The sequence below is a fragment of the Burkholderia sp. 9777_1386 genome (assembly GCF_015712265.1).
Classification (GTDB): domain Bacteria; phylum Pseudomonadota; class Gammaproteobacteria; order Burkholderiales; family Burkholderiaceae; genus Burkholderia; species Burkholderia cenocepacia.
Genome location: NZ_JACCQB010000001.1, coordinates 57,672 through 171,413, shown reverse-complemented (window position 1 = coordinate 171,413; position 113,742 = coordinate 57,672). Strand labels below are relative to the sequence as shown.

Annotated in this window: 106 protein-coding genes (1 of these 106 cut by a window edge); 32 read left to right on the top strand and 74 right to left on the bottom strand. The window is 68.4% G+C overall.

The annotated features are described in order from the left end of the window. Positions 1-87: 87 nt before the first annotated feature. Together H0X91_RS34900 and H0X91_RS00700 are read left to right on the top strand one after the other, a co-directional pair. Positions 88-309 carry a hypothetical protein gene (locus tag H0X91_RS34900; protein WP_077057161.1) on the top strand — a complete coding sequence of 74 codons (222 nt, stop codon included), beginning with the start codon at positions 88-90 and terminating at the stop codon, positions 307-309. 239 nt (positions 310-548) lie between these two features. Then, the gene (locus H0X91_RS00700; protein WP_124633449.1) at positions 549-1,655 is read left to right on the top strand and encodes a polyamine ABC transporter substrate-binding protein; all 1,107 of its coding nucleotides are present in this window, start codon (positions 549-551) and stop codon (positions 1,653-1,655) included. A 72-nt stretch (positions 1,656-1,727) separates the two neighbouring features. On the opposite strand, the gene H0X91_RS00695 is transcribed toward H0X91_RS00700, so the two are convergent. From H0X91_RS00695 to H0X91_RS00615, 17 genes are all read right to left on the bottom strand, one after another. Further along, complete coding sequence (locus H0X91_RS00695) at positions 1,728-2,333, bottom strand: DNA-binding protein (RefSeq protein ID WP_034203912.1); 606 nt, start codon at positions 2,331-2,333, stop codon at positions 1,728-1,730. Beyond that, positions 2,330-3,577: an MFS transporter gene (locus H0X91_RS00690; RefSeq protein ID WP_062911524.1), complete on the bottom strand. Its 1,248-nt coding sequence runs from the start codon at positions 3,575-3,577 to the stop codon at positions 2,330-2,332. The genes H0X91_RS00695 and H0X91_RS00690 overlap by 4 nt, the downstream gene beginning before the upstream one ends. Before the next feature lie 286 nt (positions 3,578-3,863). Then, positions 3,864-4,193, bottom strand: coding sequence for an H-NS histone family protein (locus H0X91_RS00685; protein ID WP_011549287.1), 330 nt, complete (start codon positions 4,191-4,193; stop codon positions 3,864-3,866). A 325-nt stretch (positions 4,194-4,518) separates the two neighbouring features. Then, on the bottom strand, positions 4,519-5,868 hold the full coding sequence (locus H0X91_RS00680) for a reverse transcriptase family protein (RefSeq protein WP_196432706.1): 1,350 nt from the start codon (positions 5,866-5,868) through the stop codon (positions 4,519-4,521). A 253-nt stretch (positions 5,869-6,121) separates the two neighbouring features. Continuing rightward, positions 6,122-6,694 (bottom strand): plasmid fertility inhibition factor family protein, encoded by a 573-nt coding sequence (locus H0X91_RS00675; RefSeq protein WP_034203909.1) that lies wholly within the window; start codon positions 6,692-6,694, stop codon positions 6,122-6,124. A gap of 234 nt (positions 6,695-6,928) precedes the next feature. After that, a complete protein-coding gene (hutC, locus tag H0X91_RS00670; RefSeq protein ID WP_006497918.1) occupies positions 6,929-7,684 on the bottom strand; it encodes a histidine utilization repressor in 756 nt (251 codons plus the stop codon). A 50-nt stretch (positions 7,685-7,734) separates the two neighbouring features. Next, positions 7,735-9,228 (bottom strand): HAL/PAL/TAL family ammonia-lyase, encoded by a 1,494-nt coding sequence (locus H0X91_RS00665; RefSeq protein ID WP_006484825.1) that lies wholly within the window; start codon positions 9,226-9,228, stop codon positions 7,735-7,737. 7 nt (positions 9,229-9,235) lie between these two features. Further along, positions 9,236-10,027, bottom strand: coding sequence for an ABC transporter ATP-binding protein (locus H0X91_RS00660; RefSeq protein WP_006484818.1), 792 nt, complete (start codon positions 10,025-10,027; stop codon positions 9,236-9,238). 27 nt (positions 10,028-10,054) lie between these two features. Next, positions 10,055-10,801 (bottom strand): ABC transporter permease, encoded by a 747-nt coding sequence (locus H0X91_RS00655; protein ID WP_006484844.1) that lies wholly within the window; start codon positions 10,799-10,801, stop codon positions 10,055-10,057. A 12-nt stretch (positions 10,802-10,813) separates the two neighbouring features. Then, the gene (locus H0X91_RS00650) at positions 10,814-11,536 is read right to left on the bottom strand and encodes an ABC transporter permease (protein WP_006481063.1); all 723 of its coding nucleotides are present in this window, start codon (positions 11,534-11,536) and stop codon (positions 10,814-10,816) included. Between the two features lie 92 nt (positions 11,537-11,628). Continuing rightward, positions 11,629-12,489, bottom strand: coding sequence for a transporter substrate-binding domain-containing protein (locus H0X91_RS00645; protein WP_034203907.1), 861 nt, complete (start codon positions 12,487-12,489; stop codon positions 11,629-11,631). Between the two features lie 363 nt (positions 12,490-12,852). After that, complete coding sequence (locus tag H0X91_RS00640; RefSeq protein WP_006484839.1) at positions 12,853-13,836, bottom strand: succinylglutamate desuccinylase/aspartoacylase domain-containing protein; 984 nt, start codon at positions 13,834-13,836, stop codon at positions 12,853-12,855. Positions 13,837-13,926: 90 nt separating this feature from the next. Continuing rightward, on the bottom strand, positions 13,927-15,255 hold the full coding sequence (locus H0X91_RS00635) for an MFS transporter (protein ID WP_006497916.1): 1,329 nt from the start codon (positions 15,253-15,255) through the stop codon (positions 13,927-13,929). A 183-nt stretch (positions 15,256-15,438) separates the two neighbouring features. Next, complete coding sequence (locus H0X91_RS00630) at positions 15,439-16,356, bottom strand: LysR family transcriptional regulator (RefSeq protein WP_006497915.1); 918 nt, start codon at positions 16,354-16,356, stop codon at positions 15,439-15,441. A 60-nt stretch (positions 16,357-16,416) separates the two neighbouring features. Next, positions 16,417-17,814 (bottom strand): DUF389 domain-containing protein, encoded by a 1,398-nt coding sequence (locus H0X91_RS00625; protein WP_006485862.1) that lies wholly within the window; start codon positions 17,812-17,814, stop codon positions 16,417-16,419. Between the two features lie 139 nt (positions 17,815-17,953). Beyond that, positions 17,954-18,919 (bottom strand): dTDP-4-dehydrorhamnose reductase family protein, encoded by a 966-nt coding sequence (locus tag H0X91_RS00620; protein ID WP_062911529.1) that lies wholly within the window; start codon positions 18,917-18,919, stop codon positions 17,954-17,956. A 216-nt stretch (positions 18,920-19,135) separates the two neighbouring features. Beyond that, on the bottom strand, positions 19,136-19,336 hold the full coding sequence (locus H0X91_RS00615; protein ID WP_077020527.1) for a hypothetical protein: 201 nt from the start codon (positions 19,334-19,336) through the stop codon (positions 19,136-19,138). A gap of 573 nt (positions 19,337-19,909) precedes the next feature. On the opposite strand from H0X91_RS00615, the gene fliD reads away from it, so the two are divergent. Continuing rightward, a complete protein-coding gene (fliD, locus tag H0X91_RS00610) occupies positions 19,910-21,424 on the top strand; it encodes a flagellar filament capping protein FliD (protein WP_048988512.1) in 1,515 nt (504 codons plus the stop codon). A gap of 126 nt (positions 21,425-21,550) precedes the next feature. On the opposite strand, the gene H0X91_RS00605 is transcribed toward fliD, so the two are convergent. Next, positions 21,551-22,198, bottom strand: coding sequence for a hypothetical protein (locus H0X91_RS00605; RefSeq protein WP_196432705.1), 648 nt, complete (start codon positions 22,196-22,198; stop codon positions 21,551-21,553). On the opposite strand from H0X91_RS00605, the gene H0X91_RS34895 reads away from it, so the two are divergent. Continuing rightward, a complete protein-coding gene (locus tag H0X91_RS34895; protein ID WP_226245005.1) occupies positions 22,140-22,430 on the top strand; it encodes a hypothetical protein in 291 nt (96 codons plus the stop codon). The two genes, H0X91_RS00605 and H0X91_RS34895, sit on opposite strands and share 59 nt — an antisense overlap. A gap of 185 nt (positions 22,431-22,615) precedes the next feature. Here H0X91_RS34895 and H0X91_RS00595 read toward each other — a convergent pair whose 3' ends face one another. From H0X91_RS00595 to rbsK, 3 genes are read right to left on the bottom strand one after another with little or no spacing between them, the layout of a single operon-like run. Next, positions 22,616-23,563 (bottom strand): dihydrodipicolinate synthase family protein, encoded by a 948-nt coding sequence (locus H0X91_RS00595; protein WP_196432704.1) that lies wholly within the window; start codon positions 23,561-23,563, stop codon positions 22,616-22,618. A gap of 43 nt (positions 23,564-23,606) precedes the next feature. Continuing rightward, positions 23,607-24,926 (bottom strand): MFS transporter, encoded by a 1,320-nt coding sequence (locus tag H0X91_RS00590; RefSeq protein ID WP_006485868.1) that lies wholly within the window; start codon positions 24,924-24,926, stop codon positions 23,607-23,609. Between the two features lie 60 nt (positions 24,927-24,986). Beyond that, a complete protein-coding gene (gene rbsK, locus H0X91_RS00585) occupies positions 24,987-25,913 on the bottom strand; it encodes a ribokinase (RefSeq protein ID WP_060213287.1) in 927 nt (308 codons plus the stop codon). A 241-nt stretch (positions 25,914-26,154) separates the two neighbouring features. Here rbsK and H0X91_RS00580 point away from each other — a divergent pair, with 241 nt between their 5' ends. Continuing rightward, on the top strand, positions 26,155-27,246 hold the full coding sequence (locus tag H0X91_RS00580) for a LacI family DNA-binding transcriptional regulator (protein ID WP_059721470.1): 1,092 nt from the start codon (positions 26,155-26,157) through the stop codon (positions 27,244-27,246). Positions 27,247-27,261: 15 nt separating this feature from the next. Here the strand turns inward: H0X91_RS00580 and H0X91_RS00575 are convergent, their stop codons facing one another. The 7 genes from H0X91_RS00575 to H0X91_RS00545 all read right to left on the bottom strand — a co-directional run bounded on the left by H0X91_RS00575 (position 27,262) and on the right by H0X91_RS00545 (position 35,217). Next, positions 27,262-28,332: a lysozyme inhibitor LprI family protein gene (locus H0X91_RS00575; protein ID WP_196432703.1), complete on the bottom strand. Its 1,071-nt coding sequence runs from the start codon at positions 28,330-28,332 to the stop codon at positions 27,262-27,264. 131 nt (positions 28,333-28,463) lie between these two features. Continuing rightward, positions 28,464-29,492 (bottom strand): CobW family GTP-binding protein, encoded by a 1,029-nt coding sequence (locus H0X91_RS00570; RefSeq protein ID WP_196432702.1) that lies wholly within the window; start codon positions 29,490-29,492, stop codon positions 28,464-28,466. Continuing rightward, positions 29,489-31,156, bottom strand: a complete 1,668-nt coding sequence (locus H0X91_RS00565) for an amidohydrolase (protein ID WP_196432701.1) — start codon at positions 31,154-31,156, stop codon at positions 29,489-29,491. The genes H0X91_RS00570 and H0X91_RS00565 overlap by 4 nt, the downstream gene beginning before the upstream one ends. Before the next feature lie 21 nt (positions 31,157-31,177). Then, positions 31,178-32,572 (bottom strand): sodium:solute symporter family protein, encoded by a 1,395-nt coding sequence (locus tag H0X91_RS00560; RefSeq protein WP_058903814.1) that lies wholly within the window; start codon positions 32,570-32,572, stop codon positions 31,178-31,180. A gap of 82 nt (positions 32,573-32,654) precedes the next feature. Further along, entirely contained in the window at positions 32,655-32,852 is a 198-nt protein-coding gene (locus H0X91_RS00555; protein ID WP_006490947.1) for a DUF3311 domain-containing protein, read from the bottom strand. A gap of 232 nt (positions 32,853-33,084) precedes the next feature. Further along, entirely contained in the window at positions 33,085-34,209 is a 1,125-nt protein-coding gene (locus H0X91_RS00550) for a Fic family protein (protein ID WP_012493668.1), read from the bottom strand. A gap of 90 nt (positions 34,210-34,299) precedes the next feature. After that, positions 34,300-35,217: a LysR family transcriptional regulator gene (locus H0X91_RS00545; RefSeq protein WP_034203896.1), complete on the bottom strand. Its 918-nt coding sequence runs from the start codon at positions 35,215-35,217 to the stop codon at positions 34,300-34,302. A gap of 126 nt (positions 35,218-35,343) precedes the next feature. Between H0X91_RS00545 and H0X91_RS00540 the strand changes: the two genes are divergently transcribed. Together H0X91_RS00540 and wrbA are read left to right on the top strand one after the other, a co-directional pair. Then, the gene (locus H0X91_RS00540) at positions 35,344-36,069 is read left to right on the top strand and encodes a pirin family protein (protein ID WP_006490939.1); all 726 of its coding nucleotides are present in this window, start codon (positions 35,344-35,346) and stop codon (positions 36,067-36,069) included. Positions 36,070-36,130: 61 nt separating this feature from the next. Continuing rightward, on the top strand, positions 36,131-36,733 hold the full coding sequence (gene wrbA / locus H0X91_RS00535; RefSeq protein ID WP_006490964.1) for an NAD(P)H:quinone oxidoreductase: 603 nt from the start codon (positions 36,131-36,133) through the stop codon (positions 36,731-36,733). Positions 36,734-36,837: 104 nt separating this feature from the next. On the opposite strand, the gene H0X91_RS00530 is transcribed toward wrbA, so the two are convergent. From H0X91_RS00530 to H0X91_RS00500, 7 genes are all read right to left on the bottom strand, one after another. Next, entirely contained in the window at positions 36,838-37,143 is a 306-nt protein-coding gene (locus tag H0X91_RS00530) for a hypothetical protein (RefSeq protein ID WP_034203895.1), read from the bottom strand. 229 nt (positions 37,144-37,372) lie between these two features. After that, on the bottom strand, positions 37,373-38,107 hold the full coding sequence (locus tag H0X91_RS00525; RefSeq protein WP_006490940.1) for an LrgB family protein: 735 nt from the start codon (positions 38,105-38,107) through the stop codon (positions 37,373-37,375). Continuing rightward, positions 38,104-38,475: a CidA/LrgA family protein gene (locus tag H0X91_RS00520; RefSeq protein WP_048988614.1), complete on the bottom strand. Its 372-nt coding sequence runs from the start codon at positions 38,473-38,475 to the stop codon at positions 38,104-38,106. The genes H0X91_RS00525 and H0X91_RS00520 overlap by 4 nt, the downstream gene beginning before the upstream one ends. A 255-nt stretch (positions 38,476-38,730) precedes the next feature. After that, entirely contained in the window at positions 38,731-39,765 is a 1,035-nt protein-coding gene (locus H0X91_RS00515) for an alpha/beta hydrolase (RefSeq protein WP_006490920.1), read from the bottom strand. 57 nt (positions 39,766-39,822) lie between these two features. Continuing rightward, entirely contained in the window at positions 39,823-40,248 is a 426-nt protein-coding gene (locus H0X91_RS00510) for an organic hydroperoxide resistance protein (RefSeq protein WP_006481042.1), read from the bottom strand. A gap of 223 nt (positions 40,249-40,471) precedes the next feature. Beyond that, positions 40,472-41,038, bottom strand: coding sequence for a TetR/AcrR family transcriptional regulator (locus H0X91_RS00505; protein ID WP_006490955.1), 567 nt, complete (start codon positions 41,036-41,038; stop codon positions 40,472-40,474). 126 nt (positions 41,039-41,164) lie between these two features. Beyond that, positions 41,165-41,761: a TetR/AcrR family transcriptional regulator gene (locus H0X91_RS00500; protein WP_006490952.1), complete on the bottom strand. Its 597-nt coding sequence runs from the start codon at positions 41,759-41,761 to the stop codon at positions 41,165-41,167. A gap of 147 nt (positions 41,762-41,908) precedes the next feature. Between H0X91_RS00500 and H0X91_RS00495 the strand changes: the two genes are divergently transcribed. The 5 genes from H0X91_RS00495 to H0X91_RS00475 all read left to right on the top strand — a co-directional run bounded on the left by H0X91_RS00495 (position 41,909) and on the right by H0X91_RS00475 (position 47,622). Then, the gene (locus H0X91_RS00495) at positions 41,909-42,928 is read left to right on the top strand and encodes an alpha/beta hydrolase family protein (protein ID WP_059721477.1); all 1,020 of its coding nucleotides are present in this window, start codon (positions 41,909-41,911) and stop codon (positions 42,926-42,928) included. Between the two features lie 93 nt (positions 42,929-43,021). Next, a complete protein-coding gene (locus tag H0X91_RS00490; RefSeq protein ID WP_034203892.1) occupies positions 43,022-44,875 on the top strand; it encodes an ABC transporter ATP-binding protein in 1,854 nt (617 codons plus the stop codon). Positions 44,876-44,997: 122 nt separating this feature from the next. Then, positions 44,998-45,510, top strand: coding sequence for a DUF4262 domain-containing protein (locus H0X91_RS00485; protein ID WP_143262247.1), 513 nt, complete (start codon positions 44,998-45,000; stop codon positions 45,508-45,510). A gap of 192 nt (positions 45,511-45,702) precedes the next feature. Further along, entirely contained in the window at positions 45,703-46,875 is a 1,173-nt protein-coding gene (locus H0X91_RS00480) for a porin (RefSeq protein WP_006497887.1), read from the top strand. Between the two features lie 102 nt (positions 46,876-46,977). Then, positions 46,978-47,622 (top strand): glutathione S-transferase family protein, encoded by a 645-nt coding sequence (locus H0X91_RS00475; protein ID WP_006490953.1) that lies wholly within the window; start codon positions 46,978-46,980, stop codon positions 47,620-47,622. Positions 47,623-47,739: 117 nt separating this feature from the next. Here H0X91_RS00475 and H0X91_RS00470 read toward each other — a convergent pair whose 3' ends face one another. The 3 genes from H0X91_RS00470 to H0X91_RS00460 all read right to left on the bottom strand — a co-directional run bounded on the left by H0X91_RS00470 (position 47,740) and on the right by H0X91_RS00460 (position 50,057). Beyond that, positions 47,740-48,207, bottom strand: a complete 468-nt coding sequence (locus H0X91_RS00470) for a hypothetical protein (RefSeq protein WP_058903809.1) — start codon at positions 48,205-48,207, stop codon at positions 47,740-47,742. A gap of 56 nt (positions 48,208-48,263) precedes the next feature. Beyond that, positions 48,264-48,932 (bottom strand): hypothetical protein, encoded by a 669-nt coding sequence (locus H0X91_RS00465; RefSeq protein ID WP_034203881.1) that lies wholly within the window; start codon positions 48,930-48,932, stop codon positions 48,264-48,266. A gap of 147 nt (positions 48,933-49,079) precedes the next feature. Then, positions 49,080-50,057, bottom strand: a complete 978-nt coding sequence (locus tag H0X91_RS00460) for a LysR substrate-binding domain-containing protein (RefSeq protein ID WP_034178557.1) — start codon at positions 50,055-50,057, stop codon at positions 49,080-49,082. A gap of 57 nt (positions 50,058-50,114) precedes the next feature. On the opposite strand from H0X91_RS00460, the gene H0X91_RS00455 reads away from it, so the two are divergent. The 3 genes from H0X91_RS00455 (at position 50,115) to H0X91_RS00445 (ending at position 53,211) form a co-directional block, all read left to right on the top strand. Further along, complete coding sequence (locus tag H0X91_RS00455) at positions 50,115-51,014, top strand: DMT family transporter (RefSeq protein ID WP_084752277.1); 900 nt, start codon at positions 50,115-50,117, stop codon at positions 51,012-51,014. A gap of 652 nt (positions 51,015-51,666) precedes the next feature. Next, positions 51,667-52,821, top strand: coding sequence for a branched-chain amino acid ABC transporter substrate-binding protein (locus tag H0X91_RS00450; protein ID WP_006490927.1), 1,155 nt, complete (start codon positions 51,667-51,669; stop codon positions 52,819-52,821). Between the two features lie 87 nt (positions 52,822-52,908). Next, on the top strand, positions 52,909-53,211 hold the full coding sequence (locus H0X91_RS00445) for a hypothetical protein (RefSeq protein WP_006490931.1): 303 nt from the start codon (positions 52,909-52,911) through the stop codon (positions 53,209-53,211). 86 nt (positions 53,212-53,297) lie between these two features. Here the strand turns inward: H0X91_RS00445 and ydiJ are convergent, their stop codons facing one another. Then, positions 53,298-56,345, bottom strand: a complete 3,048-nt coding sequence (gene ydiJ / locus H0X91_RS00440; protein ID WP_006490961.1) for a D-2-hydroxyglutarate dehydrogenase YdiJ — start codon at positions 56,343-56,345, stop codon at positions 53,298-53,300. A gap of 153 nt (positions 56,346-56,498) precedes the next feature. On the opposite strand from ydiJ, the gene H0X91_RS00435 reads away from it, so the two are divergent. Next, entirely contained in the window at positions 56,499-57,389 is an 891-nt protein-coding gene (locus H0X91_RS00435) for a LysR substrate-binding domain-containing protein (protein ID WP_006492443.1), read from the top strand. Between the two features lie 20 nt (positions 57,390-57,409). On the opposite strand, the gene H0X91_RS00430 is transcribed toward H0X91_RS00435, so the two are convergent. Further along, on the bottom strand, positions 57,410-58,258 hold the full coding sequence (locus tag H0X91_RS00430) for a LysR substrate-binding domain-containing protein (RefSeq protein WP_006490930.1): 849 nt from the start codon (positions 58,256-58,258) through the stop codon (positions 57,410-57,412). 111 nt (positions 58,259-58,369) lie between these two features. On the opposite strand from H0X91_RS00430, the gene H0X91_RS00425 reads away from it, so the two are divergent. Then, a complete protein-coding gene (locus H0X91_RS00425) occupies positions 58,370-59,017 on the top strand; it encodes a LysE family translocator (RefSeq protein ID WP_069352135.1) in 648 nt (215 codons plus the stop codon). Between the two features lie 69 nt (positions 59,018-59,086). Here H0X91_RS00425 and sfnG read toward each other — a convergent pair whose 3' ends face one another. The 3 genes from sfnG to H0X91_RS00410 form a co-directional block, all read right to left on the bottom strand. Next, on the bottom strand, positions 59,087-60,190 hold the full coding sequence (sfnG, locus tag H0X91_RS00420) for a dimethylsulfone monooxygenase SfnG (protein WP_006490941.1): 1,104 nt from the start codon (positions 60,188-60,190) through the stop codon (positions 59,087-59,089). A 38-nt stretch (positions 60,191-60,228) separates the two neighbouring features. Continuing rightward, positions 60,229-60,789 carry an FMN reductase gene (msuE, locus tag H0X91_RS00415; RefSeq protein ID WP_048988474.1) on the bottom strand — a complete coding sequence of 187 codons (561 nt, stop codon included), beginning with the start codon at positions 60,787-60,789 and terminating at the stop codon, positions 60,229-60,231. 185 nt (positions 60,790-60,974) lie between these two features. Beyond that, on the bottom strand, positions 60,975-61,268 hold the full coding sequence (locus H0X91_RS00410; protein ID WP_196432700.1) for a hypothetical protein: 294 nt from the start codon (positions 61,266-61,268) through the stop codon (positions 60,975-60,977). On the opposite strand from H0X91_RS00410, the gene H0X91_RS00405 reads away from it, so the two are divergent. Together H0X91_RS00405 and dhaL are read left to right on the top strand one after the other, a co-directional pair. Then, complete coding sequence (locus H0X91_RS00405) at positions 61,267-62,394, top strand: sigma-54 interaction domain-containing protein (RefSeq protein ID WP_084752274.1); 1,128 nt, start codon at positions 61,267-61,269, stop codon at positions 62,392-62,394. The genes H0X91_RS00410 and H0X91_RS00405 overlap by 2 nt on opposite strands. A gap of 252 nt (positions 62,395-62,646) precedes the next feature. Next, complete coding sequence (gene dhaL, locus H0X91_RS00400; RefSeq protein ID WP_196432699.1) at positions 62,647-64,347, top strand: dihydroxyacetone kinase subunit DhaL; 1,701 nt, start codon at positions 62,647-62,649, stop codon at positions 64,345-64,347. Positions 64,348-64,538: 191 nt separating this feature from the next. On the opposite strand, the gene H0X91_RS00395 is transcribed toward dhaL, so the two are convergent. The 14 genes from H0X91_RS00395 to H0X91_RS00330 form a co-directional block, all read right to left on the bottom strand. Continuing rightward, positions 64,539-65,450 carry an amidohydrolase family protein gene (locus tag H0X91_RS00395; RefSeq protein ID WP_048988472.1) on the bottom strand — a complete coding sequence of 304 codons (912 nt, stop codon included), beginning with the start codon at positions 65,448-65,450 and terminating at the stop codon, positions 64,539-64,541. Between the two features lie 69 nt (positions 65,451-65,519). Beyond that, the gene (locus tag H0X91_RS00390) at positions 65,520-66,443 is read right to left on the bottom strand and encodes an AEC family transporter (RefSeq protein WP_006491300.1); all 924 of its coding nucleotides are present in this window, start codon (positions 66,441-66,443) and stop codon (positions 65,520-65,522) included. Further along, positions 66,395-67,552 carry an NAD(P)/FAD-dependent oxidoreductase gene (locus H0X91_RS00385; protein ID WP_196432698.1) on the bottom strand — a complete coding sequence of 386 codons (1,158 nt, stop codon included), beginning with the start codon at positions 67,550-67,552 and terminating at the stop codon, positions 66,395-66,397. Before H0X91_RS00385 ends, H0X91_RS00390 begins: the two co-directional genes overlap by 49 nt. Then, positions 67,542-67,892, bottom strand: a complete 351-nt coding sequence (locus H0X91_RS00380; RefSeq protein WP_006489684.1) for a cupin domain-containing protein — start codon at positions 67,890-67,892, stop codon at positions 67,542-67,544. Before H0X91_RS00380 ends, H0X91_RS00385 begins: the two co-directional genes overlap by 11 nt. Further along, positions 67,879-69,060 (bottom strand): CaiB/BaiF CoA transferase family protein, encoded by a 1,182-nt coding sequence (locus H0X91_RS00375; protein ID WP_196432697.1) that lies wholly within the window; start codon positions 69,058-69,060, stop codon positions 67,879-67,881. The genes H0X91_RS00380 and H0X91_RS00375 overlap by 14 nt, the downstream gene beginning before the upstream one ends. Then, a complete protein-coding gene (locus tag H0X91_RS00370) occupies positions 69,057-70,652 on the bottom strand; it encodes a methionine--tRNA ligase (RefSeq protein WP_006497873.1) in 1,596 nt (531 codons plus the stop codon). The genes H0X91_RS00375 and H0X91_RS00370 overlap by 4 nt, the downstream gene beginning before the upstream one ends. A gap of 13 nt (positions 70,653-70,665) precedes the next feature. Beyond that, positions 70,666-71,931, bottom strand: coding sequence for an ATP-grasp domain-containing protein (locus H0X91_RS00365; RefSeq protein ID WP_006497872.1), 1,266 nt, complete (start codon positions 71,929-71,931; stop codon positions 70,666-70,668). Positions 71,932-71,946: 15 nt separating this feature from the next. Then, on the bottom strand, positions 71,947-73,302 hold the full coding sequence (locus tag H0X91_RS00360) for a lysine N(6)-hydroxylase/L-ornithine N(5)-oxygenase family protein (RefSeq protein WP_006493536.1): 1,356 nt from the start codon (positions 73,300-73,302) through the stop codon (positions 71,947-71,949). Continuing rightward, positions 73,299-74,444, bottom strand: coding sequence for an NAD(P)/FAD-dependent oxidoreductase (locus tag H0X91_RS00355; RefSeq protein WP_196432696.1), 1,146 nt, complete (start codon positions 74,442-74,444; stop codon positions 73,299-73,301). The genes H0X91_RS00360 and H0X91_RS00355 overlap by 4 nt, the downstream gene beginning before the upstream one ends. After that, entirely contained in the window at positions 74,441-75,841 is a 1,401-nt protein-coding gene (locus tag H0X91_RS00350; RefSeq protein ID WP_196432695.1) for a KamA family radical SAM protein, read from the bottom strand. Before H0X91_RS00350 ends, H0X91_RS00355 begins: the two co-directional genes overlap by 4 nt. A 174-nt stretch (positions 75,842-76,015) precedes the next feature. Beyond that, positions 76,016-77,401 (bottom strand): MFS transporter, encoded by a 1,386-nt coding sequence (locus H0X91_RS00345; RefSeq protein ID WP_006489636.1) that lies wholly within the window; start codon positions 77,399-77,401, stop codon positions 76,016-76,018. 7 nt (positions 77,402-77,408) lie between these two features. After that, positions 77,409-78,296, bottom strand: coding sequence for an isocitrate lyase/PEP mutase family protein (locus tag H0X91_RS00340; RefSeq protein WP_006489642.1), 888 nt, complete (start codon positions 78,294-78,296; stop codon positions 77,409-77,411). 8 nt (positions 78,297-78,304) lie between these two features. Continuing rightward, positions 78,305-79,195 carry an amidohydrolase family protein gene (locus H0X91_RS00335; protein ID WP_006497867.1) on the bottom strand — a complete coding sequence of 297 codons (891 nt, stop codon included), beginning with the start codon at positions 79,193-79,195 and terminating at the stop codon, positions 78,305-78,307. Positions 79,196-79,267: 72 nt separating this feature from the next. After that, a complete protein-coding gene (locus H0X91_RS00330) occupies positions 79,268-80,530 on the bottom strand; it encodes an MFS transporter (protein ID WP_369718508.1) in 1,263 nt (420 codons plus the stop codon). Between the two features lie 157 nt (positions 80,531-80,687). Between H0X91_RS00330 and H0X91_RS00325 the strand changes: the two genes are divergently transcribed. From H0X91_RS00325 to H0X91_RS00315, 3 genes are all read left to right on the top strand, one after another. Continuing rightward, positions 80,688-81,584 carry a LysR family transcriptional regulator gene (locus H0X91_RS00325; protein WP_196432694.1) on the top strand — a complete coding sequence of 299 codons (897 nt, stop codon included), beginning with the start codon at positions 80,688-80,690 and terminating at the stop codon, positions 81,582-81,584. A gap of 149 nt (positions 81,585-81,733) precedes the next feature. Continuing rightward, complete coding sequence (locus H0X91_RS00320; protein WP_006489635.1) at positions 81,734-83,119, top strand: MFS transporter; 1,386 nt, start codon at positions 81,734-81,736, stop codon at positions 83,117-83,119. Positions 83,120-83,420: 301 nt separating this feature from the next. Next, positions 83,421-84,353, top strand: coding sequence for an MBL fold metallo-hydrolase (locus H0X91_RS00315; protein WP_196432693.1), 933 nt, complete (start codon positions 83,421-83,423; stop codon positions 84,351-84,353). Positions 84,354-84,500: 147 nt separating this feature from the next. On the opposite strand, the gene H0X91_RS00310 is transcribed toward H0X91_RS00315, so the two are convergent. The 13 genes from H0X91_RS00310 to H0X91_RS00250 form a co-directional block, all read right to left on the bottom strand. Next, positions 84,501-85,895, bottom strand: coding sequence for an aspartate aminotransferase family protein (locus H0X91_RS00310; protein WP_006489628.1), 1,395 nt, complete (start codon positions 85,893-85,895; stop codon positions 84,501-84,503). Between the two features lie 20 nt (positions 85,896-85,915). Continuing rightward, the gene (locus H0X91_RS00305; protein WP_048988460.1) at positions 85,916-87,394 is read right to left on the bottom strand and encodes an NAD-dependent succinate-semialdehyde dehydrogenase; all 1,479 of its coding nucleotides are present in this window, start codon (positions 87,392-87,394) and stop codon (positions 85,916-85,918) included. A 121-nt stretch (positions 87,395-87,515) separates the two neighbouring features. Beyond that, a complete protein-coding gene (locus tag H0X91_RS00300; protein ID WP_006497860.1) occupies positions 87,516-87,986 on the bottom strand; it encodes an Lrp/AsnC family transcriptional regulator in 471 nt (156 codons plus the stop codon). Positions 87,987-87,999: 13 nt separating this feature from the next. After that, positions 88,000-89,025 carry a N(2)-acetyl-L-2,4-diaminobutanoate deacetylase DoeB gene (gene doeB / locus H0X91_RS00295; protein WP_006489637.1) on the bottom strand — a complete coding sequence of 342 codons (1,026 nt, stop codon included), beginning with the start codon at positions 89,023-89,025 and terminating at the stop codon, positions 88,000-88,002. 4 nt (positions 89,026-89,029) lie between these two features. Further along, entirely contained in the window at positions 89,030-90,238 is a 1,209-nt protein-coding gene (gene doeA, locus H0X91_RS00290; RefSeq protein WP_006489634.1) for an ectoine hydrolase DoeA, read from the bottom strand. A gap of 10 nt (positions 90,239-90,248) precedes the next feature. Beyond that, positions 90,249-91,253 (bottom strand): cyclodeaminase, encoded by a 1,005-nt coding sequence (locus H0X91_RS00285; RefSeq protein WP_059721488.1) that lies wholly within the window; start codon positions 91,251-91,253, stop codon positions 90,249-90,251. Position 91,254: 1 nt separating this feature from the next. After that, positions 91,255-92,226, bottom strand: a complete 972-nt coding sequence (gene eutB, locus H0X91_RS00280; protein ID WP_006482160.1) for a hydroxyectoine utilization dehydratase EutB — start codon at positions 92,224-92,226, stop codon at positions 91,255-91,257. A gap of 107 nt (positions 92,227-92,333) precedes the next feature. Continuing rightward, positions 92,334-93,746: a MocR-like ectoine utilization transcription factor EhuR gene (ehuR, locus tag H0X91_RS00275; protein WP_006482158.1), complete on the bottom strand. Its 1,413-nt coding sequence runs from the start codon at positions 93,744-93,746 to the stop codon at positions 92,334-92,336. 178 nt (positions 93,747-93,924) lie between these two features. Next, complete coding sequence (locus H0X91_RS00270) at positions 93,925-94,728, bottom strand: HpcH/HpaI aldolase/citrate lyase family protein (protein ID WP_006482164.1); 804 nt, start codon at positions 94,726-94,728, stop codon at positions 93,925-93,927. Further along, a complete protein-coding gene (locus H0X91_RS00265) occupies positions 94,725-96,122 on the bottom strand; it encodes an MmgE/PrpD family protein (RefSeq protein ID WP_196432692.1) in 1,398 nt (465 codons plus the stop codon). The genes H0X91_RS00270 and H0X91_RS00265 overlap by 4 nt, the downstream gene beginning before the upstream one ends. 19 nt (positions 96,123-96,141) lie before the next feature. After that, on the bottom strand, positions 96,142-97,320 hold the full coding sequence (locus H0X91_RS00260; RefSeq protein ID WP_006482159.1) for a CaiB/BaiF CoA transferase family protein: 1,179 nt from the start codon (positions 97,318-97,320) through the stop codon (positions 96,142-96,144). A gap of 12 nt (positions 97,321-97,332) precedes the next feature. Further along, complete coding sequence (locus H0X91_RS00255; RefSeq protein ID WP_006482162.1) at positions 97,333-98,496, bottom strand: acyl-CoA dehydrogenase family protein; 1,164 nt, start codon at positions 98,494-98,496, stop codon at positions 97,333-97,335. Positions 98,497-98,534: 38 nt separating this feature from the next. Continuing rightward, positions 98,535-99,395, bottom strand: a complete 861-nt coding sequence (locus H0X91_RS00250) for an FAS1-like dehydratase domain-containing protein (RefSeq protein ID WP_006497851.1) — start codon at positions 99,393-99,395, stop codon at positions 98,535-98,537. Positions 99,396-99,721: 326 nt separating this feature from the next. On the opposite strand from H0X91_RS00250, the gene H0X91_RS00245 reads away from it, so the two are divergent. The 7 genes from H0X91_RS00245 (at position 99,722) to H0X91_RS00215 (ending at position 106,291) form a co-directional block, all read left to right on the top strand. After that, positions 99,722-100,201 carry a MarR family winged helix-turn-helix transcriptional regulator gene (locus tag H0X91_RS00245; RefSeq protein ID WP_006482157.1) on the top strand — a complete coding sequence of 160 codons (480 nt, stop codon included), beginning with the start codon at positions 99,722-99,724 and terminating at the stop codon, positions 100,199-100,201. After that, a complete protein-coding gene (locus tag H0X91_RS00240) occupies positions 100,198-102,321 on the top strand; it encodes an FUSC family protein (protein ID WP_006497849.1) in 2,124 nt (707 codons plus the stop codon). Before H0X91_RS00245 ends, H0X91_RS00240 begins: the two co-directional genes overlap by 4 nt. A gap of 34 nt (positions 102,322-102,355) precedes the next feature. After that, positions 102,356-102,568, top strand: a complete 213-nt coding sequence (locus H0X91_RS00235; protein WP_006481008.1) for a DUF1656 domain-containing protein — start codon at positions 102,356-102,358, stop codon at positions 102,566-102,568. A gap of 1 nt (position 102,569) precedes the next feature. Further along, positions 102,570-103,547: an efflux RND transporter periplasmic adaptor subunit gene (locus tag H0X91_RS00230; RefSeq protein ID WP_006481647.1), complete on the top strand. Its 978-nt coding sequence runs from the start codon at positions 102,570-102,572 to the stop codon at positions 103,545-103,547. Continuing rightward, positions 103,544-105,031: an efflux transporter outer membrane subunit gene (locus H0X91_RS00225; protein WP_084752253.1), complete on the top strand. Its 1,488-nt coding sequence runs from the start codon at positions 103,544-103,546 to the stop codon at positions 105,029-105,031. Before H0X91_RS00230 ends, H0X91_RS00225 begins: the two co-directional genes overlap by 4 nt. Positions 105,032-105,199: 168 nt before the next feature. Further along, complete coding sequence (locus H0X91_RS00220; RefSeq protein WP_006489093.1) at positions 105,200-105,625, top strand: TOBE domain-containing protein; 426 nt, start codon at positions 105,200-105,202, stop codon at positions 105,623-105,625. 75 nt (positions 105,626-105,700) lie between these two features. Beyond that, the gene (locus H0X91_RS00215) at positions 105,701-106,291 is read left to right on the top strand and encodes a nitrogen fixation protein NifQ (protein ID WP_060265183.1); all 591 of its coding nucleotides are present in this window, start codon (positions 105,701-105,703) and stop codon (positions 106,289-106,291) included. A 306-nt stretch (positions 106,292-106,597) separates the two neighbouring features. Here the strand turns inward: H0X91_RS00215 and H0X91_RS00210 are convergent, their stop codons facing one another. Together H0X91_RS00210 and H0X91_RS00205 are read right to left on the bottom strand one after the other, a co-directional pair. Then, complete coding sequence (locus H0X91_RS00210) at positions 106,598-107,659, bottom strand: DMT family transporter (protein WP_080331725.1); 1,062 nt, start codon at positions 107,657-107,659, stop codon at positions 106,598-106,600. A 484-nt stretch (positions 107,660-108,143) separates the two neighbouring features. Continuing rightward, positions 108,144-108,815 carry a ProQ/FinO family protein gene (locus H0X91_RS00205; protein WP_006497845.1) on the bottom strand — a complete coding sequence of 224 codons (672 nt, stop codon included), beginning with the start codon at positions 108,813-108,815 and terminating at the stop codon, positions 108,144-108,146. A gap of 640 nt (positions 108,816-109,455) precedes the next feature. Here H0X91_RS00205 and H0X91_RS00200 point away from each other — a divergent pair. Beyond that, positions 109,456-110,040, top strand: coding sequence for a DUF2889 domain-containing protein (locus H0X91_RS00200; protein ID WP_062911550.1), 585 nt, complete (start codon positions 109,456-109,458; stop codon positions 110,038-110,040). Between the two features lie 105 nt (positions 110,041-110,145). On the opposite strand, the gene H0X91_RS00195 is transcribed toward H0X91_RS00200, so the two are convergent. Further along, the gene (locus H0X91_RS00195; RefSeq protein WP_006489078.1) at positions 110,146-110,637 is read right to left on the bottom strand and encodes a flavodoxin family protein; all 492 of its coding nucleotides are present in this window, start codon (positions 110,635-110,637) and stop codon (positions 110,146-110,148) included. A gap of 195 nt (positions 110,638-110,832) precedes the next feature. Continuing rightward, complete coding sequence (locus H0X91_RS00190) at positions 110,833-111,486, bottom strand: TetR/AcrR family transcriptional regulator (RefSeq protein WP_006489088.1); 654 nt, start codon at positions 111,484-111,486, stop codon at positions 110,833-110,835. 83 nt (positions 111,487-111,569) lie between these two features. Here H0X91_RS00190 and H0X91_RS00185 point away from each other — a divergent pair, with 83 nt between their 5' ends. Further along, positions 111,570-112,694, top strand: coding sequence for an MBL fold metallo-hydrolase (locus H0X91_RS00185; protein WP_062885901.1), 1,125 nt, complete (start codon positions 111,570-111,572; stop codon positions 112,692-112,694). Positions 112,695-112,825: 131 nt separating this feature from the next. Beyond that, positions 112,826-113,742, top strand: the 5' portion of a protein-coding gene (locus H0X91_RS00180; protein WP_006491931.1) for an AraC family transcriptional regulator. The gene runs 100 nt beyond the window's last position; the window shows 917 of its 1,017 coding nt (coding positions 1-917); its start codon is at positions 112,826-112,828; its stop codon lies off the right edge, out of view.

Here is a 113,742-nt window from a genome sequence, read left to right as displayed (position 1 = left end):
GCAATCGCGATGACCGCAGCCTGAAACGGTAGCCGTTGGCGAAGCGTCGGGTGTTCAATACTTTCAACAACCCGGTCGAGAGTAATCGTGAGAATCCGTGGCCCGCTGGTGCGATGGAGACGAGGCGATGCGCGAAACCTGCGCGCCGCGCCGCCGTCCCTCGACGACCGTGACGGCTGGCGAAGTCCTCGCCTGTCTCTGTCGATCTACACCATCCTGTCCCGCCGTTCCGTTCGCCGTCACAACGCCGTCGCCGCCCGTGCGTCCGTCGCGATCCATACCGACGACGTGGCGTCGCTGCTGCCTTAGCGCGCCTTTCCCCTTCTTCGTTCCGTTCGACCTGCGCATCGTGTCGCCTGAGCGGCGACGGGATCGGCTCGCGCCGCGTTTGGCCGCAAGCCCCGCGCGACATCGAACGCACTCCTGATTGCATTGCACTGCCCGTGCTCGTCGACAGCACGGATCACGCACGCCTGTTCCATCCGATGAACCGTCGCGCGATGGCCCGCACACCGGGCTCGACGCGCTCCGCCAGGAAAGACTTCGTCATGCGAATCCGCCCGCTCCACCGTACCCTTTCAGCCGCCGCCATCCTGTCGATCGCCGCCGCCGGCACTGCCGCCCACGCAGCCGGCGAACTGAACATCTACAACTGGTCCGACTACATCGCGCCGGACACGATCCCGAACTTCCAGAAACAGACCGGCCTTCACGTTCGCTACGACAACTACGACAGCGACGACACGCTGCAGGCGAAGCTGCTGTCCGGCAACTCCGGCTACGACATCGTCGTGCCGACGTCGAACTACATGGCCAAGCAGATTCAGGCGAGCGTCTACCAGCCGCTCGACAAATCGAAGCTGCCGAACCTGTCGAATCTCGACCCGCTGCTGATGAAGATGGTCGCCGACGCCGACCCGGGCAACCAGTACGGCGTGCCGTGGGCCTACGGCACCGACGGCATCGGCTACAACGTGCGGGCCGTGAAGAAGGCGCTCGGCGACAAGGCGCCGGTCGACAGTTGGGCGCTGGTGTTCGATCCGGCCAACATGGCGAAGCTGAAGGGGTGCGGCGTGTCGTTCCTCGACCAGGCCGTCGACGTGTTCGCCGCGACGCTGCAGTACATGGGCAAGGACCCGAACAGCACGAACCCGGCCGACTACCGCGCCGCCTACGACGTGCTGAAGAAGGTGCGCCCGTACATCACGCAGTTCAACTCGTCGGGCTACATCAACGATCTCGCGAACAACGACCTGTGCGTGTCGTTCGGCTACTCGGGCGACGTCGGCATCGCGCACCGCCGCGCGGCCGAAGCGAAACGCCCGTACGAGATCCGCTTCGCGAATCCGAAGGAAGGCGGCCTGCTGTGGTTCGACATGATGGTGATCCCGAAGGACGCGCCGAACCGCGATGCCGCGCTGAAGTGGATCAACTACCTGCAGGACCCGAAGGTCAATGCGGGCATCACCAACGCGGTGTTCTACCCGACCGCGAACAAGGCCGCGCGTCAGTACGTGAAGCCCGCGATCGCGCGCGATCCGTCGGTGTATCCGTCCGACGAGGTATTGAGCAGGATGACGTTGCTCAAGCCGATGCCGCCCGAGATTCGCCGGCTGCAGAACCGGTTGTGGGCGCAGTTGAAAACGGGGCGGTGAGCGCGGGGCGACGCGCTTGAACCCTGCCTGCGGCGGCGCGAGCCGCAGGCACGCCATCGAACGTCGAGCGACCTACCGCAACGCCTGCCCCCGCTCCGCCGCAAACGCATCGCCAACGAACCGGATCACGTCGTCGAGCGACGACGTGCACACCGCGTCCGCGGCAAGCGACCGAAACGCACCGTCCGGCCCGAAGCAGACGAGCGGCTTGCGCCAGCGCTGCGCGAGCGCGATCTCTTCCGCCGTCCCGTGCCCGCCCGGCAGGGCCACGATCAGGTCGCTGCTCAGCACGTTCACGTAGTTGCGGTTAATCGTGTCCGGAGCCGCGCCCGGCTCGCGGCGCGGCAGCGGCGTGAGGACCGGAATGTCGACGAACGGATGCGGATAGCCGTCGAGCGGCACGAAGCCCGCGACCGGATCGGCCTGCGTCGGCACGATGCCGATCGATCGTCCGGCTCGACCGGGCACGCCGGCGAACGCGCGCGCGACCGCCAGCATCACGCCCTGCCCGCCGCCCGTCAGCAGATTGAACCCGGCCTGCGCGAGCCACGCGCCGAGCGGTTCCGAAAATGCGGCCCACGGCTCCTTGCCCGAGCCCATCACGCCAATCGTCCTGGTTTTCCGTTGCATCGTGGTTTCCGGTGAAATCGTGGCGGCGCGTACGCGCGCCGCGCTCATTCGAGCTCGACGCCCTTGAGCTCGGGGATCAGGAACAGCGTCGCGATCATGTCGAGCACGTACAGGCCGGCGAGCAGCGCGATGGCCGTCTGGAACCCGTAGTGCGCGGCGAGCGCGCCGACCGCGACCGGGCCGAAGCCGCCGACCGCGCGGCCGATGTTCCACAGCACGTTCTGCGCGGTCGCGCGTGCGGCCGTCGGATAGCCTTCCGACATCAGCGTCCCGTAGCCGCCGACCATCCCGTTGACGAACATCCCCATCAGCGCGCCGGCCCACAGCATCGTCGTCGGGTCCGACAGCCGCGCATACGCGATGACCGTCACGACCGAGCCGAGCTGATACAGCAGGAACGTCGGCTTGCGGCCGATGCGATCGGCCAGTTGGCCGAACACCCAGACACCGATCATCATCCCGACGACGGTCGCCGCCGTCCACAGCCCCGATTTCGTCAACGAGAAGCCCATCTGCTTCGACAGGAAGGTCGGCAGCCAGATCATGATCCCGTAGTAGCCGAAATTCTGGACCGAACACAGGATCACGATGCCGAGGCTCGTGCGCGCGGTGCGGCCGTCGGCGACGAGCATGCGGAACGCGTTGGACGTGTGCTGCGTCGCGCGCTGCACGAACGCTTCCGGCTCGTGCAGCTTGTTGCGCATCACCCACGCGAGCAGCGCGGGCAGCACGCCGACCACGAACATGCCGCGCCAGCCGATATGGAGTAGCAGAAACGGCGTCAGCAGCGCGGCCAACAGCACGCCGGCCTGCCAGCCGAGCGCGACGTAGCACGACACGCGGGCGCGCTTGGCTGCAGGCCACGCTTCGGCCGCGAGGGCCATGCCGATCCCAAATTCGCCGCCGAGGCCGATGCCCGCGATGGTGCGATAGACGAGCAGATCCTCGAAGCCGCGCGCGAATGCGCACAGGCCCGTGAAGATCGCGAACAGCAGGATCGTCCAGGTCAGCACGCGCACGCGCCCGTAGCGATCGCTCAGCGCGCCGAACACGATGCCGCCCGCAACCGCGCCGATCAATGTCCACGTGACCAGCGCGCCGCCCTGTCCGGGCGTCAGGTGCAGCGCCGCCGTGATCGCCGGCAGCATGAAGCCGAGGATCAGCAGGTCGAAGCCGTCCATCGCGTAGCCGATCGCCGATCCGGCCAGCGCTTTCCACGCGTACGCGCCGACCTGCTCCACGCGCGGGGCCGACGGGCCGCCGAGCGTCGAAGATTTCATGTTTGCTGCCATGGTGTCCTGCCACGAATGTCCGGCGACATTCTAAGGCCTGTGCCGGCGAACGACGGCGGCGGACGCGCGTCGCGCCCGCGCTGGCCGGACGGCGCGCGGGCAACGGAGGCAACGAGCGGGAAAAGGAAAAGAAAAGGGAAAACGTCGATCCGGTGTCGGCGGCGAGGCCGGCGATGTCGCGATCAGGCCGGACACCGAATGAAAGACGGCGGGCGGGCGGCGGATTGCCGGCCGGCCCGCCTGCGCGAACCGGACGGCGCCCGGTCGCCTTGCGGCGCGCCGGGATTCAGCCCTGATCGTCCCCGGGCCACCAGGTCTTGGCCTCGCGATCGACCGCCAGCGTTTCGAGATCCTTGCCTTCGAGCCATTTCGGCCGCGGGCCGCGCCCCGACCACGAGCGGCCGGTCGACGGATCGTAGTACTTGGCAGGCGCCTTGCGCTTGCGCTGGACGATGTAGCCGAGCGCGCTCAGCACTTCCTGCTGCGAAATTCCCAAAAGCTCGACCTGTTCCTTGAAGGCCGCGAGCGCGGCTTGCTTCTCCTTCTGCTTCGCCTCTGACAGCTTGATGTTCAGGTCCCGAAGTTGTGCTTCGAGTTCCTGCAGGGCCTGGGTCATGTATTCATCCTCTTTGGGCATGTTTTTGCAAAAAGCTCCGATGGCCGAACCTACCACGAAGTTCCGCCGATCGGGGCTGTCAAATAGGTGAATCGTCCACCTGAGCCGGCATGATTTGCGCGATGCGCACTAAACGACGTCGTGCGTCACTGGCAGCTTGAACCAAGCCGGCAACGGGCGGCACGCCGCGTACGCATGCATGAAGCGAACGGCGGCGGCAAGTGATTCGCCGCCCCTGGCACGGGCGCGGCATGGCGCGAATGATAGCAGTGCGCGGCGTCGTGTTGCAGAAGTCTGCCGACCGGCGTCGACGCGGGCCGACGGGTCAGCGGCCCGCGCCGCCGGCGTCCCACACGATCCGGTCGAACAGCGCGCGCAGCTTCGCGCCGCGCGCCGCATTCAGCGCCGTCGCATGCGCGACGCGCCCGGCCAGATGCGCACGGAAATCCGGATGCGCATCGCGATTCTGCGACGCCGGGCCGCGCCGGATGCAGTTGGTCAGGATCGCTTTCAGTCGATCGAATGCGTCGCGCGACAGGTTCGGATGCCGGTTGACGACCACGCCGGCCAGTTGCTGCCGCGTGCCCCGCCGCATCACGCGGGTCTTGCGCAATTGCAGCGCGAACCCTTCCTCGAGCGCGATCGCGGCGACCCGGACTTGCAGCCGCGCGACGTCGCGCGCGAGCGCGCCGCCGCCGGAAAACGCGAAATCGTCCGCATAGCGCGTATAGGTCGCATCGACCGAACGCGCGAGCGCGGCGAGCCGCAGGTCGAGCCGGAACGCGCACAGGTTCGCGAGCGCCGGCGACGTCGGCGCGCCCTGCGGCAGATGCCGTTCGCGATAGCGCTGACGGCCGATCCAGTCGAACCGGTCGCGCAGGTCCGGCGCGAGCAGCCGCGCCGACGGCACGCGATTGGTGCAGAGCCCGGTGAGGATCCGCGCGACTTCGGCCGGATAGCCGAGCGTCGCGAACAGCGCATGGACGCGCGCGGCGCGCACCGACACGAAGAAGTCCGCGAGATCGAAACGCACGACGACATCGCGATCCGCATGCGGCGTCGCGAACGACACGATCCCGTGCCCCTTGCGAAAACCGTGGACCGCGCCATGCGGCGCAATGCGATCAAGCAGCCCGTGCAGGATGCGGCGCTGCGCTTCGCGCAGCCGCCCCTTCGGGATTTCGACGAGGCGGCACCCGCCGCTGCGCTTGTCGACCGCGACGTATGTGTAGTGATGCAGCGGCGTGGCGCCGCTGCGCGCGTCGACGCGCCAGTGGTCGGACAGCCAGTCGAGTTCCGGCGCGCTCACCCCGAGCCAGCCGGCGAGATCGCCGGGCGTCGGCCATTGCGGCACATCGCAGCCCGCGAGCGGCGCCGGCAACGGTCGCTGGACCAGCGGCCGCCGCACGATTCGGATCACCAGCGGCCGACGCTCGCCATACCATGCGCGCACGAACGCGGGCGCCTCGGCCAGGAGCGCCGCGAGCGCGTCGGTGTCGGTATCGGCCCAGTTCGCGCCGAAGCGGGCGAGCGCGGTGCCCGCGCATTCGGGCGTCCACGGCTGTGCCTCGCCGAGCACGGCGGCCATCCGCGCGACGACGCCGTCGCGTTCGGGCGGACCGGCGAGCATCGCCTCGGCAATCGTGCGGGTGGTATCGCGCAGGGATGAGTGCATGGGAAAAGGAAGGCGGGACGATGAGCCAACGTGGCTGGTGCTGCGAGAGCGGTCGTTGCGCAACGCGCAACTTGCGCACTTGCGACGCATCGGCGTATCGATCTGATCCACGGGGTAGCCCCGTAGTCCTGGAACATCGGCTGCCTGTTCCGGGCGTGTGCTTGACCCACCGCCCCGCGTCGCGACTTTAATGGGCGGCGACGCCAGGTGTCAAATCGAGCCGGACGATGCGCGCTGCGCGGCGGCGGCGCGCTTATGCGCGCCGGGCGAACAGTTCGCTGAACGCGATCGGCGCCACGCCGATGCCGGCCATGCCGTTCAGTATCGTCGCCCAGCTCGCGTCGGCCACGCTGACGGGAAACGACCGCACGCGATGGGCGAGCAGCCAGAAGGTGCGCGTCATGCCGTCGCTCATCGCGACCTCGTAGCCGCTTGCCGCCGCCCAGTAGCCGACCGACGGCAGCGTCACAGGTGCGTCGCGGCCGCCCCTGAACGCGGTGGCCGCTACCGCGAACTTGCTGTCGAGCGACATGGCCCGGCGCGGTACGCAATCCTGCGAATTCTGTTTCGGGAACGTGGGGCTCGTCTCGAGCCAGCGGCGATAGAACGTCTCCGCGTCGATATGGACGACAAACCGCTCGGGTCCACCCGGCTCGGCCTTCAGATAGCAGTCCGCCTGATTCGGCACGGGGACGCGCCACGTCGCGCGCTTCGCGCTCAGCTCGACCAGTTCGCACGCCATCGACGGGCGCTGGGTGGGTGAAGCGGCTCCGGATTCGCGCAGGTCCTGTGCACGAAGGATGCCGTTACGAAGACGTGTCAGCATGGGCCCACTCTTTCTCTCGATTTTTTCGAATGAGTCCGGGCCCGTGGCGTGCTCCGCGCGGGTGCCGCGATGCGGTCGCCCGGTTCCCCGACGCTCCCGACCGGATCGGGAACCCGCGCAGTGTATCGCCTTTCGATGCAGGTGCGACATCGCGCCATCACGACCCATACGGGTACATCGCCAGCGCCGGCCGCAGCGGCAAATGTGCGTCCCGCCCAGGGCCGCCGCACGTCCCTACATCTTGCCCGCCAGATGAAACCGCGACGCCGGATGCCACAGCCTGACCGACGTGGCGACATGCTCGCCGACCCACGTGCGGCGTCGTAGCAGCAAACACGGTTCACCGATTTCCATCACGAGATGCCGACGCACCTGCGCGTTGGGCTTCTCCGCGTAGATCCGGAACTCCGCCCGCTGGATCGGCGCGAGTCGCACCATGTAATGATTCGGCGTCTCGAGCGTGAAGTCCTGCTCCAGATACGCGGGAAACAAGGCCGGATTGACGTAGCGATCCTCGAACTGGATCGGCTCGTCTTCCTCGTAATGCACGATACGCGAATGAAACACGGGCCCGGCGCGCAGTCCGAGCGCATCGATCGCGTCCGGCTCGACGCTGCGCTCGATCAGCAGCACGCGCGCGCTGTGCCGATGGCCGCGCTCGGCGATCTCGTCCGCGATGTTGCGGATCTCCAGCACCGTCGACTCGTAATGCCGACGCTCGACGAACGTGCCGGCCCCCTGGATGCGGGTCAGCACGCGCTCGGCCGTCAGTTCACGCAGCGCGCGCGACACCGTCATCCGGGCCACGCCGAATTCCTTGACCAGTTCGGCCTCGGTCGGGATCGCGGCGCCGGGCTTCCAGTCGCCCTTCGCGATTCGCTCGACGACGTAGCGCTTGATCTGCTGATAGGCCGGCAGTGCCCGCGCCGGCACGGTGTCGGCCGACGCCTGCGCCGGCCGTGCGAAAAGCTTGCGTTCCGTTTCGCTCATGCGCCCTCGACCGAATGAATGTTGGGTAATCGGCCCGTCCTCGCCTGTCGTCACTGCAACGAAGGCGGCACGCCTGCGACGATGCCGGCCGCGATCGCGATATCGTCCGCGAGCGGCCGGTCGTCGCGATAGACCGGCACGCGCGTGCGCACATGCCGCCACAGCGCGTCCGTCGATGCGGCCCGCGCGGTGTCGCCCGGCTGCAGGTCGTACGCCTGCGCGGCGGCCAATAGCTCGATCGCGAGCACGCGCGTCGTATTCTCGATGATGTCGAGCGCCTTCAGCGCGGCCGGCGTCGCATGACACAGGTGATCTTCCTGCAGCCCTGACGTGATGCCGCCGTCGAGACTCGCCGGCGCGGCAAGCCGCTGATTCTGCGCGACCAGCGCGACCGCCGTGTACTGCGCGATCATGAAACCCGAACAGCTGCCGCCCGGCGCGGCAAGAAACGCCGGCAGCCCGCTGACGAGCGGATTCACGAGCCGGTCGAGACGCCGCTCGGCGATCGCGGCGACTTGCGCCATCGCCGCCGCGAGGCTGTCCATCGCGAGCGCGATGCCGGCGCCGACCGCGTGCGCCTGCGAATGCACGGCCGGCGCGTCTCGCGTGCCGGCCACGACCGGATTGTCGGTCACGGATGCGAGTTCGCGATCGACGACCTCCGCCGTGACGTCGAACACGTCGCGCGCCGCGCCATGCACGTGCGGAATCGTGCGCAGGCTGAGCGGATCCTGCGTATGCCGGCCGCTCGCCGCGGCAAGCATGCCGCTGTCCGCCAGCAGCGCACGCACACGGGCGCCGACCTGCCCGATACCGGGGGAAATCCGCAGCGCGAGCGAAGCCGGATCGAATGCGGCGAGTTGCCCGCCCAGGTTCTCGAAGCTCATCGCCGCGATCCAGTCGGCCCAGTCGAGCAACCGTTCGGCGCGGGCGAGCGCGAGCGCAGCCAGCCCCGTGACGCACGGCGTTCCGTTGACCAGGCTCAACCCCTCCTTCGCGCCGAGCACCAGCGGTTCGCGGCCGATACGCCGCAGCGCCTCGTCGCCGCGCATGCGTTCGCCGCGATGGCGCGCATGGCCGTGCCCGACGCACACGAGCGCGACATGCGCCATGTGGGTCAAGTACCCGACCGAGCCGTGCGCCGGCACTTCCGGCAGGCAATCGTGCTCGAGCAGCGCGACGAGCTGTTCGACGACATCGGGACGGACGCCCGAATGCCCGTGCGCATAGTTGTTGATCGCGGCCGCGATGATCGCGCGGGTTTCGGCTGCGCCGAGCGGCATGCCGACGCCCACCGCGTGACTCATCAGGATGTTGTGCGACAGCGTGCTCTGCTGCGCCGGCGACACGATCACGTCGCACAGCGCACCGACGCCGGTATTGACGCCGTAGGCGCGAATGCCGCGCGCGACGATCTCGTCGACGAGTTCGCGAGCGGCCACGACGCGCGCGCGCGTATCGTCGGCCAACGCCAGCGGCGCGCCGGCCGCCACCGCCGCAACCTGCCGCCAGTCAAGCGGCCGAGCCGCACGGAATACGGTCATGGCAGCCTCAGTTCGCGGTGCGGTCGTGGTGGCTCGACACGAATTGCCGGAAGCGCTCGGACGTCTGGCCGCCGAAGACTTCGTCGGGTGTGCCGTCCGTATCGACCTCGCCCTGATGCAGGAACATCACGCGATTCGACACGTGGCGCGCGAATCCCATTTCATGCGTGACGACCAGCATCGTGCGCCCCTCCTCCGCGAGCGAGCGCATCACGCGCAGCACCTCGCCCACCAGTTCCGGGTCCAGCGCCGACGTCGGTTCGTCGAACAGCATCACTTTCGGATGCATCGCGAGCGCGCGTGCAATCGCGACCCGCTGCTGCTGGCCGCCCGACAGGTGCGCGGGATAGTAGCCACGCTTGTCCGCGAGGCCCACGCGCGCCAGCAGCGCCTCGGCCTCCTCCACCGCTTCCGCGCGACTGCGCTTCTGCACGCGCAGCGGCCCCTCGACGAGGTTGTCGAGCACCGTCATGTGGGACCACAGATTGAAGTTCTGAAACACCATCCCGAGCTGCGAGCGGATCCGGTCGACCTGGCGCCGGTCGCGCGGATGCAGCTTGCCGTCGCGCGCGCGCTTCATCGCCAGTTCCTCCCCGGCCAGGGCGACGGAACCGTCATCGGGAGTCTCGAGCAGGTTCAGGCAACGCAGGAACGTACTCTTGCCCGATCCGCTCGCGCCGAGGATCGAGATGACGTCGCCCTCGTGCGCGTCGAGCGAAATGCCCTTCAGCACATGATGATCGCCGAACGACTTGTGGATGTTTCTGACCGACAGCGCAACGGGAGCAGCGGTGTTCATCGGATTCTCCTGGAAGGAATGGCGCGCTCAGGACGCGACGCGCCGGGCATTGCGGGTCGCGGCGGCTGGCGCACCGGACGGCTTCGGCGCACGCAGGTGCCCCGAGAGCCGCCATTCGAGCGCGCCGAGCAGGCGCACGACGATGAAGTTCAGGCCCAGATAGATGACGGCCGCGCAGACGAACACTTCGGTCGTCCGGTAGGTTTGCTGGATGATCTGCTGCGCGACGCCCGTCACTTCCCATACGGTGACGAGGCTCGCCAGCGCGGTCGACTTGACCAGCAGCACGGCTTCGGTCGAATACGCGGGCAGACACTGGCGCAGCGCGATCGGGCCGATCACGCGCCGCAGCAGCGCGAAGCCCGACAGGCCGATCGAATAACCGGCCTCGATCTGCCCGATCGGCACGGCCATCAGCCCGCCGCGCAGGATTTCGGCCGTGTAGCCGGCCGTGCACAGCGCGAGCGACAATACCGCGCAAACGTACGGCTCGCGCAGCAGCGGCCACATGAAGCTCTCGCGGATCACGCCGAACTGGCCGAGCCCGTAATACACGAGGAACATCTGGATCAGCAGCGGCGAGCCGCGAAACACGAGGATGTAGGCACGCGCGAAACGGTTCGGCAACCAGCGCGGCGATACGCGCATCGTGACGATCACGAGCGACAGCAGGCCGCCGAGCACGAGCGACGCGAAGAACAGGCCGAGCGTGGTCGGCACGGCCGCGAGCAACTGGCGCAGCGTATCGACGAGAAAAGCGAAATCGATGGACATGCCCGTTCTCCGTCAGTTGCGCGCGAAATTGCGGCGGAACGACCGGCCGACGATCGCTTCCGCCCGGTTGAACACGCGGTTCGACAAGCCCGTCATCAGCAGATACAACGCACCGCCCGCGACGAAGAACACGAAGTACTGGTGCGTCGAATTGGCCGCGATCTGGCTCGTGCGGAGCAACTCGGCAAGACCGGTGACCGAGATCAGTGCGGAATCCTTCAGGCTCAGTTGCCACACGTTGCCGATCCCGGGCAACGCGAAGCGCAGCACCTGGGGAACCAGGATGCGCCGCAGCACCATGCTGCGCGGCATGCCGATCGAGCGCGCCGCCTCGAGCTCGCCTTTCGACACGGCGAGCACCGCCGCGCGATAGACCTCTGCCTGATAGGCGCCCGAGATCATCCCGACCGCGAGCGCACCGATCACGAACGGCGGCACGCCGATGAAGCCTTCCGCGCCGAACCACTGGCCGACGGCCGTCACGAGCGTCGAGCCGCCGAAGTAGAACAGATAGATGACGAGCAGTTCGGGCACGCCGCGAAATACCGTCGTATACAGATCGCCGAGCAGGCGGAGGGTGCGGTAGCGCGACAGCTTCGCGGCCGCGATCGCCGCGCCGATCACCGCCCCGACCGCGAGCGCGGCAAGCGTCAGCGCGACCGTCATCAGTGCGGCGAGCAGCAGCACACCGCCCCAGCCTTCGGTACCGAAACCGAGCATTTCAAGAATCGCCATGCGTGCCTCCCGGCATGCGTTGGGTGAAGCCACTGGATGCGTGCCGCCGTGCGCCGTTCGACCGGCTCACGCGGCGGCAGCCGAACACGCGCTTACGGCGTGACGTCGGTCTTGAACCACTTGTCGGCGAGCTTCTTCACGGTGCCGTCCGCGAGCGCCGCGGCGATCGCCGTATCGAACTTCGTCTTCAGGTCGGCATCCTGCTTGCGGAACGCGAGCCCCTCGCCCGGCCCCCAGATCGGGCCGCCGAGCTTCGGCCCCGCGAGCACGATCGACGCGTTGTCCTTCTTCGCGTTGTTCGCCGCGTAGTACGTGACGTCGTCGAACGATGCGTCGATGCGCCCGGCGACCAGATCGAGATCGCGTTCGGGCGACGTCTTGTATACGCGAATCGACGCGATGTCCTTGAAGCTGTCGTTGATGAATTTCGTGTAGACGGTGCCCGACTGGATGCCGATCGTCTTGCCCTTCAGCTGCTTGCGCAGCGTGTCGACGGTCGGCTTGTCCGCGTTGGCGTCACCCGTCAGCTTGACGATCGGCGCGCCGGGCGCGGCCTTCGGCAGGATCTTCGTATCGGTGACGGCGAACGTCGCCGGCGTCGCCGCATACGGGCGCGAGAACAGCAGGATCTTTTCGCGCTCCGGCGTGATGGAAATCGCATCCATCAGGACATCGAACTTGCCGGCTTGCAGGCCGGGGATCATCCCGTCCCAGTCCTGCGCGACCATGTTGCACTGCACCTTGATGCGCTCGCACACGTTGGCGAGCAGCTCCGGTTCGAAACCGCCCAGCTTGCCGCCCGGCAGCGTGAGGTTCCACGGCGCGTAGCCGCCTTCGAGCGCGACCGTCACCGTCTTCCATTCCTTTGCCTGCACCGGCGCCGCGAGCGTGGCCGCCGCAGCCGCGATGATGCCGATCGTCCTGATTGCCCACTTGATGCGCTTGCCGTTCACGAGATTTCTCCTTGCGTTGAAGTTCGCCATCCCTTCGGTGCAGCAAGCCGCCTCAGGAATTTGTCTATACAAGCATGCAAGAAGAAAAACAGCGCGACAAGCAGCGATCAATAAAAACGAAGCAAACGCGGGAAATCCCCTAATTACAGGCATCCGGCGTGCGCCGTCGCGGGGAATTCCGGCACATGTTTGGTGCAGTTCGGGTGGCCGAATCGCAAGGATGACTAGACAAATTCCGAATTCGATCGTCAGGCCATGCCCCTGCGGCCGCTTTTCGACCCGACGACAAATGCGCGCTTGCCGGGAGCATCGCAAGCGCTGCATTGCAGCATGTCGACACGGGCCGGCGCCGACCCGCCCGGCTCAGCGTTCGAGCAGGCGCCCGAGCCGCATCATCGTGACGTTCACGCCGAGATGGCGCATCGACGGCTGCACGATCACGCAGTCGTCGTACGGCGTGACGATCACGTCGTCGCCGTCGCGGGCGATCTCGGTGCCCGCCTTCGCGATCACTTCGAGCCCGGTGAACGGCTGCGAGAACCGGAAATCCATCGAGCGCGCGACGACCGGCTGCGTGATCTCGATGAACTTCTGCCGCACCGGCGCGGCCTGCGTCAGGAACGCCGCGACGTCGTCGCGTGCGACGACGCCCGCGTGCAGCAGGAAGCGCGCGGCGCTGTCGAGCGCGACCGCGCGCGCGCTCGCCGCGAAGTGCTGGCCCGTCTCGATCAGCAGCGCGTTCTTCGCGCTCGCCGGATCGCCGAAGCCGCCGTAGTCGCGCAGCCGCGTGCCGTTCGCATGGCCGCGATCGACGATCACGTGCTCCGGTGTGCCGAGCGCGGCGGCCAGCGCGATCGCCTTGTCGAGCGGCCCCGTCATCATCAGCGGCGCGGATGCTTCGTGCATCGAATGAATGTCGAGCAGCAGGTCGACCGTATCCAGCAGCGGCCGCATCGCCCGCGCCCGCGCGAGCTCGCGGCTGTCGCGCGTGCCGTCGAGCGCGGCCGGCGTCCATACGCGGTTCATGTCTTCGTCGAGGTAGCGCGTCGCGTCGGCATTCTCCGCGCTGAAATGCTCGTACGCGCCGACGTTGCCGAAGCCGAGCGACAGCCGGCCCGCGACCGGCCGCAGGCCGGCCGTCAGCAGCGCGTCCACCGCGATCGCGCCGCTGACTTCGTTGCCGTGCGTCAGCGCGAGGATCATCACGTGCTTGCCGGGCTTGCCGCTGTCGAACGTGTGCAGATAGTCGATGCCCGTGTTGCCCGCGCGCCAGCGCGAGATGTCCGGGAACGTCACTTCGATCGGATAGGCCGGCAGCGCGGCGCGGATGGCTTCAAGCGTGGTCATGTCGGAAGTGTCGGAAGGATTCGTCAGGGTTCGGGAAAGGCGCGACCGGCGTCGGCCGGCTGCGCCGGAATCGGGTTCGGGCGTGACGGATCACGCCTCGGTCGCGCGCGTCGCCGCCGCGGAACCGGCCGCCGCGCCGCGCATCCGGCGGCCGAGCGAGATCACCGACGTGATGCCGAGCACGGCCGTCGCCATCACGTAGAAACTCGGCGCCAGCTTGTCGTGCGTCGCGTCGATCAGCCAGGTCACGATCAGCGGCGCGAAGCCGCCGAACAGCGTCACCGAGAAGTTGTACGACAGCGCGAGGCCCGTGCCGCGCGTACTGGTCGGGAAGATGTCCGCGAGCAGCGCCGGCAGCGGCGCCAGGCTCACCGCGATCAGCAGCCCGACCAGCGCCTGCACCGCGAGCAGCGTTTCGACCGTCGGATAGCGGTTCAGCAGGACGAACAGCGGCCACGTCGTCACGCCCACGAGAATCAGCGCGATCAGCATCACGCGAATACGGCCGAACCGATCCGACAGGTGCCCGACGACCGGCGCCGCGATCATCAGCATCGCGCCCGTGACGACCGCGCCGAGATACGACGACGTAGCCGGGATATGCAGCTGCTTCACCGCGTACGTCGGCATGTAGAGCTTGTGCACGTAGTTGAACGCCGTGGCCGTCGCGACCACGCCCGCGCCGAGCAGCATGTTCGCGCGGTCGCGCACGAACACGTCGCGCAGCGGCGACTTCGCGCGCCCCGCCTCGCCGAGCCGGCGGAAATCGGCCGGTTCGTCGATGTTGCGGCGGATATACAGCCCGACCGGGCCGATCAGCAGTCCGACCGCGAACGCGACGCGCCAGCCCCACGCATGCAGCTGGTCGGCAGTCAGCAGCAGGCTCAGCAGCGCGGACACGCCGGCCGCGAGCACCGTCGCGAGCCCCTGCGTCGACATCTGCCAGCTCGCGAAGAAGCCGCGCCGCTTCGCGTCGGCCTGCTCGACCATGAACGCGGTCGCCGCGCCGAATTCGCCGCCCGTCGAGAAGCCTTGCAGCATCCGCGCGACGATGATCAGCAGCGGCGACGCGATGCCGATCTGCGCATACGTCGGCGCGAACGCGATCATCGCGGTGCCGAGCATCATCAGCCCGATCGAAATCGTCAGCGATGCCTTGCGGCCCGCGCGATCCGCATAGCTGCCGAGCACGATCGAGCCGAGCGGCCGCGTGACGAACGAGATGCCGAACGTGCCGACCGACAGCAGCAGCGAGGTGGCCGCGTCGTGCGTCGGGAAAAACAGTTGACCGATGACGATCGCGAAATAGCCGTAGATCAGCAGATCGTAGAATTCCAGCGCGTTGCCGATGCTCGCGGCGCAGATCTCGCGCCACGGATTGTGCGGGGCCGGCTGCGCGGCGTGCGGGTTGCGGGTCATGCCTGTGCTCCTCCGTTGATGCTGGCCGTCAGGATTGTGAAAGACGGCGCGCGGCGGTTGCCGGCGTGCGTCCGGGCCAGTCAAGCGCGGAGTGTAGGCACCGCGGCGCGTGCGTTCGTGCCGTTTCGGCACGCGATCGTGCTGATCGGTGCATCGCGCGCCGGGGCGACCCGGGCCGCGGGTTCAGCCGGCCGGCGCTCCGCCGTCGTCGCGGGACGGCGCGGTGCGCCAGATCGCGTCGAGGACCGGATGCGATTCGTTCCGGCGGCGATACAGCGCGACGTCGAAACCGATCTGCCAGTCCGCGCCGCCGACGATCGCGAGTTCGCCGCGCCGCACGTCGTCCGCGACGAGCCGCTGCGGCAGCCACGCGAGGCCGAGCCCGCGCCGCGCCATCGCGAGGATCGCTTCGTAGGAGTCGGCCTGGTACACCGGGCGCAACGTCGGCCGGTTCGGCATTTCGGCGAGATGGCGCGCGAGCACCGCGCGCAGCGTCAGCGTACGGGCGAACGCGAGCCACGGCACCGGCGCCTGCCCGGCCGGCAGCCGGTAGCGCGCGCTGCCGCGCGCATCGAGCGCGCTGACGGGCACCAGCACCTCGCGCGCGACCGACAGCCAGTCGAAGCGGTCGCGGTCGATCAGCAGCCGCGTGTGCGGGCTCGAATAGACGATCAGCATGTCGGCCTCGCCGGCCGTCAGCTGCAGGATCGCCTCCTCCGCGCTGCCGGTCGACACGGTCGCCGTGAAAAAGCCTGCGCGCGCAACCGTCTCGTCGTACCAGTCGGGGAAGAAGGTGGCCGACAGCGTGCGGCCGGTCGCGATCCGGAGGGTGTTTTCCGGCACCGGCGACGCTTCCTGCAGTTGCGTGCGCGCACCGTGCAGGATGTCGAGCGCGTTCGATGCGGCATCGAGGAACACGGTGCCGGCCGCCGTCAGTTCGAGCGGCTTCGTGCGCGCGATCAGGCGCGTGCCGACCCATTCCTCGAGCGAACGGATGCGGCGGCCGAACGCCGGGTGCGTGACGAAGCGGTTTTCCGCTGCACGCGTGAAGCTGCGCGTGCGCGCGAGTTCGACGAAGTCTTCGAGCCATTTCAGTTGCATGGCAGGGCTCCTGCAGTCAACGGCACGGGGCGACGCTGAATCATCGGCATGCGCGTCGCATCAGCCGGCCGTCACGACCCGCACGCGCGGCGAATCGAGCCGCACGCTCAGCCAGCGCTCGATTCGCTGCCGGTCGGTGCGCGGCAGCGGCTTCGCGGTCGACACCACGAAGGTCACGAGCGGCTCGGCGTCCGGCGCGCTTGCGCCGCTGTCCCACGCATCGGTCGCGCCATACAGGATCTCGCGGATCTGCGGATACTGCGTGCGCAGTTCGCGCGCGACGCGCGCCAGTTCGGCCTGCTGCGCCGCCCGGCCGTCGATTTCGTGCTGCAGGCGCGCGATGGTCTGGTCCTTCACGTCCATCTCGGTGCGCGTGGCATGGTTCGCGGCGATCAGGTCCTGCGCGATGCTCGCCTTCAGCGACGACGCGAGCGCCCCGGTGTCGATGCGTTCGTCGCCGGCCTGCCGCACGACGAGCCGGCTGTTCGGCAAACCGTAGGCCGGCAGTTTGTCCGCCAGCCGGTCGAGCATTGCCTGGTCGACACGCCGGCCGACCAGCATCGCCTCGATCACACGGCCGCGCGGATCGATATGCCGGCTCGCGACCACCGACAACGGCAGCGACAGCTCGGCCTTGATGAACTGGTCGGCGCGCGCGTTGAACACTTCCTGCGTGACGAGCCGGTACGCGAGGATCACGCTCGGCACGGCGGTCAGGACGACCGCCGCGAGCACGAAGCGCCGCACGCGCCGCTGCATCGCCTCGTCCACGCGCGCGGCCGGCTTCGCGCGAATCACCCACGTGACCACCACGGTCGCGAACGCGATGAACACGCAGTTGATCGAGAACAGGTAGAACGCGCCCGCGAAATACGCGAGGCTGCCATGCGCGAGCCCGTAGCCGGCCGTGCACAACGGCGGCATCAGCGCGGTCGCGATCGCGACGCCGGGGATCACGTTGGTCTTTTCGCTGCGCGTCGCGCCGACCATCCCGACGAGCCCGCCGAACAGCGCGATCAACACGTCCCAGATGCTCGGCGACGTGCGCGCGAGAAGTTCGGAGTGTTCGCCCGTCAGCGGACTCAGCGAGAAATACAGCGCCGAAGTCGCAAGGCTGATCAGCGTGGCGACGGCCAGCGTCTTCAGCGAGCGCCGGATCAACGCGAAGTCGTAGATGCCGATCCCGTAGCCCAGGCCCATGATCGGCCCCATGAGCGGAGAGATCAGCATCGCGCCGATGATGACGGCCGTCGAGTTCACGTCGAGGCCGATCGACGCGATGAAAATCGCGGACATCAGGATCCACAGGTTGGTCCCGCGCAATCCGACGCCGCCGCGGATGTCCTGATCGATCGTTTCCCGGTCGGCCTGGCCTTCGCGCAGGCTGAAGTACTGGCGAAACGTGGTACGCACACGCGCCAGCGTGCGCGTCGTCGGACGGGGGGATACGGTGGTCATGGTTGTTGTTCGTTGAGCCGTGGGAACGGCGCGGGTATCGCGTCATCCTGCGTCGCGCGACCCGCGGGAACCCGCGCGCGCAGCGCGACAAGCATCGCATAGGGGCGGCGTTCGCACAATCGGCCGCCCGCGTGCGGCTTTACGGTATCGGGCGGCCGTCGTGCAGGATCGCGTGCAGCGCCGTATCGAACGGCGTCGCGTAATCGATCCCGAGCGCGCGCACGCGTGTCGCGTCGAGATGGCAGTCGTACGGACGCGGCGTCGCGTCGGTCGGCTGGGTGATCGGCGTGAGCGACGCCTCGATGCCGAGCGCGGCCGCGATTCGCTGCGCGATGGCGTACTTCGTCATCGGCTCCTCGCTCGACCAATGGCGAATGCCCGTGACCGTGTCACCCGCGAGATGGCGCAGCGTCAGATCGCGGATGACCTGCGCGACGTCGGGCGTGTAGGTCGGGTAACGGATCGCCCATGCGTCCATGCCGACCGCGTCGGCGCCCGGGCGCGCCGACGCGACGACGGCCGGAACGAGGCTCGTGACGGCCGATTCGCTCCAGTCGGCGATCGGGCCGAACAGCAACGGCAGGCGCAGCACGCACGACAGCGGCGAGGCGGCGAGCAGCGCGGCCTCGCCTTCCAGCTTGGTGCGACCGTAGATGTTCAGCGGGTTCGGGGTGGCGTCCTCGCTGTAGGGGGCGGCCTTGCCGTCGAAGACGTAGTCGGTCGAAATGCCGAGCGTCCATGCGCCGTATCGCGCGGCGAGTGCGCCGATGCGAGCCGGCGCCGTGACGTTGATGGCGCGGGCGGCGGCCGGGTCGCGTTCGCAGACGTCGGGGCGACGTTCGGCGGCGCAGAGAATCACCGCTGCCGGCTTGTGGATTTCAAAAAGGCGTTCGAGGGACGGCTGGTCGAGGACGTCGAGTTCGGCGATGTTGTCCGGCGGCAATGCGAGCCGTTTCGCACCGGCGCCTTGCGGGTTCCGGATGGTCGCGAGCAGCGTCAGCGACGGTTCGCGGGACAAGGACGCGGCGACCGCGCGGCCGAGCAGGCCGGAGGCGCCGACGAGGAGGATGGTGGGGAGAGAAGTCGACGAATCGATTGCTGTCATTGAGTGCATTCGTGTAAAAGCCACGCGGATCAACGCACCTTCGTGGTCGGTACATTGTCCGTGCGCCGGTTCGGCAGGATACGGAACGAGGTGTCCAGCGGCGTCGCGACCGCCAACGTCAACGCTCGATCCGGAATGGTTTCGTCTTCGCCTGAGGCGTATCCACTGTAACAGCCCCGGCCTGCCCCTTCGGTAGGGCCAACTGGCACTTTTCCCCTATTGGTCCGGATATGTGACCGCCTGAAATGCTTCATGTGCGTCCTTGGCGATGAATCCCGGTGCACGCCCAAAAACAACGCTAATCCCACCCACTAATACCGCTCCGATGCTCACCGCTTCGTTGACCTTGCGTTGGAGAGCCACCACCGTTTCACCCGCGGTTTTGGTCGGACCGCCACTCAACACCTCGTATCGCATTCTTTACGCTCCTTGTCCTAAGGGTCACACTCGGTCACTCGATGCCAGCGAAGAAAAAGTACCCCAGTGGGTCGAACCACGATGAAATATTTTTGATAAAAAATCCATATGATTCAAAGACGACGGATACCTCGAATCCGAGAGCGTATCGGATACTCGCAAGAAATGACTCCCCTTCAGCACACCGCCCATCCGCGTGCTGTTTAGCAAAATCGACGAAAAACATGTCATCGAACATTCATGTTTCCGGCAGGTTTTAAAATCCGGCGAAATTCCTTGATAAATACAAACATAATCATGCACGTGGACTGAAACGCCGCTCGTTTTCACCGAACCTGCACCAACCCTTTCCCCAGCCACACTTTTCGCAAGAATCATTACAAAAAATTACCAACCAATACCGATTTAAGAATACGATAGCGCACCGATTCATTCTTACGTTTTCCCGACACCCCAGCCATCCGCGGCGTGCGAGAAGCGGCATGCACGCGGATCGCCACGCGCCCGCCCGGATCACCGCCGGCCGGCTGGACCGCCGTTCGCGACTGGATCGCCTTTCAACCGGAGCCCCCCATGCCAACGAACACGCCCGTCAACAGCAGCGCGAACGCGAACAGCCTGATGCAACAGGCGGCGCAATCGATCATCAACGGCTCGACCGGCAATCCGGCGATGGACGTCGGCGCGCTCGTCAAGACGCTGGTGAACGCGAAAACAGCTGGCCGGGTCGCGACGCTGGCCGCTTCGCAAGCGAGCGGCAACACGCGGATTTCCGCGTTCGGCGCGTTGTCGTCGGCGCTCGGCGCGCTCGAGGCGGGCCTGACGTCGCTGAAGAACGGCGCACTGCAGTCGACGTTCAATGCCGTCGCGAGCGGCAAGGGGTTGACCGCGACGGCGGGCGCGGGCGCGGTGGCCGGCACCTACACGGTCGGCGTCACGCAGATCGCGACCGCGCAGGCGCTGTCGTCCGCGGGCTTCAACGGCAGCAAGGCGCTCGGCACCGGCACGCTGACGCTGTCGCTCGGCAGCCAGTCGTTCAAGGTCGAGGTCGGCAGCACCAACAACACGCTGGCGGGCATCGCGGCGGCGATCAACGGCGCGTCGGGCAACCCGGGAATCAGCGCGACGGTCATCAACGGCACGGACGGCGCGCACCTCGTGCTCGCGTCGTCGAAGACGGGCTCGGCGAACGCGATCAGCGTCGCCGTGGCCAACGTTGCCAACGACAGCGGCCTGTCGAACCTCGGCGTCACGTCGACGGCCGATCCGTCGGGTGGCGCGTCGAAGATCGATTCGGCAAACGGCGCGGCCGCCTGGCGGCAGAGCGCGGTCGCGCAGGATGCGAAATTCACGCTCAACGGGATCGCATCGACCAGCGCGAGCAACACGGTGTCGGGCGTGCTGACCGGCATCACGCTGAACCTGTCGGCGGCCGCGGTCAGCGCGACCGATACGCAGACGCTGACGGTCAGCACCGACACGAAATCGCAGGCCGCCACGATCACGAATTTCGTGAGCCTGTACAACACGGTCGTCAAGACGATGGGCGCACTGTCGAGCTACACGGCCGGCGCCAGCTCGCAAGGCGCGCTGATCGGCGATTCGACGCTGAACACGATCCGCAACGCGCTGGCGTCGATCGTCGCGCGCGGCGTCGACGGCGGCGGCGCCACCGAAAAGGGCAACGGACACGTGAACCTGTTGTCGATCGGCATCAAGCTCGAGCGGGACGGCACGCTGAACGTCGACAGCGCAAAGCTCGATAGCGCGCTATCCGCCAATCCGTCGGGCGTCGCGCGCCTGTTCAATCCGGAGAACGGGATCGGCACGCGCCTGGCCGACCAGATCACGCAGTTCACGAAGAAGAACGGAATGATCGACGTGCGCACGACCGCGCTGAACGCCGATCTGAAACGTGTCGCACAGCAGCAGTCGGATCTGTCCGACTATGCAGCGCAATTGACCAAGCAGTATCAGGCCCAGTTCACCGCGCTCAATACGCTGATGACCCGGATGAATACCAACTCGCAATACCTGACGCGATTGTTTGGTGGTGCGAACAGTAACGGTACGCTGTCCAAGAGGTGAACGGCCGGGTCGCGGTACGCGCGGCCCCGCAGACGTCGCCCATGCCCGGCAGCGCGCCAGCGCCCGCCGGATCGACGTCACCGCGGCCGGCAGCCGGCCCGCAATTGTCCTCGACGCAGGCGCGCGTCAGCCGAGACCTTCGACGCGATCGGCGAACCAATCGATTGCACGTGATATCTGACGCCCGAAATAGCCGGGACGTTCGTGCTCGTACGCGCGCAGCAGCGACGTGCATTCGCGCTCGGCCCAGCGCCACACCGGCCCCTGCTTCGCGAATACGGGATGGTCGCGCAACTCGGCAGGCACCGCGTGCTCGTCCTCCCAGCCCCAGAAATAGGCCTGGTAGGCACGGGCGAACGGCATGCCCAGCTGTTGCGCGACGGTCTCGTCATGGCGCAGCGTGAAGTCGACGATCTCCTTGCGCGTGCGGCCGCTCACGCCGTCGTGGCGCGCCTCGATCCAGCAGTGATACCGCGCGAGTTGCGACAGATGCCGCGCGGTGCGGCGCCGCTCGCGCGTCGTGCACAGCGCGTACAGGTTGCCGCCGCCGAAATCCATCACTTCACCGCCCGCGAACGGCCGATAAGACTGGCCGGTCAACAGCGTCAGCACCCGCGCGCCGACGATCGCATAGTCGGCGCAGCGCATGTAGCCGCTACGCGTCGTCGCTTCCGACACGCTCCGGTGGACGACTTCATCGATCACGGCGTGCAGCATGGGATCAACCGGCGCCGCCAGGATCGGCGGCTGGCTTGTCGTCGTCACGTGTTGCATGGGCGAATGCGGCTTCAGCGGTTCATCGGCAAAAATCACTCCGGAGCATGGTATGACGAACCGTTACAACGCACGGCCGCGGAATTGCGCAGATTTGTGCGCTTTCGTCGCCTCGCGCAAGACATGTCGACAGTTCGTCGGACACGGCAAATGCGCGGCGTGGCGGATGGACGAGACGAACGTCGACAGCGCGCTCGCGGACCGCGGACGGTTCGAGTTCGTGATGTCGTGACTGACGGCGGGAGGGGCGCGGCGGCAGGCGTTGCCGCCATCGACGGAAGGGGATCGCAACGAGTGCGCCGCGATTGCGGCGCATCGCGCAAAGCGGCTCGTGCTTGCAGGCACCGAGCGTGCCGCCGCATGCACGGCACGCGATGCGATCACGCGCCGCGCGGCTGGCGCGGCACGCGTCCTCCGTTATGACGCGGCAATCCGCCGGCGGAAATGTTCGGTGCCGGCCACGATCTTGTCGAGCACCGCGTCGAGCGCCCAGAAGCGTTCGCGCACGTCGTAGTCGATCGCACGGCATTTGATCGACCCGAACGTACCGATCCGCTGGTGATAGAGCTTCGCGAGCGCCGGGTAGCCCAGCGCCTCCGATACCGCCGAGACGACCAGGAACGCCGACAGTTCGTCGGCCAGCGCCGGATTCGACTCGCCCCGCGTGCGCAGCCACTGGTAGAGATCGGGATGGAAGTTGGTGAACACGCCGTTGAAACCGGCCGACCCGGCCTTCATCGCGTCCCAGGCGATCGCGGCGTTCGCGTTCAGGATCTTCAGCGGCGATCCTGCGGCGAGCGCGACGCGGCGCTTCACCGTCGCGAGATCGCAACTCACGTCCTTGAGCATCACGAACCGGCCCGTGTCGATGCACGCGCGCAGTTCGTCATCCGACAGAAGCCGCCGGTACGGCGCCGGACATTCGTACAGACCGAGCGGGAGATCCGACGGTAACCGCGCAAGCAGCCGGTGCAGATGGTCGAGCAATGCGGCGCTGCCCTTGCGTTGCGGATCGAGCCGGTTGGTCACGAGCACGACGCCCTGCGCGCCCGATTCGGCCGCCGCGCACAGTTCGGCGACCTGCGCATCGAGATCGTCGCTGATGTGCCCGGACGCGACGACCGGCACACGCCCGCCCACCCGTTCGACCACGAAGCGCGCGAGTGCCGCGCGTTCGGCCAGGCTCAGGAACTGCATCTCGCTCGACTGCGCGACCGCGAACAATGCGTCGGATCCGTGCGCCAGATACCATTCGATGAGCCGCTCGAGTCCGGCGTAGTCGATCGCACCGGCGTCGTCGAACGGCGTCAGCATCACCGGCACGATCCCTTCGATGGTCACGTTCGATTGCTGCGGGTGTTGCATCTGTTTCTCCTTGCTTCAATGAATGCGGATGCAGGCGGCATGCTCAAGCCGGCAACGGCCCGGGCGCGGCGTTCGCGGCCTGTTCGGGAATCGGCTTGCGCACGAGCAGCAGGTACGCCATCGCACCGGTGAACGCGATCGCGGCCGCGGTGAGCAACGCGGGCACGAACGACCACCTCTGCGCGATGATGCCGGTCAGGATCGGTGCCAGCGCGCCGCCGATGAAGCCGCCGAAATTCTGGATCGCGCCGAGCGACGCGATGCGGCTCGGCGGCGCGGCCGCCGTCGCGAGCGCCCACGAGCACGCCGACGCCGCGTTGGCGAGAAAGATCACGACCGAAATGCATGCGAGCGCAACCGTATTGCTCTGCACGAGCGCGGCCGGAATCGTGAACGCGACCATCCCGAGCATCGCAGCCACGACCGCATTGCGCCGGCTCGCGACCGGCGACCGGCTGCGGCGCGTGACGAAATCCGACAGCCAGCCCGCGACCAGCGAACCGACGAATCCGCACAGGAACGGCACCGATGCGGCAAACCCCGTGCGAACCAGGCTCATGTGCCGCTCCATCGTCAGGTAGCCCGGCAGCCAGGTCAGGTAGACCCAGTTCAGGTACACGGAGCCGAAGAAGCCGATCAGCATGCCCCAGGTCGTGCCGTGCGAGAACAGGCTGCGCCATTCGACGAAGGTCAGTTTCGGCGCGGCGACGACGCTTTGCGCATCGGCATCGAGATAACCGCGTTCGGCGACGGACAGTTCCGCGCGCACCGGGTCGCGATACAGCGCGAACCACACGACGGCGACGACGAGACCGAGCGCCCCGGTCACGATGAACGCCCAGCGCCAGTCGAACGAGGCGACGAGAACCGAAAGCAGCAGCGGCGCAAGCGCGGTACCGAGCGGCGACGCGGCATTGAAAATGCCGGTCGGCGTGCCGCGCGCGCGCAGCGGAAACCAGTTGCTCACCACGCGCGCGGCCGACGGGAATTGCGGCGCCTCGCCGATGCCGAGCACGATGCGCGCGACGATGAACCAGCCGAAGGTGGACACGATGCCGCCCGCCGCCTGCGCGAACGACCAGACGATCAGCCCGATGCCGAGCAGCCGGCGCGGGCCGATGCGGTCGACCAGCCCGCCGACCGGAAACTGGCACAGCGCATAGCTCCACGAGAAGGCCGACAGCAGCAGCCCCATCTGCGCGAGCGACAGGCCGAGATCGCCGCGGATCGCCGAACTCGCGACGGCCAGCGTACCGCGATCGAGATAGTTGACGATCCCGCTCGCCATCAACAGCGCGAGCGCAATGCGTTGACCGCGCCGAATCCGTGGCGGCGCGTGCGGAACAGGTGGGTTGTCGTTCATGTCGATTGTCTCCATGTCACTGGTTTCGGCCGGGTTCGGCCGTTCCGTCGCATGCGGAATTCAGCTCTCCATACGGTCGACTTCGTCGCGCGTCGGAATCGACGTCTGCGCGCCGTGGCGCGTGACGCTGATCGCAGCCGCACGCTGGCCGAAGCCGATCGCGTCGTCCATCGACGCGCCGCCGGCTCGCGCGGCCGCGAACCCGCCGACGAACGTGTCGCCGGCCGCGGTCGTATCGACGGCCGCCACCGCGATCGCCGGATGGCGGCCGCTGCCTGCGCTGCCGCGCCAGCAGACGCCGCGCGCGCCGAGCGTGACGAGCACGTTGCCGACGCCCTTCGCGCACAGCGCCTCGGCGGCGCGCGCGGCCGACGCGTCGTCGCCGACCGCGATGCCGGTCAGCGACTCGGCCTCGGTTTCGTTGACGACCAGATAGTCGACCCGCGCCAGCAACGCATCGAAGAGCGGCCGTGCGGGGGCGGGATTCAGCAGCACCTGCGTGTGGTGCGCGCTTGCACAGGCAATCGCGCGCGCCACGGTGGCGACCGGCACCTCGAGCTGACACACGAGCAGCGCGGCCCCGGCGATCGCGTCGCGCGCCGCATCGATCCGGTCGGCATCGACGCATGCATTCGCGCCGGGCACGACGACGATGCTGTTCGCGCCGTCGTCGTCGACCGTGATCGTCGCGACCCCGGTCGCCGTGCCGCCGATCCGGTGCAGGTGCGTCACGTCGATGCGCTCTGCCGCCAGCGCGCCGTGCAGGCGCGCACCGAACGCGTCGTCGCCGACGCACCCGATCATCGTGACCGATGCACCGAGGCGCGCGGCCGCGACCGCCTGGTTCGCGCCCTTGCCGCCGTGGACGGTCTCGAACGTCGTGCCGAGCAGCGTTTCGCCCGGCACCGGCAGGCGCGGCGCGCGCGTGACGAGGTCGATGTTGACGCTGCCGACGACGGCGATACGCGGTGACGTGGTGTCGCTCATGTTCGAATGTAATCGCTTACATTTAAAGCCGACAAAATGGCCGGACAGGCCATCGCCTCTGAAAATTCCGCGATGCGGGTGAAATCCATGTCTGACATAATATGGAGCAGCAACAAGATAGCGCTTACATTCTCACAGGATCGAATGGAGATGCAAGCGGGACCACCATGAATCGAGGGTAAACAATGACGCGACTGGCAACGCACCGCGCCGGCAGGCCCATGCCGCCGGGAGACCGCCGATGAGCTCGCCCCCGTCCCGCGGTGGCGCGTCGCGGGCACGCCGCGGCAGCGGCCGCTCGGTACTCGGCGACGTCGCGAAACTGGCCGGCGTGTCGACCGCGACCGTCTCGCGCGTGTACAACGATCCCGGCAAGGTTTCGGCCGACGTGCAGCAGCGTGTGCGCGACGCGGCGCTCGCGCTGAACTGGATCCCGAATGCGGCCGGCCGCGCGCTGGCGTCCACGCGCACCCACATCACCGGCGCGATCATCCCGACGCTGGACGACCAGGTGTTCGCATCGCAGGTCGCCGGCATGCAGACGGTCATGGCCGAGCACGGCATCACGCTGTTCCTCGGTTGCTCGAACTACGACCCCGCGCAGGCGCTCTCGCAGGTGCGCGCGATGCTGTCGCGCGGCGTGGAGGCCGTGTCGCTGGTCGGCGAAGCGTATCCGCCGGAACTGTTCGAACTCCTGGCGATGCATCGCGTACCGTACGTCGTCACGTATGCGTATCGCGACGACAGCCCGCACTGCTGCATCGGCTTCGACAACCGCGCGGCATTCGCGCAGCTCACCGCCCATCTGCTCGACCTCGGCCACCGCGATTTCGCGATCATCATGCAGCCGTCGACGGACAACGACCGCGTCCAGGCTCGCCTGCGCGGCATTCACGACACGCTTGCCGCGCATGGGCTCGCGGTGCGCCCCGTGCATCAGCACGAAGGCGCGGCCACGATCGCGTTCGGGCGGGCGAGCCTGCGCGCGATCGTCGGCAGCGACGCGGCGACGCGGCCGACCGCGGTGATCTGCGGCAACGACGCGCTCGCGCTCGGCGCGTTGCTCGAAGCACAGGCGCTCGGCATCGACGTGCCCGCGCAGTTGTCGATCACCGGATTCGACGACATCGCGCTCGCGCGCGAGATCCAGCCGCCGCTGACGACGATGTGGGTCGACACCGACGCGATCGGGCGCCAGGCCGCGCATGCGTTGCTCGATGCGCTCGAGAACGGCGCTACGGGGCCTGGCCACGCGGTCCAGCCCGAGTTGCGCATCCGGGCATCCGCGGCGGCGCCGGCGCAGACCCGCACGCGTGCGGCACGCAAGAAATAGCGAAGCAGCGCGTGCTTACTGCATCACGTCGATCGGCAGTGTCTTGTCGAGACGGTCGTGCCACGCGTTGATCGTCTTCGGCACCGTTTTCTTCCACGCCGGCACGTTCGAGTAATAACGCATCCGGACGTTGTTCTTCGCATCGAACACCAGCAGCCCGATCCACAGATCGGTGCCGCGGCGCATCACGATCGCCGCGTTCGTCGTCGCGATGCCGCGCACCCAGTACGACGTCACCTGTGCGTTGAGGCCGTCGAGATCCTTTTCGTCCGCGCTGAGATTGACCACGTCGACGAGCGTCTGATAGTCGGCGCCGAGCAGCTTGTGCGCGGTCGCGTTCTGCTGTGCGTCGGCGACGACCTTGAGGCTCAGCAGGTCGGCCGGCGGCTTTGACTGCGACTGCGCGGCGGTCACGTAGTCGCCTGCGTACATGACGCCCATGCCTGCGCCGCAATCGATATCGGCACCCTGCTGCGTGACGCGGATGCGTCCGCCCTTCCGGTCGAAATCGAGCCGGCACTTGTCCCGGCGATAGGTGCCGCTGTCGCCGTGCAGCACGATGTCGCCGTCGAGCCCGCCATCGTGCGCGCCGTTGTTGGCGCTCAACGCGAAATGCAGGCGCGGCGCCGTGCCGGTGAACGTCAGCACACCGCCGAACGATGGGTTGTCGCTGTCGAGATACCACGTCTGCTGCCAGCGATCGGCCGCGAGCGGCGTGCCGTTCAGGCTCGCAAGCCGTTCGCGATAACGGTCGCGCAGGCACGGCGCATCACCGCCGCACTGGTCGCGCTGCTTGAGCCACGTCAATTGCGCCTGCTTCAGCGCGGCCGTATCGCCGCCCTGCGCGAGCGCCCGCTTCCACGCCGTCGACAGCTCGCCGTCGAGCTTCGACAGCGCGGGGTTCGCGCAGATCGTCTTCTCGGTGGGCGACGCGGCCTTCGCGCAGTCGAAGCCGGCCGCATGCGCGGCGACCGGCAGCAGCATCAGCAGCGCGGCCGCCGCGACGGATGGCCAGTGCGGACGCTGCGTTTCACATGCGGGAATCGCGACTTGCCCGCGCACATTCGATCGGTTGTGGATGGTCATCGGCTTGATCGTCGCTGGGTCGCGCGCCCGTAGAAGCTACCGGTGCGCGACATTCGAGGTAAAAACACCCGGCCCGGCATGCAGCGCATGCGGCCGCCCCGCCGAAGCGTAACCCGAATGCGCGACGCCGATCAATCGACGTTCGATGCCGTCGCAACCGCTTCGTCAGCCACGCCGCAGTGCGCGATGCCGTCGCGCAACGCCGCTTCCGTCGCGGGGTCGATGAACCCGATGAACACCATCACGCCGTCGCCGTCGCGTGCGGTCAAGCCTTCGTCTTCCAGCGACGAAAACCGGATGCGCCGCGCGGCGACCTGACACGCGCGCGTGGCGATCGCCCCGTCTGCATCGGCCACGCGCACGATGCCCTTCGCGCGCAGGATCGTGCGTGGCAACGCCTTCAGCCATGCGCGCAGTCGCGCCTTGTCGAGCACGGCCCGCACGGTGACGGTGAGACTCGCGAACGCCGGCATCGCGTGATGCCCGATCGCCCGGTGCGAACGCGCGAGGTCGGTCGTCGCGCGACGATCGGGCACGGCCCCATCGAACAGCAACGCGAGCGGAATCTCGCCATGTCGTGCCGCAACGACGATGTCGGTCGACGCATGGGCGCGCACGTCGTCGAGCACCGCATCGCGCCGCTCGGGCGCCACGAGATCGAGCTTGGTCACGACGATCGCGCCCGCGCCGTCGAGCTGGCGCTGCGCCATCGCGCCGACCAGCGGGTCGGCCAGCGTGTCGCGCCACGCGAGCGCGTCGGCGACGACGAGCACCGACGTCAGCCGGAACGCACCGTTCAGCAGTCCGATCTGTGCGATCTTCGCGGGATCCGCCACGCCGCTCGCTTCGACGAGCAGCAGGTCGGGCCGCACGTCGCGCGTCGCGACGCGCGTCAGCGCATCGACGAGCGCGCCGCCGATCGTGCAGCAGATGCAGCCGTTGTCGAGTTCGATCACGTCGTCGCCGCGGGCTCGCACGAGACGCGCGTCGATGTTCACCGCACCGAAATCGTTGACGAGCACCGCGATGCGCCGGCCGTGCGGCGCCTGCAGGATAGCGTTGACGACCGTCGTCTTGCCCGCGCCGAGATAACCGCCGATCACCGCGAGGTCGATCGGCGTGCGAGCAGTCACCCCGGCTGCATCGGCGTGTGCATTCATCGCGGCGACCGGAACACGCGCCCGCCGAGCACGGTGCCCCACACCGCGAGTTCCTTGAGGCGGGCGGGCGCACACACCGACGGATCGTCGTCGAGCACCGCGAAATCCGCGAATTTGCCGACCTCGATGCTGCCGACGAGATGATCCATCCGCAACGTATAAGCCGCGCCGAGCGTGATCGCATGCAGCGCGTCGTCCACCGACAGCCGTTCGCCTTCGCCGAGCACGCGCCCGGACGCCGTCTCGCGCTGCACCGCGCACCACGCGGTGAACAGCGGGTTCAGCGGCGTGATCGGCGCATCCGAGTGCAGCGCGAACGGAATGCCGAGCCGCCGCGCGGAGCCGGCCGCGTCCATCCGGTTCGCGCGATCGGGGCCGATGGTCTGGCTGTAGTGCGCGTCGCCCCAGTAGTACAGGTGATTCGCGAAGAAGTTCACGCACATCCCGAGCGCGCGCACGCGCTTGAGCTGCGCGGCGTCCGCCATCTGGCAATGCTGCAGCGTATGGCGATGGTCGGGGCGCGGATGGCGGGCGAGCAGCGTCGTCATCGCATCGAGCACGACGTCGGTCGCCTCGTCGCCGTTGGTGTGCACGTGCAGTTGCAGCCCGGCGCGATGAAACGGCTCGAACACGTCGACGAGCTGCGCGGGCGGGATCAGCCACAGCCCGTTCGGTTGCCCGCCCGCGTAGCCGGGCCAGCGCACGCGCGCGGTGAAGCCCTGGATCGAGCCGTCGACGATGAACTTCACCGGCCCGACATGCAGCTTGTCGGTGTTGCGTTCGATCTCCGCGAGCACGCTGTCGACGGAGCGCGCCGGATTGCGCTGCGGCGCGAACGCCGGCACGATCCGCACCGGGTAGTCGGGATCGGCGGTCACCTCGTGCAGCGTGCGATTGCCGTCGGGCGACAGGTCGTTGACGAGATCCGTGGCCGTCGTCACGCCCGCGAGCTGCGCGACGCGCCCGAAATTCCAGACCGCGTGCGGCTTCTCGCTCGCGGAAATCGCGAGCTTGCCGCCGATCGTCTGATACACCGGCAGCATCGCCGCGAACTCCTGCAGCTCGCCGGTCGGGCGACCGTCGGCGTCGCGCGACACGCCATCGATGTCGGTATCCTCGTCGATGCCCGCACGCGCGAGCATCGCGCCGTTCACGTTCATCAGGTGCACACTCGCATGCAGGATCGCGATCGGCCGTGCCGCCGACACGCGATCGAGTTCGCGCACCGTCAGCCGCGCGGTACCGAAGAAGATCGGATCGAAACCCCATGCGAGCAGCGGACCGTCGTCGGTGATCGCGCGTTCGGCTTCCATGAGCCGGTCGAGCACCGAGTCGAGCGAGCGCAGGCCCGGCCACAGCGTGCCGTCGGGGCCGCGCCGGTCGTAGTAGCCGACGTACACGGCGTCCCACATCGCGCCTTCCATCAAATGACAGTGCCCTTCGACGAGCCCCGGCATCAACACCTTGTCGCGCAGCGTGTCGTCCGCCGCGCAGGCGCCGAAGCGCGTGGGCCATGCAGCCGCGTCGGCGGCGTCGCCGACCGCGAGAATGCGACCGTCGCGCACGGCGACGTGCGTGGCCGACGGTTGCGCCGGGTTCATCGTCAGGATGCGGCGCGCCGTGAAGATCGTCACGGGCGCGGCCGAAGTTGCGGATGCGTGCATGGGGCGCGTTTCTCCTTTGCGTCAGGATACGGCGTATTGCTTGACGGGGCGGCCATGCAGCATCGCATGCACGGCCACGACGACGAGCACGTTGACGGCGAGGCACACGAGCCCGAGGTTGATGCCGCCGAAATCGACATGGAACACGTAGAACACCATCGCGAGCACCTGGCCGCAGATCATCCCGGCGCCCACCGCGACCGGCCGCACCTGGCGCCGCGCGAGCAGGATCAGCACGCCCGGCAGGAACTGCGTGACGCCGTAGTACGTGGTGTTGATCAGCGTGAGCATCAGGTTCGGCGTGAGCAGCGTGGTCGCGATCGACAGCAGCAGGTAGCCGACGATCACGTATTTCGCCGCGCGCTTCTGGCGCGACTCGGGCAGGTTCGGCATCAGGTTGCGCGTGACGATCGGCCCGATCGCGAGGCAGATGCCGGCCAGCACCAGCAATCCCGACAGCGCGGCGCCGGCCGCGACGAGGCCGATCAGCCAGCCGGGCAACAGGTGCGTGACGGCCGCGAAGAACGCGTCGTTCGGCGACGCGAGCGTCAGGTTCGCGGTGATCGCGTAGTACGACGCGATCACGAGGAACGGATACATCAGCATGTACAGCGGCATCACGACCTGCGTGCGCCGGATCGCGTTCGGCCCGCGCGCGGTGAAGAAATTCTGCGCGGCGAACGGCATCAGGTAGAAACCGAGCGACTGGAACAGCATCGTGCTCATCGAGAAGCGCAGCTGCGAGCCGCTCATCGTGTTGCTGACCTGCCGGCTCGCGGCGTCGAACACCGGATGCACGCCGCCGACCTGCCACGCGACGGCGATGCCCGTCACGACGATCGCGAGCAGCATCAGGATGTCCTTCAGGATCGCGATATAGGCCGACGCGCGCACGCCGGAAATCGCGATGTACGTGAACGCCAGCGCCGCGCACACGAGGATCAGGTACAGCGGCTCGACGTGCCAGCCGAGCCCCTTGAGCGCCGCGACGAGCCCCGTGAACTGCAGTTGCCCCCACGGAATCAGGAACAGGATCGATGCGCACGCAACCACGAGTTCGAGCCCGCGGCTGCGATAGTGGCCCTTGAACAGATCGGGCAGCGTGATCGCGTTGTGGCGCTTGCCGGCCTCCCAGATCTTCGGGCCGACGAAATACCCGATCGGGTAGGCCAGCAGAATGTAGCCGAGGAACCACACGCCGTAGGTCGGGCCTTTCGCGTAGATGCCGCCGGGGAAGCCGACCATCGTGCCGATGCTGTAGATCTCGCCGGCGGTCAGGAAGAACACGAGCGCCGTGCCGAACTGGCGCGACGCGACGAAGAAGTCATGCACGCTCTGCTGGCCGCGGCCGCGGCCGGATCGAACGGCGAGATAGAGCGACAGCGCGATCAGCGCGGCGAAGACGACCGTTGACATGCGCACCTCTGCGAAAGGACGGAAAGCACGGGGTTCGCCGGAAAACGCGGGGAGCGGCCGGCGGACCACGACACGACGAGCGCTACGCTGCGCCGCCCGCGCGGCGGTCGAACAGCATCCAGCATGCAAACAGGCAGCCGGACGTCAGCACGAACCACGCGAAGATCCACATGAAGATGAACGGCACGCCCAGCACGTAGCGATCCTGCGCGGCCACCCACGGCAGCACGCCCATCACGCCGAGATACGGAATACCGATGCCGATCAGATACCTGAGCATGCGTGTCTCCTCGAATGCGGGTTCGTACGGAAAGCCGGTGCGCGGACGCGGCAGGCGGCGCCTGCGCGACATGCGGCGGCGAACCCAGTATTCGAAGACAAAAAAGCGCGCGATAGTGCCAGACGCGGGCAATCGCTTGGGCCAGCGACGGGCCGCCGGCGCGGCGCGGGAGCGATCGGCGGCACACCGCCACGGCAGGCCACCTCGGCCGGTGCGAGCCGCCGCGACGACGTCAGCCGTCGAACGGCACCCGTTCGTAGCTCGTGCTCCGGCCGCCGGACGACGATCGACGCAGCATGCCGCGCTCGACGAGCTCCGTGATGTCGCGCAGCGCCGTGTCTTGCGAACATTTCGCGAGGGCGGCCCACTTGGTGGTCGTCAGCTTCCCTTCGAAGCCGTCGAGCAGGCGATTCATGACCTTGATCTGGCGTTCGTTCATCGCGACGCCGGCGTATCGCTGCCAGAAACGCGCCTTGATCAGCACCGCGTCGAGCGTCGTGTGCGCGTGATCGATGGCCCGGCCCAGCGTATTCAGAAACCACGCGAGCCACTCGGTGACGTCGAGCGAGCCGCGTTGGGTGCGCTCCAGCACGTCGTAATACGCATTGCGCTCGCGCTGGATCTGCGCGGACAGGCTATAGAAACGCTGCGGACTGCGATCGGCGCGCGCCAGGACCAGATCGCCGAGCGCACGCGCGATACGACCATTGCCGTCGTCGAACGGGTGGAGCGTGACGAACCACAGATGGGCGAGCCCGGCCCGGATCAGCAACGGCTCGGCCGGCGGCGCATTGAGCCACGCGAGAAAGCGCCCGATCTCGTGCGTCAACCGCGCGGCCGGCGGCGCCTCGAAATGCACGCGCTGCCGGCCGATCGGCCCGGAAACCACCTGCATCGGCCCGCTCGCGTCCGAGCGCCAGCCGCCGACCGTGATCCGCGACAGCCCCGAATAGCCGGTCGGGAACAGCGCGGCATGCCATCCGAAGAGCCGCGCCTCGGTGACCGGCGCGGCCGAGTGGGTCGTCGCATCCAGCACCATGTCGACGACGCCTTCGACGTGGCGATCGACCGGCGCCAGCGCGCCGATGTCGACGCCGAGCCGGCGCGCGATCGACGACCGGACCGAGGCGACATTCAGGTTCTCGCCCTCGATCGCGCTGGTCTTGACGACGTCATCCGTGAGCGCGGCGAGGCTCGCTTCGTCGCGCAGCGCCAGGCCGATATCCGCCAGTCGCCCGGCCAGCATGCCTTGCGCACGGCTGACGTCGGCGAGCGGCGTGGCGAGGGCCGCGAGGTCGAAGCGCCATGCCGGCCAGTCGGCCGATTCCCAGATAAAGGTGTAATCTCCGCTCATCATGCGGAGATTATCCGCGCATTCACCGCATGACTCAACAATATCCGCATATTTTGCGGTGATTAACCACCCTATTCACCGCAACGCGGCCCGCTACCGTACCCGGCCTGCCCCGCTCGCCCCCGTCGGCGCCGGCTCCGCGAGCCGCTCCGCGAGAAAGCCGATGAACGTGCGCAGCGTGACGAACCCTTCCCGATGCTGCGGAAACACCGCATTGAGCGTGATGGGCGGCGGCACGTAGGCGTCGAGCACCGGCACGAGCGCGCCGCTGTCGAGCGCCGCGCCGACGATGAAGTGCGGCAGCAGCGCGATGCCGAGCCCCGCGATCGCCGCATCGCGCACCACTTCGCCGTTGTTCGCGACGAGCGGCCCCTGCACGTCGAACGTCCGCACCGCGCCGTCGACGCGGAATTCCCAGCCGACCCGCCGCTCGCGCCCGTACAGCACGCACGTGTGGCCAGCGAGATCGGCCGGCGTCTGCGGCGTGCCGTGCCGCTTCAGGTACGCGGGGCTCGCGCACGCGATCATCCGCCATGCACCCAGCGGCCGCGCGATCAGCGTCGAATCCTCGAGCGAGCCGATCCGCAGCACGAGGTCGAAGCCCTCGCCGATCAGGTCGACGCGCCGATCGGTCAGATCGAGGTTCAGCCGCACGGCCGGGTGCGCGGACAGGAATTCGGCGATCAGCGGCGACACGTGCGTGATCCCGAACGACAGCGGCGCGCTGATCTTCAGCGAACCATGCAGCTCGGTGCTGCGTACCGACATCGCCTGCTCGGCGTCGGCGATCTCCGCGAGGATGCGCTGCGCGCGCACGTAAAACTCCTGCCCCGATTCGGTCACCGCGAGATTGCGCGTATTCCGGTGCAGCAGCCGCACGCCGAGCGACGCCTCCAGCGCCATCGTGCGCCGGCTGACGAACTGCTTGGACAGCATCAGCTGGTCGGCCGCCGCCGTGAAGCTGCCCGCGTCGACGGTCGCGACGAAGATCCTCAGGTCGTTGAGTTCCATATTGTCCACTCCGTAGCGACAGTCATTATCTTCACGGCGATTTATTTGTCAAATCGATTGACCTAAGATTCATCTCAACGAACGGCCGGGCCCACTTCCGAGGTCCGGCGACTTAAGGAAAAAATCATGATCGAAATCCGTGCAGCAAACCAACGTGGCCGTGCGGAGCATGGCTGGCTCAGTTCCCGTCATACGTTTTCGTTCGCGAATTACTACGATCCGAAGCAAGTCGGCTTCTCCGACCTGCTCGTGATCAACGACGACCGGGTCGCCCCGGGCCGCGGCTTCGGCACGCACCCGCACCGCGACATGGAAATCCTGTCGTACGTGCTCGACGGCGCGCTCGAACACAAGGACTCGATGGGCACCGGTTCGGTGATCGTGCCGGGCGACGTGCAACTGATGAGCGCGGGCACGGGCGTGCGCCACAGCGAGTTCAACCACTCGCCGGACGCGCCGGTCCACTTCCTGCAGATCTGGGTCGGGCCGGCCGAAAAGGGTGCCGAGCCGCGTTATCAGCAGACGAATGTCGCGGCCGACGACAAGCGCGGCAAGCTCGCGCTCGTGGTATCGCCGAACGGTGACGCCGGTTCGCTGAAGATCCGGCAGGACACCCGGATTTACGCGGGCCTGTTCGATGGCGACGAAAGCACTACGCTGGAACTGGATCCGAGCCGTTTTGCTTACGTGCACGTGGCACGCGGCAGCGTGACGGTCAACGGCGTGACGCTCGGCGAAGGCGACGGCGCGCGCATCCGCGGCGAACAGGCGCTGACGATCGCCGACGGCAAGGATGCCGAAGTGCTGGTGTTCGACCTGCGTCCGGTCGAAGTGACGGCCGAATGGGCGTGACGCCCGTTCGGGAAACCGGGCCCCGCTGAGTGCGGGGCCCTTTTAATCGGAGATTCGCAACATGGCCAAGGTTCTCGTTCTTTACTACTCGTCCTACGGGCACGTCGAAACGATGGCGCAGCACATCGTGGAGGGCGCGAAATCGGTGCCCGGCGTCGAGGTCACGCTCAAGCGCGTGCCGGAAACGATCCCCGTCGACCAGGCCCGCGCGATCGGCGTGAAGGTCGACCAGGCCGCGCCGGTCGCCACGGTGGACGAACTCGCCGACTACGATGCGATCATCTTCGGCACGCCGACCCGCTTCGGCAACATGGCCGGCCAGATGCGCACGTTCCTCGACCAGACCGGCGGCCTGTGGATGAAAGGCGCGCTCGTCGGCAAGATCGGCAGCGTGTTCGCGTCGACCGGCACGCAGCACGGCGGCCAGGAAACGACGATCACGTCGTTCCATACGACGCTGCTGCATCACGGGATGGTGATCGTGGGCGTGCCGTATGCGTGCAGCGGCCTCGTCAACATGAACGAAATCACCGGCGGCACGCCGTACGGCGCGACCACGCTCGCCGGTGCGGACGGCAGCCGCCAGCCGAGCGCGAACGAGCTCGACATCGCGCGCTACCAGGGCAAGCACGTGGCGGAACTCGCGAACAAGCTCGCGTCGTAACGCGGCGGCCTCGCGGCGCCCCTTTCCGTCGCGCTGCAGTTCGCAGATGAACGAACGGCGCCGGTTCGACCGGCGCCGTTCGTCCTGTGCAACGCGTTCAGCCGTTACTGGCCCGAAGCCGGCACGGCCGGCGCCGCCTTCGTCGCGGGCGCCTGCTGCACGGCGTTCTGCGGATAGTTGCTCTGGTCGTTGGTCAGCCGGTAACCGCTGCCGGTGCCGATCGCCTTCAGGTCCGACGCGTGCCGCGCGCGGGCCGCCTTGCGCGCCGCTTTCTTCTGCGCCTTGTCGAGCTGCTTCTGCGCCGGCGCGGACGCCGGGTCCTGCGCATAAGCCGCCGGCGCGGCGGTCAACGACAGACCGAACGACACCGCTACTGCTACTGCCACCGAAACCACGCGAGACTGCTTCATGGCCGGATCTCCTTGTCGATTGTTGAATGTGGATCGGACACCAGTGCGCACGCGACGGCTTGCGACAAACGGCGCCGATGCAACGTTAGCCGATCGCTACGCAAATGTCCCCGCGGATTCCTGAATTCTCCTGATAACGCCTACGATACATGCGCGCCGTATGCGCCGTCCTTTCGGCCTGTCGTGCGCGCCATCAGGGAAACCGATACCCCGCGGCCGGCCGGCGCCCTCAGATCCAGCGCGACAGCACCGGCAGCAGGATCGGCACGACGAATGCCGTCAGCACGCCGTTCAAGCCCATCCCGAGCCCCGCGAACGCGCCGGCTTCCTCGCTGACCTGGAACGCGCGCGCGGTGCCGATCCCGTGCGACGCGACGCCGAGTGCGAAACCGCGCACGGCCGGCTCGTCGATCCGCAGCAGATTGAGAATCCCGCGTGCGCACACCGCGCCGAAGATCCCGGTCGAGATCACCAGCACGGCCGTGAGCGACGGAATGCCGCCGATCTCGGCGGCGACGGCCATCGCGATCGGCGTCGTCGCCGATTTCGGCGCGAGCGACGCGATCGTCTGGTGCGACGCTCCGAACAGCGCGGCGATGCCGACCGCCGACACGATCGCGGTCAGCGAGCCCGCGAGCAGGCCGACGAGCAGCGGCAGCGCGGTACGCCGCAGCTTCGACCACTGGCGGTACAGCGGCAGCGCGAGCGCGACGGTCGCCGGGCCGAGCAGGAAGTGGACGAACTGCGCGCCTTCGAAATACGTCGGATACGGCGTATGCGTGAGCGTCAGCAGCACGACGATCACCGCGACCGCGATCAGCACCGGATTCGCCAGCGGATTGAAACGTGCCCGCGCATAGACGGCCTGTGCGAACAGATACGCGACCAGCGTGATCGTCAGGCCAAGCAACGGGCTCGCGGCGAGATAGACCCAGATCGCGCCGAGCTTCGGGAAGGCCGTCATTGCGCGCCCTCCGCGGTGTCGCCCGCGCGGCGCTGGCGCCGCAGCAGCGCGCGCGTGACGAGCGCCGTCACCGCGATCGCGAGCGTGGTGCTGACGGCCAGCGCGACGACGACCGCGACCGCGTCGCCGCGCACGCGGTCGGCCGACACCATGATGCCGACGCCGGCCGGCACGAACAGCAGCGACAGGTGACGCAGCAGCTCGAGCGCGGTCGGCTCGATCGCATCGGCCACCTGCGGGCGCAGCATCACGAAGCCGAACAGCAACAGCATGCCGATCACCGGGCCCGGCACCGGCAGGCCGAACAGATAGGACACGCCTTCCCCGAGACACTGGAAGATCAGCAAGACCGCGAACGCCTGCAACATGAACCGCTTCTCCCGAACGTGGCCGCGCGACCGTGCGGCCAGTGAGCCGGCGGCGTGCGACGCCGGCGTGAACGATACGCGCGATCGTACCAACAATGACGGCGGCGCGGGCCTTCGCGGTCGCCCGATTTCGCGATCGCCATTCCACCGTTGCGCGCGACACGCTGCGGGCAGCGATGAAACGCCCACATACGGAAAAACGGCGGGCAGATGCCCGCCGTCCCGCCGTTCAGGTTCGAACGACCACCGGTCGCGTTACTTCAACCGCGTCGCGATTTCGTTGGCCATCGCCTTCGTCGCGGCCTTCGTCGGCGCATCGTCGGCCAGCGCGTTCAGCAAGCCGAAATCGTGGATCGTGCCGTCGTAGCGCGTGGTCGTCGCCTCCACGCCGGCCGCGTCGAGCTTGCGGCCGTACGCTTCGCCTTCGTCACGCAGCACGTCGAACTGCGCGACCTGGATCAGCGCGGGCGGCAAGCCCTTCAACTGCGCGATGCTCGCGCGCAGCGGCGACGCATAGATCTCGTTGCGTTGCGCTTCGTTCTTCGTATAGGCGTCCCAGAACCACTTCATCATCGGCCGCGTCAGGAAGTGGCCCTGCTGATACGCGTTGTACGAACCGGTGTTGAAGTCGTGGTCCGTGACCGGCCACATCAGCCCCTGGAAGCGGATCGCGGGACCGCCCTTGTCCTTCGCCATCAGCGCGACGACAGCCGACATGTTCCCGCCGACGCTGTTGCCGACCACCGCGAGGCGGCTGCCGTCGACGCCGATCTCCGCGCCGTGCGCGGCCACCCACTTGGTCGCCGCATACGCCTGGTTGATCGCGACCGGGTAACGCGCTTCCGGCGACGGCGTGTAGTTCACGAACACCGCGACAGCGCCCGACTGCACGACGAGATCGCGCACGAGCCGCTCGTGCGTCGGAAAATCGCCGAGCACCCAGCCGCCACCGTGGATGAACACGAATACCGGCGGCGTACCCGTCACGCCTTGCGGGCGCACGATCGTGACCGGCACCGACAGGCCGTCCTGCTCGATCGTGCGGTTCGACACGTCGATGCCGGACAGATCGACCTTCACGCCGTTTTGCGCGTCGACCAGCACCTGGCGCGCCTTCGCGGGGCTCAGCGTTTCGAGACCCGGGCCCTTCTGGCCGTTCAGCGCGGCGAGAAACGCGCTCGTCTTCGTATCGGGACGGACGGCGTCGGCGCCCGCGGCGAACGCGGCAGGTGCGGTGGACAGCGCGGCTGCAACGGCGGCGGCGATCAGCAGCGGCTTGACGATCTTCATGGTGCAACTCCTTGGTTGATGCTTCGAATGGCGATGAATGTTCGGTACTGCGATCGATCAGACGAGCGTGAGCGTGACGTCGATGTTGCCGCGCGTCGCGTTCGAGTACGGGCAGACGACGTGCGCGCGGTCGATCAGCGTTTGCGCGATATCGCGATCGAGGCCGGGCAGCGAGATCTTCAGTTCGACTTCGATACCGAACCCGTTCGGGATCGCGCCGATGCCGACGCTGCCCTCGATCGCCGCGTCCGCGGGGATCGCGATCTTGTCGCGCGCCGCGACGAACTTCATCGCGCCGATGAAGCACGCGCTATAGCCGGCGGCGAACAGTTGCTCGGGGTTCGCGCCCGCCCCGCCCGCGCCGCCGAGTTCGCGCGGCGTGGTCAGCTTCAGGTCCAGACCGCTTTCGGGCACCGTCGCACGGCCGTCACGGCCGCCGGTGGCTTTTGCATGGGCGCGGTACAGCACTTTTTCGATCGACATGACAGACTCCTTTTTCAGCAAATGAATGAAACAGCCTTCGAACCGGGGACCGCGTGCCGGCGGGTTCTCGCCGACATCGCGTTATTTATCTACCCATAGATAGACAAATATCCCCAAAAAAATGCAGATGGTCGATCCACCTGCGCCAGTCATCTATCTACTACATGATAGATAACGAGATCCAATAAAAGGCGGCGAGCCGCCTGACTGCTGGCGCCGTCCGTCAGGACCGCGTTTTCCAGACGGCCTCGACATCCTCGAGACGCGCCCGCGTGTGAAACAGCCGGCTGGCCAGCACGCTGCCCTGGAACGCCGCGTACAACGTGCGCGCCGCCGTGTCGGGCTCGCCGCTGAACTGCAGCGTGCCTTCCTTCGCGCCTTGCGCCAGCAATTCCGCGAGCCAGCGCTCGTTGGCGCTGAAGAACGCCTGCACGGCCTGCCGCACGTTGTCCGGCAACGTCTCGATGTCGGCCGCGAGCATCCCGCACAGGCAGATCAGGTGGCCGTCGCCGAGCGTGCGGCCGAACATCTTCGTGTACAGGCTCAGCTTCACGTCGGCCGGCAACGCCGGATCGATCGCCCGCATGGCCGCGAGGACTTCGTCGCTATAAGCCGCCACCGCTTCCAGCACGAGATCGTCCTTCGACGGGAAGTAATAGTGGATGCTCGACGTCTTCACGCCCACCAGGTCGGACAGGTCTCGATAGCTGAAGCCGTTGTAACCGCGCTGCATCATCAGCGTGATCGCGTGGTCGAGAATCTGTTCGCGGACGGTCGGTTTCGTTTCCATGGGTCGAACTTTATCTACTCATAGATAGATAGTCAAGCACTTTTTTACGGCCCCGGCGGGATGCGTGTCGATGGCTGCCGGTGGGCCGTGTCCCGCGCAAATCGGGTCCGGGCCGCGCCCTTCCGCTCACTGCGGCTTCAACATCCGCCGAATGATCGTCCGCAGCATCGCGCGATGCGCGCGCGGCTTGAATCCCGGCTCGAACACGACGCGCCCGACCGCCCCTTCCGCCAGCGCGAGTAGCCAGGTCGCGACGAGATCCGGCTTCAGGCTCCCGTCGATCCGCCCTTGCGCGACACCCCGCTTGATCAGCGCGACCATGCGCCCCTTCACCTGCGCCTCGTTCGCCGCGAACAACGCGGCGACGTCGGGATTGCGCGTCGCCTCCGCCGCGGTCTCGACGCAGATGCGCGCATAGACGGGATCGCTCGACAATTCCATCAACGTCAGTGCGATCTCCTCGATCGCGGCCAGCGCATCGTCGGCATCCGCATGCTTCGCGAACAGCTCGGCCATCTCGCGCTGGTCGTCCTGCGCGATCGCCTCGATGATCGCCGCCTTGGTCGGGAAATAGTGAAACAGGTTGCCCGGGCTCATCCCGGCCGCCTTGCAGATCGCGGCCGTGGACGTCGCATGGAAGCCGTCGCGCGCAAAACAGTCGATCGCGGCATCCAGGATCTGGCGCCGCTTCGCTTCCACTCTTTCAGGATCGATCTTTCTCAACGGGAACTCCGTGCTCGACGATGGCTCAAATATTTATTAGACTGATCAGTCGATCTATTATCTCTGCGAGATCTCGGAACCGTCAAGGCAGCGTGCGCTTCGCATGCGTCGCTCACGACATCGCTCACACGAACAATCAGAGGGCCCATGAAACGCATCGTCATCGTCGGTATCGCGCTCGTCGCGTTCGCTTGCGTCGCGGCGGGCGCGCTTGCGCTGCGCGGCCTGTCCGACTTCGAGCTGAAGGGCGCGACCGTGTCGACGCTGACGTTCCATGCGGGCGACGCCCACCTCGTCGGCACGCTCGCGCTGCCAGCGCACGCCCCCGACGCGCCGATCGCGCTGCTCGTGCACGGCGACGGGCCGCGCACGCGCTTCGCGGACGACGCGATGCTGCCGCTCGTCAACAGCCTGCTCGACGCCGGCATCGGCGTATTCGCGTGGGACAAGCAGGGCACCGGCCGCAGCAGCGGCGACTGGCTCGCGCAATCGATGCAGGACCGCGCGAACGAAACGGTCGCCGCGATGGCGCGCGTGCGCGCCGCGGCCGGCCCCGCGCACAAGATCGGCCTGCTCGGCTTCTCGCAGGGCGGCTGGGTGATTCCGCGCGTGGCGAATGCGGTGCGGCCCGCGTTCTCGGTGATCGTCGGCGGCGCCGTCAACTGGCGCCGCCAAGGCACCTACCTGACGCGCCAGCAACTCGCGGCAACGGGCCTGCAGCCGGATCGAATCGATGCGACACTGGCCGCCGAGCGACGCGAGAACGACGCCATCTTCGGCCGGGCGGACGCGCCGGCCGATCCGGCCCGGCGCCCGGACATCGAGCCGCGCCGCTTCGGTTTCATCGCGCTCAACTACCTGGAAGACGCATCGCAGGCGCTGGCGACGATGCAAGGGCCGGTGCTGGCCGTGTGGGGCGCACTGGACCGCAACGTCGATCCGGCCGACGAAGCGAATGCCTATGCGCACGCATTCGGGAACCGGCCCGACCGGCGCGTCGTCGTGGTGCCGGGCGCGACGCATGCGTTGCTGCGCGGCCGCTGGTTCGACTATCAGCTCGAGTCTGACTGGCCGAAATGGAAGACGTGGCTGTACATGGCGCTCGGGCGCCACGCGTACGCGCCGGACACGCTCGGTCCGATCGAAGCGTGGATCCGGTCGCAGTGAACGCGTGCGCCGCGCGCGCCGCCGCACATGGAACAGGCATCAGGCAATATCGGTCGCGTCCGCTCGCGCGATCGCATCAAGGAGAGGTTTTCAATGTATTCGTGGTTTGAACGGCGCCTGCCGACTTTCCCGCTCGAAGATCCCGTCACGCCGCCGAAGGGATTCTTCTCGTTCGTCTGGGCGTGCACGAAAGGCGCGCGCGGCTGGCTCCTGCTGATCGCGCTGACGTCGGCCGCGCTGGCCGCGTACGAAGCCGCGCTGTTCGCGATGATGGGGCACGTGGTCGACTGGTTGTCGTCGTCGACGCCGGCCGAATTCGGCGGTCGCCACTTCGGCGCGCTCGCGGGCTTCGCGGCGATCCTCGCCGGCAGCGCGCTGTTGATCGCACTGCACACGATGGTCAAGCACCAGGTGCTCGCGATCAACTTCCCGATGCGGTTGCGCTGGCTGTTTCACCGGCTGATGCTCGACCAGAGCCTGTCGTTCTATGCGAACGAGTTCGCGGGCCGCGTGACGACCAAGATCATGCAGACCGCACTCGCGGTGCGCGACGCGCTGTTCATGTCGGTCGACGTCGTGATCGGCGTCACCGCCTACCTGATCGGCATCCTCGTGCTCGCCGCCAGCTTCGACTGGCGGCTGATGATTCCGCTCGCGCTGTGGGCGCTCGGCTACGGCGCGGCGTGCGCGTATTTCGTGCCGCGTCTCGGTGCGGTCGGCAGCCGGCAGGCCGACGCGCGCGCGCTGATGACGGGCCGCATCACCGACGCGTATTCGAACATCACGACCGTGAAGCTGTTCTCGCATACGCGGCGCGAAGCCGACCACGCGCGGCGCGCGATGGAAGCGTTCAAGGCGACCGGCGACGCGCAGATGCGGCTCGTCAGCGCGTTCGAGATCGTCAACCACCTGCTGTCGACGCTGCTGCTGATCGGCTCGGCCGGCCTCGCCCTCGTGCTGTGGATGCACGGCGAGGCGAGCGCGGGCGTGGTCGCGGCCGTGATCGCGATGGCGCTGCGCCTGTCGAGCTATTCGCACTGGATCATGTGGGAAATGACCGAACTGTTCGAGAACGTCGGCACGATCCAGGACGGCATCAACACGCTGACGAAGGTGCGCAGCGTGGTCGACGCGCCCGATGCGAAGCCGCTCGTGGTGCAGCGCGGCGAAATCGTGTTCGACAACGTGCAGTTCGCGCACGAGGACAACGATCGCGCGGTATTCGACGGGCTGAACCTGACGATCCGGCCGGGCGAGCGCATCGGCCTGATCGGCCGCTCGGGCGCCGGCAAGTCGACGCTCGTGAACCTGCTGCTGCGTTTCTACGACGTCGGCGGCGGCGCGATCCGGATCGACGGGCAGGACATCGCGCACGTGACGCAGGACAGCCTGCGCGGCGCGATCGGGATGGTCACGCAGGATACGTCGCTGCTGCACCGGACGATGCGCGAGAACCTGCTGTACGGCCGCCCCGACGCGACCGAGCGCGAGATGCGGGACGCGGCCGTGCGCGCGGAAGCGTCCGAGTTCATCGACCGGCTGCGCGACCGCCACGGCCGCAGCGGCTACGACGTCGAGGTCGGCGAGCGCGGCGTGAAGCTGTCGGGCGGCCAGCGGCAACGCGTCGCGATCGCGCGCGTGATGCTCAAGGACGCGCCGATCCTCGTGCTCGACGAAGCGACCAGCGCGCTCGATTCCGAGGTCGAAGTCGCGATCCAGCGCAGCCTCGACAGCCTGATGAGCGGCAAGACGGTGATCGCGATCGCGCACCGGCTGTCGACGATCGCCGCGATGGACCGGCTGATCGTGCTCGACGAAGGGCGCATCGTCGAGGAAGGCACGCACCAGCAGTTGCTGCAGGCGGGTGGCATTTACGCCGCGCTGTGGGCGCACCAGAGCGGTGGGTTCCTCGGGGAGACGGCGGAAGCGGAAAGCGTCGAGCAGTAGCCGGAACCGCTGTGGCAACATGGCGGCACGGCGATCGCGGGTGGGCTTCACCGCGATCGCCTACCCGCCGGCAGGACGCCATCGCTGCTTGCCGCCGCCCGACCCGGAATCTAGGAACCTCCGTGAACACACGGCCGGATATCGCCACTGCGCTCGACGCGCCCGATTCGGTGCTCGACGAAGACGAGCAGCGCTTCGTGCATCAAATCCGCCAGCACGGGTGGTTCCGCACGGAAGTGTTCGCGGAAGACGACCAACCGGGCTTCTCGTTCACGACCGGGCTGTGGGTCAACCACGGCTTTCCGGAAATCATCGTGTTCTCTCTGCCGGCGCGCCTCGTCCATGACGTGCTGTGGGGCATCTACCGAAAAGTCGCGGCCGGCACGCCGCCGCCGGTCGGGGAAGTCACGTCCGCCGTCTACGGCAACGCGAACGCGCTGCTGATGCGGGTCAAGCCAGCGCATTACGAAGCCCATCTCGGCTGGAACCGCTGGTTCTACGGCAACGACGCGTTCCCGTGCGTCCAGTTGCTGTGGCCCGACCGCAACGGGATTTTTCCGTGGCAACCGGAAGCGGACGATGCATTGAACGCGGCGCAGCCGCGCCTGTTCGCATCGGGCGACGAGCGCCACTGACCCGCGGCGCCGGATCGCACCGCACGGCCGCGATGCACGAGCCCTCCGCGCGCCGCTCGTCAATCCGTTGCGCGCACACCCATCGCCGCGCCGCCTCATAACGATCCGACAATTTATTGGTTCCCTTGACGATGCGCCGTCCGTATCGTTCACCGATTCGTCAGACCAATCGACCAACGGGGGAATTCAACAATGAAACAGATCCGGTCATTCGCGTTGCTCGCGCTGCCGGCCGCGCTCTTCGTCGCGGGCGCCCACGCACAAAGCAGCGTCACGTTGTACGGCATCGCCGACGCGGGCATCGCGTACGTCCACAACGCGCAGAACGCGAACGGCAGCAACGCGTCGAACCTCGTCAAGTTCGGCAGCGGCAACCTGTCGGGCAGCCGCTGGGGACTGCGCGGCATCGAGGATCTCGGCAGCGGCCTGTCCGCGCTGTTCCAGCTCGAGAACGGCTTCAACATCGGCACCGGCGCGCTCGGCCAGGGCCAGCGCGAATTCGGCCGCAAGGCCGTCGTCGGCCTCGCGAGCAGCACCTACGGCACCGTGACGCTCGGCCGCCAGTACGATCCGATCGTCGATCTCGTACAGGGCCTCACCGAAGACAACTACTTCGGCGGCGTGTTCGCGACGCCGGGCGACCTCGACAACTACGACAACAGCCTGCGCGTCAGCAACTCGGTGAAATACACGAGCCCGCTGATCTCCGGCTTCCAGTTCGCCGCGCTGTACGGCTTCGGCGGCGTCGCGGGCGCGACCGGCAGCGGCCGCACGTACAGCTTCGGCGCGAGCTACGCGAACGGCCCGCTGTCGCTCGGCGCCGGCTACTTCTACGCGAACGGCGGCACGACGCTCGCCAATGGCGTGCGGACGTGGTCGAGCAGCTCCGACACGCTGTTCAACACCGTGATCAACCAGGGCTTCTCGAGCGCGAAGTCGATCCAGATCGTGCGCGTGGCTGGGCAGTACGTGGCCGGGCCGGCGACCTTCGGCCTCGCGTATTCGAACACGCAATACGGCGCGGACACGCTGTCGGCGTTCAACCGGAACGCGAAGTTCAACAACGGCTCGGCGTTCTTCAACTGGCAGTTCACGCCGGCGCTGCGCGCGGGCGTCGGCTACAACTACACGTCGCTGACGGGCCCGGCTTCCGCGCACTACAACCAGGTCAACCTCGGCGCGGACTATGCGCTGTCGAAGCGCACCGACCTGTATGCGCTGTTCGGCTACCAGAAGGCGAGCGGCAACACGCTCGACGCGAGCGGCGCGACCGTGAAGGCCGCCGCATCGGTCGGCGCGTACGGCGTGAACTCCGGCACCGATACGCAGGAGCTCGCGATCGTCGGCATCCGCCACAAGTTCTGATCGTCCCGGCGCACGACGATCGCCGCAGGCGCGCACCACGAGGCGCGCCTGCGGCGTTTACACTGTCCATCTTCACGTTCGTCACGACACAGGGAGCCCGCGATGCTGACGGTATGGGGACGACGCAACGCGTTCAATGTCCAGAAGGTGATGTGGCTCGTCGACGAGCTCGCGCTCCCGCATCGGCACGTACCGGCCGGCGGCGGGTTCGGCGTGCTCGATACGCCCGACTTCCTCGCGATGAACCCGCACGGGCGCATCCCGGTGATCGACGACGACGGAACCGTCGTCTGGGAATCGCACAGCATCCTGCGCTACCTCGCCGCGCGTCACGGGCGCCCGGGCTTCTGGCGCGACGATCCCGCCGAGCAGTCGCGCGCCGACCGCTGGATGGACTGGGCGCAGACGACCCTGCAGCCGGCGTTCCTCAACGGCGTGTTCCGCGGCTACTACCGCACGCCGCCCGAGCAACGCGACACCGTGCGCGTCGAACAGAGCATCGCGCAATGCGCGCAGTATTTCCGGCTGCTCGACACCGTGCTGGCCGGGCAGCCGTTTCTCGCGGGCGACGCGATCACGCTCGCCGACATCGCGGTCGGCACGCACCTCTACCGGTATTTCGAGCTCGATATCGCGCGGCCCGACGTGCCGCACGTCACGGCGTGGTATGAACGATTGAAGGCGCGGCCTGCGTATCGCGCGCACGTGATGATCCCGTTCGACGAGCTGCGCGGCAAGCTCGACTGAGCGGGTGCGAGGCCGGTCGCATCGGCATGTCGCGTACTGCCTGATTTCCCGCCTCTCGCTTCGGCAGGTCGGGACACCGATGAAGATGGCTGACGCCCGCGGCGGTCGATGCCGGGATCAGCGCGTAGCGTGGCGCTGGGCAACGCAATAAACGGCCGCCGCCGTGATCCCGAACATCAGATGAGCGATCAGCGTGATCGTGTCGCGAACTGCGGTGAACCACGGAAAGATCGTCGTGAACCCGTACAGGTTCACGCCGTACAGAAGGAGCCCGAACACGCCGCCGGCGAGTAACGCGGGCCCGAGCGACAGGTGCCGGATGACACGTACCAGCACGGCCGCATAGGCCACCGAAAGCACCGCATGCACGAGCGTCGCCACGCCCATGACCAGCGGATCGAACCCGCCCGGCGCACCGAGCACGCGCGGCCCCATCACGATCGCGGCCGTGAGGCGCGCGTCGCGCAACAGGTTCCGGACGGCGTCATCGCCGGCGATCGCCCAGAGCAGCAACTCGATGACGGTCGATCCGACCGCCGCGCCGAACGCCGCCCAGAGCATCGGGACCACACTCGCTCGTTTCACTGGTCGTCCTCGTGGCAGCCGGTTGATGCGCGGAACGAACCGCCGTGCAACGCGGTTTACGACGCCCCTTCGCAGTCCGACCAGTACGCGAACGGATCGCGATGTTTCGGATAGTGCTCGTCCAGCCATTTCAGCAGCGTCGCCCGCGCATTGTCGATGTCGGCCTTCAACGACGACGTCGTCAGTTCGTGCAGTTCGATGGACTTTTCCCGGTCCATCACGAAGCAGTTCCAGTCCGGGCCGTCGAGATCCGGATCGTCGGATGCCTTCGACGACTTGCTCCAGCCGAAACGCTTGCGCGCATCGATGTAGTAGCGCGGATGCACCTTCAGATACGACATCTCGCCGCCCTGCAGGCTGCTCTCCGCGCGCAGCACGTCGCGCTCGTCGACGATCTGCGTGACTTCCGGAAGCCGGCGCGAGCGCCATCCGGCGGGTAGCGTCGCCACCGCACGGACGCTGTCGTAGGTGCCCCACTCGAGGCCCCACGCTTCGGCCATGCGCTTCATGAACGCGTCGGCGCTCGGATAACCGCGCAGCTGGATGCGGGTCGACAGCGTGACTTCCACCCCGCCGCGACCGCCGGATGCGCTCGACACCTCGTCGTCCGCTTCGAACGGATTGCCCGGACGCGGCGATTCGCGCTTCGCGTCCGCAGGCGCCAGGCCGGAAAAAAGCTGATCCAGCGCCGCACGCGCCTTCGACGATTTGTCTGGTCTATTCATCGGTTCCCTTTTGTGCAAATTTGAACCCGTACTGCAATGGTTGGTGATTGGCCCATCCGCTGGCCAAAGGCGCGATTCTGCCTCACTCCGGCAATCTCGCCGTTTTCCGCGGCTGCATTGTAACGATTTGGCGGTAGCGGCTGCGCGCTACCGCAGCGCCTTCACCATGCGCTCCATCAACGCGAGGACCTCCGGTCGATTCTCGCCCTTCGCATGCACGAAGTGATAGCTGAGCAACGAATCGACCTCGTGACGGCTCACGCGCACGAGTGCGCTGCGCTGCAGATACGCATCAGCAAGCGGCGTGCGCGCGAGCGCCACGCCGAGCCCGGCTTCGGCCGCCGCCAGCACGAGGTTGTAATCCTCGAACCGGCGATCCTGCGCACGCGGCTTGAACGGAATGCCGAGCGCATCGAACCACGTACGCCAGCCGGTCACGTCGGAATCGTGCAGCAACGGCATGTCGAGCAGCGCCGCGTCGCCTGTTCCTCGGCGCATCCTTGCCAGTTGCGCGGCGAGCCGCGGATGCGCGACCGGATACAGCCGTTCCGGCATGAACGGGCGGGTTTCGAGCTGACGCCAGTTGCCGCGACCGTAACGGATCGACAGATCCGCTTCGCCGCCGGCGATATCCACATTGCGCAGCTCGATGCCGAGTTCGATGCGCAGCGCGGGCGCTTCGCTTTCGAGCGCGGGTTGCCGCTCGAACAGCCACAGCTGCGCGAATGCGGGCACCACACTCATCCGCACCAGTCGCGGCGTGCGCGGCGAACGCCACTGATCGGCCGCGCTGTCGATGATCGCGAACGCCTGCTCGATCCGGCCGACGAAGCGCTGCCCGTCCGGCGTCAGGCGCACGCCGCGCGCATGCCGCTCGAACAGCGCCATCCCGAGCCAGTTTTCGACGGCGGCCACCCGTCGGCTGATCGCACCGTGCGTGACGCCGGAGACGTCGGCAGCCGCGAGAAACGACCCTTCGCGCGCCACCGTGCAGACCGTCTCCAGGCTCGCGAGCGGCGGCCGCGGGACCGGCATCGACGCGGCGGCCGCCAACCCGCCGGCCATCTGGCGCACCCGCGCCGGACCGCCGGCGCGCCGCGCGCCCGAGCTGTGAGCCATATTCATATCCGGGTGTTGATCTGTGCGCTAGCTTAGCATCTCGGCACACCGCACCATTGCCGCATGAATACCGTTTCGTCACCGACGTCGCGCAGCGCGCGACAACCGCTCGTCGCGGCAGCCGCGGTTGCGTTCACGATCGTCTCGTGGGCGTCCGCGTTCCCGTTCATCCGCATCGGCCTGCACGGCCTCGCACCGCTGCAGCTCGCGGCGGCGCGCTTCGCGACCGCCGCGTTGCTCGTGATCGCATGGCTCGCGTGGCGACGGCCACCGCGGCCGACGAAAGCCGATGCGTGGCGCTTTCTCGCGTGCGGCCTGCTCGGCATCGCACTCTACAACGCGCTGCTCAATACCGGCGAACAGACCGTGTCGGCCGGCGCCGCGAGTTTCATCGTGAACACGCTGCCGATCTTCACTGCGCTGCTGGCCGCCGTGTTCCTGCGCGAGCACTTCAATCGCTGGGGCTGGCTCGGTTCGCTGGTCAGCCTGGCCGGCATCGCGGTGATCGCGCAAGGGCAGCCCGGCGGCCTCGTCCTCGGCTCGGGAAGCACGCTGATCCTCGGCGCGGCGCTGTGTTCGGCCAGCTATTTCGTGCTGCAGCGGCGGCTGATCCCCGTGTACGGCGCGCTGCCGTGCACCGCGTACACGCTGCTGGCCGGCGCGGTCCTGCTCGCGCCCTGGCTACCCGGCGCGCTCGTGTCGCTCGGCGGCGGATCGCGCGATACGGCGCTGGCCGTCGTCGTACTCGGCGTCTTTCCCGCCGCGCTCGGTTACGCCACCTGGACCTTCGCGCTCGGCTACTTCGGCGCGGCGCGCGCGGCCAGCTTTCTCTACCTGACGCCGGCGGTCGCGACGCTCCTGTCGGTGGTGCTGACGGGCGAGCGGCCGGGCATCGCGACGGCGTGCGGCGGCCTGCTCGCGATTGCGGGAGTGATCGTCGTCGCGTTGCGCGGACGTGCCTAGCTGAAGTCGAGCCGGCAGCGAATTGCGCGGCTGACGCGACGATCCGACGGCAGAAGCGAGCCGGTCCCAAAACGCCTCCGCTTCTGCCGATCTGGATGAACGGTTCGGCCCGTGGAATCGGCACCCACTCGTGGGCGCGTGCCGAACTTGACCGTTAGTTGCATAAAGACGGACATCGCGCTCGATGCGGCACGACGGATGAAACGGGATACACGATTCTCGCGTGACCAAACTGTGCAGACAAATCGACCGAACAGTTCCCGATTGACCGCGCGTCAGTGTCCATGGCTTCGCCCCGGCGACCGGCCGAATAATGGATGTGGCCGTAAGGCCGACGACAGCGAATCGCAGCCTTAGGGCCGCCGCAGCGCACGATTTCCGGCATCCGGCACCTTCGGTCTCCGGGCGCCGACCCGTGTCGCGCCGGCCCGCTACGGGATTCGCCGCAGCGCGCAAAACCGGCTTCAGATATATTCATATGAATTGCACCGCGTCGGGTACCGGCCTGCCCGCTCGCCCCGGGCGGCACGTCATGCGGCCCGGCGCGATGCAAGTGAAGCCCGCGAGGGTATGGAGACTCGTCCGATCGCCCCGGCCCCGCAGCCGGCCGGTCGAGACGTCAATAGAAAGACATTCAATTCGGAGATGGCAGATGGAACGAAGCACTGTCGGCATGCGCTGCAAACCCCTGATCACCGTTGCACTGGCCGCCGCCGCGTTCGCGGCCGCGTCGACCGCGCTGGCCGACCAGGTCGTGAAGATCGGCAGCGTCGAACCGACGACGGGTGGCATCTCGCACCTCGGCAAGGACAACGAGAACGGCGCGCGCCTCGCGGTCGAGGAAATCAATGCGAAGGGCCTGACGATCGGCGGCAAGAAGATCACGCTGCAACTCGACGCGCAGGATGACGCGGCCGACCCGCGCCAGGCCACGCAGGTGGCGCAGAAGCTGGTCGACGACAAGGTCGTCGCCGTGATCGGCCACCTGAACTCGGGCACGTCGATCCCGGCGTCGAAGATCTACAGCGACGCGGGCATCGTGCAGATCTCGCCGTCGGCCACGAACCCGACCTACACGCAGCAAGGCTTCAAGACGACCTACCGCGTCGTCGCGACCGACGCGCAGCAGGGCCCGGCGCTCGCGAGCTATGCGCAGTCGAAGGGCGTGAAGAGCGTCGCGGTGATCGACGATTCGACCGCGTACGGCCAGGGCCTCGCGAACGAATTCGAGAAGAAGGCCAAGGCGCTCGGCCTGAAGGTGCTGTCGCACGACGCGACCAACGACAAGGCGGTCGACTTCCGCGCGATCCTGACGAAGATCAAGGGCGAGAACCCCGACGCGATCATGTACGGCGGCATGGACGCCACCGGCGGCCCGCTCGCGAAGCAGGCGAAGCAGCTCGGCCTGCGCGCGAAGATCCTGTCCGGCGACGGCGTGTGCACCGACTCGCTGGCCGAGTTGGCCGGCCCGGCGGCCGACAACGTGCTGTGCTCGCAGGCAGGCGCTGCGCTCGAGAAGATGCCGGGCGGCGCGGACTTCCTCGCGAAGTACCAGAAGCGCTTCAACCAGGGCATCAAGTTCGATGCGCCGTTCGCGTATGACGCGGTCTACATCGCGGTCGACGCGATGAAGCGCGCGAATTCGACCGACCCGGCGAAGATCCTCGCGGCGATGCCGGCGACCAAGTACGACGGCGTGATCGGCACGACGACGTTCGACGCGAAGGGCGACCTGACGCACGGGATCATCTCGATCTACGGCTACAAGAGCGGCAAGAAGACCTTCCTCGACCAGGTGAAGATGTAACCCGACGCGGCGTCGGCACGACGGGAACGCCACCCGTCGGCGCCGGCGCCGCGCGGGCCGGATTCTGATTCACGGAGACGAAGCATCATGTGTGCAATGGCGTATGCGGAATTCCAACAGGAGTTGAAGAAGGCGCAGTTGACGGCGCGCGAGTTCGCCCGCCTGATCCGGATGAACGAAAGTTCGATCACCAACTATTCGAGCAAGGGCACCGTCCCTTCCCACCTCGCGGTCATCGCGAAACTGATCGGCACGCTGGCCGCGCACGAGATCGACTTCCGGCGCGTGATCCGGCAAATGCGGATCGAGCCGAAACGGCCGCGCGGCGTCGGCGTGTTTCCCGCCGCGGAAAAACCGCGTCCGCGGAAAGCGGCGAAAGCCGACGCCTGACCCGCGCCGGCCCAGGTCGAAAGCGGCACGGGGATGGCCGCTCGACGCGCGATCGACGCGCCCTTACGCGCCGCACCGCTACAGCATCACCCTACCGCGCGCACATGATCGAGCAGCGCCTGCAACGGATGGCGCACCTGCTTCGACGACAGGCGTTTCACCTGGCTGCGACACGAATACCCGGTCGCCAGCGCCTCGCCCTCCTGCTCCGGCCCGTCGACGTGCGCGGCCCACGACTGCGCATAGATCGTCTTCGACGTCGCGAGATTGCGCGCCTCGTGCCCGTACGTGCCCGACATCCCGCAACACCCGGTCGCCTGAACCTGCAAGCGCAACCCGCGACGCGCGAACACCTGCGCCCATTGCTTGCCGCTGTCCGGCGCATTGGTCTTCTCGGTGCAGTGCGGCAGCAACCGATATGAAACCGTCGCCTTGCCCGCACCGGCTTCCGGCAACGCGCCCAGCAGCCACTCCTGCGGCAGCGCGACGGTCGGCACATCGGCGAGCCCCGTCACCTTCAGGTATTCCTGCCGATACGTCAGCGTCATCGCCGGATCGAGACCGACCAGCGCGACGCCCGAGCGCGCCAGTGCGGCCAGTTGCGTCGCGTTGCGGATCGCCGCCTTCGCGAATGCGTGAAGAAAGCCCTGCACGTGCAGCGCCTTGCCGTTCGGCGCGAGCGGCGCGAGCCACACCTGGAAACCGACGCGCGCCGCCAGCTCGATCAGCGTCGCCAGTTGCTCGGTATCGAAATAGCGCGTGAACGTGTCCTGCACGATGACGACGCTGCGCGCGCGCTGCGCCTCGCTCAGTGCGGCGAGCGCATGCGGATCGGCCGGCTTCACGTTCCATGCGCGGATCACGGCCGCGAGATCGAAGCGGCTCAGCAGCGGGCTGTCGACCATGCCGACCTGGCGCTCGAGCAGCGTCCTTACCCAGTTGGCCCCCATCAACCCGTTGTACAGCGCGGGCACGCGCGCCATCCACGGCATCGTGAATTCGAGCGAGCCGATCAGGTAATCGCGCAGCGGTCGCAGGTAGCGCTGGTGATACAGCTCGAGAAAGCGCGAGCGAAACTCGGGTACGTTCACCTTGACCGGGCACTGCCCCGCGCACGATTTGCATGCGAGACATCCGGCCATCGCGTCGTACACCTCGTGCGAGAAATCCGCGTCGCGACGACGCGCGTTGCGGCTGTTGCGCCAGCGCTCGGCCAGACCGCGCAGCAACGGCTGCCGCGTGCGCGCCGCCGCGACGACGTCGACGCCGGCCTGCCCTTGCAGGCGCAACCATTCGCGCATCAGCGACGCGCGCCCCTTCGGCGACTGCACGCGTTCGCGCGTCGCCTTCCACGACGGGCACATCGCGTCGTCGGGATCGAAGTTGTAGCACGCACCGTTGCCGTTGCAATGCATCGCGGTGCCGTAGCTCTGCCACACGCGCTCGTCGATCTGCCGGTCGTGGTCGCCGCGCGTCGGCACCTCGTCGATCTTCAGCAGCCGCAGCGTGGGGTCCGGCGGCGTCGCGATCTTGCCCGGGTTGAACTGGTTGTGCGGATCGAACGCGGCCTTCAACTGCTGCAGCGACGGATACAGCTCGCCGAAAAACGCCGGCGCATATTCGGAGCGCACGCCCTTGCCGTGCTCGCCCCACAGCAGGCCGCCGTGACGCTGCGTGAGTTCGGCCACCGCATCCGACACCGGCCGCACCAGCGCCGCCTGCTTCGGGTCCTTCATGTCGAGCGCCGGGCGCACGTGCAGCACGCCCGCGTCGACGTGGCCGAACATCCCGTACTGCAGCCCGTGGCCGTCGAGCAGCGCGCGAAATTCGGCGATGTACGCGGCGAGGTTCTCCGGCGGCACCGCGGTGTCCTCGACGAACGGTTGCGGACGCGCTTCGCCCTGCACGTTGCCGAGCAGGCCGACCGCGCGCTTGCGCATCGCATACACGCGCTTCACCGCATCGTCGCCGGCCGCCAGCGTATGGCCGAGACGCTCCACGCTCGTATCGGTGCGCAGATGCTCGACGAACGCGCGCACCTGCGCATCGACGTCGTGTTCGTCGTCGCCGCTGAATTCGATCAGGTTGATGCCGAGCGTCGGACGCGCGTCGTCCTGCGGGAAATACTCGGCCACGCTGCTCCACACGAAGTCCTTCATCGCGAGCATCAGCACCTTCGAGTCGACCGTCTCGATCGACAGCGGCCGGTGTTCGAGCAGCGCGCGCGCGTCGCGCAGCGCGTCCATGAAGCCCGCGTAACGCACGTTGACCAGCACCGAAAACTTCGGGATCGGCAGCACGTTGAGCTTCGCCTCGACGACGAAGCCGAGCGACCCTTCCGCGCCGCACAGTACGCTGTTCAGGTTGAAGCGGCCGTCCGCTTCGCGCAGGTGCGCGAGGTCGTAGCCGGTCAGGCAGCGGTTGAGCTTCGGAAACTTCGCGTCGATCAACGCGGCCTTGTCGTCGCGGATGCGCCGCGCGGTGCGATATACCTTGCCGACGCGGTCCTGCCGCGCGCAGCGGCGCTCCAGTTCTGCTTCGTCGAGCGCGTCGCTGTGCAGCCGCTCGCCGCCCATCAGCACGAAATCGAGTTCGAGCACGTGGTCGCGCGTCTTGCCGTACGTGCAGCTGCCCTGCCCGCTCGCGTCGGTGTTGATCATCCCGCCGACGGTCGCGCGGTTCGACGTGGACAGCTCCGGCGCGAAGAACAGCCCGTGCGGCTTCAGCGCCGCATTGAGCTGATCCTTGACGACGCCCGCCTCCACGCGCACCCAGCGCGCTTGCGCATTGATTTCGAGGATCCGGTTCATGTTGCGCGACAGGTCGACGACGATGCCGTCGGTCAGCGACTGCCCGTTGGTGCCGGTGCCGCCGCCGCGCGCGGCCACCGCGACGTCGCGGTGCGCGGGCTCGGCCAGCAGCCGGGCCAGCAGCTGGACGTCATCCGCGTGCGCGGGGCAGATCACCGCTTGCGGCAGGCGCTGGTAGATCGAGTTGTCGGTGGCCTGCACGGTCCGGTTCGCGTGGTCCGCGCGGATTTCCCCGGCGAAGCCGGCGGCCTGCAGCGCGACGAGAAAATCGCGGTAAACGGTCGTGGACGGGCTGGCGGGACGGGGCAACGGGACGATCGACATGGGGCAAAGGCGCAATGTGGGTGGGGCCGGCCGGTTCGCGCACGCCAAAACATGATTTTTTGGCAAGTTTCCGCTCAACCGGGAATTCCAGTATCTTTGGATATTCCGTCAGAAACAAACGAATTCTTATCCGGCGAAGCTTGCATAAAACTCATGAATTACCGTCGCCTCACCCCGTCGATGTCGCTGCTGCTCGTGTTCGAGGCCGCCGCCCGGCATGAAAGCTATACGCGCGCGGCCGACGAGCTGTCGCTGAGCCAGAGCGCGATCAGCCGGCAGGTCCAGACGCTCGAGGATCAGCTCGGCGTGCCGCTGTTCCGGCGTGAAGGCCGTTCGGTCAAGCTGACCGAAGTCGGCCGCCGCTACTTCGCCGAGCTGAGCGGCGCGCTCGGGCGCATTCGCGGCGCGACGCTGCAGGCGATGTCGCATCAGGCCGGCGCCGGCACGCTGCGGCTGGCCACCCTGCCGACGTTCGGGTCGAAATGGCTGCTGCCGCACCTGCACGGCTTCTACGCCGCGCATCCGGGCGTGACCGTGCACCTTCATTCGCGGATCGGCGCGCTCGATTTCCTCAACGACGACCTCGACGCGGCGATCACCGTCGGCGCGGGCGACTGGCCGGGCCTGCACGCGCACCGGCTGTACAACGAGTTCCTGATCGCGATCGCGCCGCCCGACGCCGGCGGCCGCCGCAAGGCCGACGCGCGCACGCCGGCATGGGCGGCGAAGCAGACGCTGCTGGGCGTGACGAGCAATCAGCAGGCCTGGGCCGAGTGGTTCTCGCACTATCGGCTCGATCATCGCCAGATGCGGATCGGTCCGAGTTTCGAGCTGACGTCGCACCTGATCCAGGCCGTGCGCGCCGGAATGGGGATCGGGCTGGTGCCGAAGGTGCTGGTGGAGGATGAATTGAGCCGCGGCGAACTCGACTCGATCGGCGACGCGATCACCAGCCAGCGCAGCTATTACCTCGTCTATCCGCCGGGCAACGAGACGCTGCCGTCGCTCGTCGCGTTCCGCGAATGGCTGCTGACGTCGTGCTGACGTGCCGCCCGTAGCGGGCTTCAGGCACGCCACTCGCCGAGGATCTGCTCGGCCAGGTAGTCGCACGGCGGGCGCGCGGACTGCGCGCTGCGCGCGAGCACGACCTCGAGTTCGCCGAGTGACGGCAGCCCGTGGCTCTCCGACAGCTGCAACAGGTGATCGGGCACACAGCAGCGCGCGAGCGGCGCGATGGCGAGGCCGGCCTCGACCATGCTGAGCAGCCCGAGAAAGCTCGGGCTTTCGTATGACATCCGGTACGGAATCTTCCGCCGGTTCAGCGCCTTGATCGCATGATCGCGCGCCATGCTGCCGTGCGAGAACAGCGCAACCGGCAGCGGCCGCTCTTCCCACACGTTGCGCTTCGCCGATCCGGTCCAGACGATCGGTTCGAGCCGGATCAACTCGCCGGACACGCCCTTGACGCGGGTCAGGCACGCGAGGTCGACCGTGTTGTCCTTCAGCATCGGCACGAGCGCGCTGCTCGGCTGGCCGATCACGCGCACTTCCACGCGCGGATGCATCGCGGCGAACTTGCCGAGCACCTGCGGCAGCAGCGACGAGATGTAGTCGTCGGGCACGCCGATCGTCACGCGGCCGCGGATCTCCGGGCGCACGACCGACGCCCACGCCTCGTCGCGCATCGCGAGCATCCGGCGGCCGTAGTCGGCGAGCATCCTGCCGTCGTCGGTCGCCGTCACGTTGCGCGTGTCGCGGATGAACAGCGGCTTGCCGAGCGCGTCTTCCAGCGTCCTGATCTGCATGCTCACCGCCGATGGCGACCGATGCACGGCCTGCGCGCCCTGCGCGAACGATCCGGAATCCGCGACGGCGACCACCATCGCGAGCACATCGAGGTCGAGCTTCTTCATGTCGATTCAGAAAAACTGATCAATCGATTCAGTTTATCCCGTTTTACTGTTCATCTCCATCGCCGGACAATGCATTCCGTCGGCACTCACTCGATGCAGGAAGCAGAAAACATGCATACGTCCGGATCGCTCTACGGGTTTCTCGTCATCGGCGGCATGCTCGCGGTGACGCCGGGGCCGAACATGGTCTACGTGATGTCGCGCTCGATCGCGCAAGGGCGGGCGGCCGGACTCATTTCGCTCGCCGGCGTGATGATCGGCTACCTGTTCTACATGTTCGCCGCGGCGTTCGGCATCACGACGCTGTTCATGAGCGTGCCCTATGCGGGCAGCGTGCTGGGCGCGGTCGGGGCGACCTATCTGCTGTACCTCGCATGGCAGGCGGTGCGGCCCGGCGGCCGCTCGCCGTTCGAGGTGAAGACGCTGCCGAACGAGCAGCCGCTGCGGCTGCTCGCGATGGGCGCGACGACCAGCGTGCTGAACCCGAAGCTCGCGATGCTGTTCGTGTCGCTGTTGCCGCAGTTCATCGACTACGGGCATGGCAGCGTGTTCGGCCAGTCGCTGTTTCTCGGCTCGCTGCTGATTGCCGCATTCGCGTCGGCCAACGGGCTGGTGGCGATCTGCTCGGGCAGCCTGGCGAAGTTCCTGCACGGCCGCCCGGCGCTGCTGCTCGCGCAGCGCTGGGTGATGGGCATCATCCTCGGCAGCCTCGGCGTGCAGATGGTGATCGAAGCATCGAAGCTCGCGGGCGTCGCGTGAGCGTCACGCCGCCGCACGCTCCCGCACGGTCGCGGGCCGCGCGCGTGCGGCGGACAAGCAGCGTAAGCGTCACGCGGCGATGGCCTGCCGCTGCGCCTCCAGTTCGCGCACGAGCGGCAGCACGCGCTTGCCGAAGTATTCGACTTCCTCGATGAAGTGCAGGAACCCGGCCAGCACGAGATCGACGCCGATTGCCTTCAGGGCGACGATCCGCTCGGCGATCTGCTGCGGCGTGCCGATCAGGTTCGTGCGGAAGCCGTCGTTGTACTGCACCAGATCCTCGAACGTCGACTTCGCCCAGTTGCCCTCGCCTTCGGGCGACGCCTTGCCGGCCTGCTTCACCGCATCGCCGAACGCGTGCACGGCCTCGACGTGCGCATGCCGGATGATGTCGTCGAGCACGGCCTGCGCTTCTTCCTCGGTGTCGCGCGCGATCACGAACGCGTTGACACCGATCCGCACGCGATGGTTGTTCGCGGCCGCCTTCGCGCGGATGTCGTCGATCTGCGCCTTCAGGTTCTCCGGCGTATTGCCGTTCGTGAAATACCAGTCGGACACGCTCGCCGCGTTGTCGCGCGCCGCGCGCGAGCTGCCGCCCTGGAAGATTTCCGGATGCGGCTTCTGCACCGGCTTCGGGCTCAGCGTGTAATCGTTGAAGCGATAGAAATCGCCCTTGAACGTGAAGTTGTCCTGGGTCCAGATACCCTTGAGCGCCTGGATGAATTCCTTCGAGCGCCGATAGCGTTCGTCGTGCTCGAGCCACGGCTCGCCGATCGCGGTGAATTCGCCCTTGAACCAGCCGCTCACGACGTTGATCGCGATGCGCCCGTTCGAGATGTGGTCGATCGTCGCGAGCTGTTTCGCGACCACGGCCGGATGCCATGGCCCCGGCAGGATCGCGGCGAGCACCTTGAGCTTCGTCGTCGCATGCAGCAGCGCCTGGCTGAACGACACCGACTCGTGCTGGTATTCGGCGCCGTAGCCGGCCGTGAAGCGGATCTGGCTCAGCGCGTAGTCGAAGCCGGCCGCCTCGGCCGTGCGCGCGAGTGTCTGGTTGTACTCGAGGCTCCAGTCGGTGCGCTGCTCGATCGTGCTGACGACGAGGCCGCCGCTGACGTTCGGCACCCAGTACGCGAATTTGACGCCATCGGCGGAAGGGTCGGGAAGGCTCATGAAGGTGTCCTGGTCGAAGGGGAAAACGAAAAAGCGGCTTACGCGGCCGCGACGGAAGGCGCGGGCGCGCGCAGTTGCGGCACCGCGCGGTCCACGGCGAGCGCGATGCGCTCGCGCAACGCCGGACTGGCGATCTGGTACTGGTCGAAATCGCTTTCGGACGCGTACACGCCGATCGGCAGCGTGCGCGCCTGGAAGAAGCTGAACAGCGGGCGCAGTTGATGGTCGATCACGAGCGCATGCCGCTCGCTGCCGCCGGTAGCCGCGAGCAGCACCGGCACGTCGACGAGTGCGTCGTGGCGCACGAGATCGAACAGGTGCTTGAAGAGGCCCGTGTACGACGCGCGATACACCGGGCTCGCGACGACCAGCGCATCGGCCGTCTCGATCGTGCGGATCAGCGCGTCGAGATCGGCCGGTACCTGCGCACGCGTCAGCGCGCCGGCCAGCCGGCTGCCGATCTCACCGAGTTCGATCAGCCGCGTCTCGATCGGCAGCGCGGCGCCCAGCGCCGTGACGATCGCGTCGGTCAGCGCCAGCGTGCGCGACGGCCGCTGCAGGCTGCCCGATATCGCGACGACGTTGAGGGTGTGGCTCATGCAATGCGTTCCCGTGGTGAAGCCGCGTGTCGATGCGGCGATACCGGTTCGGGTCAGCAAGGAGCGTGCCATCGGCATGGATGCGCGAAAGAAATCTCGTCCGGACAACGAAATTTCTTGTCATCGCCCGCCGGCACTGGCGCGCCGCCAAATGCGCGATGCTGGCAAGCGTTGCAACGCGCGTGTCACATCGATATTCCGCGACGCGATGAACAGGATGCAGCGGGTCTGCTGATGTGCTGCTGATCAGGCAGCAACGCATCACGCGCGATAGCGTCGAATTCGACGTCTCGACGTCGCGGCACCGCCGCTCTGCCGCGCCATTGCGGGTTCCGCAGCAATCGCACTTTGGTTATCAGAAATCGATGCTTTTCGCGCGCGGCGAAACGTTCAACACTCTGCTGACCACGCAGCAGCCGGACCGCGGCGCCCGCCGGCACGGGCGCGCTCGGCCCGGCCATCCAACGGTTCATCGCCATGACTTCGATTTCCGCATCGCCACGCCCGCTCAATCTTCGTATCGTCGCCGCATCGCGCGACCCGGCTGCACGGCAGGCCGCGGCGCCGGTGCTCGCGCTGCCCGAACGTCACGCACCGTCCCGCGCGCAGGCGCAGGTGTTCGCCGACCCGCGTTCGCTCGCGCTGCTCGAACAGGTTCGCCGCGTCGCGCCGAGCGGCGCGAACGTGCTGATCGTCGGCGAGACGGGCACCGGCAAGGAGCTGATCGCCCGCCGCGTGCACGCGCTCGGCGCCCGTCGCGACGGACCGTTCGTCGCGGTGAACTGCGGCGCATTCTCCGAAACGCTCGTCGACAGCGAACTGTTCGGCCACGAAAAAGGCGCGTTTACGGGCGCGTTGAGCGCGAAGCCCGGCTGGTTCGAAGCCGCGCACGGCGGCACGCTGTTTCTCGACGAAATCGGCGACTTGCCGCTCGCGATGCAGGTCAAGCTGCTGCGCGTGCTGCAGGAACGCGAGGTCGTGCGGCTCGGCTCGCGCACGGGCATTCCGGTCGACGTGCGTGTGGTCGCGGCGACCAACGTCGACTTGCAGCAGGCGGTCGCGGCCGGACAGTTTCGCGGCGACCTGTTCTACCGGCTCAACGTCGTCCAGCTCGCGGTCCCGCCGCTGCGCGAGCGGCCGGGCGACATCCTGCCGCTCGCGCGGCACTTCTTCGACGTTTACCGCGACCGGCTCGGCGGCGGGCCGCACCGCCTCGATCCGCGCGCCGAGCGCCGGCTCCACGCACACGACTGGCCCGGCAATATCCGCGAACTGGAGAACGTGATCCATCACGCGCTGCTCGTGAGCCGCCACGACACGCTGCAGGACACCGACCTGCACATCGCGCCGCCGTGTCCGCCGGCCATCGCCGCGCCCGCGGCCGATTCGTCCGCCGATGCACAGGCGGCGCTCGAACACGCGCTGCGCGACCTGTTCGACGACGGGCACGGCAATCTCTTCGAGCACATCGAGGACACGGTCATGCGCGTCGCGTTCGAATTCAGCCATCGCAACCAGATCCGGGCCGCGCAGTTGCTCGGCATCAGCCGCAACGTGCTGCGCGCGCGGCTGATTCGCGCGAAGGCGATCACCGCGCTGAAGTAGCGGCGCCCGGCGCACGCCGCCGTTCCGCCCCGGCGCCATGACGCCATCGCGCCGCGATCCGTGCCGCAACGTCCGAACCTGATGTATCGTGGCGCGAAGCGTACGCTTCGTTGCCCGCCCCGCACCCGGTCGTCGGTCATGCGATCGGCTGCGACAGGCAACGGCTCGCGCACGATGCTCCGCAACACGAAAGCCGCCCGGCGCCCGTGCGCGCCCGGCCGAGCCCCGTTCACCCGTCCGGAATCCTTCGCCATGAAAAAGCTTGTGAACCGCCCGTCCGACGTCGTGCGAGAAATGCTGGAAGGCATCGCGCGACAATCGCCGCATCTCGCGATCCTCGGCGACGAGCACGTGCTCGTCCGCCAGCCGCTGCCCGAGCCGTCGCAGCGGCCGGTCGCGGTCCTGTCCGGTGGCGGCAGCGGCCACGAACCCGCGCACGGCGGCTATGTCGGCGAAGGGATGCTGAGCGCGGCCGTGTGCGGCGAAGTGTTCACGTCGCCGTCGACCGACGCCGTGCTCGCCGCGATCCGCGCGAGCGCCGGCCCGAACGGCGCGCTGCTGATCGTGAAGAACTACACCGGCGACCGGCTCAATTTCGGGCTTGCCGCCGAGCTTGCGCGTGCGGAAGGCATTCCGGTCGAAACCGTCATCGTCGCCGACGACGTGTCGCTGCGCGGCCGCGTCGAGCGCGGCCAGCGACGCGGGATCGCCGGCACCGTGCTGATCCACAAGCTCGCGGGCGCCGCCGCCGCGCGCGGGCTGCCGCTGGCCCGCGTCGCGAGCATCGCGCGCGACGCGGCGGCCGAGCTCGGCACGATGGGCGTCGCGCTCGACGGCTGCACGATCCCGGGCGCCGACAAATCGGGCTTCAGCCTCGCCGATCACGAGATCGAGCTGGGCCTCGGCATCCACGGCGAGAAAGGCGTCGAGCGCCGCGCGCCGCTGCCGGCCGATGCGCTGGCCGATACGCTGCTGTCGAGCATCGTCGCCGATCTCGTGCTCGACCGCGACGAACGCGTCGCGCTGTTCGTCAACGGTCTCGGCGCGACGCCGGACATGGAACTCGCGATCGTGCTGCGCGCCGCGTTCGACAACCTGAGCCGGCGCGGCATCGTCGTCGCGCGCGCGTGGGCCGGCACGTTCCTGTCCGCGCTGAACATGCCGGGCTGCTCGATCTCGGTGCTGCGGCTGAACGACGAACGCGCAGCGCTGCTCGACGCGCCGACGCAGGCGCGCGCGTGGCCGGGCGGCGGCCTCGTGAACACGCGGATTCGCGTGGCCGCGGCCGCGTCGCAGGACGCGCCGCCGCCGCCGCTCGATGCGGCCGGCCGCGCATGGGCCGCGCGCCTGCAACCGGCGCTGCACGCCGTGGCGCAGACGCTGATCGATCACGAGCAGATGCTGACGGATCTCGATGCGGCAGCCGGCGACGGCGATCTCGGCGCGAGCATGCGGCGCGCCGCGCACGCGATTCTCGAACTACCCGACACCGCGTACGGCACGCCGTCCGGTACGCTCGCGGCGCTCGGCGCCGCGTTGCGCCGCGCGATCGCCGGCAGCTCCGGGCCGTTCTATGCGACCGCGCTGCTGCGCGCGTCGCGCCGGCTGGCCGATCTCGCCGAGCCGTCGCCGCGCGACTGGGCCGCGGCATTCCGCGCGGCGGTCGATGCGATCGGCGAACTCGGCGGCGCGCAGGCAGGCGACCGGACGATGCTCGATGCGCTGGTGCCGGCCGTCGATGCATTCAGCCGTGCGCTCGACGGCGATCGCGATCCCGCGAGTGCCTGGACGGCGGCCGTGGAAGCGGCCGAGCGAGGCGCGGAGGATACGGCGCGCATGACGCCGCGCGCGGGACGGGCCAGCTATCTCGGCGAGCGCGCGATCGGCACGCCGGATGGCGGGGCGGTGGCCGTGTCGTACTGGTTGCGGGCGTTGCTGCCGCACGTGCGCTGAACGGTGGCGGCGCGCGCGTCAGCCTGGCGTGCGCGCGTTCTTCCGCCCCGACACGAGAGAGAACGGCACGCGGGCCGCGCGGCCCATCGGCGGCCGGACCGGCATGGCGGAAGCCGTCGTCAGGTTCATGGTCGCGTCGCGCACGGCGGATGGCCGCGCTTTCGCCATGCACATGCGTGCCGCCTACCCGCTCACCCGTTCCCGTCGAACCGGTACAGCGCCGCCGGCGTATCGACCAGTACCTGTCTGCGTCCGGCCTCGTCCGGCAGCAGCGTCGCCAGATACCGGTACGCGAGCGCATCGTCGACGGCCTTCTCGTATCCGACATGCGGCCAGTCGCTACCCCACACGAGCCGCTGCGTACCGAACGCATCGCGCAGCGCGCGCATCGCCGCCAGCCCGGACGCCTGCCAGCGATCGGCGCGGTCGTTCCGGTAGGCGCCCGACACCTTGACCCACACGCGCTTGCTCGTCGCCGTCGTCAACAGATAGCGGAAGCCGGGATCGTCGATCCCGAGCCGCGGATCGGGCCGGCCGAAATGGTCGAGCGAGACGTCGACGCCCGCGTCGAGCAGCGGCGGCATCAGCGCCGGCAACCGGGCGGCCTCCGCATGCAGCTCGACTTGCCAGCCATGCGCGCGCAGCAGCGGAAACAGCGTGCGCCACGCCGCGTCCGCGAAATCCGGATCGCGTTCGCCGATCAGGTTCAGCCGGATGCCGCGCACGCCGAGCGGCGTCCATGCGGCAACCTGCTCCGCATCGCGCGCGGGATCGATCACGACGATGCCGCGCAAACGCGCGGGTTGCGCGCGCAGCGCGGCAAGCAGATAGCGGTTGTCGGTGCCCAGAAAGCTCGGCTGGATCAGCACGCCATTCGACATGCCATGCCGGTCGAGCATCGCGAGGTACTGGTCGAGCGACGCGTCGTACGCGATCGTGTAGCGATGGCCCGGCACGAGCGGCAGCGACTTCAGGAACACGTGCGCGTGCGCGTCGACGCCGGTAACCGTCCGCCGATCCGGCGTCGCGCCGGCGCATCCGCCCAGCACCTCGGCCATCGCGATGCCGGCGAGTGCGCGGTTGAACGACCGCCTCGAAATCATGGGTGTCTCCTGTTTTTTCGATTGAGGGTGAACGGCGCGGCCCCGCCGGCCGCGAGGCGGCGCATCAGCCTACATCGTGCGCGCGACGAGGAATATCGGGACGAACGACAGCACCGTCGACAGCGCGACGACGAACGCCATCAGCCGATGGTTGCCGCCGTACTGCGTGGACAGCACGTACGAGTTGCTCGCGCACGGCAGCACCGAATAGAGCAGGATCAGGTTCCCGGACAACGGCGTCACGGCGAATGCCTTGGTCGCGGTCAGCGCGAGCAGCGGAAAGCCGACCAGCCGGATCGCGGTGGTCACGAGCCCCGCGCGCACCAGTGCCGCCTCCTTGCGCGGCAGCGGCAGCCGCAGCGCGGCGCCCACGCAGATCAGGCTCAACGGCAGCGCGGCGCCGCCGAGCACGTCGACGGTCTGGTCCACGGCGGCGGGCAGACGCCAGCCGGTCAGGTTCAGCACGATCCCGAACGCGCTCGCGACGATCAGCGGATTCGCCGCCACCTTGCCGACGATCCGCACGAGCCCGCGGCCGCCGGCCTGGCCATGTTCGAACGACAACAGCACGAGCGTATTCGAGATCGCGACCATGTACGCGACGACGACCGCCGCGATCCCGTAATCCGCGCGGCTCAGCAGCCCCGACGCGACCGACAGGAAGATGTAGCTGTTGAAGCGGATCGAGCCCTGGACGATCGACGTGAACGATGCGTGCGGCACCGCGCACCATCGGCAGCCGAGCACGACAGCGGCCAGCACCGCGAGCGTGAGCCCCGTCAGCAGCACGATCGTCGACTTCGACGACGCGTCGAGCGGGCCGGCCAGACCGATCGAATGCACGAGGAAGGCGGGAAACAGCACGTAGTGGGTGAGCTTTTCGGCGGACGGCCAGAACGCCGCATCGACCAGCGCGAGGCGGCGCACGGCGATGCCGATGCAGATCAGGGCGAAGGCGGGTGCGACGGCGACCCAGGCGAGTTCGGTATGCATGGTTGGACGGATTCGGTGAGGGAAGCAGCGGATTTGTCTGCCCGGTGGCAAAGCGGTGGCTCGGGTGCGGTCGTCGCGGCATCGGGTTCGAACGGCAACCCGACGGCGGCGAGCGCCTCGTACGCGAGGGCCGGCGCGAAGCGCACGCCGGAGCCCGACGCGCCGGCCACCGCGCAGCCGTCGCGACCGATCGGCGCGACCCGCGGATTGCGTTCGGCCGTGTACCCGTCGACCGCCGTACGCGCGGCGAGATGGGCATCGCGCAAGCCGGGGAAATGACGGTCGAGCAACGCGTGCGCGAGCGCGCGCTCGTCGGCGCTCGGCGCGACGCGTGCGCCGGCGGCGCAGCCCCACGCGTGCGACGTGATGCTCAGCAGCCAGCCGCGCCGCGCATGCACCGGGGCGAGAAAGGCCTGCGCGTCGGGCAGGTAGACGACCGGCGCATCCGCCGGGGGCGGCAAGCCGCGGCCGTCGACATCGAACGCGACGATCTTCTTCGTGACGATGTCGGTTCCCGCGTCGACGCCGGCTTCGCCGTCGATGGCCGGCCACGGGCCGCTGGCACGGATGAGCCGGTCCGCGCGCAACGTCACGCCGGGGGCGACGACGGTCCAGCCGCCGGCATCGCGCGTCACGTGCGTGACCGGCGCATCGAAGCGCTCGACGGTGCGCGCGCCCGTCAGGTAGTGCGCGACCAGTCGCGGCACGTCGACCAGCCACGCGCGGCCGCCGCGCCACAGGCGCGCGCCGGCCGGCAGCGCAACGAGTGGTGTGGCGCCGGGGTCCGGCGGATCGTCGGTCACCGGCGGCGCGAGCAACGGACCGCCCGCATCGGGTGCGTCCGCAACGAAGGTGAACGGCGCGGCGCGCACGCAGCATCCGGCCCGTGCCCACGCACCGTAGTACGCGTGCGCGACCAGCGATCGCGCGCGCCGCGCGCCGCTGCCGCAGAACGGCGTGACGACGCCGGCCGACAGCGCCGTGGCCGTCTGCACGGCCGGCCGCGCATCGAACACGGCGATGCGCAGCGCGCCCGCATGCCGAGCCGCGACGTGCGCGATCGTCGCCCCCGTCACGCCTGCGCCGATGATCGCGAGATCAAACCGCATCGGCCTGCCACCAGACGGTGCTGATCACGAGCGGCGTCGCGCCGTCGTTCTGCACCTGGTGCGAGCGGTGCGATTCGAAATACAGCACGTCGCCGGCCCGCACGCGCACGGGTTCGCCGTCGTAGGTCAGCCGGCCGCTGCCCTGCGCGATCATCCAGCATTCGCGGACCGCGTGAACGTCCAGCCGCGACGTGCAGTTCGGCTCGACCGTAAACAGGCCGCCGCGAAACGGAATCTCGCCGTCGCCGAGCCCGGCGAAATCGGCCTGGCGCAACACGACGCCCGGCACATGGGACTCCGGCGGCAGCGCGCCGACGTGCGGAAACTTACGCGCGTTCATCGTGCACCTCCTCGCCGACGAGGCCCAGTTCCGCGAGAATCGCGTCGCGGTCGCGATCGAGCGCCGGCGCGGCCCGGCGCGTGGCCGGGTCGGGGCAGCCCGAAATCTTGATCGGCGTCCCGACCAGCCGGTACGGACCGACGTCGGGATCGTCGACGTCGATCAGCATGTTGCGCGCGGCCGTCTGCGGATGGACGACGGCCTGGTCGACCCGGTTGATCGGGCCGGCCGGCAGGCCCGCGCGCGCGAACCGCTCGCACCAGGCCGCGACGCCGTGCGCCGCCAGCAGCCCGTTGAGCGTGCGTTCGAGTTCGGCCTCGTGATCCTTGCGCGCCTCGCCGCCCGCGAAGCGCGGATCGGCCGCGAGCGCCGGCACGCCGAGCGCGTCGCACAGCAGCCGGAACAGCTTGTCGTTGCCGGCCGCGATGATGAGCGGGCCGTCCGCCGCGCGGTAGACGCCGAACGGCGGCGCGATCGCCGGCCGATAGCTGCCGACCGGCCCCGTGACCTCGCCGGTCGCGAAGTAACGGCCGATGAAATATTCCATCAGCGCGAGCTGGCAGTCGAACATGCCGACGTCGACCTTCGAGCCCTGCCCGGTGCGCCCGCGCCGCACGAGCGCCATCAGCAGCCCGGTCGTCAGAAACAGGCCGGCCGCCAGATCGCCGATCGACGGCCCGACCCGCACGGGCATGCGCCCGGGCTCGCCCGTCACGCTCATGATCCCGCCGAGCCCCTGGACGATCATGTCGTATGCACGGTGATCGCGAAATGGCCCGGTATGGCCGAACCCCGACGCGCTGCCGTAGATCAGGCGCGGAAAACGCGCGTGCAGCGTGTCCCAGTCGTAGCCGATGCGCGCCATCGTACCGGGCCGGAAATTCTCGGTGACGACGTCGGCCTTCTCGAGCAGCGCGTCGAGCACGCGGCGATCGGACGGATCCTTCAGGTCGAGCGCGATGCTCTCCTTGCCGCGGTTGAGCGACGCGAAATACGCGGACTTGCCGCCGTACCACGGGCCGTACGCGCGTGCATCATCGCCGGTCGACGGCCGTTCGACCTTGATCACGCGCGCGCCGTGATCGGCCAGCAGCATCGTGCAGAACGGGCCGGCCAGCACGCGCGTCAGGTCGACGATCAGCAATCCTTCGAGTGCGCCTTCCATCATGCGACCTCCCGCATGCCGGGCGGCAGGACCGCCGCCAGATCTCCCGGCGTAACCGGGTCGAAGTTCGCCAGCGGCGTGACGACCGGCGACGACAACCGTGCGAAGTCGCCCGCGTTCGGCTCGCCGCGCAACCCGAGCGCCCGCCACGCGGTCTGCGCGAGCGCCGGCATCAACGGCCACGCGAGCAGCGCGAAACCCTTGGTCCAGCCGTACAGGTCGCCGGCCGCGCGCGCGCCGTCGAAGCGCGCGCTCCAGCGCTCGACGATGCCGGCCATCGCCGTCGGGTCGAACGTCGCGAAATCCATCGCGCGCTGCGCGTCGCGCCACGCCGCCTCCGCTGCCCGCACCGTCTCGTCGGTCGGCACGCGCGCGGCGAGCGGCCCGCCGATTGCCTCGGCCACATGCCGGCGTACCGTCGCGTACGGCCCGTTCACGAACCGGCAGAACGCGTCGCGATCGAAGTCCGTGCGCCCGGCAACCGGATTGGTCGACGCGACGAAGCCGCGCACCGCATCGGCCGGCACGCGCGTGCGCGCCGCGAGATCCTCGACCCAGATCGCCCAACGCAGGCTCGTCGAGAACTTGCGCCCTTCCAGCGTGTAGAAGTGATTGATCACGAAGCGGTCGAACGGCTTCGACACGCCGTCGGCCATCGCCATCGCCTGGATGCCGACCAGATGCGACACGCAGTTGTCGATCCCGAAGCCGTTGACGGTGATCACGTCCGAATCGCGATCGAACGGGTTGGCGCGCAGCCCGTGCCTGCGCGCGTAGAGATCGCCGACGAAGCGGATCGCGCCGAACAGCAGCCCGTGCCCGAACAGCGTGCGCGGCTCGCCGTCCAGCACATACGGCAACCCCCAGCCGGCATGGCTCGTCAGGCGGAAACGCGCGCCGTCGCGCGCCAGATGGCGGCGCGCGATATCGACGAACACCGGCGCGGTCTCGGTGCCCACCAGTTGCGCGACCAGCGCGGCCGGGTCCGCGATGTCGAAGAACAGGTTGTCCTGCTCGCGCATCGCGAGCGTCTCGCCCCAGCGTGCCGACGGTTCGCGCACGTCTTCCGGCTGGAAATGCGCGCCGCAGTCCTCGCAGAAGAATCCCGACACGTCGCGCGCGCACTGCGGGCAATGGCCCAGCAGAAAACTGCCGGTCACGTAACCGTCGCGCGCGGCCGAATACGGCATGCGTTCGCGCACCGTCGACACGCGCCGCTGCGCGGCCAGCCGTGCGACGAGCCCGTCGTGCGCGGCGAGGTACGCGTCGTGATGCGCATCGCCGAGCGGATCGACGAACAGATCGACGTCGATGTTCATCGCGGCGAGATCGTCGACGATGCCCGCGCAGCTCTGCCGCGCGAGCGCCGCCGCGTCGATGCCGGCCTGCCCGGCGCGCAGCGGGATGTAGGAATCGTACGGGTCGCTCGCGCATGCGATGCGTGCGACCTCGCCGCGGCTGCGCAGATGGCGCGCAAGCATGTCGAGCCGCAGGTACGGGCCCGCGATATGACCGAGGTGCAGGCGCCCGTTCGGCGCCGGCATCGCGGGGACGAGCAGGTAGTGGCGCGGGTCGCGGATCGTGTCGATCGGCATGATGGCCTCCGGGTCAGTCCAGCGTGACGGTCACGTCGGCCGCGAGCTCGCGCAGCAGCGCCACGATGTCGCGATCGAGCTCGCACTGCGCGATCAGGTACGCGATCTCGTACGCCTTGAACACGTCCTTCGGCAACGCCATCTGCGCGCCCTTGCCGGCGACGATCTGCAGAAAGCGCAGTTCCGGCCGCCGCCACAGCCGCTCGAAGCCCTCGACGCGGGCGATGCGCCCGAGCCCCGGCGGCATCACGATGCGCTGGCCCGCGCGCGTCGACGCGGTGCCGAGCCGGTCGTCGAGCGGGCCGTCGATCGCGCCGCGCGCGAGATCGAGCACGGTGCGGTACGGCGAGAAGCCCGCGACGCTGTACGGGATCAGGTGCGAGTTGATGAACTCGCCGCCGAGCCGCCCGCCGATCTCGAGAATCTTCGGGCCGTCGCGCGTCACCATCACGTCGGCGTGGAAGCCGCACCAGTCGATGCCGGTCGCCGCGACACCCGCACGCACCATGTCGCGGATCGCCGCCTGCGTGTCGGCCGGCAGCAGCGACGGCGTCACGTTCTCGTACTGGATCGGGATCGACCGGTCGAAGGTCTTGTCGATGATCGCGTTGATCGCGACGCGGCCTTGCGCGACGACGCCGGACACCGAATGCTCGCTGCCCGTCAGCTGTTCCTCGAGCAGCGCGTGATCGCCGTACAGGCTGAACATCTCGCCCTTCTCCGGCGAGTTGTACGCACGAAACGCACGATAGACCTCGACGGGATCGGCGAGCGCATCGACCGGAAAGATGCCGCGGCTGCCCGAGTTGCCGGCCGGCTTGAGCAGCGCGGGCGCGCCGATCCGCTTCAGCGCGGCGGTGAATTCGGCTTCGCTGCTGACCACCGCATAGCGCGGGTTCGCATTCGGCACCGCGTCGAGCACGCGGCGGGTCGCGGCCTTGTCGCGCACGTTGAGCGCGGCATCCGGCGCCGTGCCGCGCAAGCCGAGCCGATGCGACAGCCGGCTCGCGAGCACGACTTCGAGATCCTTCCACGCGACGACGCCGGACAACTCGACGCGATGTTCGCGCAGGTAGTCGAGAATCGTCCGCTCGGCCGCGTCGTAATCGCCGAGGCGCGTCGGAATGATGCCCGCGCAGCCGAACGAGCGGAATGCGTCGGGCGTCGGCGTCGCCACGTAGAGGTCGAGCCCGAGACTGCGCGCCGCGTCGATTTCGGCGATCCGCTCGCCCGGAAGCGCGCGTGTGTCGAGATACAGCATGGCCGGTGCATGGGTCATGGCGGTGTGCTCCTGTCAGTTCACGAGTTGTTGGGTGGCGGCCTGCGGCGCTTCGCCGTGCGGCCAGTCGACGAATCCCGGCGGCGTGCCGACTTCGTAGATGGACGCGCCCGCGATCGCGTTGGCGATCCGGCCGCTGCGCCACGCGGCAAGGCTCAGGTTCGGGTCGGCGATGCCGCGCGTCGTGCGCGCGGCGTTCTGGAAGAAAATTCGCGCGGCGCTCGGCCGGTTCCAGCGCACCGCGTAGTCGTCGTCGAGTTCCGGTGCGCCATCGCGCGTGTGCATCTCGAAGCGCAGCGATTCGAGCGCGCCGGGCATCTGGAATTCGCTGCCCGTCGCGAGCAGCACGACGTCCGCATGCAGCGGCGCATGCACGCCGGTGCCGTCGTCGACGCTCAGCACGAAACCGCCGTCCGCGCGGTGCAGGTTCGCCATGCTGCGGCCCGGCATCAGCGCGCAATGGCCGGGACGCCCCTCGATGTGCGTGATCTCGTAGAGCCGCTGGTAGATTGCCGTCAGCAGCGGCAACGTGACGCCGTCGCTCGCGAGGCGCTGCGTCTCGAGCGCGTCGCGCTTGCGCTGCGGCGACAGCCGCGAGAAATGTTCGTTGTATTGCGGCACGAACCATTCGTTGACGAACGGCGAGTCGTCCATCGGCAGGAAGTTCTCGCGCCGCGTCAGCCAGGCGATGTGCGCGGGCGCGGCATCGCCCGTCAGGCCGAGCAGATGCAGCGCGAGCTCGGCGCCGCTCTGGCCGCCGCCGACGATCGCGACGCGCCGGCCGGCGAGCGCCGGCCGCACGGTGCAGAACTGCGACGAATGCAGCACGTCGGCGCCCAGGTGCGGCCGCGCGCAGGCAGGCACGGTCGGGCGCAGGCCGACGCCGACCACGAGGTTCGCGGTGCGCACGACGCCGTGCGAGGTCGTGACGCGCAGCGCGCGCCCGTCACGCACGACGCTTTCGACTTCGCAGTCGAACCGCAGGTTGTCGAGCGACGCGCACACCCACCGCATGTACTGCTCGAACTCGCGGCGGCGCACGGTCGGAAAGCGCGCGTTCGCGAACGAATACAGTCGTTCGGTGCGTTGCAGGAACGCAATGAACGAGTAGCGGCTGCACGGATCGGCCAGCGTCACGAGATCCTTCAGGAAGCTGGTCGTCAGCGACGAATCCGCGAGCATCAACCCGGGATGCCAGCGGAACTCGGGCCGGCGCTCGACGAACAGCGAACGCAGGCCGTTCAGCGGCGCCAGCAGCGCCGCCAGGCTCAGGTTGAACGGACCGACGCCGATGCCGAGCACGTCGACTTCTTCGCCGGCGAATGCCCGCGGCTTCGCGCCGTCGAGCGTCTGGATTTCGAAAGGGTTCATCGCGCCTCCCCGGCACCGGTGATCGAATCGTGAAAGGCAACGTCGTCGGCGTGGCCGAGCACGCGCGCGGCCAGCGCCGCGCCGCCGCGAACGGCCGTGGCGATCCCGCTGCCGCAATAGCCGCCGCACCAGCCCAGCCGCCCGGCCATGCCGACGTGCGGCACGCCGGACGCGGTGAAGCCGAGCGGCGCGGACCATACGTGCTCGACCTGCGCGTGTTCGAGCGCCGGGAAATACGCGGCCAGCCGCGCGCGCAACGCGGCCTCGACGCCCGCGGGCGGCACATCGGCCGACAGGCCGAGCCGGCTGCCGAACAGCAGCCGCCCGCGCTCGTCGAGCCGGAAATAGTCCTTGTCGGCGGACAGCGTGCCGTACACGCGCGGCTGCCGCGAAATGCGGCGCTGCGTCGCGTCGTCGAGGATGCGGGTCGCCAGCAGGTGCGTGCCGTAGCGTTCGAGCGGCGGGCGCACGTCGGCCGGCAGCAGCGACCATGCGTCCTCCGCGCACACCAGCACGGCGCCGGCGTCGACCGTCGCGTCACCGAGATCGAGCACGGCCGCACCGGGCGCGGGCCGCACGGCATGCACGCGCGCGCCGCGCCGGATTCGCACGCCGAGCGTCGCGGCCCGCACCCGCATCGCATCGCGGAGCGCGCGCGGCCGGATCAGCGCGAAGCGCAGGTTCAGCAACCCGGCGATCGCGTGCGCCGCGCCGGTTTCCTGCGTGACCGCCCGCGCGTCGAGCCACGCGACGCACGCCTCCTGCTGCGCCGCATGGCACGCGAACCGGTGCGCCAGTTGCGCCGCCGACGCGTCGTCGCACGCGAGCGTGATGTGGCCGGGATGCGCCCAGCCGCAGGCGAGGTTGCGGCTGTCGACGAAGCGCTTCAGGTAGGCGATGGCCTGCGCCGCCGCGCGCTCGGCGGCCTGCGCGTGCGCGGCCGAAACCGGGCCGCGCGGCAGTGCCGGCGCGACGCTCGCGACCGAGCCGAAGTTGAATGCGCTCGGCACGTCGCCCGGCGGATCAGCGTCGCAAACGTCGACCGTCGCGCCCTGCTCCGCCAGGTGGATCGCGGCGGACAGCCCCGTGTAGCCGCCGCCGACGATCGCGACGTCGGCGGTTCGTGTGCCGGGCGTCCTCATGCGTGCTCCAGCTGGCGTTGACGCGCGTCGACGAATGCGCGGTACGGCGCGTCGAAGAAGAACGCGGGCTCGCCATCCGGCGGTTCGAGCTGGTCGAGCCAGCAGGCCGTCGCCGAATACTTCGCGAGAAACGGCCGGCGCAGCCAGCGCGGATCGCGCGCCTGCAGGAAATTCAACAGGAAGTAGCGCTGTCCCTGCAGCTCGAGCGTGCCCGCGACCTCGACCTTGCCGGGGCCTGCGCTCATCGACGGGCCGCGCGCGCTGCGCGCGAGCCCCGACACCGACGCGATCGCGGTGTTGTAGATATCGAGCGCCCGCGCGAGCGGCAGCTCGAAATAGCCGCGCGGCCCGGTATCGCGCTCGACGAACATGTAGTACGGCACGATGCCGAGTCGCACCTGCCCGACCCAGTTGCGCCGCCAGACTTCCGCATCGTCGTTGATGTGGCGCAGCACCGGCCCCTGCGAACGGATCACGACGCCGATGCGGCGCAGGTTCGTCACGGCCTGCTCGGCGACCTCCGTCGACAGTTCGCGCCAGTGGTTCAGGTGCGCCATGACCGTCACGTTGCGCCCCGCATCGATCAGCGTGCGCAGCAGCGCGAGCAGCTCGGGCGTATCCGGATCGCTGACGAAACGGTACGGCCAGTAGGTCAGCGCCTTCGTGCCGATCCGGATGTTGCCGACGTGCTCGAGCCCGGGCTCCAGCAGCGGCATCAGGTACTCGCGCAGGCGCGTCGCGCTCATCACCATCGGATCGCCGCCCGTCATCAGCAGGTCGGTCACTTCGCCGCGCGCGCGCAGGTACGCGTGCAGCCGCGCGGCTTCGCTCGACGCGAATTTCAGCGACGCGTCGCCGACGAACTGCGGCCAGCGAAAGCAGAACGTGCAGTACGCATGGCAGGTTTGCCCGTGGCTCGGGAAGTACAGCACCGTCTGCGCGTACTTGTGCTGGATGCCCGGGCACGGCTCGCCGTCGAGCTCCGGCTCGTTGAGCCGCTGGTCCGCCGGATGCGGGTTCATCCGGGCGCGCAGGCGCCCGATCAGCGCGTCCAGGTCGGCACCGCGCGCCGCGTCGCGCGACAGCATGGCCAGCTCGCCGAGATCGTCGGGCGCGAGCATGTCGGGCTGCGGAAACGTCAGCCGGAACAGCGGATCGTCCGGGACGTTGGTCCAGTCGATCAGTTGTTCGACGACATAACGGTTGACCTTGAACGGCAGCACGCGCGCGACCAGCCCGATCTGCTCGCGCATTCGCGGCGGCAACCTCGCGAGCTGCGGGAGGTCGTCCAGCTTCGACCGGTTGTACGCCTTGAACACGGGATGCACCGGGATCGGCGGCCGTGGCAGCGCGCCGTCGTGCGTGGATATCCGTTGGCCCTCGGATAGTTGGATCATTGACTCGACTCCATTCTTTTAGATGTACTAATGTAGGTCGTGTGTCTCGTCTGCTCGCCGCCGGCGGCCAGGCAGCCCGCCGGCGTTCTGCAGATACTAGAAGCAATCGCCGCGGCGAAGCATTACGCCGGTGTTATTTATCCATAAGCGTTTCGCATGCGGCTTCGCACCAATTCAACGCGGTGCGGCGGCGCCCACCGCCGGCCGCGCCGCCGGCGCGCGCGGTGCCGGACGGGTTTCCGGCATCCGCCAGTACACGATCAGCGAAATCGCCGCGCACGCCGCCACGTACCAGAAGAACATCGTCTCGTTGCCGCCCGCCTTCAGCCGCAGCGCGACGAACTCCGTCGTGCCGCCGAGGATCGCCGTCGTCAGCGCATAAGGCAGCCCGACCGCCAGTGCGCGGATTTGCGGCGGGAACAGCTCGGCCTTGACCAGCATGTGCACCGACGTGAAGCCGCTCAGCACGACGAGTCCCGCGAACACCAGCGCGAACGCGGCTAGCGGCTCGTGCACATGCCCGAGCGTCGTGAAGATCGGCACCGACAGCAGCGTGCCGCCGAGCCCGAACCACAGCAGCACCGGCCGGCGCCCGACGCGATCCGATACGAGGCCGAACAGCGGCTGCAGCGGCATGTACAGCAACAGCGCGAGCGTGCAGATCCAGGTCGCCGTTTCCTTGTGCAGGCCGACCGAGTTGACCAGGTACTTCTGCATATAGACGGTGTACGTATAGAACGCGACGGTGCCGCCGATCGTGATGCCGATCGCGAGCAGCAGTTCGCGCCAGTGCGCCGCGAGATCGGCCGTCACGCGCGTCTTCGCCGCGCGCGCCCGGCTTGCGACGAATGCATCGCTCTCGACGACGTTGCGGCGCATGTACAGCGCGAACAGCGCCAGCACGCCGCCGACGAAGAACGGAATCCGCCACGCCCAGCGCTCGATGTCGTGCGTGCCGGCGAAGATCCGCTGCATCGCCAGCATCAGGCCGAGCGCGACGAGCTGGCCCGCGACCACGCTCACCTGCAGGAAGCCGACGTAGAAGCCGCGCCGGTTCGGCGGTGCGATCTCGCTCAGGTAGGTCGCGCTGGTGCCGTACTCGCCGCCCATGCTGAGGCCCTGCAAGAGCCGCGCGGCGACGAGCAGCGCCGGCGCGAGCATGCCGATCGTCGCGTAGCCGGGCGTGACGGCGATCAGCATCGAGCCCGCGCACATCGCGAGCACCGATTTCGTCAGCGCGGCCTTGCGCCCGTGCCGGTCCGCGTACAGGCCGACGAGCCAGCTTCCCGCCGGCCGCGCGACGTAGCCGACCGCCGCGATCGCCGCGGTATTCATCAGTTGCACGGTCGGCCGGTCGGCGGGAAAGAACGACGGCGCGAAATAGATCGAGAAGATGCTGTATGCGAGGAAGTCGTACCACTCGATCAGGTTGCCGGCGAGCCCGCCGACGATCGAGCCGATGCGCGGCGGCGCGTCGCCCGCCCCGGTTGGGGAAGTTGTCACGGTTGTCTCCTGTTCGTTCTGTTTCGGGCGGCCGGCAGGCGGCCGCCCGTGCCGCATGCCGGCCTTACGGCTGCCCGGCCGCGTAGCGTGCGTCGAGCGCGTCGAAGCGCGCCTTGTCGACGAGCCGCTGCCGTTCCGCGAACGGCGCGACGAGCGCGGGGTTTTCGTCGAGCCGGCCCGTGTCGCGCAATTCGGTCAGCGCGGCCTGCATCCCGTGCACCGCGCCCTGCAACGCCGCATTCGCGTACAGCACGACGCCGTAACCGAGGCGCGCCAGTTCGTCGCGCGAGCGGGTCGGCGTCTTGCCGCCGATCACGATGTTGATCAGTTGCGGCGTATCGAACAGCGCGGGCAGCCGTTCGACGTCCTCCGGCGTGTCCATCGCCTCGATGAACAGCACGTCGGCGCCCGCTTGCGCATAGCGGTGCGCGCGCTCGATCGCGTCGTCGATGCCGTGCACGGCGGCCGCATCGGTGCGCGCGACGACCAGCAGGTTCGGATCGACGCGCGCGTCGACGGCCGCCTTCAGCTTGCCGACCATTTCCGCGGCCGGAATCACTTCCTTGCCCGCGAAGTGGCCGCATTTCTTCGGCAGCACCTGATCCTCGAGCTGGATCGCATCGGCGCCGCTGCGCTCGAGCGTGCGCACCGTATGCAGCACGTTCAGCGCGTTGCCGAAACCGGTATCGGCATCGACCATCAGCGGCAAATCGACGGCGTCGCGCACGCGCGCGGTGTGCTCGGCCAGTTCGCCGAGCCCGACGAAGCCGAGATCCGGCAAGCCGAGCGACATGTTGGTGACGCCGGCGCCGCTCAGGTACAGCGCGCCGAAGCCCAGATCGGCGGCGATCCGCGCGCTGAGCGCATTGAACGTGCCGGCGACGAGCAGCCCCTGGCGGGCGGCGATGCTGCGCCGGAAAGCGGCGCGACGAAGGGCGGTGGAATCGGTCATGCGAGGCCTCATTGGTCGAAACGAAACAGGGTGCGCGGCGAGTCGCGCAACACGCGCGCGCGTTCGCCGGCATCGGGCAGCCAGCGTTCGAGCGCCGCGCAGGTCGCGCCGAAGTCGACACGTTCGCGATGCTGCGTATGCGGCCAGTCGCTGCCCCACACGAGCCGCTCCGGCGTGAACGCGCCGCGCAGCGCCTGCGCCGCGCCGAGCGCGGTGTCGGTGCCGTCGCCGGTCAGGCTGTTCCGGTACGCGGCCGACAGCTTGACCCACACGCGCCCGGTATCGGCAAGCGACAGCAGATGACGGAAGCCCGGATCGCGTTCGCCGAGCGCCGGCGACGGGCGGCCGAAATGGTCGATCACGAGCGTGCACGATTGCGCAAGCAGGCTCGCGGCGATCGCATGCAGGTCGGCCGCGTCGCGATGAATCTCGACATGCCAGCCGAGCGCGTTGATGCGTGCGAACAGCGCGCGCCACACCCGCGTGCCGAAATCCGGAATCGGCAGGCCGACCAGATTGAGCCGCATGCCCACGACGCCCGCGCGGTCGAGCGCGGCGAGCGCGTCGTCGTCGATCACCGGATCGACGACCGCGACGCCGCGAAAGCGGCTCGGGTAGCGCCGCAGCACGTCGACGAAGAACGTATTGTCGGTGCCGAGAAAGCTCGGCTGCACCAGCACCGCGTGCGTGATGCCGTGTGCGGCGAGATGCGCGACGTACGCGTCGAGCGACGCATCGTAGTCGGGCGCATGGCGCACGACCGGCGCGAGCGGCAGACCGCGCGCAAACACGTGCGCATGGGCGTCGACCGCCGCGACGGCCGTCGATGACGCGTACCACGCGGCCGTATCCGGCGCCGCTGAAACCGGTTCGACCGGCGGATTGACTGCTCGATCCATGACGACTTGCCTGCAAGAGGTGCCCGGCCCGGCAGCGGGCGACAGGGCGACGGAATGAACGAAGGACGAAAACTACAGCGATGCGCCGGCGCGCGCGTCGTCGTCGGCGCCCGGCCCGGCAGCCGCGTCGGGCAGACGGCGCCCGCGCGTTTCCGGCAGGAACCACACCGCGATCACGACGAGCCCGTACGCGATGCCCGCGTCGATGCCGAGCGCCGTGCCGAGCGGCAGCGATTCGCCCATCCGCCCGACCAGCACTGGAAAGCCCGCCGACACGATGCGGCCGAAGTTGTAGCAGAACCCGACGCCGCGGCCGCGCACGTTTTGCGGATACAGCTCGTTGAACAGCGTGCCGAGCGTCGCCGGGATGCCGGCCGAGCACAACCCGAGCGGGAACCCGAGCAGCAGCATCGCGACGTCGTTCAGCGGCAGGAACACGTACAGGTTCACCATCACCGCGCAACACGCGGCGAACAGCATCACGTTGCGACGCCGGCCGATCCGGTCCTGCAAATACGCGCTCAGGAAACAGCCGCAGATGAACGCGACGATCACGACCGCGAGATACGCGCCGGTGCCGAGCACCGACAGGTGCCGCTCGGTCTTCAGGTAGGTCGGCAGCCAGATCGTGATCGCGTGATAGCCGCCGTGCGCGCCGACGCCGATCAGGCCGCCGACCACCGTCGTGCGCAGCACCGACCGGTCGAAGATGCCCACCGTCGGCGCATCGTCCCCGTGCGCGGGCGCAGGCGTCGCGCGCGGCGGCTCGGAAATCGCGCGGCGGATATACAGCACCAGCAGCGCAGGCAGCGCGCCGATCGCGAACAGCACGCGCCACGCCCACTCGGACGGCAGCCACGCGAACACGATCATGTACAGCAGCACCGCCGCGCCCCAGCCGAATCCCCACGCGCTCTGCACGACGCCCATCGCCTTGCCGCGATGGCGCGCGCCGACCGTCTCCGCGAGCAGCACCGCGCCCGCGGTCCATTCGCCGCCGAAGCCGAGCCCTTGCAACGCCTTCAGCACCAGCAACTGCTCGAAGTTCTGCGCGAACGCGCTGAGGAACGTGAAGGCGGAGAACCAGCACACGGTGATCTGCAGCGCCCGCACGCGCCCGTAGCGATCCGCGATCGCGCCGGCCAGCAGGCCGCCGAGCGCGCCCGACACGAGCGTCGCGCCGCCGATCAGGCCGGCCTGCCCCTTGCCGATGCTCCAGGTCGCGAGCAGCGCCGGGATCACGAGGCTGAACATCTGCGTGTCGAGCCCGTCGAGCGCCCAGCCGGCAAAGCAGCCGCGCAACGTGCGCCGTTCGGTCGTCGAGAGTTCGCGCATCCAGGTCAACGGAGGTCTCCTCGTGTCGTCGCCGTGCGTCGCCTGAGCGCGCCGCTATCGGAGGCGCGGCCGGGTTCGACGACGCCCGATGTGCATCCTATGAATCATTTGGATAATTCGCTACTATGTTTCGAATAATTATTCATAACACACGCTTATGGAAATCAGGCACGTCCGCTACTTCCTCGCGATCGCGGATTCCGGCAGCTTTACGCGCGCCGCCAGCGAGCTGGGCATTGCGCAGCCGGCGCTCAGCCAGGCGCTGAACCGGATGGAAAAGGAGCTGGGGGTCCGGCTGTTCGACCGGTCACGGCGCGGCGCGACGCTCACGCCGGCCGGGCTCGCGATGGTCGACGATCTGCGCCTGAGCGTCGCGCGGCTCGACGCGGCCGCGCACCGGGCGGGCGAAATCGGCGCGCAGCGCGCCGGGCGCCTGACCATCGGCTTCGTCACCGCGGCGCTGTTCGACACGCTGCCGCGCGCGATCCGTGCGCTGCGCGAAAGCGCGCCCGACGTCGAGCTGGTGATGCGCGAGATGAGCAATGCCGAGCAGACGATCGCGCTCGAGCGCGGCGAAATCGACATCGGGCTGCTGCATACGCCGGTCGCGGTGAACGGCCGGATGCGCGAGCAGCTGATCCGGCGCGATCCACTCGTCGCGGTGCTGCCGAAGGCGTTCCCGCGCCAGCCCGACGGCACGGTGACGCTGGCCGATCTGGCCGCGGCCGGCCTCGTGTGGTTTCCGCACGATCAACTGCCGCTGATCCGCGCCGGTATCCTCAGCGCGTTCCGCCAGGCCGGGCATCCGGTCGACATCGTGCTCGACGTGAACCGCACGCTGACGGTCGTCGCATGCGTGGCCGCCGGCTGCGGCGTATCGCTGCTGCCGACGTCGATCCACGCGTTCGCGTTCGACGGGGTCGCGTACAGCCCGATCCGCGACGGCGCCGCGCTGCCGAATTTCGAACTCAGCGCGATCTGGCCCGCACGGTCGCGCCCGACGCTCGCCGACCGTTTCGCCGCGCTGCTGCCGTCGGCCGATACGCGGTCCTGAGCATCCGGCCCGCCGCCACACGGGCCGCCCCGCCACGGGAAAACCCCGATCCCCACATCGTCCTATGACATCGGGCATCGCGAATTGGCGGGATTACTTTGATCCTCGTCGGCGCCCGCCCGGGCGCATGCTGATAGCGAGGATCCCTCATGCGATACGTGCCATCGTGGACTTCCGTTTCCGCCGCGTCGTCGATTCCCGACGATGCGACCACCCAACGCGGCGAGGAGCCGCACAGTCTGCCGCGGGTCGCGATCGCGGCCGCCGCCCTCGGCAATGCGACCGAATGGTTCGATTACGGTATTTACGCGTACGGCCTCGCGTACATTTCCGCCGCGCTGTTTCCCGGCAACACCGCGAGCGCGACGCTGTTCGCACTCGGCACGTTCGCGATCTCGTTCCTGATCCGCCCGCTCGGCGGCCTGTTCTGGGGCCCGCTCGGCGACCGGCTCGGCCGCAAGCGCGTGCTCGCGCTGACGGTGCTGACGATGTCGGGCGCGACGTTGCTCGTCGGCGTGCTGCCGAGCTATGCGACGGCCGGCTGGCTCGCACCGGCCGCGCTGATCGTGCTGCGCATGGTGCAGGGCTTCTCGACCGGCGGCGAATACGGCGGTGCGGCAACCTTCATCGCCGAATACGCGCCCGATTCGCGGCGCGGCCTGTGCGGCAGCTTCCTCGAATTCGCGACGCTCGCCGGCTTCTCGCTCGGTGCGTTCCTGATGCTCGGCTTCGCGCTGCTGCTCGGCGATTCGGCGATGCATGCGTGGGGCTGGCGCCTGCCGTTCCTGGTCGCCGCGCCGCTCGGCCTGATCGGCTTCTACCTGCGCTCGCGCCTGGAGGAAACGCCGGTGTTCCGCGAACTCGAGGAACAGGCGCACCGCCGCGAGCAAAGTGCGACGGCCGCGCTGCCGATCCGGCTGCTGCTGGTGCGCTATGCGAAGCCGCTGGTGCTGCTCGGCGGGCTCGTCGTCGCGCTGAACGTCGTCAACTACGTGCTGCTTGCATACATGCCGACCTACATGCACAAGGAACTCGGCGTCAGCGAGAACATGTCGCTGCTGATTCCGCTGATCGGCATGCTCGCGATGATGGTGCTGCTGCCGTTCGCCGGCTGGCTGTCCGATCGCGTCGGCCGCAAGACGATGTGGTGGATCTCGCTCGTCGGGCTGTTCGTCGCGGCCGTGCCGATGTTCACGCTGATGACGCACGGTCCGCTCGGCGCGTTCATCGGCTTCGCGGTGCTCGGCGTGCTGTACGTGCCGCAGCTCGCCACCATTTCCGCGATGTTCCCGGCGATGTTCCCGACCCACGTCCGCTATGCGGGCATGGCGATCGCGTACAACGTGTCGACGTCGCTGTTCGGCGGCACCGCGCCGATCGTCAACGACTGGCTGATCGGCAAGACCGGCAACGCGCTGATTCCCGCGTACTACATGATGGCTGCGTGCGCGGTCGGGTTGATCGCGCTGCTGGCGGTGATCGAGACGCGCGGGTGTTCGCTGCGCGGGGACACGCTTCCCGGTCAGCCGGGCTGACCCGCGCGCCGGCGGCGCCCGGCTTCCCATAAACGGCATCCATCGCATCGCCCGCCGTCCGGCCACGGACGGCGGGCGATGTGCATTTCGGGCGACCGAAACCGCCGCCGGATTGTTGTCGTCCGGACAACACGATGTGCCCCCGTGCGGCGCTGTCGGCGGGTGCGGGCCGTCACTACAATCGCTGACACGCTCGATCGGAATCCGGGCGCACCGAAGCGCGACCTTCACGATCGCGCTCGCGAACCGCTCTGCACCGCGCAGTGCGGACTCCCTCACTCGACGAACAGGATTACTGAACATGAACGCACCCATCCGCAACGTCCAGCCGATCATCGCCCGCCTGGGCCACGAAGGTTCGGGCGAGCTCGTTTCGTCCCGCTACGCCGTGCGCATCGGCGCAGTCGACGTCGTACTGATCAGCGACGGCGTGTTGCCGCTGCCGACTTCCACCATGTCCACCAACGTGAGCGAAACAGACCGCAATGCGTGGTTCGACGGCCGTTTCCTGCAACGCGACATGTTCGACTGGGCGCTCAACATCGCGCTCGTGCGCAGCGCCGATCGCCTGATCCTGATCGACTCGGGCGTGGGCGACGGTTTCGAATACTTCACGCGCGCCGGGCGCTCGGTGATGCGCCTTGAATCGGCCGGCATCGACCTGGCCGCGATCACCGATATCGTGATCACGCACATGCACATGGATCACGTCGGCGGGCTGAACGTCGACGGCGTCAAGGCGAAGCTGAACCCCGACGTCCGCATTCACGTATCGGCCGCGGAAGTGGCGTTCTGGGAGAATCCGGACTTCAGCAAGACGGTGATGCCGGAAACCGTGCCGCCCGCGCTGCGCAAGGCGGCAGCGCGGTTCATGGCACTCTACGGCGAAAACATCGTGCAATTCGATCGCACCGTGGAAGTCGCCGCGGGCGTGTCGGCGCGGGTGACGGGCGGACATACGCCGGGGCACTGCGTGGTCGACGTCGCATCGAACGGGGAAAAGCTGACGTTCGCGGGCGACGCGATTTTCGAAGTGAACTTCGACCACCCCGACTGGCAAAACGGCTTCGAACACGATCCGGACGCGGCGGTCGACGTGCGTCTCGCGCTGTTCAACGAAGCGGCCGACACCGGCGCGCTGCTGGCCGCCGCCCACGTCGCGTTCCCGTCCATCGGCCATGTTGCGCGAAACGGCGACGGCTTCCGTTTCGTGCCGGTCGTGTGGGATTACTGAGTGACGATCGGTAGCCGACGCGCACCGCAGGCGATGCACTGACGGTTTGCTCGAACCGTATCCGTACCGGCAAGAAAAAACGCCGCCGCATTTGCATGCGGCGGCGTCATCTCGCGCGCCGAGGCGCGCATCAGCACCGCTCGAACGTCACGCGACGGCCGACAGGTTCCGCTCGGCGACCTCGTCCACCGCATCCTTGACGATCGCGACGATCTCGTCAGCCTCCGCACGCGTCATCACGAGCGGCGGCGCAAAGCCGAGAATGTCGCCGTGCGGCATCGCCCGCGCGATCACGCCGCGCTGCAACGCGGCCGCCGACACCTGCGCACCGATCTTCAGCGCGGGATCGAACGGCGTGCGCGCGTCCTTGTCGGCCATGAATTCGAGCGCGGCCAGCATGCCGACGCTGCGCACCTCGCCGACGAGCGGATGCGCGCCGAATGCGTCGCGCAGCTTCGCGCCGAAGTAGCCGCCGACGTCGGCCGCGTTGCCGACCAGGTTCTCGCGCTCGAGGATCGCGAGGTTCGCGAGCGCGGCGGCCGCGCATACCGGATGACCGGAATACGTCCAGCCGTGCCCCATCGGCCCGTGTTCCTGCGAGCCGCGCGCGATCACGTCCCACACCTTCTCGCCGACGATCACGCCCGACAGCGGCGCATACGCGCTCGTCAGCCCTTTCGCGACCGTAATCAGGTCGGGCTCGATCCCGAAGTGCTGCGCGCCCATCTTCGAGCCGAGCCGCCCGAACCCGCACACGACTTCATCGGAGATCAGCAGGATGTCGTGCTTGCGCAGCACGGCCTGGATCGCGGGCCAGTAGCCGGCCGGCGGTTCGATGATGCCGCCCGTGCCCATCACCGGCTCCGCGATGAACGCGGCGACCGTATCGGCGCCCTCGCGGGCGATCAGCTTCTCGAGCTCGTCGACGCAGTACGCGACGAACTGCGCCTCGCTCATGCCGGCCGGCGCCTTGCGATACCAGTGCGGACACACCGTATGCTTCACGCGGTCGATCGGCAGGTCGAAATGCTGGTGGAAGCTCGGCAGGCCCGTGAGGCTGCCCGTCACGATGCCCGAGCCGTGATAGCCGCGCTCGCGCGAGATGATCTTCTTCTTGTTCGGGCGGCCGAGCACGTTGTTGTAGTACCAGACGATCTTGACCTGCGTCTCGTTCGCGTCGGAACCCGACATCCCGTAATAGACCTTCTTCATCCCCGCCGGCGACCAGTCGATGATCCGCGACGACAACTCGATGATCGCGTCCGACGCGTGGCCGACGTACGTGTGGTAGTACGCGAGCTGCTTCGCCTGTTCGTACATCGCGTCGGCCACTTCGGTGCGGCCATAGCCGATGTTCACGCAGTAGAGGCCGGCGAACGCGTCGATGTAGCGCTTGCCCTGGTGATCCTCGATGCGGATACCTTCGCCGCCGCGCACGATCTTGCCCGGCAGCGCGCCGGTCTCGTGGTCGTATGCGTGCGTCGACGGGTGCATGAAGTGGGCACGGTCCTCGCGCAGCAGTGCGTCGATCGATTTCGTCATGATGAGCTCCTTTGAATGGGTCAGGCCGTCGCCGCAACAGGCAGGCCGAGATTGCCGAGGCAGAAGTACTTGGTTTCCGTGAACGGCTCGAAGCCTTCGGCGCCGCCTTCGCGCCCGAGGCCCGACGCCTTCATCCCGCCGAACGGGATCGGCGCACCGGTGAATTTCACGCCGTTGACCGACACCATCGCGAAATCGAGCCGCCGCACCAGCTGGAAGATCGTGTCGATGCGGGTCGCGCACACGTACGCGGCGAGGCCGTACTCGGTGTCGTTGGCCGTTTCGACCGCTTCGTCGAGCGTGTCGAACGCGCTGACGGCCGAGATCGGCGCGAAGTTTTCCTCGTCGACCACGCGCATGCCGGGCGCGGCATCCGCGATCACGGTCGGCTCGTAGAACCAGCCACCGAGCGCGTGCGGCCGGCCGCCCGCGACGATGCGTGCGCCGCGTGCCCGCGCATCCTCGACCCGCGCCACGGTCGCGTCGAATGCGGCCTGGTGCATCAACGGACCGACGTCCACGCCCGGCTCGAACGCGGGGCCCGTCTTCAGCGCCCGCACCGCGTGCGCATACCGTTCGACGAACGTGTCGTACAGCGGGCGGGCGACGAGCATCCGGTTCGCCGCGCAGCAGTCCTGGCCGGACGTCTGGAACTTCGCGCCGACGGCAACCTGTACCGCCTGGTCGACGTCCGCATCCTCGGTCACGATGAACGGCGCATTGCCGCCCAGTTCGAGCGCGATCTTGCGGATGCCGGCCTTCGCGGCGGTTTCGGTCACGAGCCGGCCGACGCGCGTCGAGCCGGTGAAGCTCACCGCACGCACGCGCGCATCGCCGACCAGCGTTTCCATCGCCATCTGCGGTTCGCCGAGCACGACGTTGAACACGCCGGCCGGCAAGCCGGCCTCGTCAGCGAGTTGCGCGAGCGCGAGCGCCGAGAACGGCGTTTCGTGCGCGGGCTTCACGACCACGGCGCACCCGACCGCGATCGCGGCCGCCGCCTTGCGCGTGATCATCGCGGCCGGGAAATTCCACGGCGTGATCAGCGCGGCGACGCCGACCGGCTCCATCACGGTGCCGAGATGCGCGCCGTCGATATGCGTCGGGATCGTGCGACCCGCGACGCGTTTCGCCTCGCTCGCGAACCATTCGACGAAGCTCGCCGCATAGCGGATCTCGCCGCGCGCTTCGGCCAGCGGCTTGCCCTGTTCCAGCGACAGCAGCGCGGCCAGATCGTCGACGTGACGCAGGATCAGCGCATGCCAGCGCAGCAACGCCGCGCTGCGCACCGCTTGCGGCGTCCAGCGCCAGGTCTCGTACGCGCGCTGCGCGGCGTCGACGGCCGCGACGATCTGTGCGCGTTCGAGCATCGGCACGTGGCCGATCACGGCCTGGTCCGCGGGGTTCACGACGGCGACCGTCGCGGCACTGTCGCTGTGGATCCAGCGACCGTCGACATAGCAGGTCGACTTGAACAGAACGGGGTGTCCGGGCAGCATGCTGCGTCTCCTCGTTGGTGGGCACGGACTTCATTGTGTCGCGCCGGCGCATGCGGAAATTTCGGTTTGCACGGCCGGAAATGCCGGTTTTTTCCGTATTGCCACGCGCCGGCGCGAACTTTTACAGCCAGTCCGGCGCGCCGCCGGATTCGCACTTCACGACCTTCGTCACGATGTACGTGAAGTAGCGCTCGATGCCGAGGTCTTCCATCAGCAGCGCATCGATGAAGCGCTGGTAATGGTCGATGTCGCGCGCGACCACGTGCAGCACGTAGTCGACGCCGCCACCCGTCGCGTAGCACTGCGCGACCTCGGGCGCCGCGGCCACGCGATCCTCGAAGCGTCGCATGTCGGGCGCGGTGTGCCGCGACAGCGTCACCTCGACGACGATGCGGCTGCCCGAGAACGCGCCGATCCAGTCGACGTCCGCGCGATAGCCGCGAATCACGCCGCTTTCCTCCAGCTTGCGCACGCGCTCCCATGCCGGCGAAATCGACAGGTTCACGGCCTCGGCGAGCTTCGACTTCGTGATGCGCCCGTCGCGCTCGAGCAGGCGCAGGATCGCGAGGTCGTATCGGTCGAGCTTGATCACGTCGTGCGCGTCCTCATACGGCCACCGGAATGTTGCGCTCGACGATGTCGGCCACCACCGCGACCGTGTCGCCGGGCTGCACGATGCCCGGGAAGTGCCGGGCCGCGAGCAGCCCGCGCCGCCGCGCGACGTATTCGACCGGCGCGACGCCCGTGCGGTCGACGGCGTGCACGCGCGCGAGCACGTCGCCGGCGTCGACCTCGGTGCCGAGATCGCGGCACATCTCGAGCAGCCCGTGATGCTCGCTCGTCGTGAAGCACGAACCGTCCGGCATGTCGAGCAGCGTCGTCGTACGTGGCGCGTTGCCGTCCACGACGTCCTTCGCGATCACGCCCGCATGCGCGAGAAATCCGTACACGCCGCGCTCGGCGATCGCGACGCTCGCCGCCGTCGACGTGCCGCCGCCGCCCAGCTCGGTCGACACGAACACCTTGCCGGCTTCCTCGGCCGCGCTGTCGTAGAGACCGACGCTGTCGAGTTCCAGCATGCGCATCGAATACGGCGCGCCGAACGCGCGCATCGCACGCTCGCAGCGCGCTTCCTGCTCGCGATCCTCCAGCACGTGAATCGCCGCGAACGGCACGAAGTCGAGCGTGCGCCCGCCCGCGTGAATGTCGAGCACGTGCGTCGCGAGCGGCAGCAGGTGGCGCTGGAAGTAATCGGCGATCTTCTCGGTCACGGTGCCGTCCGGCCGGCCCGGGAAGCTGCGGTTCAGGTTGCCGGCATCGATCGGCGACGTGCGGCAGCCGGCGCGGAACGCCGGATAGTTCATGAACGGCACGACGATCACGCGGCCGGTCACGTCGGCCGCCTTCAGCGAACCGGCGAGCTTCGACAGCGCGACCGGCCCCTCGTATTCGTCGCCGTGGTTGCCGCCGGTCAGCAACACCGTCGGCCCGTCGCCGCGCTTCACGACGGTCACCGGAATCATGATCGCGCCCCACGCGGAATCGTCGCGCGAGTAAGGCAGCTTCAGGAAGCCGTGCTGTTCGCCGTCCGCGTCGAAATCGACGGTCGGCGTAATCGGGGAAGCACGCATCGCCCTACTCCTTCACGAACAGCTTGCGCGGCACGTTGCAGAACGTCTCGACGCCGGTCTCGGTGATCAGGATGCTCTCCGTGATCTCCAGCCCCCAGTCGTCGAGCCACAGCCCCGGCATGAAATGGAACGTCATGCCGGGTTCGAGCACCGTCCGGTCGCCCGGACGCAGGCTCATCGTGCGCTCGCCCCAGTCGGGCGGATAGCTTGCACCGATCGGATAGCCGCAGCGGCTGTCCTTCTCGATGCCCGCGCGGCGCAGCACCGCGAAGAACGCGTTCGCGATGTCCTCGCACACGTTGCCCGGCTTCGCGGCCGCGAGCCCGGCCTCGATGCCCTCGACCACCGCGCGCTCGCCTTCGATGAAGTGCGCGGGCGGCTTGCCGAGATAGACGGTGCGCGACAGCGGGCAGTGATAGCGGCGGTAGCAGCCGGCGATCTCGAAGAACGTGCCGGCGCCGCGCGCGAACGTCGAGTCGTCCCAGGTCAGGTGCGGCGCGGCAGCATCCGCGCCGGTGGGCAACAGCGGCACGATCGCCGGATAGTCGCCGCCGAAGCCGTCCGCGCCGCCGATCCCGGTCGCATAGATCTGCGCGACCAGGTCGCTTTTCTTCATGCCCGGCTCGATCGTCTCGACGATGTGCGCATGCATCCGTTCGACGATGCGGGCGGCCACGCGCATGTACTCGATCTCGCGCGGCGACTTCACCGCGCGCTGCCAGTTGACGAGCGCGGTCGCATCGACCCAGCGCGCGCCCGGCAGATGCCGCTGCAGCGACGCGTACGCCGCCGCGCTGAAGTAGTAGTTGTCGAGCTCGACGCCGATGCGCAGCGTGCTCCAGCCGCGCGCCGCGATCACCTCGGTCGACAGGTAATCCATCGGATGGCGCGCGCTCGACTGCACGTAATGATCGGGATAGCCGACGATATTTTCGTGCGCCATGAACGCGGTGCGCTTCGCGCCGTTCGCGTCCTGGCTGCGGCCGAACCACACGGGTTCGCCGTCCAGTGCAAGCAGCACGCACTGGTGCACGTAGAACGACCAGCCGTCATAGCCGGTCAGCCAGCCCATGTTGGTCGGGTCGGTGACGATCAGCAGGTCGATGCCGGCCCGCTCCATCGCCGCACGCGTCTTCGCGATCCGCGCAGCATATTCGCTGCGCGCGAACGCGAGACGCGGCGCGGCTTCGTTGGTTTCGATGACTGCGGCCATCTGTCTCCTCTCAAGTCGTGAGGTCGTTGTGAAAAATCGTGCCCGCTTCGGCCGCACGGGCGCGCTGCAGCGCGAGCACGGCGATCGCGGTGTCCTGCGCGCCGGTGCCGGTCAGGTCGCAGATCGTGATGTCGTCGCGATGCGTGCGGCCTTCGCGCCGGCCGGCGATGACTTCGCCGAGCTCGGGAAACACCGCATCGGCCGCGACCACGCCAGCCGCGATCGCATGCGCGAGCTCGCCGGCCACGCGGGTCTGCTGCAGCCGGTCGCAGAAATAGCGTGCCGCGCCGAACACCGACGGCGCGAGTTCGGTCTTGTAATCGGCGTCCGAACCCATCGCCGTCACGTGCAGCCCGGGATGCAAGTCCTCCGCGTGCACGAGCGGCGCGCGGCTCGGCGTGGTCGTCACGGCGATGTCCGCGTCGGCCAGCGCCGCATGCACCGAGCGCGCGACCGTCGCATCGATGCCGTGCGCCGCGCGCACGTCGGCCGCGAACTGCGCGGCCCGCGCGGTGTCGCGCGCCCACACCGTCACGTGGGTGATGTCGCGCACCAACCTCAGCGCAGCGAGTTGCAACCGCGCCTGCTCGCCCGCACCGACGATCGCCGCGCGGTGCGCATCGGCGCGCGCGAGCCGGCGCGCGGCCACGGCGCCGGCCGCCGCGGTGCGCACGGCCGTCAGGTAGCCGTTGTCGAGCAGCACGGCCTCGGTCAGGCCGGTGCGGGCCGACAGCACGAGCATCAGCCCGTTCAGGCTCGGCAGCCCGAGCGACGGATTGTCGAAGAAGCCGGGGCTGACCTTGATCGCGAAGCTGTCGAAGCGCGGCAGGTACGCGGTCTTCACGTCCACTTCGGCGTGGCGCGCCGGCAGCGCGAGATTCAGGATCGGCGGCATCACGACGGCGTCGGTCGCGAGCGACGCGAACGCGGCCTCGACCTGGTCGATCGCGGCGAGATCGAGCGGCACCAGCGCACGCAATTGCGCCTGGCCGAGCAACGTGACGGGATGGGCCATGTCAGTGCTCCGAAACGAGCCGGCGATGCGCGGCCATGTCGATGTTCGCGCCGCTCACGACGACCACGATCGGGCCGCCGCGATCGCGGCGCACGATCCGCTCGTCCAGCAATGCGGCGAGGCCGACCGCGCCGGCGCCTTCGACGACGAGCCGTTCTTCCCGATACGCATGCGCGATGCCGCGCGCGATCGACGGCTCGTCGAGCAGCACGACGTCGTCGGCCAGCGCGCGCGTCATGTCGAACGTGTAGCGGTTGTCGAGGCCAATGCCGCCGCCGAGCGAATCGGCCAGCGTCGGCTGCTCGTCGACGTCGACCGGGCGGCCGGCCGCGAGGCTCGCATGCATCGCGGCGCCGCGCGCCATCGAGACGCCGATCACCTCGATCGGCGGCCGGATCGCCTTCGCGGCAAACGCGACGCCGCTGAACAGGCCGCCGCCCGACAGCGGCACAACGAGCGTCGCGGTATCGGGCAGCGCTTCCAGAATCTCGACGCCGATCGTCGCCTGGCCGGCGATGATGCGCGGATCGTCGAACGGCGGCACGTACGCGTAGCCTTCGTCGCGCACCAGCCGCCGCGCTTCGACCTGCGCGTCGTCCTGGCTGTCGCCGACGATCACCACGCGCGCGCCGAGCGCCGCGACCGCGTCGACCTTGTTGGCCGGCACGAGCGACGACATGCAGACGGCCGCGTCGATGCCGAGCGCGCGTGCCGCATGCGCGACCGCGCGGCCGTGGTTGCCGGTGGACGCGGTGACCACGCGCGTCACGCGCTGCGCGGCAAGTTCCGCGAGCGCGTTGGTCGCGCCGCGCAGCTTGAAGCTGCCGGTCGGCTGCAGCGTTTCGAGCTTCAGATGAACGGGGGCGCCGACCCGCGCGGACAGCGCGGCGGACGCGACGAGCGGCGTACCGTCGGCGCGCCCGGCGAGGCGGCGGCGCGCGCGATAGACGTCGGACAGCGACAGGAAAGACATGGAACGCACGCCTCGCGACGAATGTGATGCGATCCAGTCTAATGTTCCAAATCGCGCTTTCGAATGTCCTGATACATTGCGCGCGACATCGCGGCAGCGCCGCCGGTTCAGTGGAAATCGTTCAGGTGCGGATACTGTTCGAACACGCCGGCGATCGTTTCGAGCGCCGCGTTGCACGCGGCATCGGACGTTTCGGCGCCGATGCACACGCGCACCGCGTTCGGCCGCTCCGTGCCGCCGACGAGAAACGGATCGGGCGACGTCACCGCGATCTTGCGGGTGCGCAATTCGCGCACGATCCGCTCGGCCTGCCAGTAGTCGGGCACGCGCAGCCAGGCCGACAGCGCGTTCGGGTGCGCACCGAGCACATACGGCCCCAGCGCGGCCTTCACCATCTCCTGACGCACGGCGAGCCGCTGGCGCTGCAGTTCGACGAGCCGCCGCGCGGTGCCGTCGGCGATCCAGCGCGTCGCGATCTCCGCGATCGGCGACGTCGCCATCCAGCTGCTCACGCGCAGCACGCTCTCGACGCGCAACGCGAGCCGCCGCGGCATCGCGAGATAGCCGGTGCGCAATCCGGTCAGCACCGATTTCGTCATGCTCGTGCAGTAGAAGCCGAGCTCCGGAATCAGGCTCGCGATCGGCGTGCCCGTCTTCTCGGGCAGCGGACCGTACACGTCGTCCTCGATCACGTACACGCCGTAGCGCGTCGCGATGCGCGCGATCGAGCGCCGCCGCGACTCGGTCATCATCGACACGGTCGGATTATTGAGGGTCGGCGTGCAGACGAGCGCGCTGATCCGCTCGCCGTCGCACATCTCCTCGAAATGTTCGGGACGGATGCCGTGCTCGTCCATCTCGAGCCCCTTCAGCGTAAACCCGAGCACGTTCGCGGAGCCGATCACGCCGTGATCGGTCAGGCTTTCGCACAACACGGTATCGCCCGGCCCGACGATCGACGCGAGCGCGAGAAAGATCCCGTGCGCCGCGCCGTTCGTGACCAGCAGCGATTCGCGGTGCACCGGCATGTTCAGCGATGCGAGCCACGCGGCGCCGGCGTCGCGATGCGCATCCAGCCCGGCGATCGGCCGGAACGAGCGGATCCACGGCTGGTCGTCGGTGCCGGCCAGCGCCGCGCACACGCCGCGCCACGCGGCATCGTGCTCCGGCGTGTGCACGATGCGGGCGATCGAGAAGTCGACCAGTTCGCGCTCGGTCGTATCGAGGATGTAGTTCGACATCGATTCGGTCACGCGCGCGGCCACGAAGCTGCCGCGGCCGACCTCGCAGCGGATCAGCCCCTGGCGCTCCAGCTCCTTGTACGCATTGGTGACGGTCTGCACGCTGACGCCGAGGCTCGATGCGACGTCGCGCTGCGGCGCGAGCCGGGCGCCCGGCGCGAGCGCGCCGTTCTCGATGTCGCTGGCGATCGCCTTCACGAGCCGCTTGTATTTCGACTCGATGCCGTGCACCGCGCCGATCGCGTCGCGCCAGCCTGCCGATACCTCCGTCCGTCCCATCTCGATGTCTCCGTCGTGGCTTCCGCATGGTCGCTCAGAAAGACACCCCGAAAATATTGTCCTAGTGCAATCGCGCGCGAAAGCAGGACTTACGGGTCGAATCGAGCGAGGCAATCGGCGTGCCCGGGACGGAGACGAATCCGGCACCTTTATCGTTCGGACCCATGTCGCGGGCCGCCTACCCGCGCAGAATCCGCCGCGCCTTCAGGATCACCGGCATGTCGACCATCCTGCCGTCGAGCGCCACGGCCGCACCGCCGCTCGCGTCGACGGCATCGAGCACGCGCCGCGCCCACGCCTGTTCCGCGTCGGTCCATGCATACGCGCGATGCACCGCGTCGATCTGCTTCGGATGAATGCACAGTTTCCCGCCGAAGCCGAAGCCCCGCGCGTAGCGCGCATGCCGTTCGATCGCGGCCGGATCGTCGATGACCGTCGACACGCCGTCGACCGGCGGCGCGATCCCCGCCAGCCGCGACGCGAGCACGATCCGCGAGCGGAACGCGTTCAGCGCTTCGCCGTCGCCGTCGATCCCGAGATCGACCTGGAAATCGAGCGTGCCGAACGCCACGCGCACGACGCGCGGCGCCGCACACACCTGGTCGAGCCCCGCGATGCCGGTCGCCGTCTCGACGATCGGCAGCAGTTCGAGTGCGCGATGCGCATGCGCGAGCACCGCGTCCACCTGCGCACGCGTGTCGCACTTCGGCAGCATCACGCCGGCCACGCCCGGATGCGCGGCGAGCGCCGCGAGGTCGTCGGCGAACCATGCGGTGTCGGCCGCGTTCACGCGCACCCACACGGGCCGCGCGGCATCGAGCTGCGCGACGACCGCATCGCGCGCCGCCGGCTTGCCGTCCGGCGGCACGGCATCCTCGAGATCGACGATCACCGCGTCGGCGCCGGCCGCGCGCGCCTTCTCGAAGCGCTCCGGACGATTGCCGGGAACGAACAGCCACGAACGGGCGGACGCGGACGTCATGCCGAGGCCTCCGGAAACAGCGTGCCGATCGCATCGCACGATGCGACCAGCCACGCGTCGGCAAGGAGCCGCTCGACCTCGGCGCCGGACGCCGCGCCCGAGAACGCGGCGAGCGTGCGTACCTTGCGCGCGATCTCGTCGCGCGACAGCGTGTTGCCCGGATCGCCCTTCGGCTCGTCGACGCGGCCCGTGAACGTGCGGCCGTCGCGCGTCGTGACCGTGACCTTGCCGATCCAGCGCGCCGGATACGCGCGATCGACTTCGTCGTCGAACGCCATCGACACGCGGTCGCGGAACGCGGCGACGTGGGCAGCCGCGTAATCGCGCTCGAATTCGTCGACGCCCGCGTGCCCGTGCAACGCGGCCAGCGCGAGCACGGTGCCCATGTTGAACTTCGCCTGATGCACGGTGCGCGGCACCGTGACCGCGCCGAGCACATCGAGCGCACCCTGGTGCACGTGCGTGACGACCGTCCCGATGTCCGCCGCCGCCAGCCGCTCGCGCGCCATCACCGCGAGCAGCGCGTCGGCGGCCGGATGCGTGTGGCGGCACGACGCGTGATACTTGAACGACGTTTCCGCGGTCGCCCAGCGCGCGCCGAGCCGGTCGGTCAGGCGGGCCGGGTCCGCATCGGTGGACATGCCGGCCGCCATCCCCTGCGCGCCTTCGAGAATCCGCGTGGCGCCGCGAAACCCGTCGCGCGCAAGCTCGGCCGCCATCAGCCCGTTCGCGGCGGCCATCGCCGTATGCAGCTGCTTCGAATCGGCCGCATCGCGCAGGAATTCCCACAATCCGCTCGCCTGCGTGCCGGCCGAGCCGAACGCATCGAGCATCCGCTCCGGCGGCAACCCGAGCAGCCGCCCGGCCGCCGCGGCGGCCGCCACCGTGCCGGCGGTGCCGGTCGTATGGAACACCTTGTAGTGCGAACGCCCGAGAAACTCGCCGACGCGGATGCCGACTTCATAGCCGGCGACCGCCGCCGCGATGAAGTCGCGCCCGCTCGCGCCGCGGGCCTGCGCCAGCGCGAGCGCGACCGGAAACACGACGGTCGCCGGATGAAACACCGCGCCGTTGTGCACGTCGTCCTGTTCCGCGAAATGCGATGCCGCGCCGTTCGTCATCGCCGCGAAGTACGGTGTCGCGGGCGTGCGGTCGATCAGCACGTCGGCCGTGCCGGGCCCGCCGGGCGAGCCGCCCGCGCGGCGCGCGAACGCCGCGATCGTCTCGACCGGGCGCGCGCCCTTGCCGGCCAGCGCGGAGCCGAGCCAGTCGACGTAGAGATTGACGGTGCGCGCGACGACGTCGGCGGGAATCGCGTCGAAGCGCAGCTGCGACGCGAACGTCGCGAGCGTGCGGCCGGGGGCGGTGGCAATGGCGGGAATCGGATGGGTCATCGTCGTCGTGAAAGCGGAATCAGATCGTGCCGTTCGCGCGCAGCGCGGCGATCCGCGCGCGGTCGTAGCCGAGTTCGGCGAGGATCGCATCGGTATGCTGGCCGAGCGCCGGCACCGCATCCATGCGCGGCTCGACGCCGGCGGGCAGCCCCGGCGGCAACAGCGCGGGCACCGGGCCCGCGGCCGTGTCGACGCTGCGCCAACGCTCGCGCGCCTGCAATTGCGGGTGCCGCCATACGTCGTCGAGCGTGTTCATCTGCGCGTTCGCGATGCCGGCCGCGTCGAGCCGCTGCATCACTTCGGCGGCCGTCAGCGTCGCGAACGCATCGACGATCAGCGCATCGACCGCGTCGCGCGCCGCATGCCGTTTCGAATTCGCGTTGAAACGCGGATCGTCGGCGAGCGCCGGCTGCCGCAGCACCTGCTCGCAGAACAGCTTCCATTCGCGCTCGTTCTGCAGCCCGAGCATCACGGTCTTGCCGTCGCCGGCCGGGAACGGGCCGTACGGACAGATCGTCGCGTGCGACGCGCCCGACGGCGCGGGCGGGCTTTGCCCGTCGATCGCGTAGTAGAGCGGGTAGCCCATCCACTCGACCATGCTCTCCAGCATCGATACGTCGATCCGGCACCCTGCGCCGGTGCGGCCGCGCATCAGCAGCGCGCTCAGGATGTTCGTGTACGCGTACATGCCGGCCGCGATGTCCGCGATCGAGCAGCCGGCCTTCGCCGGTTGCCCGGGCGAGCCCGTGATCGACAGGAACCCGGCTTCGCTCTGGATCAGCAGGTCGTACGCCTTGCGGTCGCGATACGGGCCGTCGTCGCCGTAACCCGAGATGTCGCAGACGATCAGGCGCGGATGCGTGTGCTTCAACGCGTCGTAGCCGAGCCCGAGACGCTCGGCCGCACCGGGCGCGAGATTCTGCACGAGCACGTCGGCATCCGCGAGCAGCGCGTCGAGCACGGCCGCCGCAGCGGGCTGCTTGACGTCGAGCGTCAGGCTCTCCTTCGAGCGGTTCACCCACACGAAGTGCGACGACAGCCCGTGCACGCGTTCGTCGTAGCCGCGCGCAAAATCGCCGCTGCCCGGCCGTTCGATCTTGATCACGCGCGCGCCGAGATCGGCGAGCTGGCGCGTGCAGAACGGCGCCGCGATCGCATGTTCGAGGGTGATTACCTTGATGCCGTCGAGGGGTCGCATCGTCGGCCTCCGTCAGAACGAGCGCGGCAGGTCGAGGAGGTGCTCCGCGACGTAGGCCAGGATCAGGTTGGTCGAGATCGGCGCGACCTGGTACAGGCGCGTTTCGCGGAACTTGCGCTCGACGTCGTATTCGCACGCGAAGCCGAAGCCGCCGTGGAATTGCAGGCACGCGTTCGCGGCCTCCCACGACGCGTCGGCCGCGAGCAGCTTCGCCATGTTCGCCTGTGCGCCGCACGGCGCGTGCGCATCGAACCGGCGCGCGGCGTCGAAGCGCATCAGGCTCGCGGCCTCGACGTTCACGAACGCGCGCGCGATCGGGAACTGCACGCCCTGGTTCTGCCCGATCGGGCGGCCGAACACGACGCGCTCCTTCACGTACTGCGACACCTTGTCGATGAACCAGTAGCCATCGCCGATGCATTCGGCCGCGATCAGCGTGCGCTCGGCGTTCAGCCCGTCGAGGATGTACTTGAAGCCCTGCCCCTCCTCGCCGATCAGGTTGTCGGCCGGAATCTCGAGGTTGTCGAAGAACAGCTCGTTGGTCTCGTGATTGACCATGTTCGGGATCGGCCGCACCGTCAGCCCGTGGCCGATGGCCTCGCGCAGATCGACGACGAAGATCGACATCCCTTCGGATTTTTTCTTCACGTCGGCGAGCGGCGTCGTGCGCGCGAGCAGGATCATCAGGTCCGAATGCTGCACGCGCGAGATCCACACCTTCTGCCCGTTGATCACGTAACGATCGCCGCGTCGCTCGGCGGTCGTCCTGATCTTCGTCGTGTCGGTGCCGGTGGTCGGCTCGGTCACGCCCATCGATTGCAGGCGCAACTCGCCACTCGCGATCTTCGGCAGATACGCGCGCTTCTGTTCGGCCGAACCGTGGCGCAGCAGCGTGCCCATGTTGTACATCTGCCCGTGGCACGCGCCGGAGTTGCCGCCCGCGCGGTTGATCTCCTCCATGATGATCGACGCCTCGGTGAGGCCGAGCCCCGAGCCGCCGTATTCCTGCGGAATCAGCGCGGCGAGCCAGCCGGCCTTCGTCAGCGCGTCGACGAACGCGTCGGGATAGCCGCGCGCGTCGTCGATCTGGCGGAAATACTCGCCGGGAAAGTGGCTGCACAGGTCGCGCACCGCTTCGCGGATGTCCTGGTACGGGTCGTGTTGCGTCGTCTGCATGTCCGTCGTCGATGAATGAGGGAAAGGAAGGAATCACGTCACGCGAGGGTCGCGGTGGCCTGCATCGTCAGCCAGCCGTCGCGATCCTTCGCCCACAGCTCGATCGTGCGGCCGTCGTCCGACGGCTTGCCGCACAGCGTGAACGGCTCCGAATCGAAGGTCGGGCGCACCGCGCGGAACGCGAAGCTCGCGAGCGTCGCGTCCGGCCGTTCGCGGTGCACGAGATCGACGAGCAGCGTCGCGATCAGCGGGCCGTGCACGACGAGCCCCGGATAGCCTTCTTCCTGCGTCACGTAGCGGCGGTCGTAGTGGATGCGATGGCCGTTGAAGGTCAACGCCGAATAGCGAAACAGCATCACCGCGTCGGCCGTGACCGTGCGCGACCACGTCTCGCCCGCGGGCGGCGCGACCGGCTTCGGTGCCGGCGCACCTGGCTGCGGCGCGTCGCGATAGACGATGTCGTGCTCCTCCTCGACGCACAGCGCGCCGCCGGATTCGATCCGGTGTTGCACCGTCACGAACACGAGCCGGCCGCTGCGGCCCGTCTTGTCCTCGATGTTCGCGATCGTCGATTCGCGCGTCGCGCGCCGCCCCGCACGCAGCGGCGCATGGAACGTCAGGCGGCCGCCGGCCCACATGCGGCGCGGCAGCGGCACCGGCGGCAGGAAGCCGCCGCGCTTCGGGTGACCGTCCGGGCCGAGCTCGGCCAGCGGCGCGATCGGCAGGAAGTAGAGCCAGTGCCACATCGGCGGCACGACGTCGCCGGGCGACGGGCGGTCGAGCGTGGCGGCCAGCGCGTTCAGCGGGAACGCGGTGATGTCGTCGTCGAGCGTTTCGGTCTTGCCGAGCCACGCATCGAGCGATGCGGGCGTGGCGGGCTGCGAGGATGAGGTCGACACGGGTGGAGCCTCCGGTGCGCTTGCAATGACCCTAATATGCACGCCGCGCGCGCGGCCGCGAAGTCGGCTTTGCCGAACCGGGGCTTCGAATTTGCTTAACGCGCGCGGCCGTACGCCGGGCTGCCGGACGGTTCTCGTCTGACTATTCAATATAGTCGCCGCGCCGGATGTGGACGGTTCGGGGTCGCCCCCCTTACGGCTTGACCCCGGCCGGCACGCCGCCTACATTGCTTCAGACGGGCCGGCCGGGCCGCATGCGACGTGTCATCCGGGTGACAAAAAACGATAGTTTGCTATCGAATGTTTTTGCCCCTATCATCTCGCCCATGACCAATCTGCACGACCTCCGCCTCGCCGTCAGCAGCCTGCTCGTGCTCACCGCGCGCAAGTGGCGCCGCACCAGTGACGGCGTGCTGACCGCGTACAACGTGTCCGAGGCCTGCGCGACGCCGCTCCTGATGGCCGGGCGCCTCGGCGAAGGCGTGCGGCAAGGCACGCTCGCCGAACACGTCGGCATCGAAGGGCCGTCGCTCGTGCGCCTGCTCGACCAGCTGTGCGCGGCCGGCCTCGCGCGCCGCGACGAGGATCCGCACGACCGCCGCGCGAAAACGATCTCGTTGACGGCCGCCGGCCGCGCGGTCACCGCGAAGATGGAGGAAGACCTGCGCGCGCTGCGCGCCCAGGTGCTCAAGGGCGTGTCGCGCGCCGATCTCGAGGCGACGCTGCGCGTGCTGAACGCGTTCAACGCGGCCGACCCGCATCCGCCGGCGTCGCGCCCGCCCCACTCCGACGATTCCGCGTCATGACCTATCCGAGCCTTCGCGACTGGCTGTTCTCGGGCAAGACGTTCGCCGCGTCGATGCTGGCGCTGTACCTCGGCCTGTATTTCCAGCTGCCGCGCCCGTACTGGGCGATGGCGAGCGTCTACATCGTGTCGAACCCGTTCGTCGGCGCGACGCGCTCGAAAGCGCTGTACCGCGCGCTCGGCACCGCGCTCGGCGCGGCCGCCGCGATCTTCTTCGTGCCACCGTTCGTCGAGACGCCGCTCCTGTTCAGCATCATCGTCGCGACCTGGTGCGGCACGCTGCTGTACCTCGCGATCTCCGACCGCACCGCCCGCAGCTACGTCTTCATGCTCGCCGGCTATACGATGCCGCTGGTCGCGCTGCCGACCGTCACCGATCCGTCCACCGTGTTCGACGTCGCGATCGCGCGCACCGAGGAAATCGTGCTCGGCATCGTGTGCGCGAGCGTGGTCGGCAGCGCCGTGTTCCCGAACCGGCTCGCGCCGACGCTGATCGAGCGCACCGACGCGTGGTTCAAGGACGCCGCGTTCTACGGCCGCGAAACGCTGTCCGGGCACCTGGCCGGCAAGGCGCTGTCCGCGTGCCGGCAGCGGCTCGCCGCGACCATCACCGGCCTCGAGTTCCTGCTGAGCCAGTTGGGCTACGACCATGCGCATCCGCGCGTCCTCGCGCGCGCGCAGGCGCTCGCGGGCCGGATGCAGCTGTTCCTGCCGCTGATGTCGTCGCTCGCCGATCCGCTGATCGCGCTGATGCGCGACCTGCACGTACGCCCGCCCGCACTCGACGCGCTGCTGGCCGACGCCGCGAAGTGGTTCGACGCACCGCTGCCGGCCGTGCAGACCGACGCGGGCGGCGACATGGCGCACGATCCGGTCGCGGACGACCTGCGCGCGCGCATCGCCGCGCTGCAGCCGCCCGACAGCGCGCTGGCGAGCTGGGACGGCGCGCTGATGTCGAATGCACTGTGGCGGCTGCGCCAGGTCATCGACATCTGGCAGGACTGCCGCTCGCTGCGCGCGCTGATCGCGAACGAATCGGGCGTATGGCAGCCGCGCTACCGGCACTGGCGGCTCGGCGGCACCGAGCGCTTCTTCGATCGCGGGATGATGCTGTTCTCGACGCTGACCGTCGTGTTCGCGATCGTGTTCGCGTGCTGGCTGTGGATCTCGTCCGGCTGGCACGACGGCGCGGCGGCCGTCACGCTCGTGGCCGTGTCGTGCAGCTTCTTCGCCGCGCTCGACGAGCCGGCGCCGCTGGTGTTCAAGTTTTTCCTGTCGACCACCGCGAGCGTCGTGTTCGCGGGCCTGTACCTGTTCGTCGTGCTGCCGCACGTGCACGATTTCGCGATGCTCGTGCTGATGTTCGCGGGCCCGTTCATCCTGATCGGCACGCTGCTGCCGCGCCCGCAGTTCAACATGGTGACGATGCTCGTCGCGGTGAACACGGCCACCTTCATCAGCATCCAGAGCGCGTACGAAGCCGATTTCTTCGTGTTCCTGAACAGCAATCTCGCGGGCGTCGCCGGGCTGCTGTTCGCGTACGTATGGACGCGCGCGACGCGGCCGTTCGGCGCGGAACTCGCGGTGCGGCGCCTGCTGCGCTCGGGCTGGGAGGACGTCGCGCGCTCCGCGTCGACGCAGCCGCTCGACGACCAGCGCAACCACGCGTCGCGGATGCTCGATCGCGTCACGCAACTGCTGCCGCGCCTCGGCGCGTCCGACGACCACCGCCATCCGTCGATCGAAAGCTTCCGCGACCTGCGCATCGCGCTGAACGCGCTCGACCTGCGCCGCTCGCGACGCCGGCTGTCGGGCGACGTGCCCGATGCGATCGATCGCGTGCTGGCCGGCGTCACCGATCACTACACGCGCTGCGCGGCCGCGAACGCGCGCCAGCCCGCGCCGCCCGCGCTGCTGGCGACGATCGACGACGCGCTGCGGCGCGTGGCCGGCCGCACCCTGCCGGACGCCGCGCCGACCGACGGCACGGCCGCACCCGCGGTGCCCGCCACGCACCGCCGGCTGCGCGACACGCTGCATGCGCTCGTCGGCCTGCGCCTGTCGCTGTATCCGGCCGCGTCCGCGCAAGCGCCGCAGCCGCCGGACGGAGCGCGCGCATGAGCCGGCTTTCCACCTTGTCCTTCCGACCGCGACCATGATCGGCGAAATCGATATCTTCGGCGTGTTCGTGCCGGCCCCGCTCGTGCTGATGCTGATCGCCTACCTGATCAACATCGTCGTGCGCGCGGTGCTCGAACGCGTCGGCTTCTACCGCCTCGTCTGGCACCGTTCGATCTTCGACCTCGGCATCTACGTATTCGTGCTGGCCGCCGTCGTGATCGTGTCCCACCAACTCGTGGCTACCTAACGTGAAAAAAACCTGGCTCTCGGCAGGGCAAGTCCTGCTCACCCTGATCGTCGTCGTCGTGGCCGGCCTCGTGCTGTGGCGCATCATCAACTACTACATGTTCTCGCCGTGGACGCGCGACGGGCACGTGCGCGCCGACGTGATCCAGGTCGCGCCGGACGTGTCGGGCCTCATCACGTCGGTGCAGGTCGCCGACAACCAGGAGGTCAAGCGCGGCCAGGTGCTGTTCGTGATCGACCAGGCGCGCTACGCGCTCGCGGAGCGGCTCGCCGAAGCGACGCTCGCGCAGCGCCGCGCGACGCTGGCGCAGGCGAAGCGCGAATACGCGCGCAACCTGCAGCTCGGCAACCTGGTCGCGAGCGAACAGGTCGAGGAAAGCCGCACGCGCGTCGAGCAGGGCGAAGCGAGCGTCGCCGATGCGCAGGTGTCGCTCGACACCGCGAAGCTGAACCTGCAGCGCACGACGATCGTCAGTCCCGTGGACGGCTACCTGAACGACCGCGCCCCGCGCGTCGGCGAGTACGTGCCGGCCGGCCGCGCGGTGCTGTCGGTCGTCGACCGCAACTCGTTCCGCGTCGACGGCTACTTCGAGGAAACCAAGCTGCGCGGCATCCATATCGGCCAGCCGGTCGACATCATCGTGATGGGCGAGCCGCATGCGCTGCGCGGCCACGTGCAGAGCATCGTCGCCGCGATCGAGGATCGCGACCGCACGCAGGGCGCGAATCTGCTGCCGAACGTGAATCCGGCGTTCAGCTGGGTGCGGCTCGCGCAGCGCGTGCCGGTGCGCGTCGTGCTCGACGAGGTGCCCGACGACTTCCGGATGATCGCGGGCCGCACCGCGACCGTGTCGATGCGCGGCGCCGACGCGCGCCGCAACGACAACGCGAAGCCGGTGGGCGCCAGCACCGCATCGGCGAGCGCGCCGGTTCCGGCCGCGTCCGGTACGGCCGCGAGCGCCACCGGAGCCTCGCAATGAAGCGGCACGGTCTGCGCGTCGCGGCAACGCTCGCCCCGCTGGCGCTCGCACTCGGTGCGTGCAAGTCGGTCGGCCCCGACTACACGCTGCCGCAGCAGGCGTACGTCAATGCGCCGCTCGCGAATCATGCGCTCGACGACGCGAACGGCGCGCTGGTGTCGCGCGACGCGGTGCCCGGCAACTGGTGGCAGCTGTACGACGACCCGGTACTCGACGGGCTCGTGCGCGACGCGTTGAAGTCGAACACCGACCTGCGCGTCGCCGCGGCCAACCTCGCCCGCTCGCGCGCGGCGCTGGTGGTCGCGAACGAACAGGGCGGATTCTCGGGCGGCGCGGAAGCGGCCGTGCAGCGCGCGCAGGAATCGGCCGAGCAATACCTGCTCGAAAACAAGCTGCCGGTCGTCAACGAAGGCACGGTCGGCATCAACGTGTCGTACGAGCTCGACCTGTTCGGCAAGCTGCGGCGCGGCGTCGAAGCCGCGCGCGCGGACAGCGAGGCCGTCAAGGCGGCCGGCGACCTCGCGCGCATCACGGTCGTGGCCGACGTCGTGCGCGCGTACGTCGAAGCGTGCTCGGCCGGCGACGAACTGGCGATCGCGAAGCAGTCGCTCGCGTTGCAGCAGCAGCGCGTGAAACTGTCGCAGCGGCTGCGCGATGCCGGACGCGGCAACCAGACCGACGTGACGCGCGGCGTGACGCAGGTGCGCACGCTCTCCGCCGACATTCCGCGCTTCGAGGGCCGCCGCAAGGTCGCGCAGTACCAGCTCGCCGCGCTGCTCGCGCGCGCGCCGGCCGATCTGCCGAAGGCCGCCGCCGAATGCGAACGCCTGCCGAAGCTGCGTCAGCCGATTCCGATCGGCGACGGCGCCGCGCTGTTGCGCCGCCGCCCCGACGTGCGCGAAGCCGAGCGGCAGCTCGCCGCCGCGACCGCGCGGATCGGCGTGGCAACCGCCGCGCTGTACCCGTCGGTCAGCATCGGCGCGTCGGCCGGCTCGGTCGGCGTCGCCGCCGATCTGTTCTCGTCCACCACGAATCGCTGGTCGTTCGGTCCGCTGATCAGCTGGTCGTTCCCCGTCAATGGCCAGCGTGCGCGCGTGCGCGAGGCCGAAGCCGCGACGGGTGGCGCACTCGCGCACTTCGACGGCGTCGTGCTGAACGCGCTGCGCGAAACGCAGTCGAGCCTCGCGACCTATGCCGCCGACGTGCAGCGTACGGACGCGCTGCGCACCGCGTACGAGTCGGCCCGCAATTCCGCCGCCGAAACCCATCGTCTCTACGCGGCCGGCCGCGAATCGTTCATCGCCGATCTCGATGCGACGCGCACGTTGACGAGCGTGCAGGCGCAGGTCGCAGCGGCCGAAGGCCAGGTCGCGGCCGACCAGGTGCGGCTCTTCCTCGCGCTCGGTGGCGGGTGGGAGAGCGACGGCGCGACGGCTGCCGGCTCCGCCGCCGCGACGCCCGCGAGCGGCCCGTCAGCGCCGTAGCGTCATCGCCGCCGGCACGAAACGCGCGATGACAGCGAGTTTTCGTGATGCGCGTCATGGCATCCGCTGGGCGACGCTCACCCGCGTTGCCGGTACACTGGCCGATGCATTTCCATTCATCTGCTGCCGCAGCCGGGCCGGCCGCGGCATCCACCTCGGAGAATCATCATGCGAACCAGCGCCCGCAACCAATTCGCCGGCCAGATCGGCGCCGTCAAGCCCGGTGCCGTCAACGACGAAATCACGCTGCGCACGCAGGACGGCCTCGAGATCGTCGCCGTGATCACCCACGGCAGCGCGGCGTCGCTGGGCCTCGCGGCCGGCACGAAGGCGTTCGCGCTCGTCAAGGCATCGTCGGTCATCGTGATGGTCGATGTGGACAGCAGCAAGGTGTCGGCGCGCAACTGCGTGACGGGCACCGTCGCGTCGGTCGCGAAGGGCGCGGTCAATTCGGAAGTCGTGATCAAGGCCGCGGGCGGCGCGGAGATCGTCGCGATCGTCACCAACGACAGCGTCGATCGTCTTGGCCTCGCGAGCGGCACCGCTGCGTCCGCGATCTTCAAGGCGTCGAGCGTGATCGTCGGCGTCGAGTGATCGTGTGACGATCGCGATGGTGATACGTCGTGCACCTCGCATGCGTGCGGCCTGGTTCCCGTCCGGAGGCTGACGATGACCGCTTCGGCCGATCGCACGTACGAACAGGCGTTGCAGTCGCTGCGATCTGCGACAGCCAACGCCGACGTGCCCGATGCCCGGTTGTTCGGCACACTCGTTGCGGCACGCGCGGGGCGTAACGAACTGACGTTGCTGGGCTTGTCTCCCGACCGGTTCGCCTGGCTGCTGGCCCGGCAGTTTCCGCATCTGCGATCCGCCGATATCGCCGCACTCGCGCCGACGGTCACGCCGCCAGCGCTGCCGGCCACGCACGCGGCATTCGTCGCGACGCTGCACGCGCGGTTGATGGACGACGCGAATCCCGCGGTCGCTCGCGACGATGCCGACTGCCTCGCCGCGATCATCGCGCATGCGTGTCTGCGCCCCGATCATCTGTGGCGCGACCTCGGGCTCGATGGGCGCGACGCGGTATCCGCGATGCTCGAGCGCTTTTTCCCCGCGCTTGCCGCACGCAACGTCGCGCATCTGCGCTGGAAGAAATTCCTTGCGCAGGAAGTGGCCGCATCGCTCGGTGTGGCGCCCGGGCCCGCCCCCGGATGCCCGGGCTGCGAGGATTTCGGTTTCTGCTTTCCTCGCGCGCGATAATCGGCGCGGCAACGTACGTACCGTCGTCTGTTTCGCCGCGTCGCTAGCGAGAACCTGCCGTTACGCGACTTCAACGCCACATTCCGCTTCCACGAGCCGGCATCGCGCGCAACATCGACCGAATGATCGTCGAACGCGCGAACCGGTTACCGGAGCGCGCTCCGCATCCTCAACGCGAACCGGTGACGAGCGGCCTTCGATGTGCGGTCGCCGGCACATGCGTCGACGACCTGTCGACGACCGGCTGTCCGCGTTTCCCATAAACGGTCACCTTGCGACGCGCGACATGCATTGCTCACGACACGATCAATGCCGATGCCGGTGATGAATATCCGGAAAATGCGCATGGCTGTGCGTGATCGGCAAATGCACGTGCGGATGCGTGTGCGGTTCGTCGCCGTCGTACGGAAAATCGTGCGAGTGCTGGTGATGGTCGTCGTGCCGATGCCGGTGCGTATGCTCGAGCCGCTCGTGCTCATGCGCGTGCTCGTGCCGTTCGCGCACGTGCAGCCAGATGCCGAGCGCCATCAGCGCAGCTGCGATCCAGAACGTCGCGGGCGGCAGCGCGGGCCAGATCAGCAACGACAACACGACCCCGAACAGCGGCGCGATCGAAAAATACGTGCCGGTGCGCGCGCTGCCGAGATGACGCAGCGCGACGACGAACAGCACGAGGCTGATCCCGTAGCCGCCGAGCCCCGTCAGCATCGCCGCGGCCGTAACCGGTATCGCGGGCAACGTCGCGCCGGTCGCCAGCGCGATGCCGATGTTCACCGGCCCGGCGATCAGCCCTTTCAGGCACGCAATCACCATCGCGTCGTTCGCGGCCACCTTGCGGGTCAGGTTGTTGTCGATCGCCCAGCACAGGCACGCACCGACGATCAGCCACGCGCCGACCGGCACGCCGGCGCGGTCCGGCGTCCACGACAACAGCGTGCCGCCGGCGACGATCGCCACCATGCCGACGAATATCTGCGTATCGACGTTCTCGCGAAACACGACCCACGCGATCACCGCCGTCAGCACGCCTTCGAGATTGAGCAGCAACGCGCTCGTCGCCGCCGGCGTGCTCGACAGCCCGAGCATCAGCAAAGCCGGGCCCGCCACGCCGCCCGCCGCGATCGCACCGGCCAGCCACGGCAGATCGGCGCGCCGTAGCGGCGCCGCATCCGCGGCCGGTGCGCGACGGCTGTGCCAGCCGCGCAGCAGGATCCCGATGCCGAGCCCGATGCCGCTGCCGAGATAGAACAGGCCCGCAACCATGAACGGCGACATCGCGCCGATCAGCGCCTTGGCAAGCGGTGTCGCGGCGCCGAACAGCGCAGCGGCGGCGAGCGCGACGAAAATCGCGGAATGTCTCGGGTTCATGATCCGGGTTGTATCGACGTGGATGAAGCTGAGCGTGGCTCGGGGCCGACGCGGGCTTGTCTTACTTTTCGAAAGGCTGCTTGTATCGCGGCGATTGGCTTGCCCGCAGTCCGACGATCCAGCCGTGATTATCGCGCGCCGTTTTGTCGGGATGGGCACACGGGACCGCGCGCGCGTCGATCGACGTTTTTCACGCCATCATTTCGTAAAACGAATTATCTGACTGACGCACCGGATTAATCGGTGATGCGTATTATTTACGTTCCATCAGCACGGTCGAAATATCGTGTGCGCCAGGATCGAACGTTGTCCGTCCGGTCACGTTGATTGTTCGACGGGAGAGAGGGGAATGTACCGGCCGGATCGGCGCCGGTGAGGCAGTCCCGACCTGCCTCTGTCGAGGCAAGTCGGTCTGTCGTGTGATTCATCGCATACAACCTGCATGCGAGCACGCGCCGTGCGGTCGACGGCAGCGCAGTGCGGATTACTCGTTGCCGGCCGCTTGCTGCTCGACCTGCGGCGCGACGTCGGTCTGCACCTTCGTTTCCGCTTCGGCTTCCGCCGGTTGCGGCGCGGCAGCTGCCTCGGCCTGCTGCTCGGCCTTCGGCTGCTGCGGCGCCCCCTTGGCCGACTGCGCCGCGCCCTTGTTCGGGCGGCGAGCCTTCAGGCGGCGCGCACGCGCCGCATCGTCGTGCGTCACGCGCCCGGCTTCGTTGCCCTGCAGGTCGACGCGCACCGCGTCTTCGACGAGGCAGGACCAGTAGCGATTGCCACGGCACCATGTCGACATCGCTTCGCGCAGTTCGGCTTCGTTGAGGCCGACGGCCTGCGCTTCGCGGGCGAGATCGTCCCAAATGCCGACCTTGAGCGGCACTTTGGGGGCCGGATTCTTCGGGAACGCGCGCGGAAACTTCCGCTGCAGTTTGCCGATTGCGACGATGACCGGATCGACCGGCGCCGACGGCTTTGCCGAGGCAGGCTTCGCCCGATGCTGCGCCTTCGCGCCGGCACCCGGCTTGGCGCCGCGGGACGGCTGGTCGCCGGACTTCGGCTTCACACCGGCGTCCGTCGGCGCTGCCGGCCGCTTCGCGTTGCGCTCCTGCTTGGCCTTCGCTGCGAGCTGCGCCCGCAATTCGGCAAGTTGTTCAAAACCCATAAATTCAATCCACCAGGAATATAAGGTGTGGTTCGTGCGGCCATGCCGCGCGGCACAAAAGCTTCGCCGCCATGCGCGCGGCCGGCCTGCCGCCGGTGCGGAATACTACGGGGCCGCATCGCGCACGCCACTCTGTTTTCAGGCACCCGGCCTCGATGCCGGACAAGGCAGGAGTGGAAGTATACCGGTACGCGGGACGGCCGGTTGACTCACCGGTCTGCATTCGCCCGATTCGGGGCACCGGAAATGCGTCCGCGCGGTCGTGTTGCGCATTATATGGATACGCTTCCGGATGTCACGCCATTCGCGGCCACGGCCGGAAATCGGGGGCGGGCCGACCGATACGCGATCTTCCGCGCGACCCACAGTCGAACGGCGGCGTATCGCATCCGCGACGCGTTGTGCGGACCTGCGACGTCGCGCGACACGCGTCCTTGACGCTCGTGTGCACCGGCATCGATACACGACTCGTTGCGTCCGCATCGATCGCGGCGCGGACGAAGATATCGGAAAGTGCGTAGTATGGCCGCATCGACTTCGTTGGCAGCATGTCTCGCCTGCTTTTCCCCACGTGCCCGGTCAGCCGGGCGCGATCCCGTTGCCTGCGAAAAGCCCCGGTTACACGAGATGGAGCGGATGCATGGTTTCCCAAGACGACACCCCACACGACGGCATCACGCGCGAGGAGATTCACCATCGGCAGATCGACATGCGCGGCTATCGGCGCAGCGACGGCCTGTTCGAAGTGACGGCCTGCCTCGCGGACCGCAAGACCAGCGATTTCACACCCCCCGGCGGCGCGCGGACGGTCGTGGCGCGGACGCCGCTCCACGATCTCGGCGTGACGCTGGTGTTCGACGTCGACATGGTCGTCCGCGCCGTATCCACGTTCATTCGTTCACATCCGTATGCGCAGTGTCCGGGCGGCGGCGACTCGCTGCAGGCGCTCGTCGGATTGAACATCGGCGCCGGCTGGAACAGCGAGGTTCGCAAGCGCCTGCCGTCCTGCGATACGTGCACACACCTGAAGGAATTGCTCGGCCCGATCGCGACGACGGCCTATCAGACGATGGTCGGCACGCGGCGATCGTCGCTCGATTACCGCGACAGCGAAGGAAAGCCGCTCAAGATCGACAGTTGCTACGCCTACGGCGCGTCGCGCGATCTCGTGAAGCGTCTTTGGCCTGAATATCACCGGCCGTCGACCACGGTAAAAGACAGCTGAAGTGCCGGGACCCGGCGGGTTCGGCGTTTGCGGAACGAGTATTGCGCGAACAGCCGCCAATCCTGTCGATGTTCATTCGGCAGATCGACGCCGCCGCATCCGGCATCAGAAAACGCCCAGCGCAAGTCCCGCGGCAAGGCCCGCACCCAGTTCGGCGCAGCGCGCGAGTGCTTCGCTGTCGATCGTCTTCGTCGCGAGAATACGTTCTGGCGTCTGCGCATGCGTGCAGACGATCAGCCCGGGCGCCACGTTCTTCAGCCGCCATCCGGTCGCGATCCGGTCGATCTGGCGCAACGCGTTCTGTCCGTCGCTTCCCGCGCAAATCATCGCCGCATACGGCCGGCCGTTCACGCGATCGAGCGCCGCGTAGTAGCAGCGATCGAAGAAATCCTTCATCAGGCCGGACATCGCCGCAAGATTCTCCGGCGTCGCGAACAGGTACGCGTCGGCGGCCAGCACGTCCGCTGCACTCGTTGCGTCCGCGCGCTGCAACCTGACGTCGACGCCAGGCTGCTCGCGCGCCGCTGCGGCAGCCGCTGCGGCCATCTGCTGCGTGCCTCCGGTCATCGTGTGATAGACGATCAACAGCGTCTTCATGGGTCGTTGCTCGCGTCCGGCTTCGGATGCGCCGGCGGTATCGTTCAGTCTAGGCCAGATGGCCGATCGACACGGGTGGGCGCCATTTGGCGTTCGTGCTTCCAGGGATCGGCCGGTTTGCCCGCTCGTCGACGCCGCGCGCACATCGCAGTGGCTTCGAGCTGTCCGTCGATCTGGATGCTTCCGGTGGCGCGTTCAGTCTTGCTGGCGATGCGGTGCGACGCCGTCGTCCGGTCGCGCGTAGTACGCGAGGAACATGTCGGCAGCCGATTCCGCAACTTTCTGCTGCTCCTGCGCCGTCAACGGCGGCTGGCCCATCGTGATCTGCGGCCAGAACGCGAAGGCCTTCACGGCGCCATGCAACTGATGCGCGGCGAACACCGGATCGGTGACCGACAGGCGGCCGGCCGCCGCTGCCGCACGCACCCAGACCGTGAGGTCTTCCTCCCGCTCGCTGAGACGCTCGACCATGTCGCGCGCCCGTTCCGGCGAATGGATGGCCGCGCCGATCGCGACACGCGCCAGCGCGAGGAAGGCCTCATCATTCATCAAGCGCAATTTGCGGTCGAGCAAGGCGAGCAGTTGCTCGCGCAGCGGTACGTCGGCGCGATAGGTCGGCGAGCTGCCGGTCCGGGTCGCCTCCCACAGCTTGTTCAGGATCGCGGCGAACAGCGTCTCCTTGCCCGGGAAGTGGTTGTAGACGGTGCGCTTCGACACGTCCGCGCGCGCAGCGATGCGATCCATGCTCGTCGCATCGTAGCCGGCCGCGAGAAATTCCTCGATTGCCGCATCGACGATGGCCGCGCGCTTTCGGTCGGTCAGACGCTGAGGGGGAGTGCTGGTATCCATCGAGAAATTTTACACCGGGCAGTTTACTTATCCCAAAAATAAACTACACTGTTTAGTGTACTTTATTCTCGGGATGAACCGACATGGCATCGCCTCTCGTTTTGATTCACCGCATTCTGGGTTTCGCGGCCGCCCGACGTGGCCGGACGCTGTCCGGCAGTTCGCCGCAGCACGATGGCGAGCGCTTTGCCAATGTCGCGCCGCGCCCCGCCGAAGGACTGGGCAAGACGCTGGGAATCGCGTGGAACATGCTGGTCAACAAGCCGCGTCATACGGTGCCTGCCGGCACGTTGCCGGTCGATTCGCTGACCCGCGTGGAGCTCGAGGCGGCGCCCGATCGCAGCCTCTACCGGCTCGGCCATTCGACGCTGTTGCTGAAGTTGCGCGGTGAATTCTGGTTGACCGATCCGGTATTTGCCGAGCGCGCGTCGCCGTTTCGGCGTATCGGGCCCAAGCGCTTCCATGCGCCGCCGATTGCGCTGGAAGATCTTCCGCCGCTGCGCGGCGTGATCCTGTCGCACGACCATTACGATCACCTCGATCGCGACACGGTGCTCGCGCTCGCCGCAACCACCGGCGTGTTCGTGACGACGCTGGGCGTCGGCGATCGGCTGATCGAATGGGGGATCGACGCGAACAAGGTCCGCCAGCTCGACTGGTGGCAAAGCGTGGACGTGGCCGGGGTGACGCTGACGGCGACGCCTGCCCAGCACTTCTCCGGGCGCAGCCTGTTCGACGGCAACAGTACGCTGTGGGCGTCGTGGGTGATCGTCGACGACGACCTGCGCCTGTTCTTCAGCGGCGACACCGGCTATTTCGACGGTTTCCGGGAAATCGGCGAGCGCCTCGGACCGTTCGACGTCACGCTGATCGAAACAGGCGCCTATGATACGCAATGGCCTTACGTGCACATGCAGCCGGAAGAAACCGTGCAGGCGCACATCGATTTGCGCGGGCGCTGGCTGATCCCGATCCACAACGGCACGTTCGACCTCGCGATGCATCGCTGGCAGGAGCCGTTCGAGCGCGTCACGGCGCTGGCGCTCGTGCGCGGCATCGAGCTGTCGACGCCGCGGATGGGCGAACGCCTCGATCTCGACACACCGCATCGCGGCGAACGCTGGTGGCGCATGGTCGACGAGCGCGCGGCGGCACCGGCGGCAAAATCGCGACGCTGGCAGTTTTGCACATCGCAGGCAACGAAGTAGTCCGCCAGTCGCGGCACGCACATGCCTTCCGTGAAGACGGCCGTGCCGCGATTCCAGGCGATGCACGCGTTGCCGGCCTCCCCTGCACGTCGACGGCATGCCTGTCGACCCGATTACCTGAGTGAGAAGTCATGCACCCGGCATCCGCCCGATACATATCCGGCCAACAAGACGACGACATCGCCATCGCGGCATTCGACCAGGCAAGCCACCGTTCGACCGGCCGCAGCCGCGAGAACGAACTGCGACGGACCCTCGCGGAACGCGTCGCGAGGTGGACCGAAGGTGTCGATCACCTCGACACGGCCATTCCCAACTTGAGCTTTCACCGACGGGAAGCGCCGACGCAGCCGATGGAGTGCATGGTCGAGCCGAGCTTCGGCCTCGTCGTTCAAGGTGCAAAGCGGGTCATGCAGAGTGGGGATGCCTACATCTACGATGCCGATCGCTTTCTGATCACGTCTCTCGACCTGCCCGGTTCGACGCAGATCATTGAGGCCAGCCCCGACAAACCGTTTCTCGGGCTCGGTCTCAAGCTCGATTTTCGCGTCATGGCCGAACTGATGATGCAAGTCGCGCCGGATCACGACGATGCCCCAGCAGGCCGCGGACTCGTCGTCGGCGACATGACCGAACCGCTGTACGACGCGCTGAATCGGTTACTCGCGCTGCTGGACGACCCGCACGCCATTGCGGTTCTCGGCCCGTACATCGAGCGGGAAATCTACTACCGGCTGCTGACGAGCGACCAGGGCGGCCGCCTGCGACAGATTGCGTCCACCGGCAGCCAGTGCAACCGTGTGTCGCGCGCGATCCGGTGGCTGCGCGCTCACTATGACGAGTCGTTGCGTGTCGATGACCTTGCGGCGCAGGTTCAGATGAGCAGTTCGACGTTCCATCACCACTTCCGTCAGCTCACCGGCATGAGTCCGCTGCAATACCAGAAATGGATACGGCTCAACGAGGCACGTCGGCTGATGCTGGCCGAGCGGCTCGACGCTGCGTCGGCGGCGTTCAGGGTCGGGTATGCGAGCCCGACGCAGTTCAA

Excerpts from the sequence above, each read along its gene's own strand:
- H0X91_RS00675 (WP_034203909.1), bottom strand. The coding sequence starts at position 6,694 with ATGCTGACACGTCTTCGTAACGGCATCCTTCGTGCACAGGACCTGCGC.
- H0X91_RS00395 (WP_048988472.1), bottom strand. The coding sequence starts at position 65,450 with ATGATTTCGAGGCGGTCGTTCAACCGCGCACTCGCCGGCATCGCGATG.
- H0X91_RS00330 (WP_369718508.1), bottom strand. The coding sequence starts at position 80,530 with ATGCGCGAACTCTCGACGACCGAACGGCGCACGTTGCGCGGCTGCTTT.
- H0X91_RS00245 (WP_006482157.1), top strand. The coding sequence starts at position 99,722 with ATGACCAATCTGCACGACCTCCGCCTCGCCGTCAGCAGCCTGCTCGTG.
- H0X91_RS00335 (WP_006497867.1), bottom strand. The coding sequence starts at position 79,195 with ATGGATCGAGCAGTCAATCCGCCGGTCGAACCGGTTTCAGCGGCGCCG.
- H0X91_RS00525 (WP_006490940.1), bottom strand. The coding sequence starts at position 38,107 with ATGACGGCCTTCCCGAAGCTCGGCGCGATCTGGGTCTATCTCGCCGCG.
- H0X91_RS00570 (WP_196432702.1), bottom strand. The coding sequence starts at position 29,492 with ATGAATGCACACGCCGATGCAGCCGGGGTGACTGCTCGCACGCCGATC.
- H0X91_RS00225 (WP_084752253.1), top strand. The coding sequence starts at position 103,544 with ATGAAGCGGCACGGTCTGCGCGTCGCGGCAACGCTCGCCCCGCTGGCG.
- H0X91_RS00565 (WP_196432701.1), bottom strand. The coding sequence starts at position 31,156 with ATGCACGCATCCGCAACTTCGGCCGCGCCCGTGACGATCTTCACGGCG.
- H0X91_RS00550 (WP_012493668.1), bottom strand. The coding sequence starts at position 34,209 with ATGATGAGCGGAGATTACACCTTTATCTGGGAATCGGCCGACTGGCCG.
- H0X91_RS00405 (WP_084752274.1), top strand. The coding sequence starts at position 61,267 with ATGACTTCGATTTCCGCATCGCCACGCCCGCTCAATCTTCGTATCGTC.
- H0X91_RS00195 (WP_006489078.1), bottom strand. The coding sequence starts at position 110,637 with ATGAAGACGCTGTTGATCGTCTATCACACGATGACCGGAGGCACGCAG.
- H0X91_RS00575 (WP_196432703.1), bottom strand. The coding sequence starts at position 28,332 with ATGACCATCCACAACCGATCGAATGTGCGCGGGCAAGTCGCGATTCCC.
- H0X91_RS00435 (WP_006492443.1), top strand. The coding sequence starts at position 56,499 with ATGAATTACCGTCGCCTCACCCCGTCGATGTCGCTGCTGCTCGTGTTC.
- H0X91_RS00540 (WP_006490939.1), top strand. The coding sequence starts at position 35,344 with ATGATCGAAATCCGTGCAGCAAACCAACGTGGCCGTGCGGAGCATGGC.
- rbsK (WP_060213287.1), bottom strand. The coding sequence starts at position 25,913 with ATGAGCGACACCACGTCACCGCGTATCGCCGTCGTCGGCAGCGTCAAC.
- H0X91_RS00365 (WP_006497872.1), bottom strand. The coding sequence starts at position 71,931 with ATGACCCATGCACCGGCCATGCTGTATCTCGACACACGCGCGCTTCCG.
- H0X91_RS00200 (WP_062911550.1), top strand. The coding sequence starts at position 109,456 with ATGGTTTCCCAAGACGACACCCCACACGACGGCATCACGCGCGAGGAG.
- H0X91_RS00215 (WP_060265183.1), top strand. The coding sequence starts at position 105,701 with ATGACCGCTTCGGCCGATCGCACGTACGAACAGGCGTTGCAGTCGCTG.
- msuE (WP_048988474.1), bottom strand. The coding sequence starts at position 60,789 with ATGAGCCACACCCTCAACGTCGTCGCGATATCGGGCAGCCTGCAGCGG.
- H0X91_RS00625 (WP_006485862.1), bottom strand. The coding sequence starts at position 17,814 with ATGACCACCGTATCCCCCCGTCCGACGACGCGCACGCTGGCGCGTGTG.
- H0X91_RS00685 (WP_011549287.1), bottom strand. The coding sequence starts at position 4,193 with ATGACCCAGGCCCTGCAGGAACTCGAAGCACAACTTCGGGACCTGAAC.
- H0X91_RS00520 (WP_048988614.1), bottom strand. The coding sequence starts at position 38,475 with ATGTTGCAGGCGTTCGCGGTCTTGCTGATCTTCCAGTGTCTCGGGGAA.
- H0X91_RS00385 (WP_196432698.1), bottom strand. The coding sequence starts at position 67,552 with ATGCGGTTTGATCTCGCGATCATCGGCGCAGGCGTGACGGGGGCGACG.
- doeB (WP_006489637.1), bottom strand. The coding sequence starts at position 89,025 with ATGCGTGCTTCCCCGATTACGCCGACCGTCGATTTCGACGCGGACGGC.
- H0X91_RS00680 (WP_196432706.1), bottom strand. The coding sequence starts at position 5,868 with ATGCACTCATCCCTGCGCGATACCACCCGCACGATTGCCGAGGCGATG.
- H0X91_RS00345 (WP_006489636.1), bottom strand. The coding sequence starts at position 77,401 with ATGCGGCACGGGCGGCCGCCTGCCGGCCGCCCGAAACAGAACGAACAG.
- H0X91_RS34895 (WP_226245005.1), top strand. The coding sequence starts at position 22,140 with ATGGGATCAACCGGCGCCGCCAGGATCGGCGGCTGGCTTGTCGTCGTC.
- H0X91_RS00620 (WP_062911529.1), bottom strand. The coding sequence starts at position 18,919 with ATGACAGCAATCGATTCGTCGACTTCTCTCCCCACCATCCTCCTCGTC.
- H0X91_RS00455 (WP_084752277.1), top strand. The coding sequence starts at position 50,115 with ATGAATACCGTTTCGTCACCGACGTCGCGCAGCGCGCGACAACCGCTC.
- H0X91_RS00630 (WP_006497915.1), bottom strand. The coding sequence starts at position 16,356 with ATGCAACTGAAATGGCTCGAAGACTTCGTCGAACTCGCGCGCACGCGC.
- H0X91_RS00205 (WP_006497845.1), bottom strand. The coding sequence starts at position 108,815 with ATGGGTTTTGAACAACTTGCCGAATTGCGGGCGCAGCTCGCAGCGAAG.
- H0X91_RS00635 (WP_006497916.1), bottom strand. The coding sequence starts at position 15,255 with ATGACCCGCAACCCGCACGCCGCGCAGCCGGCCCCGCACAATCCGTGG.
- hutC (WP_006497918.1), bottom strand. The coding sequence starts at position 7,684 with ATGAGCGAAACGGAACGCAAGCTTTTCGCACGGCCGGCGCAGGCGTCG.
- H0X91_RS00185 (WP_062885901.1), top strand. The coding sequence starts at position 111,570 with ATGGCATCGCCTCTCGTTTTGATTCACCGCATTCTGGGTTTCGCGGCC.
- H0X91_RS00690 (WP_062911524.1), bottom strand. The coding sequence starts at position 3,577 with ATGGCAGCAAACATGAAATCTTCGACGCTCGGCGGCCCGTCGGCCCCG.
- H0X91_RS00360 (WP_006493536.1), bottom strand. The coding sequence starts at position 73,302 with ATGAACCCTTTCGAAATCCAGACGCTCGACGGCGCGAAGCCGCGGGCA.
- H0X91_RS00410 (WP_196432700.1), bottom strand. The coding sequence starts at position 61,268 with ATGGCGATGAACCGTTGGATGGCCGGGCCGAGCGCGCCCGTGCCGGCG.
- H0X91_RS00370 (WP_006497873.1), bottom strand. The coding sequence starts at position 70,652 with ATGCCGATCGACACGATCCGCGACCCGCGCCACTACCTGCTCGTCCCC.
- H0X91_RS00350 (WP_196432695.1), bottom strand. The coding sequence starts at position 75,841 with ATGATCCAACTATCCGAGGGCCAACGGATATCCACGCACGACGGCGCG.
- H0X91_RS00665 (WP_006484825.1), bottom strand. The coding sequence starts at position 9,228 with ATGACCGTATTCCGTGCGGCTCGGCCGCTTGACTGGCGGCAGGTTGCG.
- H0X91_RS00465 (WP_034203881.1), bottom strand. The coding sequence starts at position 48,932 with ATGAATAGACCAGACAAATCGTCGAAGGCGCGTGCGGCGCTGGATCAG.
- H0X91_RS00515 (WP_006490920.1), bottom strand. The coding sequence starts at position 39,765 with ATGAAGATCGTCAAGCCGCTGCTGATCGCCGCCGCCGTTGCAGCCGCG.
- H0X91_RS00270 (WP_006482164.1), bottom strand. The coding sequence starts at position 94,728 with ATGACGTCCGCGTCCGCCCGTTCGTGGCTGTTCGTTCCCGGCAATCGT.
- H0X91_RS00580 (WP_059721470.1), top strand. The coding sequence starts at position 26,155 with ATGAGCTCGCCCCCGTCCCGCGGTGGCGCGTCGCGGGCACGCCGCGGC.
- H0X91_RS00560 (WP_058903814.1), bottom strand. The coding sequence starts at position 32,572 with ATGTCAACGGTCGTCTTCGCCGCGCTGATCGCGCTGTCGCTCTATCTC.
- H0X91_RS00445 (WP_006490931.1), top strand. The coding sequence starts at position 52,909 with ATGTGTGCAATGGCGTATGCGGAATTCCAACAGGAGTTGAAGAAGGCG.
- H0X91_RS00430 (WP_006490930.1), bottom strand. The coding sequence starts at position 58,258 with ATGAAGAAGCTCGACCTCGATGTGCTCGCGATGGTGGTCGCCGTCGCG.
- H0X91_RS00235 (WP_006481008.1), top strand. The coding sequence starts at position 102,356 with ATGATCGGCGAAATCGATATCTTCGGCGTGTTCGTGCCGGCCCCGCTC.
- H0X91_RS00495 (WP_059721477.1), top strand. The coding sequence starts at position 41,909 with ATGAAACGCATCGTCATCGTCGGTATCGCGCTCGTCGCGTTCGCTTGC.
- H0X91_RS00255 (WP_006482162.1), bottom strand. The coding sequence starts at position 98,496 with ATGCAGACGACGCAACACGACCCGTACCAGGACATCCGCGAAGCGGTG.
- H0X91_RS00490 (WP_034203892.1), top strand. The coding sequence starts at position 43,022 with ATGTATTCGTGGTTTGAACGGCGCCTGCCGACTTTCCCGCTCGAAGAT.
- H0X91_RS00325 (WP_196432694.1), top strand. The coding sequence starts at position 80,688 with ATGGAAATCAGGCACGTCCGCTACTTCCTCGCGATCGCGGATTCCGGC.
- H0X91_RS00380 (WP_006489684.1), bottom strand. The coding sequence starts at position 67,892 with ATGAACGCGCGTAAGTTTCCGCACGTCGGCGCGCTGCCGCCGGAGTCC.
- ehuR (WP_006482158.1), bottom strand. The coding sequence starts at position 93,746 with ATGGGACGGACGGAGGTATCGGCAGGCTGGCGCGACGCGATCGGCGCG.
- H0X91_RS00320 (WP_006489635.1), top strand. The coding sequence starts at position 81,734 with ATGCGATACGTGCCATCGTGGACTTCCGTTTCCGCCGCGTCGTCGATT.
- H0X91_RS00615 (WP_077020527.1), bottom strand. The coding sequence starts at position 19,336 with ATGCGATACGAGGTGTTGAGTGGCGGTCCGACCAAAACCGCGGGTGAA.
- fliD (WP_048988512.1), top strand. The coding sequence starts at position 19,910 with ATGCCAACGAACACGCCCGTCAACAGCAGCGCGAACGCGAACAGCCTG.
- H0X91_RS00655 (WP_006484844.1), bottom strand. The coding sequence starts at position 10,801 with ATGTCCATCGATTTCGCTTTTCTCGTCGATACGCTGCGCCAGTTGCTC.
- H0X91_RS00545 (WP_034203896.1), bottom strand. The coding sequence starts at position 35,217 with ATGGAACTCAACGACCTGAGGATCTTCGTCGCGACCGTCGACGCGGGC.
- H0X91_RS00355 (WP_196432696.1), bottom strand. The coding sequence starts at position 74,444 with ATGAGGACGCCCGGCACACGAACCGCCGACGTCGCGATCGTCGGCGGC.
- H0X91_RS00375 (WP_196432697.1), bottom strand. The coding sequence starts at position 69,060 with ATGATGGAAGGCGCACTCGAAGGATTGCTGATCGTCGACCTGACGCGC.
- H0X91_RS00555 (WP_006490947.1), bottom strand. The coding sequence starts at position 32,852 with ATGCTCAGGTATCTGATCGGCATCGGTATTCCGTATCTCGGCGTGATG.
- H0X91_RS00660 (WP_006484818.1), bottom strand. The coding sequence starts at position 10,027 with ATGAACACCGCTGCTCCCGTTGCGCTGTCGGTCAGAAACATCCACAAG.
- H0X91_RS00595 (WP_196432704.1), bottom strand. The coding sequence starts at position 23,563 with ATGCAACACCCGCAGCAATCGAACGTGACCATCGAAGGGATCGTGCCG.
- H0X91_RS00265 (WP_196432692.1), bottom strand. The coding sequence starts at position 96,122 with ATGACCCATCCGATTCCCGCCATTGCCACCGCCCCCGGCCGCACGCTC.
- H0X91_RS00475 (WP_006490953.1), top strand. The coding sequence starts at position 46,978 with ATGCTGACGGTATGGGGACGACGCAACGCGTTCAATGTCCAGAAGGTG.
- H0X91_RS00640 (WP_006484839.1), bottom strand. The coding sequence starts at position 13,836 with ATGACCACGCTTGAAGCCATCCGCGCCGCGCTGCCGGCCTATCCGATC.
- H0X91_RS00315 (WP_196432693.1), top strand. The coding sequence starts at position 83,421 with ATGAACGCACCCATCCGCAACGTCCAGCCGATCATCGCCCGCCTGGGC.
- H0X91_RS00220 (WP_006489093.1), top strand. The coding sequence starts at position 105,200 with ATGCGAACCAGCGCCCGCAACCAATTCGCCGGCCAGATCGGCGCCGTC.
- dhaL (WP_196432699.1), top strand. The coding sequence starts at position 62,647 with ATGAAAAAGCTTGTGAACCGCCCGTCCGACGTCGTGCGAGAAATGCTG.
- H0X91_RS00240 (WP_006497849.1), top strand. The coding sequence starts at position 100,198 with ATGACCTATCCGAGCCTTCGCGACTGGCTGTTCTCGGGCAAGACGTTC.
- H0X91_RS00605 (WP_196432705.1), bottom strand. The coding sequence starts at position 22,198 with ATGCAACACGTGACGACGACAAGCCAGCCGCCGATCCTGGCGGCGCCG.
- H0X91_RS00340 (WP_006489642.1), bottom strand. The coding sequence starts at position 78,296 with ATGACCGATTCCACCGCCCTTCGTCGCGCCGCTTTCCGGCGCAGCATC.
- H0X91_RS00390 (WP_006491300.1), bottom strand. The coding sequence starts at position 66,443 with ATGCATACCGAACTCGCCTGGGTCGCCGTCGCACCCGCCTTCGCCCTG.
- H0X91_RS00505 (WP_006490955.1), bottom strand. The coding sequence starts at position 41,038 with ATGGAAACGAAACCGACCGTCCGCGAACAGATTCTCGACCACGCGATC.
- H0X91_RS00480 (WP_006497887.1), top strand. The coding sequence starts at position 45,703 with ATGAAACAGATCCGGTCATTCGCGTTGCTCGCGCTGCCGGCCGCGCTC.
- H0X91_RS00450 (WP_006490927.1), top strand. The coding sequence starts at position 51,667 with ATGGAACGAAGCACTGTCGGCATGCGCTGCAAACCCCTGATCACCGTT.
- H0X91_RS00190 (WP_006489088.1), bottom strand. The coding sequence starts at position 111,486 with ATGGATACCAGCACTCCCCCTCAGCGTCTGACCGACCGAAAGCGCGCG.
- H0X91_RS00260 (WP_006482159.1), bottom strand. The coding sequence starts at position 97,320 with ATGCGACCCCTCGACGGCATCAAGGTAATCACCCTCGAACATGCGATC.
- doeA (WP_006489634.1), bottom strand. The coding sequence starts at position 90,238 with ATGGCCGCAGTCATCGAAACCAACGAAGCCGCGCCGCGTCTCGCGTTC.
- H0X91_RS00285 (WP_059721488.1), bottom strand. The coding sequence starts at position 91,253 with ATGGCCCATCCCGTCACGTTGCTCGGCCAGGCGCAATTGCGTGCGCTG.
- sfnG (WP_006490941.1), bottom strand. The coding sequence starts at position 60,190 with ATGAGCCTTCCCGACCCTTCCGCCGATGGCGTCAAATTCGCGTACTGG.
- H0X91_RS00460 (WP_034178557.1), bottom strand. The coding sequence starts at position 50,057 with ATGAATATGGCTCACAGCTCGGGCGCGCGGCGCGCCGGCGGTCCGGCG.
- H0X91_RS00425 (WP_069352135.1), top strand. The coding sequence starts at position 58,370 with ATGCATACGTCCGGATCGCTCTACGGGTTTCTCGTCATCGGCGGCATG.
- ydiJ (WP_006490961.1), bottom strand. The coding sequence starts at position 56,345 with ATGTCGATCGTCCCGTTGCCCCGTCCCGCCAGCCCGTCCACGACCGTT.
- wrbA (WP_006490964.1), top strand. The coding sequence starts at position 36,131 with ATGGCCAAGGTTCTCGTTCTTTACTACTCGTCCTACGGGCACGTCGAA.
- H0X91_RS00210 (WP_080331725.1), bottom strand. The coding sequence starts at position 107,659 with ATGAACCCGAGACATTCCGCGATTTTCGTCGCGCTCGCCGCCGCTGCG.
- eutB (WP_006482160.1), bottom strand. The coding sequence starts at position 92,226 with ATGTCTTTCCTGTCGCTGTCCGACGTCTATCGCGCGCGCCGCCGCCTC.
- H0X91_RS00530 (WP_034203895.1), bottom strand. The coding sequence starts at position 37,143 with ATGAAGCAGTCTCGCGTGGTTTCGGTGGCAGTAGCAGTAGCGGTGTCG.
- H0X91_RS00695 (WP_034203912.1), bottom strand. The coding sequence starts at position 2,333 with ATGAGCGCGGCGCGCGTACGCGCCGCCACGATTTCACCGGAAACCACG.
- H0X91_RS00510 (WP_006481042.1), bottom strand. The coding sequence starts at position 40,248 with ATGTCGATCGAAAAAGTGCTGTACCGCGCCCATGCAAAAGCCACCGGC.
- H0X91_RS00700 (WP_124633449.1), top strand. The coding sequence starts at position 549 with ATGCGAATCCGCCCGCTCCACCGTACCCTTTCAGCCGCCGCCATCCTG.
- H0X91_RS00590 (WP_006485868.1), bottom strand. The coding sequence starts at position 24,926 with ATGAACGACAACCCACCTGTTCCGCACGCGCCGCCACGGATTCGGCGC.
- H0X91_RS00305 (WP_048988460.1), bottom strand. The coding sequence starts at position 87,394 with ATGCTGCCCGGACACCCCGTTCTGTTCAAGTCGACCTGCTATGTCGAC.
- H0X91_RS00310 (WP_006489628.1), bottom strand. The coding sequence starts at position 85,895 with ATGACGAAATCGATCGACGCACTGCTGCGCGAGGACCGTGCCCACTTC.
- H0X91_RS00650 (WP_006481063.1), bottom strand. The coding sequence starts at position 11,536 with ATGGCGATTCTTGAAATGCTCGGTTTCGGTACCGAAGGCTGGGGCGGT.